At 58.6% G+C, this 115343-nt stretch carries 75 protein-coding genes and 10 pseudogenes (2 of these 85 cut by a window edge); 47 read left to right on the top strand and 38 right to left on the bottom strand.

What is annotated here, in order from left to right; genetic code table 11:
* The 3 genes and pseudogenes from NRG23_RS03235 to NRG23_RS03245 form a co-directional block, all read left to right on the top strand.
* A protein-coding gene (locus NRG23_RS03235) for an ABC transporter substrate-binding protein (protein ID WP_257373740.1) crosses the window boundary here: on the top strand, window positions 1-432 show its 3' portion. 402 nt of this gene lie to the left of the window's left edge; only the last 432 of its 834 coding nucleotides appear in the window; its start codon lies off the left edge, out of view; it ends in the stop codon at window positions 430-432.
* Window positions 433-1296: 864 nt separating this feature from the next.
* Window positions 1297-1662 (top strand): histone-like nucleoid-structuring protein, MvaT/MvaU family, encoded by a 366-nt coding sequence (locus tag NRG23_RS03240; RefSeq protein ID WP_257373741.1) that lies wholly within the window; start codon window positions 1297-1299, stop codon window positions 1660-1662.
* Between the two features lie 140 nt (window positions 1663-1802).
* Window positions 1803-2672, top strand: a pseudogene (locus NRG23_RS03245) (IS5 family transposase).
* Window positions 2673-2871: 199 nt separating this feature from the next.
* On the opposite strand, the gene NRG23_RS03250 reads toward NRG23_RS03245, so the two are convergent.
* Entirely contained in the window at window positions 2872-3672 is an 801-nt protein-coding gene (locus NRG23_RS03250) for a LuxR family transcriptional regulator (protein WP_257373742.1), read from the bottom strand.
* 180 nt (window positions 3673-3852) lie between these two features.
* Here NRG23_RS03250 and NRG23_RS03255 point away from each other — a divergent pair.
* The 8 genes and pseudogenes from NRG23_RS03255 to NRG23_RS03290 all read left to right on the top strand — a co-directional run bounded on the left by NRG23_RS03255 (window position 3853) and on the right by NRG23_RS03290 (window position 14558).
* Window positions 3853-4929, top strand: a pseudogene (locus NRG23_RS03255) (P1 family peptidase).
* Between the two features lie 389 nt (window positions 4930-5318).
* On the top strand, window positions 5319-6413 hold the full coding sequence (locus NRG23_RS03260) for an EAL domain-containing protein (RefSeq protein ID WP_257373743.1): 1095 nt from the start codon (window positions 5319-5321) through the stop codon (window positions 6411-6413).
* Between the two features lie 40 nt (window positions 6414-6453).
* Window positions 6454-7080, top strand: a complete 627-nt coding sequence (locus NRG23_RS03265; protein WP_257373744.1) for a response regulator transcription factor — start codon at window positions 6454-6456, stop codon at window positions 7078-7080.
* A gap of 165 nt (window positions 7081-7245) precedes the next feature.
* Window positions 7246-9312 carry an ATP-binding protein gene (locus tag NRG23_RS03270; RefSeq protein WP_257373745.1) on the top strand — a complete coding sequence of 689 codons (2067 nt, stop codon included), beginning with the start codon at window positions 7246-7248 and terminating at the stop codon, window positions 9310-9312.
* Window positions 9313-9568: 256 nt separating this feature from the next.
* Window positions 9569-10093, top strand: coding sequence for a fimbrial protein (locus NRG23_RS03275; protein WP_257373746.1), 525 nt, complete (start codon window positions 9569-9571; stop codon window positions 10091-10093).
* A gap of 115 nt (window positions 10094-10208) precedes the next feature.
* Complete coding sequence (locus tag NRG23_RS03280) at window positions 10209-10889, top strand: molecular chaperone (RefSeq protein ID WP_257373747.1); 681 nt, start codon at window positions 10209-10211, stop codon at window positions 10887-10889.
* A gap of 229 nt (window positions 10890-11118) precedes the next feature.
* Window positions 11119-13578, top strand: a complete 2460-nt coding sequence (locus NRG23_RS03285) for a fimbria/pilus outer membrane usher protein (protein ID WP_257373748.1) — start codon at window positions 11119-11121, stop codon at window positions 13576-13578.
* A gap of 23 nt (window positions 13579-13601) precedes the next feature.
* A complete protein-coding gene (locus tag NRG23_RS03290) occupies window positions 13602-14558 on the top strand; it encodes a fimbrial protein (protein WP_257373749.1) in 957 nt (318 codons plus the stop codon).
* Window positions 14559-14663: 105 nt separating this feature from the next.
* On the opposite strand, the gene NRG23_RS03295 is transcribed toward NRG23_RS03290, so the two are convergent.
* Window positions 14664-14804: a LuxR C-terminal-related transcriptional regulator gene (locus NRG23_RS03295; protein ID WP_373922247.1), complete on the bottom strand. Its 141-nt coding sequence runs from the start codon at window positions 14802-14804 to the stop codon at window positions 14664-14666.
* Between the two features lie 101 nt (window positions 14805-14905).
* Here NRG23_RS03295 and NRG23_RS03300 point away from each other — a divergent pair, with 101 nt between their 5' ends.
* From NRG23_RS03300 to NRG23_RS03325, 5 genes are all read left to right on the top strand, one after another.
* Window positions 14906-15841, top strand: coding sequence for a fimbrial protein (locus tag NRG23_RS03300; protein ID WP_257373750.1), 936 nt, complete (start codon window positions 14906-14908; stop codon window positions 15839-15841).
* 1031 nt (window positions 15842-16872) lie between these two features.
* Window positions 16873-23781, top strand: a complete 6909-nt coding sequence (locus NRG23_RS03305; protein ID WP_306674801.1) for an ESPR-type extended signal peptide-containing protein — start codon at window positions 16873-16875, stop codon at window positions 23779-23781.
* A gap of 143 nt (window positions 23782-23924) precedes the next feature.
* Window positions 23925-24803 (top strand): hypothetical protein, encoded by an 879-nt coding sequence (locus NRG23_RS03315; protein ID WP_257373751.1) that lies wholly within the window; start codon window positions 23925-23927, stop codon window positions 24801-24803.
* A 237-nt stretch (window positions 24804-25040) separates the two neighbouring features.
* On the top strand, window positions 25041-26255 hold the full coding sequence (locus NRG23_RS03320) for an EAL domain-containing protein (RefSeq protein ID WP_257373752.1): 1215 nt from the start codon (window positions 25041-25043) through the stop codon (window positions 26253-26255).
* The gene (locus NRG23_RS03325) at window positions 26245-26667 is read left to right on the top strand and encodes a response regulator (RefSeq protein WP_257373753.1); all 423 of its coding nucleotides are present in this window, start codon (window positions 26245-26247) and stop codon (window positions 26665-26667) included. The genes NRG23_RS03320 and NRG23_RS03325 overlap by 11 nt, the downstream gene beginning before the upstream one ends.
* Window positions 26668-26981: 314 nt before the next feature.
* Here NRG23_RS03325 and NRG23_RS03330 read toward each other — a convergent pair whose 3' ends face one another.
* Window positions 26982-27347: a hypothetical protein gene (locus NRG23_RS03330; protein ID WP_257373754.1), complete on the bottom strand. Its 366-nt coding sequence runs from the start codon at window positions 27345-27347 to the stop codon at window positions 26982-26984.
* A gap of 594 nt (window positions 27348-27941) precedes the next feature.
* Between NRG23_RS03330 and NRG23_RS03335 the strand changes: the two are divergent.
* Together NRG23_RS03335 and NRG23_RS03340 are read left to right on the top strand one after the other, a co-directional pair.
* Window positions 27942-29225, top strand: a pseudogene (locus NRG23_RS03335) (aldehyde dehydrogenase); the annotation flags it as partial.
* Between the two features lie 210 nt (window positions 29226-29435).
* Window positions 29436-30539, top strand: a complete 1104-nt coding sequence (locus tag NRG23_RS03340; protein ID WP_257373756.1) for a P1 family peptidase — start codon at window positions 29436-29438, stop codon at window positions 30537-30539.
* Window positions 30540-30543: 4 nt separating this feature from the next.
* Here the strand turns inward: NRG23_RS03340 and NRG23_RS03345 are convergent, their stop codons facing one another.
* Window positions 30544-31326: a response regulator transcription factor gene (locus NRG23_RS03345; protein WP_257373757.1), complete on the bottom strand. Its 783-nt coding sequence runs from the start codon at window positions 31324-31326 to the stop codon at window positions 30544-30546.
* 124 nt (window positions 31327-31450) lie between these two features.
* On the opposite strand from NRG23_RS03345, the gene NRG23_RS03350 reads away from it, so the two are divergent.
* The 4 genes and pseudogenes from NRG23_RS03350 to NRG23_RS03365 all read left to right on the top strand — a co-directional run bounded on the left by NRG23_RS03350 (window position 31451) and on the right by NRG23_RS03365 (window position 34318).
* Window positions 31451-32266, top strand: coding sequence for a carbon-nitrogen hydrolase family protein (locus tag NRG23_RS03350; protein WP_257373758.1), 816 nt, complete (start codon window positions 31451-31453; stop codon window positions 32264-32266).
* 39 nt (window positions 32267-32305) lie between these two features.
* Window positions 32306-33406: a polyamine ABC transporter substrate-binding protein gene (locus NRG23_RS03355; protein ID WP_257373759.1), complete on the top strand. Its 1101-nt coding sequence runs from the start codon at window positions 32306-32308 to the stop codon at window positions 33404-33406.
* 100 nt (window positions 33407-33506) lie between these two features.
* Window positions 33507-33945 (top strand): annotated as a pseudogene (locus NRG23_RS03360) (DUF4113 domain-containing protein); the annotation flags it as partial.
* A 121-nt stretch (window positions 33946-34066) separates the two neighbouring features.
* Entirely contained in the window at window positions 34067-34318 is a 252-nt protein-coding gene (locus NRG23_RS03365; protein WP_257373760.1) for a hypothetical protein, read from the top strand.
* Between the two features lie 62 nt (window positions 34319-34380).
* Here the strand turns inward: NRG23_RS03365 and NRG23_RS03370 are convergent.
* The 7 genes and pseudogenes from NRG23_RS03370 to NRG23_RS03390 form a co-directional block, all read right to left on the bottom strand.
* Window positions 34381-35773: pseudogene (locus NRG23_RS03370) on the bottom strand (catalase).
* A gap of 12 nt (window positions 35774-35785) precedes the next feature.
* The gene (locus NRG23_RS03375; protein WP_257373761.1) at window positions 35786-36397 is read right to left on the bottom strand and encodes an isochorismatase family cysteine hydrolase; all 612 of its coding nucleotides are present in this window, start codon (window positions 36395-36397) and stop codon (window positions 35786-35788) included.
* Between the two features lie 192 nt (window positions 36398-36589).
* A complete protein-coding gene (locus NRG23_RS03380; RefSeq protein WP_257373762.1) occupies window positions 36590-37414 on the bottom strand; it encodes an alpha/beta fold hydrolase in 825 nt (274 codons plus the stop codon).
* Between the two features lie 60 nt (window positions 37415-37474).
* A complete protein-coding gene (locus tag NRG23_RS32760) occupies window positions 37475-37969 on the bottom strand; it encodes a hypothetical protein (RefSeq protein WP_373922271.1) in 495 nt (164 codons plus the stop codon).
* 99 nt (window positions 37970-38068) lie between these two features.
* Window positions 38069-38720, bottom strand: a pseudogene (locus NRG23_RS32765) (hypothetical protein); the annotation flags it as partial.
* A gap of 15 nt (window positions 38721-38735) precedes the next feature.
* Window positions 38736-39011 carry a hypothetical protein gene (locus NRG23_RS32770; RefSeq protein ID WP_373922248.1) on the bottom strand — a complete coding sequence of 92 codons (276 nt, stop codon included), beginning with the start codon at window positions 39009-39011 and terminating at the stop codon, window positions 38736-38738.
* A gap of 347 nt (window positions 39012-39358) precedes the next feature.
* Entirely contained in the window at window positions 39359-40465 is a 1107-nt protein-coding gene (locus NRG23_RS03390) for a polyamine ABC transporter substrate-binding protein (RefSeq protein ID WP_373922270.1), read from the bottom strand.
* 398 nt (window positions 40466-40863) lie between these two features.
* Between NRG23_RS03390 and NRG23_RS03395 the strand changes: the two are divergent.
* Window positions 40864-41067, top strand: a pseudogene (locus NRG23_RS03395) (IS5/IS1182 family transposase); the annotation flags it as partial.
* A gap of 535 nt (window positions 41068-41602) precedes the next feature.
* Here NRG23_RS03395 and NRG23_RS03400 read toward each other — a convergent pair.
* A pseudogene (locus tag NRG23_RS03400) lies at window positions 41603-41863 on the bottom strand (nitroreductase family protein); the annotation flags it as partial.
* 857 nt (window positions 41864-42720) lie between these two features.
* Here NRG23_RS03400 and NRG23_RS03405 point away from each other — a divergent pair.
* The 12 genes and pseudogenes from NRG23_RS03405 to NRG23_RS03455 all read left to right on the top strand — a co-directional run bounded on the left by NRG23_RS03405 (window position 42721) and on the right by NRG23_RS03455 (window position 70799).
* Complete coding sequence (locus NRG23_RS03405) at window positions 42721-43365, top strand: response regulator transcription factor (protein ID WP_257373763.1); 645 nt, start codon at window positions 42721-42723, stop codon at window positions 43363-43365.
* 34 nt (window positions 43366-43399) lie between these two features.
* Window positions 43400-46798: a response regulator gene (locus NRG23_RS03410; RefSeq protein WP_257373764.1), complete on the top strand. Its 3399-nt coding sequence runs from the start codon at window positions 43400-43402 to the stop codon at window positions 46796-46798.
* A gap of 21 nt (window positions 46799-46819) precedes the next feature.
* Entirely contained in the window at window positions 46820-48163 is a 1344-nt protein-coding gene (locus NRG23_RS03415) for an EAL domain-containing protein (protein WP_257373765.1), read from the top strand.
* A 7-nt stretch (window positions 48164-48170) separates the two neighbouring features.
* On the top strand, window positions 48171-51041 hold the full coding sequence (locus tag NRG23_RS03420; RefSeq protein WP_257373766.1) for a response regulator: 2871 nt from the start codon (window positions 48171-48173) through the stop codon (window positions 51039-51041).
* Between the two features lie 386 nt (window positions 51042-51427).
* A pseudogene (locus NRG23_RS32775) lies at window positions 51428-51637 on the top strand (BapA prefix-like domain-containing protein); the annotation flags it as partial.
* Window positions 51638-51743: 106 nt separating this feature from the next.
* Window positions 51744-51938, top strand: a complete 195-nt coding sequence (locus NRG23_RS03425; protein WP_257375133.1) for a hypothetical protein — start codon at window positions 51744-51746, stop codon at window positions 51936-51938.
* Window positions 51908-63421 (top strand): Ig-like domain-containing protein, encoded by an 11514-nt coding sequence (locus NRG23_RS03430; RefSeq protein WP_257373767.1) that lies wholly within the window; start codon window positions 51908-51910, stop codon window positions 63419-63421. Before NRG23_RS03425 ends, NRG23_RS03430 begins: the two co-directional genes overlap by 31 nt.
* A gap of 80 nt (window positions 63422-63501) precedes the next feature.
* Window positions 63502-65007 (top strand): tryptophan halogenase family protein, encoded by a 1506-nt coding sequence (locus NRG23_RS03435; RefSeq protein WP_257373768.1) that lies wholly within the window; start codon window positions 63502-63504, stop codon window positions 65005-65007.
* A 54-nt stretch (window positions 65008-65061) separates the two neighbouring features.
* The gene (locus tag NRG23_RS03440; RefSeq protein WP_257373769.1) at window positions 65062-66546 is read left to right on the top strand and encodes a TolC family protein; all 1485 of its coding nucleotides are present in this window, start codon (window positions 65062-65064) and stop codon (window positions 66544-66546) included.
* Entirely contained in the window at window positions 66543-68777 is a 2235-nt protein-coding gene (locus NRG23_RS03445; RefSeq protein WP_257373770.1) for a type I secretion system permease/ATPase, read from the top strand. Before NRG23_RS03440 ends, NRG23_RS03445 begins: the two co-directional genes overlap by 4 nt.
* Window positions 68770-69942 carry an HlyD family efflux transporter periplasmic adaptor subunit gene (locus tag NRG23_RS03450; protein WP_257373771.1) on the top strand — a complete coding sequence of 391 codons (1173 nt, stop codon included), beginning with the start codon at window positions 68770-68772 and terminating at the stop codon, window positions 69940-69942. The genes NRG23_RS03445 and NRG23_RS03450 overlap by 8 nt, the downstream gene beginning before the upstream one ends.
* A 95-nt stretch (window positions 69943-70037) precedes the next feature.
* Window positions 70038-70799: a hypothetical protein gene (locus NRG23_RS03455; RefSeq protein ID WP_257373772.1), complete on the top strand. Its 762-nt coding sequence runs from the start codon at window positions 70038-70040 to the stop codon at window positions 70797-70799.
* Between the two features lie 155 nt (window positions 70800-70954).
* Here NRG23_RS03455 and NRG23_RS03460 read toward each other — a convergent pair whose 3' ends face one another.
* From NRG23_RS03460 to NRG23_RS03480, 5 genes and pseudogenes are all read right to left on the bottom strand, one after another.
* A complete protein-coding gene (locus NRG23_RS03460; protein WP_257373773.1) occupies window positions 70955-71395 on the bottom strand; it encodes a response regulator in 441 nt (146 codons plus the stop codon).
* A gap of 296 nt (window positions 71396-71691) precedes the next feature.
* A pseudogene (locus NRG23_RS03465) lies at window positions 71692-72834 on the bottom strand (IS3 family transposase).
* 95 nt (window positions 72835-72929) lie between these two features.
* Window positions 72930-73223 (bottom strand): hypothetical protein, encoded by a 294-nt coding sequence (locus NRG23_RS03470; protein WP_257373774.1) that lies wholly within the window; start codon window positions 73221-73223, stop codon window positions 72930-72932.
* Between the two features lie 643 nt (window positions 73224-73866).
* Complete coding sequence (locus NRG23_RS03475; protein ID WP_028683999.1) at window positions 73867-74445, bottom strand: hypothetical protein; 579 nt, start codon at window positions 74443-74445, stop codon at window positions 73867-73869.
* Window positions 74446-74934: 489 nt separating this feature from the next.
* A complete protein-coding gene (locus NRG23_RS03480) occupies window positions 74935-75831 on the bottom strand; it encodes a LysR family transcriptional regulator (protein WP_257373775.1) in 897 nt (298 codons plus the stop codon).
* Between the two features lie 96 nt (window positions 75832-75927).
* Between NRG23_RS03480 and NRG23_RS03485 the strand changes: the two genes are divergently transcribed.
* Window positions 75928-76509, top strand: a complete 582-nt coding sequence (locus tag NRG23_RS03485; protein WP_009049069.1) for an isochorismatase family protein — start codon at window positions 75928-75930, stop codon at window positions 76507-76509.
* Window positions 76510-76717: 208 nt separating this feature from the next.
* Window positions 76718-77686 (top strand): NmrA/HSCARG family protein, encoded by a 969-nt coding sequence (locus tag NRG23_RS03490; protein ID WP_198560288.1) that lies wholly within the window; start codon window positions 76718-76720, stop codon window positions 77684-77686.
* Window positions 77687-77905: 219 nt separating this feature from the next.
* Here NRG23_RS03490 and NRG23_RS03495 read toward each other — a convergent pair whose 3' ends face one another.
* From NRG23_RS03495 to NRG23_RS03505, 3 genes are all read right to left on the bottom strand, one after another.
* Window positions 77906-78796, bottom strand: a complete 891-nt coding sequence (locus tag NRG23_RS03495) for a pirin family protein (RefSeq protein ID WP_257373776.1) — start codon at window positions 78794-78796, stop codon at window positions 77906-77908.
* 215 nt (window positions 78797-79011) lie between these two features.
* Window positions 79012-79923, bottom strand: a complete 912-nt coding sequence (locus tag NRG23_RS03500) for an NmrA/HSCARG family protein (protein ID WP_037006077.1) — start codon at window positions 79921-79923, stop codon at window positions 79012-79014.
* Between the two features lie 247 nt (window positions 79924-80170).
* Window positions 80171-81076: a S9 family peptidase gene (locus tag NRG23_RS03505; protein ID WP_009049065.1), complete on the bottom strand. Its 906-nt coding sequence runs from the start codon at window positions 81074-81076 to the stop codon at window positions 80171-80173.
* A gap of 127 nt (window positions 81077-81203) precedes the next feature.
* On the opposite strand from NRG23_RS03505, the gene NRG23_RS32780 reads away from it, so the two are divergent.
* Window positions 81204-81422, top strand: coding sequence for a LysR family transcriptional regulator (locus NRG23_RS32780; protein WP_101282489.1), 219 nt, complete (start codon window positions 81204-81206; stop codon window positions 81420-81422).
* Window positions 81423-81825: 403 nt separating this feature from the next.
* Window positions 81826-82095 (top strand): hypothetical protein, encoded by a 270-nt coding sequence (locus tag NRG23_RS03510; protein WP_028683992.1) that lies wholly within the window; start codon window positions 81826-81828, stop codon window positions 82093-82095.
* A gap of 408 nt (window positions 82096-82503) precedes the next feature.
* Here the strand turns inward: NRG23_RS03510 and NRG23_RS03515 are convergent, their stop codons facing one another.
* A complete protein-coding gene (locus tag NRG23_RS03515) occupies window positions 82504-83211 on the bottom strand; it encodes a response regulator (RefSeq protein WP_063430776.1) in 708 nt (235 codons plus the stop codon).
* Window positions 83212-83568: 357 nt separating this feature from the next.
* On the opposite strand from NRG23_RS03515, the gene NRG23_RS03520 reads away from it, so the two are divergent.
* From NRG23_RS03520 to NRG23_RS03545, 6 genes are all read left to right on the top strand, one after another.
* A complete protein-coding gene (locus tag NRG23_RS03520) occupies window positions 83569-84402 on the top strand; it encodes a phytanoyl-CoA dioxygenase family protein (protein ID WP_009049060.1) in 834 nt (277 codons plus the stop codon).
* Window positions 84403-84422: 20 nt separating this feature from the next.
* A complete protein-coding gene (locus NRG23_RS03525; protein WP_063430772.1) occupies window positions 84423-84839 on the top strand; it encodes a RidA family protein in 417 nt (138 codons plus the stop codon).
* Between the two features lie 103 nt (window positions 84840-84942).
* Complete coding sequence (locus tag NRG23_RS03530; RefSeq protein ID WP_009049058.1) at window positions 84943-85242, top strand: EthD family reductase; 300 nt, start codon at window positions 84943-84945, stop codon at window positions 85240-85242.
* Between the two features lie 145 nt (window positions 85243-85387).
* A complete protein-coding gene (locus NRG23_RS03535) occupies window positions 85388-86050 on the top strand; it encodes a TetR/AcrR family transcriptional regulator (RefSeq protein ID WP_009049057.1) in 663 nt (220 codons plus the stop codon).
* 292 nt (window positions 86051-86342) lie between these two features.
* Window positions 86343-87830, top strand: a complete 1488-nt coding sequence (locus tag NRG23_RS03540; RefSeq protein WP_009049056.1) for an FAD-dependent oxidoreductase — start codon at window positions 86343-86345, stop codon at window positions 87828-87830.
* Window positions 87830-88501, top strand: a complete 672-nt coding sequence (locus NRG23_RS03545; RefSeq protein ID WP_103331578.1) for a c-type cytochrome — start codon at window positions 87830-87832, stop codon at window positions 88499-88501. The genes NRG23_RS03540 and NRG23_RS03545 overlap by 1 nt, the downstream gene beginning before the upstream one ends.
* A gap of 276 nt (window positions 88502-88777) precedes the next feature.
* On the opposite strand, the gene NRG23_RS03550 is transcribed toward NRG23_RS03545, so the two are convergent.
* The 12 genes from NRG23_RS03550 to NRG23_RS03605 all read right to left on the bottom strand — a co-directional run bounded on the left by NRG23_RS03550 (window position 88778) and on the right by NRG23_RS03605 (window position 105502).
* Complete coding sequence (locus NRG23_RS03550) at window positions 88778-89443, bottom strand: hypothetical protein (protein ID WP_162095351.1); 666 nt, start codon at window positions 89441-89443, stop codon at window positions 88778-88780.
* A 43-nt stretch (window positions 89444-89486) separates the two neighbouring features.
* Window positions 89487-90137, bottom strand: a complete 651-nt coding sequence (locus NRG23_RS03555; protein WP_162095352.1) for a c-type cytochrome — start codon at window positions 90135-90137, stop codon at window positions 89487-89489.
* A 9-nt stretch (window positions 90138-90146) separates the two neighbouring features.
* On the bottom strand, window positions 90147-91643 hold the full coding sequence (locus tag NRG23_RS03560; protein WP_097303506.1) for an FAD-dependent oxidoreductase: 1497 nt from the start codon (window positions 91641-91643) through the stop codon (window positions 90147-90149).
* A gap of 226 nt (window positions 91644-91869) precedes the next feature.
* Window positions 91870-93240 (bottom strand): FAD-binding oxidoreductase, encoded by a 1371-nt coding sequence (locus tag NRG23_RS03565; RefSeq protein ID WP_009049051.1) that lies wholly within the window; start codon window positions 93238-93240, stop codon window positions 91870-91872.
* Between the two features lie 11 nt (window positions 93241-93251).
* Window positions 93252-94490, bottom strand: a complete 1239-nt coding sequence (locus NRG23_RS03570; RefSeq protein ID WP_009049050.1) for a thiolase family protein — start codon at window positions 94488-94490, stop codon at window positions 93252-93254.
* A 17-nt stretch (window positions 94491-94507) separates the two neighbouring features.
* Window positions 94508-96067 carry an AMP-binding protein gene (locus NRG23_RS03575; RefSeq protein WP_038579021.1) on the bottom strand — a complete coding sequence of 520 codons (1560 nt, stop codon included), beginning with the start codon at window positions 96065-96067 and terminating at the stop codon, window positions 94508-94510.
* A gap of 10 nt (window positions 96068-96077) precedes the next feature.
* Window positions 96078-97211, bottom strand: a complete 1134-nt coding sequence (locus NRG23_RS03580) for a trans-acting enoyl reductase family protein (RefSeq protein WP_009049048.1) — start codon at window positions 97209-97211, stop codon at window positions 96078-96080.
* A gap of 55 nt (window positions 97212-97266) precedes the next feature.
* Window positions 97267-98550, bottom strand: coding sequence for an acyl-CoA dehydrogenase family protein (locus tag NRG23_RS03585; protein ID WP_009049047.1), 1284 nt, complete (start codon window positions 98548-98550; stop codon window positions 97267-97269).
* 432 nt (window positions 98551-98982) lie between these two features.
* Entirely contained in the window at window positions 98983-99975 is a 993-nt protein-coding gene (locus NRG23_RS03590; protein WP_009049046.1) for a YCF48-related protein, read from the bottom strand.
* A gap of 10 nt (window positions 99976-99985) precedes the next feature.
* A complete protein-coding gene (locus tag NRG23_RS03595) occupies window positions 99986-102400 on the bottom strand; it encodes an RND family transporter (RefSeq protein ID WP_009049045.1) in 2415 nt (804 codons plus the stop codon).
* 8 nt (window positions 102401-102408) lie between these two features.
* On the bottom strand, window positions 102409-103995 hold the full coding sequence (locus NRG23_RS03600; protein WP_009049044.1) for a DUF1302 domain-containing protein: 1587 nt from the start codon (window positions 103993-103995) through the stop codon (window positions 102409-102411).
* An 82-nt stretch (window positions 103996-104077) separates the two neighbouring features.
* Complete coding sequence (locus tag NRG23_RS03605; protein WP_009049043.1) at window positions 104078-105502, bottom strand: DUF1329 domain-containing protein; 1425 nt, start codon at window positions 105500-105502, stop codon at window positions 104078-104080.
* 419 nt (window positions 105503-105921) lie between these two features.
* On the opposite strand from NRG23_RS03605, the gene NRG23_RS03610 reads away from it, so the two are divergent.
* Window positions 105922-106503, top strand: a complete 582-nt coding sequence (locus NRG23_RS03610; RefSeq protein WP_028683984.1) for a TetR/AcrR family transcriptional regulator — start codon at window positions 105922-105924, stop codon at window positions 106501-106503.
* Between the two features lie 26 nt (window positions 106504-106529).
* Here NRG23_RS03610 and NRG23_RS03615 read toward each other — a convergent pair whose 3' ends face one another.
* The 3 genes from NRG23_RS03615 to NRG23_RS03625 all read right to left on the bottom strand — a co-directional run bounded on the left by NRG23_RS03615 (window position 106530) and on the right by NRG23_RS03625 (window position 109858).
* On the bottom strand, window positions 106530-107312 hold the full coding sequence (locus tag NRG23_RS03615; protein ID WP_257373777.1) for an SDR family NAD(P)-dependent oxidoreductase: 783 nt from the start codon (window positions 107310-107312) through the stop codon (window positions 106530-106532).
* Window positions 107313-107470: 158 nt separating this feature from the next.
* The gene (locus tag NRG23_RS03620; RefSeq protein ID WP_257373778.1) at window positions 107471-109582 is read right to left on the bottom strand and encodes a 3-hydroxyacyl-CoA dehydrogenase NAD-binding domain-containing protein; all 2112 of its coding nucleotides are present in this window, start codon (window positions 109580-109582) and stop codon (window positions 107471-107473) included.
* A 102-nt stretch (window positions 109583-109684) separates the two neighbouring features.
* Entirely contained in the window at window positions 109685-109858 is a 174-nt protein-coding gene (locus NRG23_RS03625) for a hypothetical protein (RefSeq protein WP_016703004.1), read from the bottom strand.
* A 339-nt stretch (window positions 109859-110197) separates the two neighbouring features.
* On the opposite strand from NRG23_RS03625, the gene NRG23_RS03630 reads away from it, so the two are divergent.
* On the top strand, window positions 110198-110770 hold the full coding sequence (locus NRG23_RS03630) for a TetR/AcrR family transcriptional regulator (protein ID WP_009049039.1): 573 nt from the start codon (window positions 110198-110200) through the stop codon (window positions 110768-110770).
* Between the two features lie 150 nt (window positions 110771-110920).
* On the opposite strand, the gene NRG23_RS03635 is transcribed toward NRG23_RS03630, so the two are convergent.
* Complete coding sequence (locus tag NRG23_RS03635; RefSeq protein ID WP_009049038.1) at window positions 110921-112345, bottom strand: efflux transporter outer membrane subunit; 1425 nt, start codon at window positions 112343-112345, stop codon at window positions 110921-110923.
* A 4-nt stretch (window positions 112346-112349) separates the two neighbouring features.
* Window positions 112350-115343, bottom strand: partial view of an efflux RND transporter permease subunit gene (locus NRG23_RS03640; protein WP_009049037.1) — the 3' portion only. 138 nt of this gene lie beyond the right edge of the window; only the last 2994 of its 3132 coding nucleotides appear in the window; its start codon lies off the right edge, out of view — the gene reads right to left on this strand; it ends in the stop codon at window positions 112350-112352.

A 115343-nucleotide genomic window follows, 5' to 3' on the forward strand; every position in this document is an offset into this window, starting at 1 on the left:
AGCTTCTTCAAGGACAAGCGCATCAGCTCCACCAAGGGCTCGACCTCCGAGCAGTCGATTCGTCTCGCCGGGGCCACGCCTGTGACCTTCCAGGACACCGGTTCAGCCTACATGGCCTTGCAACAGAACAAGGTCGTAGGCCTGGTGACCAACACCATGACCGCGCTGAAACTGGTCAACCAGGCCAAATCCAACGGTGTCGAACTGGCGCTGGCCAAGGAACCGATGGCGCTGGAGCCGATCGGCGCCGGCATGCGCAGAGATGAGCCGGCCTTCCTGGCCAAGGTCAACGAGTCGTTGATGGCAATGGAGAAGGCCGGGGAGATCGACGCGATCTGGGACCGCTGGATCGGTCCGAATACCGAGTACAAGATGCAGCGAGAGGACAAGGTCCAGAGCCTGGCCGACTTGAAGTTTGAACCCTTGCCTTAAGTTCCGATATCCAGCTATGACGGAACAAGCCCGGCGAGTTAAAACGCTGGGCTTTTTAGCGATATAACGAACCGTTCATAACCGGTACCAACAATCCAATTGAGAGGCCGCTGTTCAAACCCTTTGACATGGGAGGCAAACATTCGACCTAGGTCGTGACGCAAATGCTGCCCGTGGTGCATGTGGTAAGGCATTCAACCATCTACCGCCGCATCTGCTGGCCAACCCAGCTCATGAGGTGGTAGCAGGTCACGCCCTGTTAAGGGCTCCTGGCGGTGTAATGTTCGAACAGGATGCGGAGTGCCTGAGCATGCTCTAGGGCGACTCCACAGAAAGCCATTGAAGTCTCAAAGCGCTCGCCGGGATGTGTGGGGATGTCTTCGAGCAGTAGCAGGATCTCGTTCTGTAGATCTGCCGAGCGGGTGAGCATTTCCTCAAGTGTCATATCGTCAGACTTCCCTTCAGTACATCGATGACCCCGATTCGTCCGTTCGATGCCCCGTGCTTCGCCGGTAATCAGCGCGATTTGTCGTACAAGTGGCTTCATCAGGTATCTGCGATACTCTCTAGGTGTGGCTGAGGGGAGAGTAGGGGAGCAACGAGCTCTTTGTATCGACTTCCCCCAACAATCCAGACTCCCGGAGCTCTTTGACGTGTTTGAATATTTCTTGGGAATCCTTTTATGAAAGGGCGACGAAAAGCTAAAAATGTTCGTAACTGCTTGAAATTAATACTGTTTATTGCATGGGTGCCCGAGCAGAAAAACTTGACATTTTTAAAGTAACAAATCGTAAGATGTCCACATTCCATGGAATGTCGACACTATCATGCTTCTGTGCTATCCAAATATTAAGGAAATTACCCATGTCTCGTTTGGCTGAATATCGCAAACTCGAACAACAACTGGCCATTCAACTGGCGGAGCTGGAGTCTATGAAAAGTGACTCCAGCTTAAAAAAAGAGATGGAGTTTGAGAGTAAGCTGCGGGCTTTGCTCGGCGAGTATAGTTACAGCCTGAAGGACGTGATCAGTCTACTTGATCCGCAGTCCGCTCGTCGTGTACCTGCCAGTGAACCGAAAGCCAGTAGCCGTAAGCCGCGCCAGGTGAAAACCTATAAGAACCCACACAGTGGTGAGGTTGTTGAAACCAAGGGAGGGAACCATAGAACTCTCAAACAATGGAAGACTGAATTCGGATCAGACACTGTCGAGTCTTGGCTGACCAATTGATTCTGGTATAAAAACAAAAGAGCCCTATGTGGGCTCAATTTTTTTGATGCGCAGTTTTAACGTTTGATGTGCCTAGGGGCACCCTGAAAAAGACTTCCTGATTTGGCAAAATCCACGGACACCTGTCACCGAGTTTTCCGATGAAACAGATGGCCTTTGCCGATGCCGAGTATGCCGGAAAGCGCAAGCAAACCCGCAAGGAATTGTTCCTGATCGAGATGGATCAGGTGGTGCCATGGAAGGGGTTGATCACCCTGATTGAACCGCACTACCCGAAGGGTGAAGGTGGTCGTCCGGCTTATCCGTTGATGGCGATGCTGCGCATACACCTGATGCAGAACTGGTTCGGTTACAGCGATCCGGCGATGGAAGAAGCGCTGTACGAGACCACGATCGTTGGCGGCAGACATTTTGGGCGTGATCAATAGCTACCTTGGCGATCGCGGCCTGTCATTGCGTCAGGGCACCATCGTCGATGCCACGCTGATCCATGCGCCCAGTTCGACCAAGAACAAGGACGGCAAGCGCGACCCTGAAATGCACCAGACCAAGAAAGGCAACCAATATTACTTCGGCGCGAAAGCGCATATCGGTGCCGGCGATGGGTCGGGGCTGGTGCACAGCGTGGTGGTCACGGCGGCCAATGTCGCGGACATCCCCCAGGTCGACAAACTGCTGCATGGCGAGGAAAACGTGGTGTGCGCTGACGCCGGTTAGAAGCGTTCTGAACATGAAGGTCGCCAGCGGCCCGACGCAGCAGCTACAAGAAACATGGAAAGCGCAGTGCCTTGTACAAGGCGCTGCGCAAGATCGAGAAAGCCAAGGCTCAGGTGCGGGCCAAGGTCGAGCATCCCTTCCGGGTGATCAAGCGCCAGTTTGGTTATACCAAGGTGCGGTTCCGAGGCTTGGTCAAGAACACCGCAGGCGGCACACTACTGGCTCGACTATGTCGGCATTGGCCGCTTCGAAGGCGAGTTGGCAAAAAACCTTTCCTACGGTGGTCAGCTTGAGGATCACCGAGCGCAATACAGGCTTGCCCAATAGCTAGTCTAAGATTTTTCGGTAGGTTCCTTGGCTATACGTTTACTGGGTATCGCTGTCGACGGGATATCAATGTAAAGAGGGGGGATAACTTTCTGGGATTGTTAACTCTGTTTATCTTTTTCCTTGGCGCCGACCACCCGCTACAGACCGGGTGTAAGAAGTTCGCTAACAGTGATTCTCCAAGCCATGTCCCAGCGATTGCAAAAACAACGCGAACAATTCGGGCTGCGAGGAAATATCAAGCTTTCTGTAGAGATGTCGCCGATGTACCTTGATGGTTTCAGGAGAGATGCCCAGAAGGCTTGCAATGGCTTTGGTGGAATGGCCTCGGAGGATGAGCTGGGCGGTCTCCATCTCGCGTTCAGACAGTACGGACAATCCGAATTGACCGAGAGCGTCCCTCATCTGAGAGGTTTCCGCAGCGCTGGTCAGTTGCAAAGGCTGGCTGTATTCCTGCCAATGATGCTCCATCAGCGCTAACACCCATGGGCAGATCGTGGTCAGGATTCCGTGCTGCTCGAGCGTAAAAGGCTGACGTGTGGCCAATGACAGCGACAATGCTCCTTGGCCAGGTACCCGCACAATGAACTGCTCCTCATCTTCCAACACATTGGCGTGGAAGTAGCTGAGGAAGTACTCGGATTGGCGAAACTGGTCAGGGGCTACTTCCTCCAAGCGATGCAGTCCGCTGGAAATTCCGTCGCGACAGGCTTGGTAGAAAGGGTCGAGTTGGTACAGGCCATTGAGATAGGCAGGCATGGCCGGACCATCATGTGGTACGGCATCGTATAGTTCCAGTACTACTGGCGCGCCACTACCTGGATAAAAGATTGCCAACGCATGGTCGAACGGCACCCACTGCTGCAACAACAATGTCAGCTGCGTCCAAAAGCGGGGCCGCCCAATATGCTCGATCACTCGGCCTAGGTTGGAGTGCATGCTGACTTCGCGAAATATCTGATGCATTCCCATGTCCCTGAAAAGTACCGTCGGTTTTCCTCCACTTCATGTATCTGCGTCAAGAGGCGTAACTCCTTACGGTGATTGGCCGTGCGCTGTCGCCCCACTAGATTGCGTCCGGGTGGCGTCCCTCATGAAGGTCGCGCCCTCGTTCTTTCTTGCAGTCTTATTCTCAAAGGAGTCCCCATGCGCGCTCGTCAACTCGGTATCACTGTAGGAGTCGGTACCACCGGCGAATTTAATGCTATTACCGATGTCCCCGGGGTTCGCGTCGGCCACAGTACCCTGATTTTCATTGCCACCGACGGCAAGCAGATCCGTACGGGCGTGGCGGTGGTGCAACCGCGCGCCGGTGAGGCGCGTCTCGATCCTTGTTTCGCGGGCCTGCATGTACTCAACGGCAACGGAGACGCGACGGGCCTGGAATAGATTCGCGAGGCTGGCTTGTTGAGCAACCCCATCGCCATCACCAATACCCACAGCGTTGGTGTCGTGCGTGATGCGCTGGCTGATCCCTCAGAGTACTGGTGTATGCCGGTGGTTCTGGAAACTTACGATGGGTTGCTCAACGATATTTGGGGGCAGCATGTCAATCCCAAGCATGTGCGCGATGCACTGGCCAGTTCGAAATCCGGTCCAGTGGCCGAAGGCGCAGTGGGCGGGGGGACGGGTATGATCTGCCATGAGTTCAAAGGCGGTACTGGCACCGCCTCGCGCAAACTCTCGACGGAGCAAGGAGGCTGGACGGTCGGCGCGCTGGTGCAGGCCAACCATGGTCAACGTCAAGAGTTGCGCGTCGACGGCTACCCGGTGGGTCGGGTGCTGGGCGACATTCCGTCGCCATTTGCTGATCGTGGCGAGCCAGGAATGGGCTCTATCGTGGTGATCATTGCTACGGATGCCCCTTTGCTGCCGCATCAGTGCCAGCGTCTGGCACAGCGCGCATCCATCGGCATTGCGCGTACCGGCGGCGGTACCGAAGATGCCAGCGGCGATCTCTTTGTCGCCTTCTCCTGTGCGGACCAGAAGCTGCCTCCGGCCGCCTACGGACGTAAAGGCGTGCCTTTTGCCATGCCGGTCGAGATGCTCAACAACGACCACATTACCCCGTTGTTCATGGCGGCGGCCGAAGCCGTGGAAGAAGCCATCATTAACGCCCTGCTGGCCGGCGTCGATATGCAGACTGCCGACGGCGTGCTGGTGCCCGGCCTGGGTGGTGAACGCCTGCTGCATGCGCTACGCGAGGTTGGCTGGCGCGGCTAAGAATCACTGCCGTCTACGACTGCCGGTCATTCCACCGACTACCCCCGGCAGGGTAACCCGTTGCAGTGATTACCATGCCGTCCTGCCCCCCTCATACTTGTCACCAGCCCTTTGATAGCTGATCGGGCTGGAAACACCGACTGCTCAATGAGCGTGCTCCTCCCTTTGCGTGTCGCACGAGAAATTTCTTGAAGTGCCCGAGAAAGGTCGCCTTGAAGGCGGTGGTAGAGCTCTGAACAATCCCCCCTCAATTTTCTCGAGTAGTCAAAATGATTTGCCCTCGTGTTCTCGTCCTGGAGAGCCACCTGTCCCAACGCACCGTATTGGTACAGATGCTATATCGACTGGGTGTACGTGATGTCCTGCAAGCCAGTGAACCTGAGCAGGCCATGGACCAGATAACCCAGGCAGGCGATGTCGGGGTCATTATTTGCAGCCTGGATCACAAAGGGCTCGAAAGTCTGGATTTTCTTGGCCGGGCTGGAGAAAAGCAGTTAGTGCGTGCGGTGGCGTTGTGCGGCGAATGCAGTGCGGACTTGCACAGGGCACTGGAGAGTCTAGGAAGCCTTTCGGGGCTGCCGATACTCGGAATTTTGTCTGCGCCTTTTGAGCTCCGATCACTCTATGACCTGTTGCTACGCTATGAGCCAGGAGGAGCGATCGGTCAGTCTCATGCTGCGCCTCAAGCTGTGCTTTCAATGCTGCCCAACGAAGTGGAAATACGCCGCAGCCTGGCCTTGGGGCATTTCCGTGGCTGGTATCAACCTAAATTCCTGCTGGCCGACGCCAGCTTGGCAGGTGTCGAAGTGCTGGCGCGCTGGGAGCATCCGCGCAAAGGCGTGCTGCTGCCCAAAGACTTCCTGGCAGCCATGGTTGCCTATGACCTGATTGATGAGATGTTCAAGCAGTTACTGGACCAAGGGCTGATGTTGCTGCAGGCACTCAATCAACCGACGCAGCTGGGATTGGCCTTTAATCTGCATATTTCTCAACTGATCAAGCGTGAACTGGTAGAGCATATACAAACCTCTCTCAAGCGCCATGGATTCGCTGGAAGCATCTTGACCTTCGAACTGGCAGAAAATGGTCTTTCCGACCTGTGCCCAGCAACAAGAGACCATCTTTTTGAGTTGCACAAGATGGGCTGCAATCTGTCGGTCGACAACTTCGGTAGCGGTTTTTTTTCCCTTTCCTTGCTGAGTCAGTTGCCGCTCAGCCAGATAAAGCTCGATGCAAGCATTATCGAAGGAATAAAGGACCCCCATGACCATTCGCTAATTTCCTGTGCCCAGGCGCTTGCCCATGCCTTGGGCAAAAGTCTGGTCATCGAGGGCATCAGTAATAGGAGCATGTTGGAACGCTTGATCAATATGGGGTGTACTTTCGGGCAAGGCTATTATCTGGCCAGGCCGATGACCGGGCTGGATTTTCAGAGTTGGTTGAGCCAGGAAAATTTTGAAAATCATCTGAAAAGAAATCGCTGACTTTTACCTTCTCAACATCACGTAACTTATTGGACATTGTATGTATAAGGCAATTATAGCGGACGATCACCCGCTGATCAGACTGACACTCAGAAACATCTTGAGCGAAAGGGGATTCGACATAGTAGCGGAGGCGGAGAACGGTGCCGAAGCCTTGCAACTGGCCCGTTTGCATATGCCGACCATCATGGTGCTCGATATTTCCATGCCTAAGATGGGGGGGCTTGAAGTCATCACGCGCATAGGAATGATGGACCTTCCCATCAAGATCCTGGTCTTTACCTCGCAGGCAGCGGAGATATATTCCCTGCGCTGCATGAAGGCCGGAGCCGCTGGTTTCGTATCAAAAACCAGCCATCTGGATGAGTTGGTCAGAGCCATCAGTGCTGTCATGGACGGCTATAGCTTCTTCCCCAACCTGTCTGCCAGTTCGGTGCGCAGCAGTGATATTCATGTATCGGATGCTGATCTGATCAAAAGCCTGTCGGACCGCGAGCTGAGCATAATACAGATGCTTGCGAGTGGCCTGGGAAACAAGGAAATAGGAACGGCCCTGCTGATCAGCAATAAGACTGTCAGCGCCTACAAGGTCAAGCTTATAGAAAAGCTCAAGGTCAAATCAGTTATTTATCTGGCTGACTTTGCCAAGCGCAACAATCTGATATAGGCAGGTTTTTAACGGTATATATCTATTATTTATTGGTTGAAACTTACTCTGCACCAAAAGGTGCGCCAGCAAAACTCTAGTGTTGCTTCTTTCTGCCATCTGCTGCATCGGGTTGGCTGAGTCACGATAGTCGGCTGAACTTAGTAAACTTTCTGGTTTTGTTCGATGAGTTACTTCATGTACTTGCTTATTGTTTTTATCTTGCTTTCGGTAATTCTGAATATTGTTCAGTGCTGTCTTTCACGTCATGCACAGAATGTACGCGCAAATGAATACCACTTGCTTGAAAGCCGCTACGAACTGACTCGCAAGATGCTGGATGGAACACCTCACCCTCTCTACATCCGTGATCGCATGGGGCGAATGGTTGCTTGCAATAGTAGTTACCAGAACATGATCGGTCTTAGCGAAGGGGAGCTCATTGGTACCTCAGCACTTGATGAACCGTTTGCCGACAGGAACGAAGCGGAAAACTACCACAAGTATTGCCTGGCGCTGATGGGCAAGGGAGAACCCCATCTACATGATCGAGACCTGACCATGACAGACGGGCGAACCTTAAAAATCTACCATTGGGCATTGCCGTATCGAGGGTCCGATGGTGAGGTTGCCGGGATGGTCGCCGGCTGGATCGATGTCAGCGGACGCCAGCAACTGCTGCATGAGTTGAGCGAAGCCAAGAATGCCGCCGATGCGGCCAACCGGGCAAAAACCACCTTTCTGGCTGCCATGAGTCATGAGATTCGCACGCCGCTGAATGCCGTTATCGGCATGCTCGAATTGGCCATGAAGAAAGCCGAACAGGGTGTGACCGACCGCTTCGCGATCGAGGTGGCGTCTGGTACCGCGAAGGACCTGCTCGGTCTGATAGGGGATATCCTTGATATCTCCCGCATTGAGTCCGGAAAGCTTTCGCTGGCACCGGGGCGCGCCAACCTGCGGAATATTGTGGAGTCGGTGACCCGGGTATTCGAGGGCGTTGCCAAGCAGAAACATTTGTCCTTGGTCCTGGAGCTGGACGCCTGCTCGGATTGCGACGTATGGGTAGACTCTTTGCGGTTCAAGCAGATTCTTTCCAATCTGTTGAGCAACGCGATCAAGTTCACCGAGGAGGGGAGTGTCTGGGTGAGGATGCGTGCCGAGCCGGCTTTGGATGGCAAGTCTATCCAGGTGACCCTCAGGGTCGAGGACAGCGGAATTGGCATCTCCCGGCAGGACCAGCAAATCCTGTTCAACCCTTTTGCCCAGGCCGGCGACAATCCGCAGTCATCTTACAGTGGGTCGGGATTGGGGCTGATGATCAGCCGCTCGCTGTGCGAAATGATGGGGGGAACCCTGACCCTTTCCAGTTCCTTTGGCGAAGGCACGCAAGTTGTGGCCGCACTGCACCTGCCTGTTCTCCAGCCACAGGTTGAACAGGCAGTGGTCGAGGACTTGCCAGTGGATACCGGGGGACGGAGCCTGTGCGTGCTGGTGGTGGATGACTACCCCGCCAATCGCCTTTTGCTGTGCCAGCAACTGAGCTATCTGGGGTATCAGGTCGAAGATGCCGTGGACGGCGCCCACGGCTTGCGGGCATGGCGCAATCGTCATTTCGATGTGGTCATCACCGACTGCCATATGCCGATCATGAATGGCTATAACCTGGCGCAGGCAATCCGCGAAGAGGAGTATGCCCGTGGGCTGGAGCCCAGCCTGATCCTGGGGCTCACCGCCAATGCGCAACCTGAGGAAAAGCGGCGTTGCCTGGCGGCCGGCATGGATGAGTGCCTGTTCAAGCCGATCGGCCTGAAGGCACTGGAGGCCTGGCTCAGCGCCGCGCCCGAGGTGATGACTCCCGCCAGGGCCGAGCTTGAGGCTCGACATGATGGCATCGAGGAGATCGACCTCACCAATCTTGAGCAACTGACCCGTGGTGACGAGGAGGCAATGAGAAAGCTCCTGCAGGAGCTTGACAATAACAATGAAGAGGACATGACTCACCTACAGAGGTTGTTCGCCCAACATGATGTGCAAGGGCTCTCGAATCTCGCCCATCGAATCAAAGGTGGCGCCAGGATCATCGGCTATTCAGCCTTGATTCAGTCTTGCGAAGAGGTCGAGACAGCCTGTGGGGAACATGAAAAATCCGTTCTCACAGAAGCGATCAATAGTCTTTATCAGTGCATGGAGCGGCTGTCTTTCTACCTCAGGACTCAGTATCGCCTCAACGATGGGCGTGATTATGGTTGAGTCGCGGGCTGCTAAATCCTAGGCAAGATAATTCTGAGATATAGCGAGAATTTTCTCGTCTCGCGATAGTTTTTTCCTCGCGCATCTGGCGCCAACTACCCACACAATTGCGTTGTTGTTATTCACTCTCCCAATCACGGTAATCGGCCTGCATATAAAGCTGCTGCCTAAAAAAGCAATAGTCCGGTGTTTGTGTTGTTGAGCGAAACAATTAAATATTTTGCAAGAATCTACTTAACCTGAAGGAAATACCGCTATGAAGAAAAGTTTGATCGCTGTAGCGCTGCTGACTGGTTGCGCATTTGCAGGCATGGCCAACGCCGCTGACGGCACCATCAACTTCATCGGCAACATTACTGACGCAGCTTGCACCGTTACTGCAAACACCGCCAATCAGACCGTCACCTTGGGTACTGTCCAATCCTCGGCCCTGAATAGTGTAGGCGCTACCGCTGCTCCGACGCGCTTCAACATTGTGCTGACCTCTTGCCCGGCAAACGTCAACAACGCCACCATCAAGTTCGACGGCCCGGCCAACCCTGCGAACAGCAGCCTGCTGGCACTGACCAACGCCGCGGGCGTAGCGACCGGTGTCGGCATCGGTCTGTATGAGCAGGACGCCGTTACTCAGATCCCGGTCGGTAGCGCGTCGGCCAGCCAGGCACTGTCGACCACTGCTGACACCACCTTCAACTTCATTGCCAAGTATGTTGCCACTAACGCCACTGTCGCAGCCGGTTCCGCGAACGCCGTCAGCGATTTCACCGTTACTTACAACTAACTCGTAAAGTCCGGGCATTAAGTCAGCTAATGCCCGGTACGACTGAATGTTCAAGTCGCACCAACTTCCCTGAAAAAGAACAGGAAATGAGGAGCCACTCAAGGAGCACTTATCAATGCATTGGCTCAAGTCCGTTTGTATCGCCAGTTGCCTCTTAGGTATCACCCATACTTCGTGGGCCGGCGTGGTGGTGGGCGGAACACGTGTGGTGTATGACGGCTCGAAAAAAGAAGCCTCCATCTCCGTCATGAACCCGGAAAAAACCACGCCCTACCTGATTCAGTCCTGGATCGAGGACACCTGGGCCAGCGGCGCCCAGAAGGCCCCTTTCATCATGACGCCGCCACTGTTTCGCCTTGATGCGGGGCAAGAAAACGTGCTGCGTATCATCCGTACCGGTGGCACCTTTGCCGAAAACAAGGAGTCGGTGTTCTGGGTCAATATCAAGTCGATTCCTGCCACGGAAAAGTCCGACGCCAATCAATTACAGATTTCGGTAAAAACCCGAATCAAACTGTTCTATCGCCCGGCCGGTTTGTCCGGCTCCGCCAGTGATGCCTATAAATCCCTGAAGTTCAGCCGCTCCGGCAATCAATTGCAGGTCAATAACCCAACGCCTTACCACGTTTCTTTTTATCGCGTGAGCGTGGGTAAGGAAGAGATTACAAATGCCGGCATGGTGGCTCCACAAAGTTCCCTGACCTGGGCAATTCCGGCCGGCGCGAGCGGTGCCGCAAGTTGGCAGGCGATCAATGATTTTGGTGGTGTTTCTGCGGATGCCAGTGCACCCCTCTGATCAAGTTCAGAAGCCTGTTTTACCCCTCCCGTTTAATTAACTATCAATCCGCTGGATCAACTGCCCGCAGTCAGTGGGAGTGGCGTGCGCGTCATAAAGTTGAGTGGAGTTTATTGGCATGAAAAAATATCATCTGAACCCTGTGCCACAACTGAAGGCACGTGGTCGTTCATATGCGTTCACTCCCACTCGTCTGGCGACACTGATAGCGGCCCATTTCGTTCTGGGGATGAGTGTGCAGCCCGCCTCGGTATGGGCAGAGGACTATTTCAACCCTTATGCATTGGAAATAGATACCCTCAGCCAGCAGTCCATAGACCTTGAGCGTTTCTCCAGCCAGGGCGGGCAGCTTCCCGGTACTTACCGGGTCGATATTTTTCTGAACGACACTCGCATCAGCAATCGCGACGTCAACTTTGTCGATGTCGAGGGCAAGTTGCAGCCCGAGTTGACGCCGCAGCAATTGAAAGACATGGGCGTCAAGCTCGAAGCCTTCCCGACGCTGCAGCAACTGCCAACTGCGCAAACCATCACCCAACTGCAGGACTATATTCCGGACGCCAGCAGTCGGTTCAACTTCGGCGAGCAACGCCTGGATCTCAGTATTCCGCAAGCGGCGCTCACGAGCGAAGCCCGTGGTTATGTGGATCCCAGCACCTGGGACCAGGGGCTGACGGCTGGCCTGCTGAACTACAATTTCAGCGGTGCCAATACCTCGCGCGACAACCGTTCGGGGACCGACGACAGTTATTACCTGAACCTGCGCAGCGGCTTGAACTTGGGTGCGTGGCGGCTGCGCAACTACTCCACCTACAACCAGAGCAGTGGCAAAAGCGGCTGGGACAACGTCAACAGCTATGCCCAGCGGGACATTCAGTCGCTGAGGGGGCAACTGACCCTGGGTGACAGCTCGACGCCCAGCGATGTGTTCACCAGTGTCCAATACCGAGGGGCGCAGCTGGCATCGGACGACAACATGTTCCCCGACAGCCTGAAAGGTTTTGCCCCCGTGGTGCGTGGTATTGCCCAGAGCAATGCCCAGGTCACCGTGCGGCAGAACGGCTACATCATCTATCAGACCTATGTGCCAGCCGGTGCCTTCACCATTACCGACCTGTACCCCACATCGTCCAGTGGTGATCTGGAAGTGACCATTACCGAGGCCGACGGCACCGAACGACGCTCTGTCCAGCCGTTCTCCGCGGTGCCGGTGATGTTGCGTGAAGGGCGTCTGAAGTACTCGGTGACTGCGGGTGAATACCGCTCGACAGCCAGCGAGAGCAGCAAGCCAGCATTTGCCCAGGGCACGCTGATCTACGGTATGCCTTATGACACCACGCTGTACGGTGGCTTGCTGGCGTCTGGAAAGTATTCCGCCACCAGCCTGGGGGTCGGCCACGGGTTTGGCGACTGGGGTTCGCTGTCCACCGATGTGACCCAGGCCAAGACCGAATTGCGCGATGGCTCCCGGCATAACGGCCAGTCGTATCGCATTCAGTACGCCAAGGACATCGCGGCCACCGGCACCACCTTTACCCTGGCCGGTTACCGTTACTCCACCAGCGGTTACTACGACTTCCAGGAAGCCAATGAAATCGATCCTGGCAACTTCAATGATTGGCGCCGGACCTATAACAAGCGCAGCAAGGCGCAGATCAACATCAGTCAGTCGCTGGGCGAATATGGCAACTTCTATGTCAACGGTTACCAACAGGACTTCTGGCGGCAAAAGGGCTATGAGCGCAGCCTGAGCGCCGGTTACAACCTGAGCTACAACGGCATCAGCTACGGTGTGGACTACACCTATACCCAGGCGCCGATCTATGAAGGCCGCAACAGCAAGGATCAACAGCTGTCCTTCAACGTGCAGGTGCCCCTGGAGAAAGTGCTGCCTAACAGCTGGGTTCGCTACAACCTCAACACCAGCAAGAAGGGCAATACCACCCAGGACGTGAGCCTGAGCGGCACAGCCCTGGCGGACAACAACCTGAACTACAACGTACAGCAGGGCTATGCCAACCAGGGCATCGGCACGAGCGGCAGTGCCAGCGCCAACTACAGGGGCACCTATGGCGAAGCCCGGGCGGGCTACAACTACGACAAGAACTCGCAACAGGTGAACTACGGGTTCCAGGGTGGGATCGTGGCTCACCCTTACGGCGTGACCTTCTCCCAGGAACAAGGCGAAACCATCGCCCTGGTCCGCGCACCGGGCGCGGCGGATGCGAAGGTGCAAAACAACACCGGGGTGCGCACGGACTGGCGGGGTTACGCGGTGGTGCCGTACGTCAGTACCTATCGCAAGAACCGTGTCGCGCTGGATAGCGAGACGCTGGCAGACGATGTGGACATCGACACCAACACCCAGACGGTTATTCCCACCAATGGCGCGGTGGTGCTGGCCAACTTCAAGACCCGCGTGGGCAGCCGCGTGCTGATGACGCTGACACACCAGGGCAAACCGGTGCCGTTTGGCGCCACCGCCGCCCTGCTGCAAGAGGACGGTGCCATGGACAACAGCAGCATTGTCGGCACGGATGGCCAGGTGTACCTGAGTGGCGTTCCGGAAAAAGGTCAGTTGCAGGTTAAGTGGGGCAATACGGCGAGCCAACAGTGTCAGGTTGACTTCACCTTGCCAAAAGTTAATCCCCCATCATCAGTAGCGGCATCCGATTTTGTTTGTCGATAATCGGATAATTAGAGAGTGCGCAAATGAGAAATACCAAAGTAATTATCGCCTCGCTATTTGGCACGCTGACAATTCTTCCTGGGGCAGCCTGGGCTGTATGCACTTTCAATGCGGGCGTTAGCAAGCAAGTAAATAATATAAATTTCGGTACTGTGACGATTCAACGGGACACTCCCGTTGGAGCAATTCTGGCCACTAGATCAACAACCATCTCAACTGGAGACTACACGTGCACATCGTCTTATTCCTTCACATTTAATATAAGTAAATATCCGACTCCTAGTTCTTATGGCAACAAGGTTTATAATACTAATATCGCTGGTGTTGGACTATTGCTGGAATATACATATAACGGCACTACCTATCCGCTTCCAATTGCACCTTCGCCTACATGGAACGGCAGCGCAGGTACCTGGCATCATATCGGAAGCTATAAAGCTTCGTTAATCAAGACATCAGTTGGTTCCACTGGTGGCGGCAACTTAACCCCTGGTACATTGGCATTTGATAGCGTCGATACCCTAAGGGTTTTTGATCTCAACTTGACAGGAGTCAACACTATTGTTCCTGTGGCATGTTCAGTCACTAACACCTCCATCAATGTACCGATGGGCAATGTACAGCGTAGTACATTTACAGGCGTAGGGTACGAAGGGAGTCCGGTTCAGTTCCTTATCCCACTTAACTGCGACGCTGGCACTCGGGTTAATTTCAGGCTTGACGCGACCGCTGATAGTTCTGGTGTGCCGGGGGTGATGGCAATTAACTCATCCGTCACGGGTAATGCCGCCAGTGGCGTGGGGATAAAAATCACCCGCAATGGTGCACCAGTGACCTTTGGTACAACAGTCCCGGTAGCCGTAACGGCTAATAGTGGTACGTACAACATTCCGCTTATTGCGCAGTATTATCAGACCAGCCCCGCTGTCAAGGCCGGCCAGGCCAACGGAACAGCAACTTTTACCATGACGTATAACTGATTTTCCCACCTGTACTTATGTCGCAGGTGGCTGCGGATCCATCAAACATCAACGACCACCAGAACAAGGCGTTGGCACAGCACACCGAAAGAAGTGAGTACTTCATCAGACCAGATTGTTACGTTTGTCCAGGTCCGACAGATACACCAGGGAGCTCACATTGAGCTTCTCGATCAGTCGGGCTTTATACAGGCTGATGGTGTTGTTGCTGAGCGGCATGTCTTCGCCGATCTGCTTGTTGCTCAAGCCTTTGGCAAGCGGCTGCAGGATCGACAGCTCCCTCGAGGAGAGGCTCTGGCGACATCCGATTTTGTTTGTCGATAGTCGGGCAATTAGAGAGTAAGAAAATGAGAAACATCAAAGCAATTATCGCCTCGCTACTGGGTACGCTGATAATCCTTCCTGGGGGCGCATGGGCTGTATGTTATTTCCAGGATGACAACAGCAGCAAGGTAGTAAGTAATATAAATTTCGGGACTGTGCTGGTTCAGCAGGACGCTTCCGTTGGAGCGGTCCTGTCAACCAAATCAGTATACCAAGAAACTGGGCTATACACCTGCACATTGAATTACAACTTTATCTTAGGTATTGCTAAGTTCACGACTCTTAGCACTTATGGGAAAAGCGTTTATAATACTAATATTGCTGGCGTGGGGCTGTTATTAGAGCGCGGCCCAAACACATTCCCATATACGAAATCATATGGCGCAGGTAATTCTTTTATTACCGGCACCGTTACGGCCTCTTTAATCAAGACGTCAGATGGCTCTACTGGTAGCGGCACCTTAACCCCTGGTACATTGGCATTTATCAATGTTGATACCCTTAGGCTTACTGAATTAAACTTGACAGGAACCAACACTATCATTCCTGTGGGGTGTTCAGTCACTAACACCACCATCAATGTGCCGATGGGCAATGTACAGCGCAGTACATTTACAGGTGTAGGGTACGAAGGGAATCCGGTTCAGTTCGTTATCCCACTTGACTGCGGCGCTGGCACTCGGGTTGATTTCAGGCTTGACGCGCCCGCTGATAGTTCTGGTGTGCCGGGGGTGATGGCAATTAATTCATCCGCTACGGGCAATACCGCCAGTGGAGTGGGGATAAAAATTACATACAATGGTGCAGCAGTGACTTTTGGTGCAACAGTTCCGGCAGGCGTAACGGCTAATAGTGGCACCTACAACATTCCGTTTGTTGCACGGTATTATCAGACTAGCCCCAATGTCGAGGCCGGTAAGGCCAACGGAACAGCAACTTTTACCATGACGTATAACTGACTTTCCCACCTGCGCTTATGTCGTATGCCTCTACTGATCCATCAAGCATCAACGACCACCAGAACAAGGTGCTGGCGCAGCACACCGAAAGACACGATTTTTCCGTTACCGATTAAAGTTGAGGTCTGAAAGCAATCGATTCACGCCGCCTAGCAGCCTGAGTCCTGTGGCGCCAAAGCAAGGAGCTGGACCAAGCACATGGGCTGTACGTAAGGGCAGGGGTATTGATACGTCAGGCCCATGAGTGACGCTATGACCAGTAAGGTTCTGCGCGGCCTCATCGCCGATGAGTGTCACAGAGCAACAGTTGCGTATCGAAAAACTGCTAAACCTGACCGGGACATGCCACGTAATCTTCTCACTCAGGTCTAGGGAGGGGGTAGTCGCATGGAGATTCGCCTTCTTTACGCTAAGTTACAAATAAACGAGTGCAATCTGGTCGGGTTAATTTGCACAGTCGGTTCGCTGGTTGCATAAACCATAGTCACCGCAATGTGTCATTCTCTGCCATAAATGGACTTGGGTAACATTACTTTGAATATAGGCATTGCCACCGTCGACGAAAGTACGCCGTTGGGGGATTAAAGGAGCTTCGATCACTCGATTCTGGAAGGCGCTGTTTGCTGGTTGGCTTAGTTAGGGTAGGCATACGCTCTTTGTGGAGTAACGGGCACAGGTCTTTCAATATCTATGGAATTTTCTCTCGATCTCCGAGAATTTTCCTGTCGGGGGCGAGCTGTTTCTACTGTTGGCGCCCAGGGAGCTCCCGGAAAATTGGTGTGTTCCCTTCGCAATCGGGTGCCCTCTAATGTCCAGCCTGCCGCTCCGTGCTCCGGGGCTTGAAGAACTTCTATTTCAACGCTCCGTGGCTATCAGTTTATTGGTGCAGTTGGGCTGTGCTGGGTGTCTGGAGTACTGGCAACGTTTGTCCTGATGTTCTGAATACTACTACCTGATCGCATAGGCATGAGACTTATGCGAATGGCGCCCCTGCGTTTAGGTTTTGGAGATTGGCTTGCGCCAAATTGAAAATGAATAAATTTTTTTCTGTGGTCTGGAGTTTTTCACTGAGGTGCTGGGTGGTGGCCTCGGAGTTTGCGGCGAGCAATAAAAAGAAATCAACTACCAAGTCTTCTACAAACCCGGCAGGCAAGAAAACTGGAAGTGGACTAGCAGCAGTCGGTTTATTAGGCGGTAGTGTTTTTCTGATCCCTATAGGTGCATCAGCGTTGATTTTCCTGGCGGCGGGGTGTATTCAAACGGCTGAAGCATCGACCTACCCTCCTTCTACGAGCTGCGCTGGATCGGGAACAGCCCTTATAGGCCGAGTAACAGTCTCTGGATCGTTTGCGACCCCTGTTGATGGTTCTGGAACCTGGTCAAGCGTCTTGGGATGCGACTCCAGTGGCAACGGACAAGATGCTGTTTCCGTTTTCGGTTCTTATGCCCAGGGAACCGGTCAGGGGGCCGCTGCATTTGGCTTTTACTCGCTGGCGGGCACGTGGGCATCGGCGCTTGGGCTATCAAGCACGGCGACCGGTATCGGCAGTACAGCGTTGGGTTTCGGGGCCCAGGCACTCAGTACCAGTTCTGTCGCGATTGGTGGCGCGGGTGGTAACGGTACAACACCATTAACGGCGGCAAACTCCACGATTGCCACGGGCGTTGGATCGATTGCCATTGGTAGTAACGCGACACGCGGCGCTCAAACGAATGCGACCGATGCGATTGCGATAGGTGGTGAGTCCACGGCAGGAGCAACCTCTGCTATCGCGATAGGACATGGAAGCTCCGCCACGGGAACCTATGGGGTGGCTGCGGGGGATGGTGCCAGCGCTGCTGCCAACGCAATCGCTGTGGGTCGAGGCGCCAAGGCGACGGGGGCTGCAAGCATCAGCATTGGCCTTGGGAATACTGTCAGCGGCAATAATTCCGGCGCCATTGGTGACCCCAGCACGGTGTCAGGTGCTAACTCGTACTCCTTGGGCAACAACAACACGATCGTGTCTAACAATGCCTTTGCACTGGGCAACAATATTACGATACCCACCGGGCTTGATGGCTCTGTTGTGCTGGGTAACAACTCCACCATCGCCGCCTCGACGCCTACCGCGAGTGCCACGATCAATGGCACGACTTATAACTTTGCAGGCGCGACGCCCGTGGCCGGCGGGGTACTCAGTGTCGGTACTGCGGGTAGCGAGCGCCAGGTCACCAACGTGGCGGCAGGTCGCGTCACGGGCACCAGCACCGATGCCGTCAACGGCAGCCAATTGTTCGCCACCAACACAGCGGTTAATGGCGTGGGCACGACGCTCAACAACATCGTGAACAACGGTGCAGGCATCAAGTATTTCCACACTAACTCGACCTTGGCTGACAGCACTGCCACCGGCACCAACAGCGTGGCAGTCGGCCCGACTGCCAGTGCCACGGCGACCAACGCCGTGGCCTTGGGCAACGGTGCCACGGCGGGCACTGCCAACTCGGTGGCCCTGGGCAGTGGCGCGATCACTGTGGCAGCCAACGCCACCACGGGCGGCACGATCAACGGCACCGCCTACACCTATTCCGGCGGCGTGCCGATTGGTGTGCTCAGTCTGGGGACGGCGGGCAATGAGCGGCAAATCACCAACGTGGCAGCCGGTCAAGTTACGGGCACCAGCACCGATGCCGTCAACGGTAGCCAATTGTTCGCCACCAACACAGCGGTCAATGGCGTGGGCACGACGCTCAACAACATCGTGAACAACGGTGCTGGCATCAAGTACTTCCACAGCAATTCAACCCTGGCCGATAGCTCCGCCACCGGCAGTGACAGTGTCGCGGTAGGTCCGGTGGCCAGTGCTTCGGCAGCCAACTCGATTGCCGTGGGTAATGGTGCAGTCGCCAGCGTGGCTGACTCGGTTGCTCTGGGTAATGGCGCTACAACTGCTGCCGCTACGGCGACCCCGAGCGGTGTGGTCAATGGCTCCACCTATACCTATGCGGGATCTGCTCCGGTGGGTGTGATGAGCGTTGGCGCCGTGGGTTCGGAACGTCAGATCAGCAACGTGGCGGCGGGTCGGGTCAGTGCGACCAGTACCGATGCGGTCAACGGCAGCCAACTGTTTGCCACCAACATATCGATGAATACTCTCGGTACTCAGACCTCGACCCTGGGCAATACCTCAGCCAGCACCCTGGGCGGTGGCGCGACCTATTCGCCTGCTACTGGCCTTACCAGTTTCAGCCAGCCGATCAACAGTGTCAGCAGCACTGGTGCGGTAGGTTTTTCCACTGCCCAAACCAGCGTAGCGGGGGCCCTGACCGCGTTGAACAGCGGTGTGGTCAATACGGCCAATATCGCGGTGAAATACGACACCCTGGGCGGTAACACCATCACCCTGGGGGCCACCGGTGGTGCGGGGGCTCCGGCCGGTGGTGTGAACATTACCAACCTGGCGGCGGGGACCTTGAGTGCGGCATCGACCGATGCGGTCAACGGTGGGCAGCTGTATGCGACCAACCAGACCGTTAACAACATCGTCAACAACGGCGCAGGTATCAAATACTTCCACGCCAATTCGACCTTGGCCGATAGCACCGCTACGGGGACCGATAGTGTTGCGGTAGGTCCGGCTGCCAGCTCGACGGCTACTAACGCAGTGGCGATTGGGAATGGTGCAGTCGCCAGCGTGGCTGACTCCGTTGCTTTGGGTAATGGCGCTACAACTGCTGCCGCTACGGCGACCCCGAGCGGTGTGGTCAATGGCTCCACCTATACCTATGCGGGATCTGCTCCGGTGGGTGTGATGAGCATTGGCGCCGTGGGTTCGGAACGTCAGATCAGTAATGTGGCCGCGGGTCGGGTCAGTGCGACCAGCACTGACGCCATCAACGGCAGCCAACTGTTCGCCACCAACACATCGATGAATACTCTCGGCGCTCAAACCACCACCCTGGGCAACACCTCGGCGAACACTCTCGGGGGCGGCGCGACCTATTCGCCTGCCACTGGCCTTACCGGTTTCAGCCAGCCGATCAACAGTGTCAGCACCACTGGTGCAGTAGGCTCCAGCACTGTCCAAACCAGCGTAGCGGGAGCCTTGACCGCGCTAAACAGTGGTGTAGTCAACACGGCCAATATCGCGGTGAAATACGATGCCCTGGGTGGTAACACCATCACCCTGGGAGCCACCGGTGGCGCGGGAGCTCCGGCCGGTGGCGTGAAAATCACCAACCTGACCGCTGGCACCTTGAGTGCGGCATCGACCGATGCGGTCAACGGTGGGCAGTTGTTCGCCACTAACACGGCCGTCAATGGCGTCAGTAATTCGGTGAACAACATCGTCAACAGTGGTGCTGGCATCAAATACTTCCACGCCAATTCAACCCTGGCTGATAGCACTGCCACGGGGACCGATAGTGTGGCGGTAGGCCCGGTTGCCAGTTCGACGGCTACTAACGCGGTGGCTATCGGCAACGGTGCCGTCGCCAGTGTGGCCGACTCCGTTGCTCTGGGTAATGGCGCTACAACTGCTGCTGCTACGGCGACCCCGAGCGGCGTGGTCAACGGCACTACCTATACCTATGCGGGATCTGCGCCGGTCGGCGTGCTGAGCGTTGGTGCTTTGGGTAAAGAACGTCAGATCAGCAACGTGGCCGCGGGTCAGGTCAGTGCGACCAGCACCGATGCGGTCAACGGCAGCCAGTTGTTCGCCACCAACACCGCGGTCGATGGACTCGGTACTTCGGTGAACAACATCGTCAACAACGGTGCAGGCATCAAGTACTTCCACGCCAATTCGGCCTTGGCCGATAGCACCGCCACGGGGATCGATAGTGTTGCAGTCGGCCCAGCTGCCAGCTCGACGGCTACCAATGCGGTGGCTATTGGTAATGGTGCCGTCGCCAGCGTGGCCGACTCGGTTGCTCTGGGTAATGGTGCAACCACCGCAGCAGCCGTGGCTAACACCAGTGGTTTGGTCAATGGCACCACCTACACCTACGCCGGCGGAGCGCCGGTGGGTGTCTTGAGTGTGGGCGCTCTGGGTAAAGAGCGTCAGGTCAGCAACGTGGCCGCAGGCCAAGTCAGTGCGACCAGTACCGATGCGGTCAACGGTAGCCAACTGTTTGCCACCAACATATCGATGAATAATCTCGGCACTCAAACCACCACCCTGGGCAACACCTCGGCCAGCACCCTGGGCGGTGGCGCGACCTATTCGCCTGCTACTGGCCTTACCGGTTTCAGCCAGCCGATCAACAGTGTCAGCAGCACCGGTGTGGTAGGCCCCGCCACGGCACAAACCAGCGTAGCGGGAGCCCTGACAGCACTAAACAGTGGTGTAGTCAACACAGCCAATATCGCGGTGAAATACGATGTCCTGGGTGGTAACACCATTACCCTGGGGGCCACTGGTGGCGCGGGAGCTCCGGCCGGTGGCGTGAAAATCACCAACCTGACCGCTGGCACCTTGAGTGCGGCATCGACCGACGCGGTCAACGGTGGGCAGTTGTTCGCCACTAACACGGCCGTCAATGGCGTCAGTAATTCGGTGAACAACATCGTCAACAATGGTGCTGGCATCAAATACTTCCACGCCAACTCGACCCTGGCTGATAGCTCTGCCACGGGGACCGATAGTGTGGCGGTAGGTCCGACTGCCAGCTCGACGGCTACCAATGCGGTGGCTATTGGTAATGGTGCAGTCGCCAGCGTGGCTGACTCGGTTGCTCTGGGTAATGGCGCTACAACTGCTGCCACTACGGCGACCCCGAGCGGTGTGGTCAATGGCTCCACCTATACCTATGCGGGATCTGCTCCGGTGGGTGTGATGAGCGTTGGCGCCGTGGGTTCGGAACGTCAGATCAGCAACGTGGCGGCGGGTCAGGTCAGTGCGACCAGCACTGACGCGGTCAACGGCAGCCAACTGTTCGCCACCAACATATCGATGAATACTCTCGGTACTCAGACCTCGACCCTGGGCAATACCTCAGCCAGCACCCTGGGCGGTGGCGCGACCTATTCGCCTGCTACTGGCCTTACCGGTTTCAGCCAGCCGATCAACAGTGTTAGCAGCACTGGTGCGGTAGGTTTCACCACGGCCCAAACCAGTGTAGCGGGAGCCCTGACCGCGTTGAACAGCGGTGTGGTCAACACGGCCAATATCGCGGTGAAATACGATGCCCTGGGCGGCAACACCATCACCCTGGGAGCCATCGGTGGAGCAGGGGCTCCGGCCGGTGGTGTGAACATTACCAACCTGGCGGCGGGGACCTTGAGTGCGGCATCGACCGATGCGGTCAACGGTGGGCAGCTGTATGCGACCAACCAGACCGTTAACAACATCGTCAACAACGGCGCAGGTATCAAATACTTCCACGCCAATTCGACCTTGGCCGATAGCACCGCTACGGGGACCGATAGTGTTGCGGTAGGTCCGGCTGCCAGCTCGATGGCTACTAACGCAGTGGCGATTGGGAATGGTGCCGTAGCCAGCGTTGCTAACTCCGTTGCCCTAGGCGCCAATTCGATTACGGCAGTGGGCGCTGAAAGTTCCTATACCGCCTATCGGCTAGCGGCAGTTCAGTCTTCAGTCGGGGAGGTGGGTGTCGGCACGGCTTTGGGGCAACGGAAAATAACCGGGGTGGCGGCGGGTTCTGAGGCAACGGATGCTGTGAACGTGGCTCAGTTGACTGCACTGGGTAATCAGGTCGACCAGAATACAACCGACATTACGGCGCTTGATGGGCGCGTTACCACCGTGGAAAGCACGGTTAACAACATAAACAATGGAGGTGGGGTCAAGTACTTCCATACCAACTCTGTACAGGCCGATTCCATTGCAAGTGGTAACGACTCGATTGCGGTTGGCGGAAATGCCAAGTCGGCCGGTACTGGAGCAATTGCCATGGGAGCGGACAGCACTGCCTCGTCGGCCAACTCGGTTGCCATTGGGCAAGGGGCGAAGTCGACGGCAAGCGGTAGCGTCGCGTTAGGTCAGGGATCCAGTGACGACGGAAGAGGCGCCCTTACCTATACCGGTGCCTATTCAGGGGTTGTGAACTCTACCAGCGGTACTATTTCGATCGGTAATGCCGCAACTGGACAAACGAGAACGCTCACTAATGTGGCTGATGGAAAAGAAGCTACCGATGCTGTCAACTTGAGGCAATTGGATGGTGCTGTTGCTGAGTCAAAAAAATACACAGATAACTCAGTTCGCAATGTGAACACCGCGGTCGCCAATATGGATGGCCGAGTCTCCACGGTCGAGGGAGATGTCACCAATATCAAGAATGGCGCCGATGGCATGTTCCAAGTCAATAACGGTAGCACGGCCACGAAACCTGTCGCCTCAGGTGTAGGCTCCACGGCGGGAGGGGCGGGGGCTAAGGCTTCTGGAGCAAACAGCACGGCAATTGGTAACCAGGCTCAGTCCACCGCGCAAAATACTGTAGCTGTAGGCAGCGGTTCACAAGCCACGGCGAAGAGCTCGGCGGCCATCGGTAGCAATTCGATCGCTGACAGGGAGAACAGTGTGTCGGTGGGTAGCTCCGGTAACGAACGTCAGATTACCAATGTGGCTCCGGGTACCAAGGGGACCGATGCGGTCAACTTTGACCAGCTGTCAAAAAGCGTTACCAACATCACCAATAATGCGAATGCCTACACTGACCAGCGTTACTCCGAACTTCGCCAAGACCTGAAAAAACAAGATGACACTCTAAGTGCGGGTATTGCCGGGGCCATGGCCATGGCCAGTCTGCCTCAGCCTTATGCTCCTGGCGCCAGCATGACCAACGTGGGGGTAGGTAACTACAGAGGCCAGTCTGCGGTGGCGTTTGGTGTGGCCCATATATCCGACAACGGTCGTTGGGTGAGCAAACTGCAGGGCAGCAGCGATACACAAGGCCAGGTGGGATTGGCACTTGGTGTGGGTTATCAATGGTGATCTGAGCTCCGGGCTGAGATGCGAGGGTGGCATCTCAGCCTGGTTCGGTAGGCTATCGAGCAGTTAAACAGAAAACAGCATGAAGTAACGATGTCCTGCGCAAGGCAGAGGCCAGCTATATTTATGAATTATTAAGGTGAGTTATGACGTCCAAGATTGCTATTAGCTTTCTACTCTGTTGTTCTGTACTTGTTTCAGGCTGTGAGTCTGAAAGAAATGAATCCACTAAAGTTTCAAATATACCGCGTGGGTCGATAAATATTCCGTCGTTGGCCATTATTCAAGATGCGGTATTGGAACTTGCCCCCAGTTTTAATGGGCAGCGCAACAATGTATTTGCGGGACAGGCCTGTGCCCTGGTCAGAGGGGAAATCAATGTCGATAAACTAAAGGAAATATTGGCGAAGGAGGGCGCGGGGCTGGCCGGTAAAAGGTCCATGTCGGATGAGCAACTGGCCGTGTTGTTAAATGCAAATGTGCAGGCACAATCTTCAGCATGTGCTGCATTTCTAGCGACCTCGGTTTTGGTTCCGGTCGATGTCACTGAGTTCATGACGGTCGTCGGTGCAGTGGGAGGTGAGCATTCGAGCACATCGAAGAACCCGTCCCTTCAAATAAACCGCGACATGCTCGCGCAGGTCTTACCCGCAAAATTTGCAGTGGCTCAGGTGAATGCGGAAGTGTTTGCGCTGATTGCAACCGAGTTGCAGCGTCGGCCTGGGCTTTCGCTGGGTAAGTACCGAGAGATTTCCAAGGATCTCTTTGTAAAACTGTCCAGAACCTATTTGACCCGTCTTGAGCAATATCGACCGATACCTAGCACTAAGTTCGAACTGGCGAAGATGAATGATGAACACTTCACTTTCTCGTCCTCGACAGGAGGGATGTTCGACTATAGCCGCAATGGCTTGGTTCTAAGGCAACGAGGCGTTATTTTCTATGGCGAGGGGTTATTGTTGGGTGAAGTTTATCCGGTTGAAGTTGCCTATCTACCAGATGCGGAAAAGTTGTTGTCACCATAATTCAAACCGAGATGCGTCGACGCAAGGTCTGAGCCCCCCGCATCATTCATACGCATTCCGGTCGTCTATGCCGACCCGGCAGCGTGCCGAAGAGGCACGCCTGTTACCCCGGATGGACTAAGGCGTTTTCTCCTTGTTTGCGAGAAATTTCCTATCAGGGTGCGGACTGTTTCTACTGTCTTCGCCCAGGTCACTCCCGGAAAATTGGCGCATTCCCTTTGCAACCGAGTGACCCCAATGGCTAACCTGCCGCTCCGTATTCTGGTGCTTGAAGAGCATCTATTTCAACGTTCCGTAGCCGTCAGTCTATTGATACAGCTGGGTTGTCGCGAAGTGCTGGAGGCCAGCAGCGGTGGCGAGGCCCTTGACATTCTGCAAGCCGGCCCTGTGGATGTGGTCCTGTGCGACTTACAAATGGAAGGCATGGATGGTTTGGAGTTCATTCAGCGTGCTGGGGCAACCGGGCAGTTGGGGGCCATCATTATCAGCAGCTACCTGCCTTTCGACGTGCGTCGTACGGTTCGCCAGATGGGCGCATTGTTGGGGCTGCACATGCTCGGGGATATCGGTAAGCCCTTGCAGGCTGAAACTCTGCGGCAACTGCTGGAAGATTATTTGAGTCGGCAGCCGGCCATATTGTCTCCACCCACGGGTATGGAGTTGGCCAACGAGGAGCAGGTGCGACGGGCCTTGCTCGACGAGCAATTAGAGCCCTATTACCAACCCAAGTTTGATTTAAAAACCGGCAAGGTGTTGGGGGTGGAGGTTCTTGCGCGCTGGAACCACCCGTTCAAGGGCCTGTTGTCGCCGGCTACGTTTCTTCCGACGGTGGAGCGCTGTGGTCTGATGGATGAGTTGCTGTTCCGCTTGATGCTCCAGGCATTGAGCTTGCAGCGGCAAGTCAGGAGCCGGGGAGGGGAGTTGAACCTGGCGTTCAATCTGCATGCGGCGCAGTTGGCCAATGTGGAGTTGACGTCGCAGATCAAACGGATCCTCGCCATGTTCCAGGCACCGGGTTGCAGTTTGACCTTTGAGTTGACTGAGAGTGGTTTGCTGGAAGCTCCAGCGGTGTCCCTGGAAAACCTGGTGCGCCTGCGCATCATGGGGTGTCGCTTGTCGATCGATGATTTCGGCGCGGGCTTCTCCTCGTTGCAGCGTCTGTGCCAGTTGCCCTTCAACGAAATCAAACTCGACGCGGAGTTCGTCCGCGGTCTCAAGCACGAGCCTCGTTGCCGGGCCGTAGTCGCCAGTACCCTGGCGCTGGGGCAGACCCTGGGCATGTCTGTAGTGATCGAGGGTATCGAGACCGCCGAGCAGCACCAAGAGCTACTGACACTGGGCTGTACCCAGGGCCAGGGCTACTGGCATTCCCGGGCCATGAACGGTGCCGATCTGCTGCGCTGGCTGCAGCGCACAGCTGAACGGTCGCTAGGAGCAGCCCATGGCCAATAAAGCATTACGCATCATGATCGCTGACCCACAGCACTTTCAGCGCTTGCGCCTGGAGCGGGACTTTAACCGCGAGGGTTACTACGGCATCGCGCCGGCGTCGAGCCTGGAGGAGATGCTAACGTTGCTGGAGTACGGCGACACTGCCTTCGACCTGGTGCTGATCAATGCCGGCTTGACGCTCAACGTCCGTTTCAACCTGTTGGCGTTTTGCCTGGACCATCCGCTGATCCGCCAAGCTTTCATCTACGATGTACCGGAGTACCAATTGGCGAGGCTTGGTGCCCAGGTCAAATCCCGGATTGTCTTCAGCTCCATGCCATTGCCCGAAGGCGTACCGATCAAGCAACTGATCCACAAAGTCGACCAGCCCATGCTCAACGAACCGGCACATAAAACGATAAGTCACTCTTGATGGATCAGCGCCCAGTTATAGTGCATTTACCAAGTTGATCCGCCCTATACCAGGGCGCGAACTATAGAGGTATAAATAAAGGCAAGCCCACAATGGTGTTATCTGCCATGGGCGGTAACCCTTTACGTATGAGCTTTTGTTTCGGATGAGTATTCGCTGAGCATTGGTTGCACTAAAAAAGGGCGATAGTGCCCACTTAAAAACAAGTGAACGCTATCGCCCTCTGAAAGTTTTCCCGCTACCTGTTGAACCCTTGCCGCCATCCACAACAAAACATCAGTTTCTGGCTGGCTTGGATAAGACAGCTGCTGCTGTTAGTTATTATCCTGGTAATAACGCTGTTGCTGATGGCGGCGATGCTTTGGTGGTGGCGGGTCATAGTCATCGTCGGAACTGTATCTGGGAGCGCCGAGCGCAGTGCCGGTCACATTGTCGGCCCCACCGAGTGCTGTCCCTGTAACGTTTGCTGCGCCGCCGAGTGCTGTTCCAGTGATATTCGCCGCACCTCCCAGCGCGGCCCCAGTGACATTGGCGGCCCCACCCAGCGCCGCCCCGGTGATATTGGCTGCACCGTTGAGTGCCGAGCCAATGATGCCTTCAGCCTGAACGGATGATTGAAAAAAACCACCCATCAGGATACCCACCATTGCCAAGCTCGGTGCTTTCTTGACGCTATACATACGCCACCTCTACCTGAGAATTGAATCGAGCTGTAATGACCGAGTCAGATCAGCCAAGTATTTTTTTGACAACAACTGATCGCCGTCAATCTTGAAAAGTATTACCAAGAGTAACTGGGGTGGACAGTTCTGCTTCTTAGGTTCTCGGGTTAATGCTCGAGTTACTATAAGTGGCAGGACGATACCCACTTCAAATACCTACGACAGGTAATGCAGACACGACGTCATTAAACTTTTTTGTTGCGTTCAATTGACCGAAATTCTCCCTGTTAGTTCAAAAGGTCGTCTCACCGTTCATGAATCAGGGGTTAAGGCCAAAGGTGTCATACACAAGCTCAACCCTTGTATAGGGTTGAGAGGTGGCAGGTGTGACCAGCGTGTGGTACCTCGAAATGCCCCGGCAGCAGCAGCGCGCCGTTGTCTAGGCAGAACCTGAGTAGCTCGAACCGACTCTTGGCTGCTAGCACGCGATCCTCACACACCTTGCTGCTCCATTGCCAAAACGGAATCTGGATCGGCGAGTGCAGCATGTCGCCGCTAAATACCCCCGCGCGAGCCCTAGGATGACAACTCGATGCGGACATGACCGGGCGCATCGCCGACGCCGAACTGGTGGAGGAGGCGGTGAACAATGCCTGGCAGGCATTCGCCCGCTCCGACTGGGCCAGCCGTCCGCCCCGGGAGCGGGCGCGGGTGATGCGGCGCTGGGCCGACCTGGTGGAAGCCGAGGCGGCGATCCTCGCGCCGCTGGAGGCCGTGGGTTCGACCCGTCCGCACCAGGACGTGATCGCCTGGGACATTCCTTATGTCGCCGAAGGCATCCGCTTTTTCGCCGAGCTGGCGGACAAGCACGGCGGTTCGCTGGCCGCCACCCAGACCGACCGCCTGGGCATGCAGATCGCCGAACCCTATGGGGTGATCGCCGCCATCGCGCCGTGGAATTTCCCGCTGAGCATGGCCTCGTGGAAAGTCGCCCCGGCCCTGGCCGCCGGTAACGCGGTGGTGCTCAAGCCGTCGGAACTGACGCCGTTCTCCAGCCTGCGTTTCGCCGAACTGGCGCTGCAAGCGGGGATCCCGGCGGGCATCTTCAACGTGGTACAGGGCGACGGCCGGGTCACTGGCGATGCCCTGTGTCGCCATCCGCGGGTGGCCAAGGTGACCTTTACCGGCTCCACCGCCACCGGTTCGAGCATCATGTCCACCTGCGCCCTGGTCGGACCCAAGCCGGTGACCCTGGAGCTGGGCGGCAAGAGCCCGCAACTGGTGTTCGCCGACGTGCCGGACATCGCCAGGACCGCGCGCACCTTCGTCGAGCACCTGCGGACGTACTTCGAACAATTGCGCCCGGGACCGACCTGGTCGTCGGCCAGCACGCTGTCGCCGATCATTTCCCGGCAGCAGGCCAACCGCATCGACGGTATCGTCCAGCGTTCGCGCCAGGCCGGCGCCGAGGTGCTCTGTGGCGGCGGCCTGTTCGATGGCCTGGGCGGCGCCTACTACCAGCCGACCCTGCTGACCGGCCTGGACAACGGCAACCCGGCGGTCTGCGAGGAGATCTTCGGCCCGGTGCTGACGGTGCAGGCCTTCGACGATGAAGCCGAGGCCCTGGGCCTGGCCGAGCACGCCACCTACGGCCTGGCCGCCGGGGTGCACACCGCCGATATCAATCGCGCCCTGCGCCTGGTCCGGCGCCTGGAAGCGGGCTCGGTGTGGATCAACCGCTACTCGAACATCACGAATGGCACTGCGTTTGCTGGGTACAAGAACAGCGGGATTGGTCGGGAATTCTGTCACGAGACACTGAATGCCTACTCCCAGGTCAAGACCGTTACGGTGCAGTCTGAAGTGCCGACGACAGCCTGGTTTGCACCGCGTTAAACCCGGAGCACAAAAGAGCAGGCGGTTTTTGGATTTTGGGGAAGTGCCCTCGCCGGATCCCGGCGGTATGAAGCACCAGGATTCATTCGCCGTCGTCCGAACCGTGGCTGGCTAACGTCCCCGGGGTAACAATAGAGGGTTATCGCCTGCGCTCCCCTTCTCAAACTAGACTCCCTGTACGTTCTTCACTCGACATTTGAGAGTTAAAACATGCGCTTACGAGATATTGGCATTGCAATCGGCACAGGTACACCGGGAGCCTTCAACGCCATCACCGATGTACCCGGTGTGCGCGTTGGTCATCACACACTCAATGCCGAGAGCGCCGATGGCTCGATGCATACCGGTGTCACCATCATCGAGCCGCGTCCGGTTGCAGCGCATTTGGCACCGTGTTTTGCGGGCGTTCACGTGCTGAACGGCAACGGTGACGCCACCGGCCTGGAATGGGTTCGCGAGGCAGGGTTGCTGACCACGCCGATCGCCTATACCAACACCCACAGTGTTGGCGTGGTGCGTGATGCGCTGGTGGCTGCCGAGCGTGAGATGGGCAAGCAGCACACCTACTGGTGCATGCCGGTGGTGCTGGAAACCTACGACGGCATCCTCAGCGATATCTGGGACCAGCACATCAGCGCCGAGCATGTTCAGGCCGCCCTGGCCGATGCGCGTAGCGGTCCGGTGCAGGAAGGTTGCGTGGGCGGTGGCACCGGCATGATCTGCCATGAATTCAAAGGCGGCATTGGCACCTCATCGCGGGTACTGAGCAGCGAGGAGGGCGGCTGGACCGTCGGCGCACTGGTGCAGGCCAACTATGGTGTACGCGAAGCTTTGCGCGTCGCGGGTTACCCCGTGGGCAGCGTATTGGAAGACATCCCTTCGCCCTACGACGGCCCGTTGAATGTCGGCGTGCCCGGCATGGGTTCCATCGTAATCACCATCGCTACTGATGCGCCACTGCTGCCTCATCAGTGCACACGTCTGGCCCAGCGAGCGAGTATCGGATTGGCACGGGTCGGCGGTGGTACGGAAGACGACAGTGGGGATATATTCATCGCGTTTTCGGTAGGCAATAGTGGCCTGCCGATTTCCAACCTGGGGCATCCGGGCCCCGCGACGACGCCATTGCACATGGTCAACAACGACTACATATCGGCCTTGTTCGTGGCTGCAGCGGATGCTGTCGAAGAGGCCATATTGAACGCGATGTTGGCCGCGAATAATCTGCAGGGGCGCGGCAGAGAAGCGCTTGCACTCAAGCCTGATCAGTTATTGGCGGCGATGGCAAAAGTCGGTTGGGCACCACAGCCCTGAGGGCTTAGTCCTGGGCCTGAAGAAACAACAGGAACAGTTCAGACTGGGACTTGATCCCCAGCTTGTTGTACATGTGCCGGCGATGCACTTTCACTGTCTCGACAGAGATCGCCAGCTTGCGTGCGATCTCTTTATTCGAGCAGCCACTGAGCATCAATTGGGCAACCTCTGCTTCGCGGGCCGACAGCGCGGAGCTGATTTGCAGTGCGGGTGACTGCAGACGCTCCTGCCAGTCCGGTGCCGGTTCCGGCGTGCTCTTGAGCTCCTGTTCAAATACGCAACGCTGACGCATCAAACCGGCCACCCAGGGCTGGATCAGCCTCAATAATGCGATTTGTTCCTGGCTGAAGCAGCAATGGCTACCCAGTGACAGGCTCAGGGTCCGATCAAGGTCCAGTTGCACGTTTATATGGATCTCGTCGGCTACCACGTTCAAGCGAAAGTAGCGTTGGTAATAATCGGTCTGCTCGAAACATTCTGGGGCGACATCACCCAGTTGGAACAGCCCACTTTTCGGCGATTCCCGATTGGCGAGGTAAAAGGGATCGAGCAGGTAGAGCCCCTTGAGGTAGTCCTGGAACAGCGAGTCACTGCTGCCATCTTCACCCTGGGATTCAGCGAGAACCTGGGGCCTGCCGGCACTGAAGATCAGCACCACCCAGTTGTCCATCGGTACATATCTGCTGAGCAAGCGCGCCATTGATCGCCAGAAATGCGGGCGGTCCAAGGTCTCGATCAACCGGCCAACCGAGTCATGCCAAGCCACGTCCTGCAACGTCAGATTCATCTCACTACCCACTCGGAGGTACCCCATCGAAGTGATTTTTTGCCACGCGGGTACAGCCCATACTCGCTTCAGGCCGGCGTACACACGGTGTCAGTACGGCCTCAACTATACACAAGGATCAGCCATGAAAATTGAACTCATGCAGTTAGCCGGTCGCGATGGCGATACCGCCTATAACCTCAGGCGTGCCTTGGAAGCCATCGCCCACTGCGACGCGGACACCGACCTGTTGGTGTTTCCTGAAACCCATTTAATGGGCTTCGTCGCCGGTGATCAGCTGGCAACGGTCGCAGAAACTCTCCAAGGCCCGACGCTGCAATCCGTGCAACAGGCAGTACGCGAACGGGGTGTTTCGGTGGTCATCGGCCTAGTCGAGAACGACACGGGCGTGTTCTACAACACTTCAGTACTGATTACGCCTGATGGGCTCTCACTGGGTTATCGAAAGACGCACCTGTGGCCTTCAGAGCGGGGCGACATCACTCCCGGCGACCGTTTCGGCACTGTTCTTTTCAAAGGTGTGCGTATCGGCATTCTGATTTGCTACGACATCGAACTGCCGGAAACCGCACGCGCACTCGCCCAACTGGGCGCCGAGTTGATCATCGTCACCAACGGCAATATGGCCCCTTACTTCCCGGTGCATCGCACCGCGATCATGGCCCGGGCCCAGGAAAACCAAGTATTCACCGTGATGGTAAATCGCGTGGGGCCGGGCGATGACGGCCTGGTGTTTGCCGGCGGCAGCGCCGTGATCGACCCATTCGGCCGCGTGCTGTTCGAGGCCGGGCGCAAGGAAACACGGCAGATGATCAGCCTTGACCTGACGCAAGTCCAAGCCGCCCGCGTGGATTATCACTACCTCAATGACCGCCGCCTGACGCTTCCTGGTGAGACCGTGGAACACGCCGACGGCCGCCGTGAATTGCTGATTCGCTGATCTCGCTTTACCCCTTCATAACAATAATCGGGAGTTCTCATGATCGTTATTCGATGCATGCAATGGAGTCTGGCCGTGGCCTTCAGCAGCCTGGTGCTTTGTGCTCAAGCCGCAGAACCGAAAGTCAATATCTACAACTGGTACGATTTTATTGCTCCGGACACGCTGAAGAACTTCCAGGCGCAGACCGGTATCCAGGCCGCGTATGACGTGTTTGATAACAGCGAGGTCATGCAGAGCAAACTCATGGCCGGGCGCAGTGGTTACGACGTGGTGGTGGCTACCGGCGATCTGTTGCCGAACCTGATCAAGGCCGGTGTGCTCAAGGAATTGGATCGCACGCAGTTGACCAATCTGTCTCACCTTGATCCGGATATTCTGGCAAAGGTGCAAACCAACGACCCCGGTAATCGTTACGCCGTGCCTTACCTGTGGGGCACCACGGGAATCGGCTATGACGTGGATAAAGTCCGGGCGATCCTGGGCACGGACGCACCGGTCAACTCCTGGGATTTGATTTTCAAGGAAGAAAACCTCGCCAAATTAGGCGAATGCGGCGTGGCCATGCTGGATGCGCCAGGCGAGATCATCCCCATTGCCTTGCATTACTTGGGCTTACCTTATAACAGCCAAAACCCCGATGACTATTTGAAAGCCCAGACGTTGCTGCTGAAGCTGCGCCCGCATATTCGCTACTTCGATTCTTCACGGTTTATTACGGACCTAGCCAACGGCAATATGTGCGCCGTAGTGGGATGGGCCGGCGGAGTAATAGACGCCAAGAAAGCCGCCGACGCCGCCGGCAGTGGCCGGAAGATTCAGTACAGCATCCCCAAAGAAGGCGCTCCGGTCTGGGTCGAAAGCCTGGTGCTGCTCAGCGATGCGCCGAACCCTCAGCAAGGGCTTGCCTTCATCGACTATATGCTAAGCCCGGAAGTGATTGCTCAGTCCTCCAACTACCTCTGTTACGCCAACGCCAATAAAGATGCTCGGAGCTTGGTTGATGAAAAGGTAAGGGACAATCTCGGAGTTTACCCTTCAAAAGCGGTGCTGGATACGCTGTTTCCTTTAGAGCCTTTGCCGCTGAAGTTGGAGCGCGTGCGTACGCGGACCTGGAGTAAAGTCAAAAGTGGCACTTAAGGCGCCGAAAAATAAGGGACATGCCCAGGCGCGTCCGGTTGACAGCGTGATAAGGCAAGCCGGTGTGTAGGGTGATTAAGTTGCGTGACTGGTAGTGCTGATTAGAGCCCAAAATTCGCTGTGCAAGAAGATCCGGGTAAGCATTCGCACCGGCATGTTCAATCCGGAGGAGGCAAAGTGCGCCAATGACGTAGTGGTAGACCTTCAGTATCCAACCGATGACGTGTGGCTCCTGACGAAGGTTGCTGTAGATGCCCTTAATCGGGAGTTCCGGCCTGGCTTCAACTACAGCAAGGCCGAGGTCATGCTGCTGAACCTGTGCCAGCCTGGTGAGTACTCCGACGATCTCTTCGCCACCTCTCAGCCGGCCGAGGCTACCAGAGTGATGGCAGTGTTGGACTAGATCAACGAACGTTGGGGGAGGGGAACGCTTCGATCTGCCAGCGTTCCGACCAATCCTGATTGGGGAATGCGCCGGGAAATGATGAGCCAGCTATACGACAAGGCTTGACCAGTTGTGGCGTGTTCATTGTTTCTAATTCATTTGATAGAAAAAGGCCACCCGAAGGTGGCCTGTTGTTATGCGGCAATCAATTGCCTGGCAAGTGTCATCTCCACTGAATCATCCTGGCTCCAGCCGGCGATCATCGAACCTGTGTCGTGACCTTTGGCAGCCAATGGCTCAATCGTCTGTGTCGTCAGTTGGGGGTGATGAAGTTCCAAGTAGGCCTTGATCTCCCCTTGAGTCGCGTCATCGATGCAACCGGCGAATTGAGCGACTTTGAAGGAGACGGCATTCAGCCAACCTTCAGTAAACAACTGACCACGGTGGCGTTTGGTTTTCAGCTTGCGGCGCTTTTGCTGAGCGACATGTTCACGGCGGGCTGCGACCAACTGGTGGTGCAACATTGAGTAGGTGTAAGCCGCAAGCTCAGGCGATACTCCCTTGCCCAGGAACTTGAATGACTACCCACTCACCGGGTTGAAATAGGCAAGGTGGCTGCAGTCGAAGGCTTTTGCGTAAGTTGCTGCCAACGAGTGCAAGCAGTTTCGAGGTGCTCGGCGGGTAGCGTCTGCTGCTGCGCTGGCGACATCAGGCGGAATAAGGCACCTGGCTGCGAGTAGTCGTCGGTCCGGTGATTCCAGTGATCAGCCGCGCCTTCCAGGCTCAGCGGCGGTTCCGCGAAGTCCGGCTGCTCAGCCCATTCACCGTAGCTGTTGGGCTCGTAGGCCAGCCGCCCACCCTGGTTGCCATCGACTCGCATCTGACCGGGTGATAGCTGTGGAACGGACAGCGCGGCGCATTCACCGGAATCATCGAGTGATTCACACCCAGCCGGTAGCGCTGCGCATCGCCGTAGGAAAACAACCGTTCCTGCAGCATCTTGTCCGGCGAAAAGCCAATCCCGGGCACCACGTTGCCCGGATTGAATGCGGCCTGCTCAACCTCGGCGAAGACGTTTTCCGGGTTGCGATTGAGTTCCAGGGTGCCGACTTCAATCAGTGGGTAGTCCTCGTGGGGCCAGACCTTGGTCAGATCGAACGGATTGATGGGGTAGCTGCCGGCGTCGTTCTCCGGCATTGCCTGTACGTAAAGGGTCCAGCGCGGGAAGTCGCCGTTTTCGATGCTGGTGAACAGGTCTCGCTGATGGCTCTCGCGGTCGCCACCGACCAGTTGCCCGGCCTCGGCGTCGGTAAGGTTCTGGATGCCCTGCTGCGTGCGCCAGGTGAACTTGACCCAGTGCCTCTGGTTGGCGGCGTTAAGGAAACTGAAGGTGTGGCTGCCGAAGGCGTGCATGTGACGGTAGCTGCGCGGAATGCCACGGTCGCTCATGACGATGGTCACCTAGTGCAGAGCTTCAGGCAGGTTGGTCCAGAAGTCCCAGTTGTTCTGTGCGCTGCGCATACCGATGCGCGGGTCGCGTTTGACCGCGTGGTTGAGGTCGGGAAACTTCAGGGGATCGCGCAGGAAGAACAAGGGCGTGTTGTTGCCGAGCAGGTCCCAATTCCCCTGCTCGGTGTAGAACTTCAGAGCGAAACTACGGATGTCGCGCTCGGCGTCGGGGCACCGCGCTCCCCGGCAACGGTGGAGAAGCGCACAAAGATGTCGGTCTGCTTGCCGATCTGCGAGAACAGCGCGGCCTTGGAATAGCGCGTAATGTCGTGCGTCACGGTGAACGTACCGTAGGCGCCGGATCCCTTGGCATGCATGCGCCGCTCGGGAATCACTTCACGGTCAAAGTGGGCGAGCTTTTCCAGGAGCCACACGTCCTGCAGCAGAACCGGGCCTCGCGGTCCGGCTGTCTGGGTATTGTTGTTGTCGACGACGGGAGCGCCGGCGGCGTTGGTTAGCTTGATCTTCGACATAACGGATGCTCCTCAAACCAATGCGCTGAGCAGCTCGGCCGTGGTGACGATGGCATGGGCAAAGGTCGGCCCGTTGATTTCGTGAGCGGCGTGTAGCGCTTCCTCGGAAAAAGCCGCAGTGGCATCGCGGACTAGAGTCACGTGGTAACCCAGTTCGGCGGCGAAGCGCGAGGTGGCTTCGATACAGGTATTGGCCAGCAGGCCAATGACAATGACCCGCCGCACTCCGTGCTGCTTGAGCTGCAGGTCAAGGTCAGTATTGGCGAAGCCACTGCCGCCCCAGTGCTCCTGCACCACAACATCCTCATCATGGGGCTGGAACTCCGGGTGCCATTCCCCACCCCAGCTGCCGGCGGCGAACACCTGCGCCTTCGCCGCGCCCAGTTGGTAAGGGCTGGGATGCAGCCAGTCCTGGAAGTCGTCGGGCTGCGCGCGGTGATGCGGTACATAGAAAACGCGGATTTCGGCCTGCCGTGCAGCGGCCACTACAGCGCGCAGATTAACCAATGTGCCGAGGCGGTCAGCAATCGGTTTGGTCAGACCGCTGAGCTTGCCACCCTCGCTGAGGAAGTCGTTGTAGGGGTCGACCAGCAGCAGGCCGGTATCCTGTTTCGAGTAGTTCATGAGGTTTTTCTCCCATCTGCTCAGCGCAGATCTGGTGCTGCGTGGCCGGTCACCTGTTGCTAACGCTCCAGGTGACTGGCAGTGACAGGTCGCCAGGGAAGTAATCGTTCTGAATGCCAACCACGACCATTGCCTTGCTCATCGTGTGTCTCCTTTCGATGGGCCCGCTATGGGTGGGCGGATGATGTGGGCTCAGCTGCGCAGGAAGGCCAGCAGGTCTGCGTTGAGTTGCTCCTTGTGGGTATCCGCCAGGCCGTGCGGCGCGCCAGGATAGATCACCAGCTTGGCCTCGACAATCAGCTTGGCCGAGGCCAGACCGGCCGCCCCGATAGGCACGATCTGATCGTCGTCGCCGTGCAAGACTAGGGTCGGAATATCGAACTTCTTCAGATCTTCGGTGAAGTCGGTTTCCGAAAATGCCTTGATGCAGTCGTAGGCGCTCTTGTGCCCGGCCATCATGCCTTGCATCCAGAACGCGTCGATCACGCCCTGCGAAGGCTTCGCCCCAGGCCGGTTGTAGCCATAGAAGGGACCACTGGCGATGTCCTTGTACAGTTGCGAGCGGTCGGCCAGGGAGCCTTCACGAATGCCGTCGAATACCTCGCGGGGCAGACCGCCGGGATTAGCGTCGGTTTTCAGCATTAAAGGCGGCACGGCGGAAATCAGCCCGGCCTTGGCCACGCGTTTGGTGCCGTGACGGCCGATGTAGCGCGCCACCTCTCCACCGCCGGTGGAGAAGCCGAACAGCACCGCGTTCTTGAGGTCTAGGGTTTCGATCAGCTCGGCGAGATCGTCGGCATAGGTGTTCATCTCGTTGCCGTCCCAAGGCTGGCTGGAGCGCCCATGCCCCCGGCGGTCGTGAGCGATCACGCGGTAGCCCTTGCTGGCCAGGAAAATCATTTGCGATTCCCAGCTATCGGCATTCAACGGCCAGCCGTGGCTGAAGACGATGGGCTGGCCGCTGCCCCAGTCCTTGTAATAAATCTCAGTGCCGTCGCGGGTAGTGATGATGCTCATGGTCGTTCTCCTTACGTGTGAGGTACCACTGGAAGTAGCGCGGAGAGTGGCCAACTGCTTTCAGAACCCTCCGTGCGAATGAGTCAGCCGCGCATTGGAGCGGCCGGGTACAGGTGGGTGCGCTGGCGGCGCAAGTGCAGCAACTGATAAGCCAGGCCAGCAAGAAAGATCAGCACGGCGATGAGCAGCGCCCGCGGAAAAGAACACAACCTCCTCAGATGCCGAAGGGATAGTCGGGGCATTCGTCTTCGGAATTAACAATGTGCGCACTGGGTCCGGATAGCCGGCAGCGAGCGAGCCATCGGCAGTGCTGAGCACGACCGTCGAACTGAAGCCTTGCACCAGATTCAGTGTATAGCTGCCATTGGCATAGGCGGTCAGCGTGTAGTCGACGCTGGCATCCACGGTTGCGGCGTTGTTGTCGAAATCGCCGGTCAACGTCCCTGCAAATTGGTACGCGCCATTACCATCCGGTGAGGGCGACTGCTCGACGAGCGTGCCGGTTCCGGTGGTGGTTGTGTTGTCTGGCCTGGCGAGGGTGAATTGGTTATGCACCAACGAGATATCCAGTCCGTCGGAGCCGGCCGAATTACTCCAGTAACTAGTTTGCGGCAGGACGCTACCGGCCCCGATCAGGTTGCCAAAGGCGAGTGCTGGGCCGTCATCTTCGAAGATGATCTTGGAGCCGATTTCGGCGGTCGTAACAGCAGTTTGGAGCAGTGTGAAACCACCGATATCAAAATCGGCGTGGGTATTGCCTTTGGCGTCGAGGGCCGCTCCGTTCTCGATGAGTACGCGGTTGTGATCATCTGTTGTGGTGTATTCAATCTGGTAGCCGGCTTTAACGTCGGTGATGGTTGCAACCCCGTCAGCATCAAAAGTGATAGTAACATAGCGGGATCATCCTCCGGTCCGTCTGAATCCTCGATCACCAGCCCGGTACTGATGTTGATGACGAGAACATTGGTGATCTCAACGAGCGAATCATTTGCATAGCCGTCGATGAAATTCACGCCAGATTCAGCAGTGGTGCTGTATGCGCAGATTTTTACGACAGCACTCTTACCGCTTTGCAACTGCACGACGTCGAAATTGGCCTTCTTCGCATTGAGGACGTCGGTAAAGTCGATGTTGGCTTCAACATCTGCTTCGTTCTGATCCAGGTTGGGAATGGTCACATCCTGCCTGACACCGGTGACGAACGTATAACGAATGCCCTCCTGTTCCGTATTCATCTGGCTGTTGGTGCCGAAGGTGGTAGGGCCACCCGCCTGGCTGGTATTGATCGTGTGTCGCCAGTCGTTATATTGACGCCAACTGACTAATTCGCCGGATCCTTGCCGGTGGCGATGATGGTGGGATCCGTGATCCGCACGACACCGTTGACTGTTTCAGTTGCTGGATCCGCCGTTGTGAACATCAGGAAGAGGTTCTGACCGGAGGGCGCATTGGCCAGACTGAATTCCAGGTCCTGACTGGTTCCGACGAATACCTTATCCAGCAGATTGAGCGAATCATCAGGGTTCGTAGCATCTGGATGCTGGAGCGGTTGGTACTCCACCGTCCAGATCTTGCCGCCGGTGATCTGGCAATGCACTTGTGTTGATCAAACTTGAGCCGGAGTAGTATCTCCAAGGCCGCAATAGAGGCGTTGATGGTAATAATCCACAATCATTCATTCGATCAAAATCTACTCAAGATCCGATAAGGGGGCACTTCTGAAGGGTAATGGCACCATTGTTGGGCACTGGAAACGTCGTCCTGGAAGTGGATAGATCAATCCAGGGCTCCAGCGTGTCGAAAAAACCTTCAGTTGTCCCTTTCATCTCCGGAGCTCCGGACTGCGGATATATGATCTCGATGTCAAACTCATTGAATCTGGCAACTGTCGCTCAAACAGCATGAGGTGGATGGCTGCAGTACCAACCATCCACCTTGTTAGACTCAGGTACCCGACTTGATCTTGGTCCAGGCTCGGGTCCGTGCCCGCTCCGCGTCGCGAGGTAGCGGCTGCAAGGTGTACAGCGTGCTCATCGCCGCGTCGGTCGGGTACAGGTTGGGGTTGTTGCGGATCGCCGGATCGACCAGCTCGGTGGCGTCCTTGTTCGGGTTCGGGTAGCCGACGAAGTCGCTGACCGGGGCGATCACCTTGGGTTGCAGCAGGTAGTTGATGAAGGTGTAGGCATCGTCCGGGTTCTTCGCGCCTTTGGGGATCGCCAGCATGTCGAACCAGATCGGGGCCCCTTCCTTGGGCAGGCGCATGTCCACCACCACCCCGTTCTTGGCTTCCTTGGCGCGGTTGGCGGCCTGGGAGAAGCTGCCGGAATACCCCACCGCCACGCAGATGTCGCCGTTGGCGATGTCGGCCATGTACTTGGATGAATGGAAGTAGGTGACGTAGGGGCGGATCTTCAGCAGCAGCGCTTCGGCCTTGGCGTAGTCCGCCGGCTGCTTGCTGTTGGGGTCCAGGCCCAGGTGCTGCAGGGCCAGCGGCAGGATCTCCGACGGCGAGTCGAGCAGGGCCACGCCGCACTGCTTGAGCTTGCTGATGTTCTCTTCCTTGAAGATCAGGTCCCAGCTGTCCACCGGCGCGTTCTCGCCGAGGGCGGTCTTGACCTTGGCTGGGTTGAAGCCGATCAGGATGGTGCCGTACATGTAGGGCACGGCGAACTGGTTGCCCGGGTCGTTGGCTTCGATCAGCTTCATCAGCTTGGAATCGAGGTGGTTCCAGTTCGGCAGCTTGCTACGGTTCAGCGGCTGGAACACCCCGGCCTCGATCTGCTTGGCGAGGAACACGTTGGACGGCACCACCACGTCGTAGCCGGAGTTGCCGGTCAGCAGTTTGGCCTCCAGCGCCTCGTTGGTGTCGAAGATGTCGTAGACCAGCTTGACCTGGCTGTTCTCGACCTTGAAGTCTTCCAGGGCCTTGGGGGTGATGTAGTCGAACCAGTTGTAGACACGCAGGGTGCGTTCTTCCGCACTGGCGAGTGAGCTGAGTAGGCAGAGCCCGCAAAGGGCGCTGATGATTAAGCGGGGGGGGCTGTTTTTTATCAATTTCAATCCAACCTTTATGGATGCCACGTTTGTTTGGGACTGTGTCCTTGTAATGACTGTGTGGAACACGTTTACGGATATGCGATCTTGGATAACACCGATATTTATCTGGTTTATCCATCGAAAAATGCAAATACTGTGCCATGGAGCAAGTAATCAAATAAAAATCGACTTGATTAACTATCCAAAGATATCTAAGCACTCTACTGACGGACTCTCCTTAACATCCGCATGGGATCATCCGGCCCGCCAGCAGCAACCATCCGATAGGATCAGCAACTCGCGAATCTCGATAAATAAACTGCTGTTCGCTGATGGGGCAATTGATGTGGATTACCTTCATGATTTGAGTGCCCAGCCAGAGTGGAACCTGCAAAGGTTGTCCACCGTCAAAGATCAGTAAAGGTGAGGCTCAGTTGCAAGGCGCGTTGCAGTCGGAGTGGTTGGACGATTACCTAGTCGAAGAAAACTCAGTCCGTGTAGTCGACGTTTTCGTCGATGAGCTCGACCTAGGCGCGCTTGGGTTCAAAAGTGTTGATCCTGCTACAGGTCATCCGGCCTACCCATCCTGTATCTCGCTGAAGATCTATATCTACGGCTAACTCAATCGGATTCAATCCAACCACCGGCTTGATTTGCCATTACACGCAACAGCATTGACCTTGAGTGGCTGTAAGGCGCTCTCGCCCCGTTGGGCCGGTTCGTGCTCAATACCATGCTCGCCGGTGCGCGGGACTTCGTCGCCTATGGTCCGCGCGCCAGCGAAGTGGTAGGCCTGGAGAGTTCGCTTCACTTCTGTGATGCACTCTGGCATGTGCGCCGCCTTGAATGTGCTCAGAAGCAACAGAGCGAACAACTGAAGAGGAGAAGGGCCTGTATTGATCAGCAGCTAGAGGAACGCAATACGACGGGTTTGCGCCCCAGCAGTGCCTGCATGATCATGTCCTCCGGCAAGGCACCAGGATGGCACCCTTTGTGGCAACTGTGTGGTGATGATGAGGCCCAAGTCGACCAGAGGAAAGTCCCAGTTGGATGCGCATGTTCCGGTCACGGTGCAAGGGATGGGGAAATCGCGGTGTTGGTGGCAATGGACCTGGTGATGAGCACTTCTTGACTACCGCTGGCAGCATTCACTTACACGAACTGCAGAACGTCTTTAACGGCTTTACGAGGTTTTTGTGGCCAGTTGGCCGAGCCAGGATAGCCAACGGCGACCAACATCACTGGAACCTCCGTCGCGGAGAGACCAAACGCTTGCGCCACTGCCAACTGGTCGAACCCGATCATGGGCGCCGAAACCAGTCCTTGGCCCTTCGCGACCAGCATCAGGGTCACGGCCGCTAGCGAGCCGGAGCGAATGGCTTCGTTGCGCTGAAACTGCGGGTTGTCCTGGTATGGCCACAAGACACACCTTGGGTCAAAAGCACCAGCCAGACCCAGATGCTAAAAGCCTTTGCTGAGTGGTGGTAGGGGGCACTTCACGAACTGGAAGAGCTTGCGGGCTACACACATTGGTCGCGTAGTGCTGATCGGTAACGCCGCTCACGCCATACGTCCCCATCAAGGAGCTGGTGCAGGGCAGAGGCTTGAAGATGCCTGACTGCTTGGGGGGGCTCATGTGCTTGAAGGTGACACCCAAAACGTACTTGAGGTTTACGACGCTATCCGCAGATCTCGCGCCTGTCGGGTTCAGCGAACGTCCTGGGAGGCCGACGAACTCTACGAAATTCGAGACTGTCAGGCCGAAGATCAGGAACTTCTTGATGCATCGGTACAACTGGATTCGGCCTCACCAATTCAATGGTGGGTTGGCACCAGCTCGGGCCGAGGAAAAACTTAACGTCGTGTCCGGGATTAGTTGACCACTACAGACCGTCTCTAAAAAATGGACGAATTATGATTCTATTGTTTGTGAAAGCGCCATAATTTAGACGAATTACGATTCCTGACGAATTATATCTTTAGTATGAAAACCATAACCATTGCAGATGATCATCCATTAACTATCCAGGCAGCAGGCTCGCTAAAATGGACGAATTATGATTCTATTGTTTGTGAAAGCGCCATAATTTAGACGAATTACGATTCCTGACGAATTATATCTTTAGTATGAAAACCATAACCATTGCAGATGATCATCCATTAACTATCCAGACAGCAGGCTCGCTAAAATGGACGAATTATGATTCTATTGTTTGTGAAAGCGCCATAATTTAGACGAATTACGATTCCTGACGAATTATATCTTTAGTATGAAAACCATAACCATTGCAGATGATCATCCATTAACTATCCAGGCAGTAGGCTCGCTCATTAGCCAAGTGCCTGGTTTCGAGATCATTCACGAGTGTCAGTCCGGCGCGGATTTGTTGAAAAGGCTCGGCGATAGGCCTACTAATATTGTGGTTACTGATTTCGGTATGAGCCGAGACGACCGCTCGATAGACGGCTTCGCATTGTTGCGCGGGATCCGGAAATGTGTACCCGCGAGTGGTGTTGTTTTGCTTACGGCCCAAACGAATCCAAGCGTTCTTATGCGGGCGATGAGACAGTTTGTTAATGCTGTGGTGTGCAAGGAGGACGACATCGGTGAGGTTGTACGAGCCTGTCTGTTTGTTCAGCAAGGAGGTGGGGGCTATTGCTCGCCAATCGCGAAGGCGCTGATGGATCGCGCGCGCGCGGGAGAGGGGGAAAGGTCGAAAAAAGAAGAACTCACTCATAAGGAACTCGAGGTGCTGAGGCTATATGCGGCTGGGCATTCGCTTGTGCAAATTGCGGATAAGTGTAGTCGTGCCGTGAGCACGATCTCGTCACAAAAATACACGGCAATGAGGAAACTCAATCTTACTTCTAATACTGACCTGATCCGCTACGCATACGAGACTGGCCTGATTTGAAAGTGACACGCACTGAATTATATGGCGGTTACTCATGGTAGTCGTTTTTGATGAAATTCAAGCGATACATAAGAACGCTGTTGCTTCTCTGGCAGTGACGATTCGCCGAGAACGTCTGTTCTTCTATTTGGGAGTTTATCTTGCCGCGACCGTTGTTGTATGTGCCTCGGTATTGGCAATGTATCTCAGTATTCATGCAGCGATTGAGCGAGGAACAGAAAAGCTGCACCGTCATGCTTCGGAGATTGGGAGCGTCATTCAACAAGACGAGGTGTTTGTTCGGCGCCTGAGTCATACCGTCAGATACTATTTCTCGAATTTGGGGAAGTGGGAAGAAGGGCAGTCTGGCGATGTGCTTAACACACTCAATACATCCGAGGAAGCGTTGGGTCATTCCGCGTTTAATGGTGACTTCCTGATTATTTTCCCGGAAGAGGGAAGATTAAGTCTTGGGGCCAATTGGGTAGGGCGAGTGAATGCACTCGCAAATATTTCGGCCGCAGGCATGTCGACGCTGAACGCCATGAAGATAGAGCGGCAGGCCTATGTTGTTGGGCTGAATAATGATTATGCTGCACTTTTTCCAGCAGGTAACTGGTCGCAAAATATATTGCAGCAAACGATGCCATTAACATCAGTGCAGATACTGCGTGAAAAGGGAATTGATAAGGAGAAGGTCTTTGGAGTTACGGAAGGCATATATTGGAGGGGGCCGTATTTAGGTGAGGGTCAGGTAGGCAGTTTGCTGAGCTGCGTTGGAGTAGTCGAGATGGAAGGAGGAGACCTTGTTCTATTTGGATCAGACGTACCGATAAGGCCCTTGCTGGCTGACATCCATCGTGAGGATGAATATGGGCTGCTTGGACTGTATAGTTCTAACGCCCTCCTGATTGATCAACGCGGAGCGAATACAGCGCTTGCCAGAGGGGCCAGGAGTATATTGGAGCAGCCGCGCACGCACGGACTGCACCTTACGGATGATGGGATATATCTTGTCGAGCCAGTGAGTGATCACTTTGGCTACTTGGTATATGGCTTAAGCTACTCTGAGCTTTTGAGATCGATGGGATGGTCTTTTTTTTGGCTGTGTATGCTCAGTGTCGCATTTCTGCTTATGTTACTTGGGGCCGCCTATCAATGGGATAAACGTGTTCTGAGGAAAAATCATATTGCATCTAGATTTGCGATCGAGCACGAAATACTGAATCACATACTCATAAGTGCGATGCCAATCGGTTTATTTATCGTTCGTGCCCGCGATTATTCGGTCATGCGGGCAAATATTCTGGCGACTTCGCTGATGGGCATGGATGCATTTATGAAGCTCCCGGCTTCGATCGAGGCTGCGTTTCGAGCTCGTTCCGCTGAGCAGGGGGAGGCAGAATTAGGAATAGTGAGCTTTGGTAAGAGCTTAAGTGAGGAGTCAGGGGGCAAAGCTTGCTTTCTGCATATTACCTATGTGGCCTCAAGTTATAATGAGGAGGCCGTGTTTGTTTGCGCTGTCAGCGACGTAACAGTGCAGAAGCTTGCCGAGTTAGCGTCCATGGAGGCGCGAGAAGAGTCTGACCGCCTTCTTTGTGCACGATCGAATTTCTTTGCATCCGTAAGTCATGAAATAAAAGCCCCATTAAGTGTCATTCTGGGGAATATAGATTTAATTCCTGTTGATAGGTTGACTGAAGTCGAAAGTGCTCGAGTCAAGTCCGTGCGCACAGGGGCCCAAACCTTATTGCAGATTGTGACGGATATTCTCGATCTATCCAGAATTGATGCAGGCGAAATGCAACTGGTAGAGTGTAAATTTTACCCTCGTCAATGTTTGGAGCGTGTTGCGCAAGGGTATGCGGAACGTGCGGTCTTGAAAAATATTGAGTTTCATATTTTTCCTGATCCAAGCATGGAGCGGTATGCGGTGATGGGGGATCCAAACCGGACTTCTCAAATCATCGATAACCTCCTCAGTAATGCCTTTAAGTTCACGCATGTCGGTAGAGTGGCAATTAGAGGCTCGCTCGTTGATGACGGGCCTGATACTGCAAGTTTGTTACTGGAGGTGATCGATTCCGGAATCGGGATGGATGAACGATTGGTTGAGCGCCTCTTCACTCCATTTGCGCAAGCGGACGGGGAGGCGCGACGATACGGTGGGACGGGGCTTGGGCTCTCGATCTGCGCGACACTTTGTAGATTGATGGGGGGAGTTATTACTGCGAAGAGCATTCTTCATGTGGGCTCTATTTTCTCTGTACGACTGCCTGTCGCCATTGCTGCAACCCAGGCTGTTGTGGGCGAGACGATGGGAAGCGCCCTGATCATGACAGGGATGAGTGACTACGGCCGACACTTGCAGGTATGGCTCACCGATTGGGGGTGGGATGTATCAATCCGAGAGAGCGCTGTGCAGGAGTTATCGGGCTTCTCTGCGGACGTGATAGTGCTTGCGGACGACAATGCGGATTGTGCCCTGGATATCGCCAATAGGACTCAGGTACCTGTGGTGCTGGTGCGTAAGTCGGCAGCGCAACGGCCAATGCGTTTGGCGCAGTGGTTAATTGAGGTGACGGCATTTAGCACGGATGCGCTCAAGGAAGCGTTGCAATTGGCCATGGGTCCAGCATCCGCCGGGTACAGTCCGACGAAGGCGTGTGCGTCTGAGGAGGAAATGGGGGGTAAACCGTCTCTCGAGTACAGGCGGGAAGGAACTCTGGTTGTGCTCGTAGTGGACGATAGCAAGCTCAACCGAGAGTTGTTGGTCGATCAAATCCGCTCTCTCGGATATGGCGTTCTAAGTGCGGCCGATGGGGCAGAAGCGGTTGTGATGTTGCGTCATCACCCTGTTGATATCGTGCTGACCGATCTGGATTTACCCGGTATGAGTGGTGGGGAGCTTTTTGACATCGTGCATAGGGAAAATTCGGCTCTTCCCGTCGTGGCGGTGAGCGGCTATGACTTCGACAGCGAAATTGAGAGGCGGCTTGAACAGGGTTTCTATGACTATATTGCCAAGCCTGTGAATCTTGACAGGCTGTCGCGTGTGCTCGAACGATGCAGTGCATCGCACGCTGAGACTGACATTGCTCGTGAGCGGTGGCAGGTGGATACCCTCTGGATGGACAGCGCTGGGAAAGCGGCATTGGCAGCGAAGTTTCAAGCGCATGCGAAAGAAGAATTGGTGGAACTGCAACAGCTAGCTTCGAAGCGGGATGTTCGTGCGCTCGAACGGTGGATGCATCGAATGCGAGGGGCGCTGCTTCTGATCGAGGACAAGGATCTTGCAGAGAGATGTCTTGAGATAGAACTGGCGTGCAGTGTTGCAGGCGAGTGGTGCGAGGGCTGGCTTGCGGTCATGGATGACATTGGGGTGAGCCTGGCCATGTTGTGTTTGGACAATGGAGATGAAGAGCTAGGAGATGAAGCTTATCAGGCCTCGTGACAGTGTTGAGGTTGCTGCCTGATGGGCTTGCTAGCGAAGGTAGCTAAAGACGGCCCGGCTTGCATCCGTGTTCTTGGGCCCGCGTATAATTTTAAAGTGGAAGTCATTGCGTCTGGTCCTCCTTCATCGATCCACGAGCAATTCAATATGCGAAGTACTCATTTTGCCTTGACCGTTCTAATCGTGGAGGACGACCTATTCCAACAGTCCGCGATAAGGGCGTTGTTGCAGTGTCTCGGTGTCAGAAAAATCTTTTGCGTGCCCGACGGGGCACAAGCCATTGAGGCATTGGAGCAATGGAGATTCGATGTCGTTCTCTGCGACATTGATTTGCCCAAACTGAACGGACCGGCGTTGATGCAGGAGCTACGGCATCGCGGAAAACAAGCCTTTCTTGGTGAGGCTCCGATTTGGGTGTGGGTCTCCGCGATGCCTGAAGACATTATCTATTCGCATGTCCGGCTCGTCAGCGCGTTTGCTTGTCATGACGTGCATGCTTTGCGCAAGCCGCTGACAGTTGGGGCTATTCGCCCGGTTCTGGAGGCGGTGTTGTCTCGTGATGCGGTGATAGATCCACCGGGCGACGAGTCTGCCGTGCCAGATGATATGACCCTTACGGAAGCACTGTGGGTCGATGAAGGTTTTACCGTGCTGATCCAGCCGCAGTTCAATATCGCCAGCGGTAATCCTGTCGGGGCGGAGGCACTGTGCCGTTGGCGGCATCCTTGCGGTGGCATGATCGCCCCCGACGACTTCATTCCGCGACTGGAGGCTATGGGGCATCTGGAGAAACTATTTTTCTTCGTCTTGGATCGCTGTCTCGGAGTGCAGCGATACCTGGTCAATCATGGTATTTCAATGGTGATCGGGATAAATGCTTCGGCACAGACGCTGTGCAAGCCCGGCTGGTTCGAGCGATTCGAGGCCAGAGTTACAGCAAGTGGGATTTCACCGTGCAGCCTGATCATTGAGCTAACCGAAAGTTGCCCGGTCCCGGACATGTGTGAGTTGGCGATCACCTTGAATCGCTTGCGCTTGCGTGGATACGGCGTGGCGATTGACGATTTTGGAATTGGGATCGCAAGCCTGGAACTGTTGGCTGATCTTCCCTTTACCCAAATGAAGCTTGATCGTTCATTTGTTTCAGCTATCGCTGAGGATAACCAGCGAGCCGTGATTTGCCGTAGTCAGATCAAGTTAGCGCACGATCTTGGTTTGGAATGCGTTGCTGAAGGTGTGGAAACAGAGGTACAGCGAGAGTTGCTTCTTGGTCTAGGCTGTAAAATAGGGCAGGGATATCTATGGTCCCACCCCAAGTCCGAGCGAGTTTTTCTTTTCGATATCGTGACGGGACATTGTGGATAGCGACGACATGAATCGACGGATCGAGAGTTTGATAAGTCTTAATTCGAGTTGGGATTGTATTTTACGGTGGTTGCGTTGGGGCGGCCGATTACTCACGACCTCTTTGATCGATCCACTGAACGAAATTCGCGTCGATTGGCTGTTTCGACTCGTTGCCACGATTGTTCTGGTAGTGACAATAAGTGGCGCCGGCTTGCTTTTGGTTCGAGATTGGAAGGCGTACAAGGCGACAAAGCGGACTGAAGAACTTCTGCAGATTGTTAAGGCCGCACTCAGCTCGTCAGAGTACCTGTCTGCGGAACGAGGACCCATGAATGGGATGATTGGTGCTTCGCAATCAGATGAGCCGGATTTAAGAGTGGCGCTTGATCTGGCAAGGACGCGAAGTGATGCAGCGCTGGACTTGGTGGTCCAGAAACTCAAGGCAAGCTCTTGTGAGAGTTGCGAGCGCGCTACGGTGCTCATGGCGTTGGTGGCGGAGCGAGTCCGTCAAGCGCGAAAGAGTGCCGATCGCCTCATGGCCATCGCGCGTGAAGAACGTTCTACGCGCGCCGTAGAGCATGCGATTACCCGAATGTTTCAACTGATTGAGGATATGAACCATATCAATGACAGCGTCATCTTCGAGCTGGTTCGAGAAGGGCCGGCGGTGGCGGAGTATGTGATAACGGCACGTTTAGCCGCAGAACTGCGAGAGCAAGCGGGCCGTGCAGGTTCATTATTTACCCCTGCGCTGACGAGTCGCAGGGCGTTGTCTGAGGAAGAGTTGGAAAGGCTTTGGATTGTCTTTGGCCGAATTCATACGCTAGGCGATTTGGTTGAGAGTAGTCGATTCGAACATCTATCCGATGACTCCTCTGGTGCTGTAGTGGAGCAGATGCGCAAGACTTATTTCGGCTTGGGTATTGCTTATCTGAGACAAACCGTTCTACAGGATGCAGATGATGCGAGTTTCCCCACTGCGTCGTCGTTTGCGCAGCACTATGTACCGCTTATGCAACCTATTACATCGTTGCGAGATGTGGAGCTTGATGCAGCCATTCAAGTTGTGGAGAAGAGAACGCGTGCCACGTACCGCGTATTCGGATTTCTAGCTGGAGCTACCGTCACAATCATTCTGTCGATGGTGTACATCCTCGTCCTTTTCTCAAGGCGAATAATCAGGCCGATATCTGCTGCAACCGATTCGGTCTTGAATTTCTCGAGCGGTAACTACTCGGCCCCTGCCGACTCATTCAAGCAGAAGGATAATATTGGCGCGCTCCTCGCCGCATTACAGACCCTGGGGGGCGTGCTTGTCCGTAATGGGGAGCTGGAGGCCGAGCGTTCGACGCTGGTCGAGCAGTTGCGACGAGCTGTGGATGATAGCCAGATTCAGGCGCGGCTATTGGAGGAGGCAAAAGACGAGGCTGTAGCATCATCCGAGTCAAAAGGTAAGTTTTTGGCGATGATGAGTCATGAGATCAGAACACCAATGAACGGCTTGCTTGGGCTATTGGAAATATTGCGCTCGACCATTCTTGATGCACGGCAGCGGCAGTACTTGGAGGTTGCAAATGGCTCCGCTAAGGCATTGATGCAGACACTCAACGACATCCTGGAATATACGATGATAGATGCCGGTGCGCTTGTCATGACGCCCGCACCCACGGATCTTCGTGAGGTCATCGATGAGGTCATGGCGGCATTGGCGGGGAGTGGGAGAAACAAGAGGCTCGAGATGGAGGTATACGTCCATCCCAGTGTTGCCGCAACCTATCTTGCAGATGCCTCTCGGCTTCGCCAGGTCTTGCTCAGCCTGCTTTCGAATGCAATCAAATTCACGTCGCAGGGGCGTGTTGGGATATCTGTCGATCTTGGAAAGGTCGAGGGCGCCAAGCAGCAGGTGGTTCTCACCGTCTATGACACTGGGATTGGTATTTCAGAGGTCGCTCGAAAGGGATTGTTTCTTGAGCAATTTGACGGGGCACTTGCGCGGCGTTTCGATGGTATGGGAGTTAGCTTGGTCATCAGCAAGCGTTTGGTTGAGATGATGGGCGGGACCATGGAGATCTCCAGTATTGAGTGCCTCGGGACGTCGGTGATACTGAAGATCGACTTGGTCGCGGAGTGCAACCAGTACGAGTTTCCGGAACTCGGGGGGCGGGTGATTTTGATCGGCACTGAAAAAGCCCACGTTGCGAAAGCGCTGAGGGCCTTCGCTCTTGCGGCAGGGATGGAGCCGCAAGAGCGACAATTGTGTGCGCTGGATAGAGGCCTGCCCACTTTGTATGTGAGCGACGCGGAAGATATAGGACTCGGTCAACCAGGGCATGCCCTGTTGATTGAACGGTCCAACTCTTTACGTTCGGGGGGGATTTCGGGGACAGCCAACTATTGGGCGAATCCACCAAACTGGCGCCTCTTTGTTGCGGGATGCCAAGAGGCGATCGCTACGAACATAAACGATGGAGCCGCATACAGCGGGTTAGCCGGGTCAACATTGGGCTGGCTTGGTGCGGTGATGGTGGTGGATGATAATCCTGTTAACTGTTTGGTGCTGACGAATCAGTTGAAGCATCTGGGGTGCGAGACGGTGCTTGCCTGCAGTGACGGTGAGGAGGCATGGGATGCCTTTTTGACTAAAAAAGTAAGGCTTCTCATCACCGACGTCTATATGTCGAAGTTGGACGGTATCGAGTTGGTTTCGCGTGTACGTGCGGCTGAGTCGGCGTCTGATCGTTATACGTTGATAGTGGCCATCACCGCTTCTGTGTTGGAGGAAACTGAGCGGCGATGTCGTGATGCTGGTGTCGATCTCTTTCTGACCAAACCGGTATCGTTAAATCAATTACGACATGCTCTTACTCAATTGTATATGACAAGGAGGGGGCTGTAGAACGTTGCCCCGGAGTCGTACGCTAATGCTCATTTCGTGACTCCCTACAATCGGTCACTTGGCGCGAACTGACGGGGCTCTCCTTGGCGTGGTTGGTTTGCACCAATTGCTCCTGATGGTCGAGGCTGTGTTTCGAGCGGCAGTCTTGAGCCCATCTGCATTTCCTCTGGCGGTCGAGCTTGAGTGGAGAACTGAGCAGGAAGTTCGCCATAAATAGATGACTTACTATGTCTTGCGCTGACGCCCGTAGTCACAATCGAGCTACAAGTTCTTACTGTCCCGGCGTGACTCCAAGTTGAGTGGGGGCTTGTTTCCGCTGACCTCCGCGAGTGTGTTTGTTTGCATGTGGGGCCAGTGAGCGGAACTAATATTAAGGAGGCTCGAGAATGGTCCCGTCATCTGTTTTGAATAATCATGGCAACGTTTCAGTTTCCGCTAGCACGAGTACCATCGCTGCTGCGAATGCGCCGACGAATTTCCTGGTTTCTGCCGATAAGGGGCAGGTCTCGAACTATTCCCGTACGGGGAATGACTTGGTTATCGAGTTTTCCGATGGCAAGGTCCTGTTGGTTCAGCAGTTCTTTGAGCATGGCATGGGTTACAACAATCTTGTCTTCGTCAATGGTAGCGAGCGTTGGCTGACGAAGTTCGACAAGGCACTTGGCTCTGGTGGAGACGGTATCATCGACTCGCTGGTGGTCTATGAGCCCATCGCTGATGGTGATGGGGCGATGGGGCTTCTCGGGATTCTGGGGGCGCTGGCAGTTGCCGGTGCCGGCATTGCCGCTGTTGCAAATTCGGGTTCGGGTGGCGGTAAATCTGATTCGGGTGACAACTTACCGCCATCCGCTCCAACCTTCACGGCAATGGATGATCGCGCGCCCTTCGTTGGTCTGATTGCCAATGGTACAACAACCAATGACTCCACTCCGACGCTTTCGGGAGGCGGCGAGCCGGGCAGTATTATCAGTGTCTTTGACAATGGCAAATTCATTGGCTCGACTACTGTAAGTGGGACTGGTCATTGGTCTTTTACTCCGGTGGTGCCGCTTGGAGAAGGTGCTCACCGCCTGACAGTGACGGCGACTGATGCGGCGGGTAATCAAAGCGCACCGTCTGGCCCGCTCAGTTTCACGGTCGATACCAGCGTACCGGCCACTCCGGCGGCGCCGGCGAGTTATGCCGATGATGTTGGTGCGATCCAGGACCCAGCGAGCACGGCGGCGACCACCGACGACACGACGCCGGGCATCAACATCGGCACGGTGCCGACCGGCACCACGCCGTCGCTTTATGTCGATGGCACCCGGGTCGAGGCGATCTATGACCCGGCGACCGGCACGCTGACCCCGGTCACCCCGCTGGGCGAAGGCGCTCACCAGATCAGCTACACCCTGACCAACGAGGCGGGCAGCGAAAGTGCGCCGTCTGGCCCGCTCAGTTTCACGGTCGATACCAGCGTACCGGCCACTCCGGCGGCGCCGGCGAGTTATGCCGATGATGTTGGTGCGATCCAGGACCCAGCGAGCACGGCGGCGACCACCGACGACACGACGCCGGGCATCAACATCGGCACGGTGCCGACCGGCACCACGCCGTCGCTTTATGTCGATGGCACCCGGGTCGAGGCGATCTATGACCCGGCGACCGGCACGCTGACCCCGGTCACCCCGCTGGGCGAAGGCGCTCACCAGATCAGCTACACCCTGACCAACGAGGCGGGCAGCGAAAGTGCGCCGTCTGGGCCACTCAGTTTCACGGTCGATACCAGCGTACCGGCCACTCCGGCGGCGCCGGCGAGTTATGCCGATGATGTTGGTGCGATCCAGGACCCAGCGAGCACGGCGGCGACCACCGACGACACGACGCCGGGCATCAACATCGGCACGGTGCCGACCGGCACCACGCCGTCGCTTTATGTCGATGGCACCCGGGTCGAGGCGATCTATGACCCGGCGACCGGCACGCTGACCCCGGTCACCCCGCTGGGCGAAGGCGCTCACCAGATCAGCTACACCCTGACCAACGAGGCGGGCAGCGAAAGTGCGCCGTCTGGCCCGCTCAGTTTCACGGTCGATACCAGCGTACCGGCCACTCCGGCGGCGCCGGCGAGTTATGCCGATGATGTTGGTGCGGTCCAGGACCCAGCGAGCACGGCGGCGACCACCGACGACACGACGCCGGGCATCAACATCGGCACGGTGCCGACCGGCACCACGCCGTCGCTTTATGTCGATGGCACCCGGGTCGAGGCGATCTATGACCCGGCGACCGGCACGCTGACCCCGGTCACCCCGCTGGGCGAAGGCGCTCACCAGATCAGCTACACCCTGACCAACGAGGCGGGCAGCGAAAGTGCGCCGTCTGGCCCGCTCAGTTTCACGGTCGATACCAGCGTACCGGCCACTCCGGCGGCGCCGGCGAGTTATGCCGATGATGTTGGTGCGGTCCAGGACCCAGCGAGCACGGCAGCGACCACCGACGACACGACGCCGGGCATCAACATCGGCACGGTGCCGACCGGCACCACGCCGTCGCTTTATGTCGATGGCACCCGGGTCGAGGCGATCTATGACCCGGCGACCGGCACGCTGACCCCGGTCACCCCGCTGGGCGAAGGCGCTCACCAGATCAGCTACACCCTGACCAACGAGGCGGGCAGCGAAAGTGCGCCGTCTGGCCCGCTCAGTTTCACGGTCGATACCAGCGTACCGGCCACTCCGGCGGCGCCGGCGAGTTATGCCGATGATGTTGGTGCGGTCCAGGACCCAGCGAGCACGGCAGCGACCACCGACGACACGACGCCGGGCATCAACATCGGCACGGTGCCGACCGGCACCACGCCGTCGCTTTATGTCGATGGCACCCGGGTCGAGGCGATCTATGACCCGGCGACCGGCACGCTGACCCCGGTCACCCCGCTGGGCGAAGGCGCTCACCAGATCAGCTACACCCTGACCAACGAGGCGGGCAGCGAAAGTGCGCCGTCTGGCCCGCTCAGTTTCACGGTCGATACCAGCGTACCGGCCACTCCGGCGGCGCCGGCGAGTTATGCCGATGATGTTGGTGCGATCCAGGACCCAGCGAGCACGGCGGCGACCACCGACGACACGACGCCGGGCATCAACATCGGCACGGTGCCGACCGGCACCACGCCGTCGCTTTATGTCGATGGCACCCGGGTCGAGGCGATCTATGACCCGGCGACCGGCACGCTGACCCCGGTCACCCCGCTGGGCGAAGGCGCTCACCAGATCAGCTACACCCTGACCAACGAGGCGGGCAGCGAAAGTGCGCCGTCTGGCCCGCTCAGTTTCACGGTCGATACCAGCGTACCGGCCACTCCGGCGGCGCCGGCGAGTTATGCCGATGATGTTGGTGCGATCCAGGACCCAGCGAGCACGGCGGCGACCACCGACGACACGACGCCGGGCATCAACATCGGCACGGTGCCGACCGGCACCACGCCGTCGCTTTATGTCGATGGCACCCGGGTCGAGGCGATCTATGACCCGGCGACCGGCACGCTGACCCCGGTCACCCCGCTGGGCGAAGGCGCTCACCAGATCAGCTACACCCTGACCAACGAGGCGGGCAGCGAAAGTGCGCCGTCTGGCCCGCTCAGTTTCACGGTCGATACCAGCGTACCGGCCACTCCGGCGGCGCCGGCGAGTTATGCCGATGATGTTGGTGCGGTCCAGGACCCAGCGAGCACGGCAGCGACCACCGACGACACGACGCCGGGCATCAACATCGGCACGGTGCCGACCGGCACCACGCCGTCGCTTTATGTCGATGGCACCCGGGTCGAGGCGATCTATGACCCGGCGACCGGCACGCTGACCCCGGTCACCCCGCTGGGCGAAGGCGCTCACCAGATCAGCTACACCCTGACCAACGAGGCGGGCAGCGAAAGTGCGCCGTCTGGCCCGCTCAGTTTCACGGTCGATACCAGCGTACCGGCCACTCCGGCGGCGCCGGCGAGTTATGCCGATGATGTTGGTGCGGTCCAGGACCCAGCGAGCACGGCAGCGACCACCGACGACACGACGCCGGGCATCAACATCGGCACGGTGCCGACCGGCACCACGCCGTCGCTTTATGTCGATGGCACCCGGGTCGAGGCGATCTATGACCCGGCGACCGGCACGCTGACCCCGGTCACCCCGCTGGGCGAAGGCGCTCACCAGATCAGCTACACCCTGACCAACGAGGCGGGCAGCGAAAGTGCGCCGTCTGGCCCGCTCAGTTTCACGGTCGATACCAGCGTACCGGCCACTCCGGCGGCGCCGGCGAGTTATGCCGATGATGTTGGTGCGATCCAGGACCCAGCGAGCACGGCGGCGACCACCGACGACACGACGCCGGGCATCAACATCGGCACGGTGCCGACCGGCACCACGCCGTCGCTTTATGTCGATGGCACCCGGGTCGAGGCGATCTATGACCCGGCGACCGGCACGCTGACCCCGGTCACCCCGCTGGGCGAAGGCGCTCACCAGATCAGCTACACCCTGACCAACGAGGCGGGCAGCGAAAGTGCGCCGTCTGGCCCGCTCAGTTTCACGGTCGATACCAGCGTACCGGCCACTCCGGCGGCGCCGGCGAGTTATGCCGATGATGTTGGTGCGATCCAGGACCCAGCGAGCACGGCGGCGACCACCGACGACACGACGCCGGGCATCAACATCGGCACGGTGCCGACCGGCACCACGCCGTCGCTTTATGTCGATGGCACCCGGGTCGAGGCGATCTATGACCCGGCGACCGGCACGCTGACCCCGGTCACCCCGCTGGGCGAAGGCGCTCACCAGATCAGCTACACCCTGACCAACGAGGCGGGCAGCGAAAGTGCGCCGTCTGGCCCGCTCAGTTTCACGGTCGATACCAGCGTACCGGCCACTCCGGCGGCGCCGGCGAGTTATGCCGATGATGTTGGTGCGGTCCAGGACCCAGCGAGCACGGCAGCGACCACCGACGACACGACGCCGGGCATCAACATCGGCACGGTGCCGACCGGCACCACGCCGTCGCTTTATGTCGATGGCACCCGGGTCGAGGCGATCTATGACCCGGCGACCGGCACGCTGACCCCGGTCACCCCGCTGGGCGAAGGCGCTCACCAGATCAGCTACACCCTGACCAACGAGGCGGGCAGCGAAAGTGCGCCGTCTGGCCCGCTCAGTTTCACGGTCGATACCAGCGTACCGGCCACTCCGGCGGCGCCGGCGAGTTATGCCGATGATGTTGGTGCGGTCCAGGACCCAGCGAGCACGGCAGCGACCACCGACGACACGACGCCGGGCATCAACATCGGCACGGTGCCGACCGGCACCACGCCGTCGCTTTATGTCGATGGCACCCGGGTCGAGGCGATCTATGACCCGGCGACCGGCACGCTGACCCCGGTCACCCCGCTGGGCGAAGGCGCTCACCAGATCAGCTACACCCTGACCAACGAGGCGGGCAGCGAAAGTGCGCCGTCTGGCCCGCTCAGTTTCACGGTCGATACCAGCGTACCGGCCACTCCGGCGGCGCCGGCGAGTTATGCCGATGATGTTGGTGCGGTCCAGGACCCAGCGAGCACGGCAGCGACCACCGACGACACGACGCCGGGCATCAACATCGGCACGGTGCCGACCGGCACCACGCCGTCGCTTTATGTCGATGGCACCCGGGTCGAGGCGATCTATGACCCGGCGACCGGCACGCTGACCCCGGTCACCCCGCTGGGCGAAGGCGCTCACCAGATCAGCTACACCCTGACCAACGAGGCGGGCAGCGAAAGTGCGCCGTCTGGCCCGCTCAGTTTCACGGTCGATACCAGCGTACCGGCCACTCCGGCGGCGCCGGCGAGTTATGCCGATGATGTTGGTGCGATCCAGGACCCAGCGAGCACGGCGGCGACCACCGACGACACGACGCCGGGCATCAACATCGGCACGGTGCCGACCGGCACCACGCCGTCGCTTTATGTCGATGGCACCCGGGTCGAGGCGATCTATGACCCGGCGACCGGCACGCTGACCCCGGTCACCCCGCTGGGCGAAGGCGCTCACCAGATCAGCTACACCCTGACCAACGAGGCGGGCAGCGAAAGTGCGCCGTCTGGGCCACTCAGTTTCACGGTCGATACCAGCGTACCGGCCACTCCGGCGGCGCCGGCGAGTTATGCCGATGATGTTGGTGCGATCCAGGACCCAGCGAGCACGGCGGCGACCACCGACGACACGACGCCGGGCATCAACATCGGCACGGTGCCGACCGGCACCACGCCGTCGCTTTATGTCGATGGCACCCGGGTCGAGGCGATCTATGACCCGGCGACCGGCACGCTGACCCCGGTCACCCCGCTGGGCGAAGGCGCTCACCAGATCAGCTACACCCTGACCAACGAGGCGGGCAGCGAAAGTGCGCCGTCTGGCCCGCTCAGTTTCACGGTCGATACCAGCGTACCGGCCACTCCGGCGGCGCCGGCGAGTTATGCCGATGATGTTGGTGCGGTCCAGGACCCAGCGAGCACGGCAGCGACCACCGACGACACGACGCCGGGCATCAACATCGGCACGGTGCCGACCGGCACCACGCCGTCGCTTTATGTCGATGGCACCCGGGTCGAGGCGATCTATGACCCGGCGACCGGCACGCTGACCCCGGTCACCCCGCTGGGCGAAGGCGCTCACCAGATCAGCTACACCCTGACCAACGAGGCGGGCAGCGAAAGTGCGCCGTCTGGCCCGCTCAGTTTCACGGTCGATACCAGCGTACCGGCCACTCCGGCGGCGCCGGCGAGTTATGCCGATGATGTTGGTGCGGTCCAGGACCCAGCGAGCACGGCAGCGACCACCGACGACACGACGCCGGGCATCAACATCGGCACGGTGCCGACCGGCACCACGCCGTCGCTTTATGTCGATGGCACCCGGGTCGAGGCGATCTATGACCCGGCGACCGGCACGCTGACCCCGGTCACCCCGCTGGGCGAAGGCGCTCACCAGATCAGCTACACCCTGACCAACGAGGCGGGCAGCGAAAGTGCGCCGTCTGGCCCGCTCAGTTTCACGGTCGATACCAGCGTACCGGCCACTCCGGCGGCGCCGGCGAGTTATGCCGATGATGTTGGTGCGATCCAGGACCCAGCGAGCACGGCGGCGACCACCGACGACACGACGCCGGGCATCAACATCGGCACGGTGCCGACCGGCACCACGCCGTCGCTTTATGTCGATGGCACCCGGGTCGAGGCGATCTATGACCCGGCGACCGGCACGCTGACCCCGGTCACCCCGCTGGGCGAAGGCGCTCACCAGATCAGCTACACCCTGACCAACGAGGCGGGCAGCGAAAGTGCGCCGTCTGGGCCACTCAGTTTCACGGTCGATACCAGCGTACCGGCCACTCCGGCGGCGCCGGCGAGTTATGCCGATGATGTTGGTGCGATCCAGGACCCAGCGAGCACGGCGGCGACCACCGACGACACGACGCCGGGCATCAACATCGGCACGGTGCCGACCGGCACCACGCCGTCGCTTTATGTCGATGGCACCCGGGTCGAGGCGATCTATGACCCGGCGACCGGCACGCTGACCCCGGTCACCCCGCTGGGCGAAGGCGCTCACCAGATCAGCTACACCCTGACCAACGAGGCGGGCAGCGAAAGTGCGCCGTCTGGCCCGCTCAGTTTCACGGTCGATACCAGCGTACCGGCCACTCCGGCGGCGCCGGCGAGTTATGCCGATGATGTTGGTGCGGTCCAGGACCCAGCGAGCACGGCAGCGACCACCGACGACACGACGCCGGGCATCAACATCGGCACGGTGCCGACCGGCACCACGCCGTCGCTTTATGTCGATGGCACCCGGGTCGAGGCGATCTATGACCCGGCGACCGGCACGCTGACCCCGGTCACCCCGCTGGGCGAAGGCGCTCACCAGATCAGCTACACCCTGACCAACGAGGCGGGCAGCGAAAGTGCGCCGTCTGGCCCGCTCAGTTTCACGGTCGATACCAGCGTACCGGCCACTCCGGCGGCGCCGGCGAGTTATGCCGATGATGTTGGTGCGGTCCAGGACCCAGCGAGCACGGCAGCGACCACCGACGACACGACGCCGGGCATCAACATCGGCACGGTGCCGACCGGCACCACGCCGTCGCTTTATGTCGATGGCACCCGGGTCGAGGCGATCTATGACCCGGCGACCGGCACGCTGACCCCGGTCACCCCGCTGGGCGAAGGCGCTCACCAGATCAGCTACACCCTGACCAACGAGGCGGGCAGCGAAAGTGCGCCGTCTGGCCCGCTCAGTTTCACGGTCGATACCAGCGTACCGGCCACTCCGGCGGCGCCGGCGAGTTATGCCGATGATGTTGGTGCGATCCAGGACCCAGCGAGCACGGCGGCGACCACCGACGACACGACGCCGGGCATCAACATCGGCACGGTGCCGACCGGCACCACGCCGTCGCTTTATGTCGATGGCACCCGGGTCGAGGCGATCTATGACCCGGCGACCGGCACGCTGACCCCGGTCACCCCGCTGGGCGAAGGCGCTCACCAGATCAGCTACACCCTGACCAACGAGGCGGGCAGCGAAAGTGCGCCGTCTGGCCCGCTCAGTTTCACGGTCGATACCAGCGTACCGGCCACTCCGGCGGCGCCGGCGAGTTATGCCGATGATGTTGGTGCGATCCAGGACCCAGCGAGCACGGCGGCGACCACCGACGACACGACGCCGGGCATCAACATCGGCACGGTGCCGACCGGCACCACGCCGTCGCTTTATGTCGATGGCACCCGGGTCGAGGCGATCTATGACCCGGCGACCGGCACGCTGACCCCGGTCACCCCGCTGGGCGAAGGCGCTCACCAGATCAGCTACACCCTGACCAACGAGGCGGGCAGCGAAAGTGCGCCGTCTGGCCCGCTCAGTTTCACGGTCGATACCAGCGTACCGGCCACTCCGGCGGCGCCGGCGAGTTATGCCGATGATGTTGGTGCGATCCAGGACCCAGCGAGCACGGCGGCGACCACCGACGACACGACGCCGGGCATCAACATCGGCACGGTGCCGACCGGCACCACGCCGTCGCTTTATGTCGATGGCACCCGGGTCGAGGCGATCTATGACCCGGCGACCGGCACGCTGACCCCGGTCACCCCGCTGGGCGAAGGCGCTCACCAGATCAGCTACACCCTGACCAACGAGGCGGGCAGCGAAAGTGCGCCGTCTGGCCCGCTCAGTTTCACGATCGATACCACACCGCCGACTCAGGGCGTTAGTATCGACGGTTACATTGATAACGCGGGACCGACTCAAGGGACGTTCGGAAGCGGGACGACCACGGATGATCGAAACCCGATCCTCACGGGTACGTTGACGGCTCCTTTAGATGTGTCGGAAGTCGTGCACATCTACGAAGGCACAACGCTACTTGGCACGGCCACGGTTGACGGAACGGGTACATCCTGGACCTTCGATCCCGGGAATCTGGCGGATGGCTCGACTCATACCTATACGGCCGTTGTCACCGACCTCGCCGGAAACCAGGGGACGCCATCGAACAATTTCACGCTGACCTCCGACTACACGGTCACCGTCAACAGCCAGGTGACCGTGGACACGACCCCACTCGTGACCGGTGCGATGCCGTTCAAGCTGGCCAACGGCGAATATATCGAGGTGAGCATCGCCGGTACGACCTATAGTTCGGCGAACGGTGCAGTCGTTGTCGATCCGCTGAACAACACCTGGTACGTGCAGGTGCCATCTGAGATCGCGCTGGGTACCTACAATGTTACGGCTATCATCAAGAGCGGTGCAGGCGCGCAGATTGTCTCGGACGATACGGTCAACGAATTGATCATCTCCGCGGCGCCAACAGTAACGGTTGGCTCTGCTGCCAGCGATCCAAACCAGAAGGCTACCGCCTACACGCTAAGCGAAACCGGCATGTGGCGCATTCACAGCAACCAGACGATGTTGAATGCGAACGGTACCGACAACGCAACATTGGGCAGCTTTAGTCAGACTGCGTTGTACAGCAACAGCAACTTATCCTCGGATCCGGGCTACTCTCCGACAGGCTATACCGGCCGCAACTTTGTGCAGAACGCCACGTTCATTGATTTCAATCGCGACGGGTATATGGACCTGTTCGCCGAAGATAGCACCTACGATGACGGCCAGCAGGCCTTTATCTTCAATGGCAGCACATACGTCGCGCAGCAGGTCGGAGCCTACCCCACCGCACCAACAGGGGGCGACAGGGGAACTGCCGATAGCGCCAACACCTATTCCTGGTTTGGCGGCGTGATCGGTTTCGACAGGGCCGGGAACGGCTTGGTCGATCTGGCCTATGGCGACCAGACGCCCAACGACGCCACCAGTGGCGGCGGCTTCGACTCCCAGATTGTGCTGAACACTGACGGCACCATCCTTGGCATGGTCAAGGATGGTGCTTACGTGGACACTGCCACCGTATTACCGCTGTCATCCAATAGCGGTAACGCGACCTTCGACATGGAGTTGTCTGGCGTCGATCTGAACAATGACGGCAAGGTGGATCTCGTTTACCACGCGACGGCCGGCAGCACAAAGCTGGGTGGAGCGCTTGCTGTACTGCCACCGACCAGTTCCAATCAGCATCGTCTCGTCGTCGCGACAAACCAGGGCGACGGGACCTGGAGCAACACGCAGATCATCAACAATACCTTCCAGCGTCTCGACGACGACCCCAATTTTGGTAACGGTATTTCCATGACCTGGGCCGACTTCAACGGCGACGGTTACATGGACCTGTTTATAGGGCGTGGGTATGGTGCCGCAGGCGTCCTGTCGAACTCGTCCTATGAAAGCCGCATTCTGTTTAACAACGGATCCGGCCAACTGAGCTCCACGGCCCCGACCGGAATCGGTTTGAACACGGGTACCTATACCTTTGGTGACACGCTGCAGGGTGGGCCGTCGGTGGCGGTGGACTGGAACGGCGACGGAAAAATGGACGTCATCGAGTTACCGGGCTTCGGCGACACGGGTGGCATGACGGCGGCAGGCAATACCGGCCCGGTCAATCTCTATACGAACACTAGTTCGGGAGGCACGACCAGCTTCACTACCACTAACCTGCTCGGTGGATCCAACACCATCGGACGTTGGCTTGGCGCCGCAAACGTCAACACCGATGCGGTGACGGGCGGAATCGCAGCCGACATCGACTGGGATGGTGACCGGGATCTTCTGGTCTTCACCCAGAAAGGCAACACCAGGTTCATCGCCAACACCAATACGGTGGCGGATGGCACGGTGCTGCATTTCCGCATCGTCGATGCGCAGGGCATCAATTCGCTCTACGGCCACACTGTCCAGCTGTTCGACTCATCGAACAATCTGGTGTCCACGCAGATCATCAACGCGCAATCCGGCAACCAGACCAACGACAGCTCGGCGATCGTCGATTTCTATGGACTAAACCCCAACGAGACCTACAGCCTGGTGCTGCTGCGCAGTGCCAATGGGGACGGGGCCGATGTCGGTGGTCTTGCGACGTTGGGCGGTAACGTGATCGAAAACGTCAATGCGGCCTGGACGGGATTGAAGGCCGGTGAGGCTAACAAGGCTTACGTCCTGACGGCGGAGTCCGGCACAAACGTAGCGAATGCCAATATCGGCCATGGAATCGTCGGCACCGGCTACAACGACACCTTCTTTGCCACCCTCGGCAACGACAAATATGAGGGCGGCGGTGGCACGGTGACGGTGTCTGGCACCAAGGTCTGGAGCAGTACTGCTGGTATCGACATCGTCGACTACAAGCTGGCCGGTAGCACATCACTGACGATCGATCTGAGCGTGACGACGGCCCAGAACACCGGGTTCGGTACGGCAACCTTCTCCAATATCGAAGGCATTGCAGGTGGTAGCGGTGCTGACACGTTCACTGACAACGCCAGCGACAATGTGTTCGAGGGCCGGGGAGGCAACGACACATTCAATCTGATCAATGGCGGTAAGGACACGTTGCTCTACAAGCTGGTCGCCAATGACGCGGTCGGCGGCAATGGTAGTGATGTCGTCAATGGCTTCACCATCGGCACCTATGAAGCCACGCCAAATGCCGATCGGATCGATGTTTCCAAACTGCTCGTCGGTTACACGGCCGATGCGGACGGTCCCGCTCATTACATCAACGGCGTCGCGACTATCGATGCCGGCGATACGATCGGGAACTACCTGTCGGTCACGAATAGTGGCGGCAACACGATTATCAGCATCGACCGTGATGGTACGGGTAGCACCTTCAGCGCTACGCCGATCGTCACGTTGAACAATGTGACCACAGATCTGGAGACCCTGCTCGCCAACCATCAAGTCGTCGTTTGATCTTCGGAGCGAAGGCGGCATGAGCGTGATATGCGCTCTTGTCGCCTCCACATCTAATCAAGATCGTTCTGGAGATACGAATGCTCGATCTACAACATGCAAAACGTGTCGCTATCATCGGCGGCGGTACAGCAGGCTGGTTCGCTGCCCTGATGCTAAGGCGCATATTCAGTCCGAAAGTCGAGATTACACTCATCGAGTCACCCGACATCGGGATCATCGGGGTCGGGGAGGGTGGCCTCCTCAATCTCGTCAGTGCACTAGAGGTGAACGGTATTTCGGTCGACGAGTTCGTTCGAGAGACCGGGGCGGCCTATAAGCTCGGCTTTGTCTATGAGGGTTGGCGCGGCGGCGGCTCGCAGGATAGTTATTATCATTTGTTCGGCGGCCAGGGAATCGAAGAACTCGAGTGGCAGGCCGGCGGGTTCTTTCCTCTCCTGTCGGCGATGATTGCGTCGGGGGAAGAACTCCACTGGTGCGTTCCCGGTTACAGCGCGATTGCCCGAAATGTCTCGCAAGAGGAGGTCCGGTCTCTGCTCATGACCGGGAAATCCGGGCTGAGCGCATCCTATCATTTCGATAGCCATCGGGTGGCGGCCTACCTCAAGAAAGTAGCTTTGAGCCGCGGCGTTATTCACCGGTCCGTTCGGGTTGACGCGCTGACGCTGAATGAGCGGGGCAATGTTCGGGCGATCCAATTCAAGGGCGGGACGCTCGATGTCGATTTCGTCGTCGATGCGTCTGGCTTCGCCAGGCTTGGGATCGGTAAGGCCTATGGCGCACCCTGGCGTTCCTTTTCGGATTATTTGCCCCTTGATCGCGCAATACCATTTCACCTGCACAACCCCGCCAAGAACCCGGCGCTTTTGACGCGTGCGATTTCGATGAAGGCGGGATGGATGTGGCAGATCCCGTTGATCGAGCGCGTCGGTTGCGGATATGTATTCAGCAGCAAGCATATAGATGAAGCGGCGGCGGTTGCAGAAGTTGAGTCTTACCTCGGCCATGGCATTGAGCCGATGTCTACGCTTCGTTTCGAGGCCGGGCATTTCGAGAGGGTGTGGATCAATAACGTCGTCGCGCTCGGGCTGGCGTCGGGTTTCGTCGAGCCACTCGAGGCGACATCCATCGGGCAGATGCTTGAGCAGTTGCGCAATCTCGAACGCACTCTCGTCAACAGTCATGGGGTCGTTAGCGGACACGCGATTGAAGCGTTCAATCATGCTAACGCGCAATGTTGGTCCGGTATCCGCGACTTCCTGCGGATGCATTACGACTGTCCACGTAATGACACGCCATTTTGGCGAGACGTAGCTGAAGTGCCTTTGTCCGAAAGCTACGCCGAGCTGAAGCAGTGTTTTCAACGTCGCACACCACGACTGAGCGACATTGATGCTTATGTCGGCAACGGCTGGCAAGGCATTTTTCATACGGTCAACTGGATGTTCGTGGCAGCGCCTTTGGGTGTTGTGCCGATAGCGGCTGCGCGTGCAGAACTACGTAGCTTGCCACCTGAATCCCGCCTCCGTGTTCAAGCCTATCTGGCTCGAAAGCGTAACGCTTGGGGTGGGGTTTGCGTGCACTAGGCCAGAACGTTGTCGAGCAGAAGGACAGCGGAGCGCAGGAAGTAAAACGTTCAAATGCGTAAGCAAAACAAACATAGAAAACAGGCAGGCCACTTGAAGAGCAGAACCAAAGATGCAATGCGTGTGCGAGGCCGCACATACCTCACACAGCGTTTTTCGCGGTTGTCTTTTACCATTGCCCTTTGTGCTACGGGTTTAGCGGGTTGCGCCACCCAGCAAACAGAAGCGCCTGTGCGCAAAACACAGCGTAGTGCAGATGGAGTGCCCATTGTCACCCCAGCCGTTGTGGTTGCGGCACCGATACCGACAGCTGAGCCGCAACACCGTGTGGCGATAGACGGTATGACCCTCTCGGATGCAGTTGGTGTTGCGATTTCCCGTCATCCAGACGTCAGCCGCGCCAATGCAGTCATTGCGCAAAGTACCTCTGAGGTTGCCATTGCCAAGGCTGCCTGGTTCCCGACGATTGAGTACAGCGTGAGGCCCGGTTACGGTCAGAGTTATGGCAGCGGTGGCAGTAGCGCCGGAGCCACAGGAGTGCTTGGAGTCAATCAACTGCTCTATGATTTTGGGCGCACCTCGAGCCGAATTTCTGCTGCCGATTCGACGTTGAAAAAACATCAGTATTTGCTTGCCGATACGATTGAGACGGTCGGCTACAACACGGCAACAACCTTTGTAGAATTGGCAGCAAGCCAGGAGATGATTGCCGCTGCAGAGCGACAGGTTGCTGCCCTTGATCAAACGAGCAGCAGGATCGTCGATCGAGTCAAGGCAGGGATCTCCGATGCCTCCGACCAGAACCAGGCGAATGTTGCCATTCAGCGTGCCAAGGCCGAGGTCCTGAAGGCCAAAACTCGTTTTGATGTCGCGGTTGGCAGGCTGGCCGAGCTCAGCGGTGTGCGTCCCCGGCGTGTTGCAAACCTGGATGTGACGAGCAGCTTTATTTCCGGTCTCGGTGAGGGTGGTGGTGAGATCGATCAAACGCCGTCGATTCTCGCCGCCAAGGCAGCTATGGATGCCGCTCATGCGAAGGTCAAACAGATGGAGGCCGAGCGCTATCCTTCGATTGGCGTCGGTGTCAGCAGATCGCTTTCGACGGGGCGTGAGAATGTCAATGACGATACCTTTGTTGGTTTGACGCTTAGCGGCAGTTACTCGCTCGGTGGACTTGGCAGGCACAAGATAGCCGCGGCCGAGGATGAACGGCGTGCCGCAGCTGACGTTCTTGAGAGTCAACGTCTTATCACGCGCACGGCTCTGGGGGCAGCGGAAACGGAAGCCTCTGGTGCGGCGGCGCGACTAGAGAGTTACGAAGCAGTGATTGCCTTGTCCAGTGCTTCGCGCGATCTCTACTGGCAGGAATATACCCTCAACAAGCGTCCGTTGACTGACGTCATCAACGCCGAGCGTGAGATTTATTCCTCCGAAGTCGAGCGGATCAATGCTATCGCCGACGGCGTGCTGGCTAGAATCAAGGCCTATTTGGTTATCGGTAAATTCGTGCAGCTCTTGCGTAAGCAGGAGGGACGATCATGATTGAACATCCTTCTCATGCAGAGGCCTGTGTCGACCATGATGGGGTTGAGTCTCTCCCGATTAAACTTTGGGTCGATGCCATCCTTCTTGCCTCACGCCATCTCGGTATTGCTAGTTCACCGGAACTGGTTCGCAGCGCGTCCGCCTGGGAGGAGGGCAGCGATGCGGAACAGGCCATTGTCGGCATTGCCCATGCTGCCGGCTTGGCTGCACAGTTCGTAGATATCCAAAGCTCAGCTATCTCCCGTGTCATGCTGCCAGCCCTTGTGGCTGTTGACGACAACTGTATCGGAATGATTGTTGCGGTCTCGGAGGGGAGGGCGACGATCCGGTTTTCGGTCAATAATCAGACCATCGAACGTTCTTTGCTCCTGAACCATATCGGGACGCAGGGCAAGCACCGCCTGCTTCTGGTTCGTGAGCGTGAGTCGGTGCGTGACGGGCGCCTCGACACTTATCTGGCTCAGAAACCGAAATCATGGCTGAGAGGGATTTTCACCAGCAACTGGCGCACGTTAGTTGAGTTGGGCCTTGGATCATTTTTCGGCAACCTATTGGCGATTGCCACCTCGCTATTTGCGATGCAAGTGTGGGATCGGGTGGTGCCGGCCCGGTCGATCCACACACTCTGGGTGCTCGCATCAGGCGTAGCACTGGCGCTTATCCTGGAGATGCTGATCAGGACGGCTCGGGTCTCGATTGCCGATCGCTTTGGTAAAGAGGCCGATCTCAAACTGTCGGCGATGTTCTTCGCCAGAGTGCTCGATATTCGTAATGATGCGAGACCTCGTTCTCCGGGTACGTTGATTTCCCAGTTGCGCGATCTCGAGCAGCTTCGAGAGCTTCTCACGTCGAGTACGATGGGGGTTCTTATCGATCTGCCCTTCATCGTCACCTTCTTGTTCATCATCTGGGTGTTGGGCGGGCCGTTGGTCTATGTGCCGCTGGCTGCGATTCCGCTGCTCTTGCTGCTAGGCCTATTGGCTCAGATTCCCTTGGCCAGGCTTTCGAGAGAAGGGTTGAGCGAGACGGCGCTGAGGAACGCGGTCCTGATGGAAGCAATTTATCGCGCGGAGGACATTAAGATTCTTCAAGCAGAGCCCCGTTTCCGCAATCTCTGGAACAAGGTCAATAGCGTTACCGGTGATATTGGACTGAAGCAACGCTTTCTCGCGGGAATGCTGGTCAATTTGTCTCAGATGGTTCAGCAGTTGGCCTATGCGGGAGTCATCATTGCGGGTGTCTATGGCATTTTGGAGGGTGGTCTCTCATTCGGCGCGGTGCTCGCCTGCTCGATCCTGACTAGCAGGACGATTGCACCACTGGGTCAGATATCGGCGGTCCTGGGCCGGGTACAAAATGCGCGCGTTGGAAAGAAGGGCCTGGACAGTCTGCTTGCGCTGCCGGTCGATCATGACCCCGAAAGGGATGCCTATCACAAACCGACATTGGTTGGACGCTATCTTTTCGAGAATGTGGCCTATGCCTATGGGCCGCAAGAGAAGCCTGCGCTCAGCATTCCACAGCTCAAGATCGAGCCCGGAGAGCGGATCGCTATTCTGGGACGTGTCGGTGCAGGAAAATCAACGTTGCTACGCCTTGCCGGCGGCTTGGCTACCCCGGTTCAAGGCCGAATTCTGTTCAATGACACTAATATGAACCTGATTGATGTCGCTGACATTCGACGCGACATCGGCTTTGTTCTTCAGGAGTCGAGTCTGTTCTATGGCTCGCTTCGTGAAAACCTTTTGATAGGCAATCCGCTTGCCTCTGACGAGCAGATCCTGGAGGCGATGCGGATATCTTGTGCGGATCAGCTACTGCTCAATCAGCCGCATGGTCTCGATCTCAAGTTACGTGAAGGTGGGACTGGATTATCAGGGGGGCAAAAGCAAGCCCTCATATTGGCCAGGACCTTATTGCGATCCCCCAATATCCTTTTGCTGGACGAACCGACGGCCTCGCTGGATGAAGTCAGCGAAGTCGCGATTATTGAGCGACTGAAAGGGTGGCTTGGACAACGAACGCTTATTGTTGCAACGCATCGCTATGCGCTGCTCACGCTCGTCGACCGGATCATTGTCATCGAGGGCGGGCGGATCGTTCGGGATGGCCCGAAGGATGTGGTCCTGAACGCGTTGTCCCCCCCCCAAGGGCAGGGGCCAGGGACTTCAGAGCAACGTGAGTCAGGCGTTCAGTCATTGCGCAGTGAGGCGGCTGATCATGATTGATAGGTCTGCAATTTTGATGGATGAATCTCGTCTGCGTCCCGCCCGCAAACTTTTGTGGCTAGTCGTTTTCGCGTTGACGGTTGTATTTACGTGGTTTTCATTCGCGGAGCTCGATGAGGTGGCCGTAGGGGAGGGGAAGGTCACTCCCTCCTCGCGGGGGCAGGTCATTCAGAGTCTGGAGGGGGGAATTCTGTCTGAACTTTCCGTACGAGAGGGCGATATCGTCGAACTCGATCAGAAGTTGGCGACGCTCAATCCGGTTCAAGCTCGATCAGCCGCCGAGGAGGCGCTGGTTCGCGTCGTCGCATTGCAGGCTCGGGCCGCACGTTTGCAGGCGGAGATCAATGATCGTCTGGAAGTTGTCTTTCCGTTGGAGGTTCAGGCGGAAACTGAGGTCGTGGAGCGTGAGCGTGAGCTGTTCTTCGCAAATCGCCGTGCGTTCAAAGAAAACCTGACCAACCTTGAGCAGCAACAGCGTCTTGCCGAGCAAGAGTTGAAAATCGTAACTCCGCTCTTGAAGACAGGAGCGTCCAATGAGGTCGAGGTTCTTCGTCTCCGGCAAAAAGTCTCTGAGTTCACCACGAAAATTGGAGCGACACGAAGCGAGTACTACGTTGCTTTGAAGGTCGATTTCGCGAAAACGATGGCGGATCTGGAGCCGCTGCTCAAGGTGCGCGAAGGGCGGGCCGATCAGTTGCGCCGAACGGTCATTACCTCGCCGTCGCGCGGCATCGTAAAGGATATCCGGGTGTCGACGATTGGCGGTGTGGTTGGCGCCGGCGGTGTCCTGATGGAGATCGTGCCGCTTGGCGATCAGTTGCTGATCGAGGTGCGCCTCAGTCCAAGAGATATTGCGTTTATCCATCCAGGCCAGGAGGCGACGGTCAAGGTCACGGCCTATGAATCGTCGATCTACGGAACCCTTCCTGCCAGGGTCGAGCGTATCTCTCCCGATACGATCGAGGATCAGGTCGATAAGCGGATCTACTACTACCGTGTCTATGTCCTCACCGATCACGCTTATCTCGAAACGAAAGACGGTAAGCACCATCCGATCATGCCGGGCATGGTCGCGACAGCTGAGATCAGGACCGGACGCAAGACGGTACTCTCCTACCTGCTCAAGCCACTCAACCGGGCCGGCGAAGCGTTGAGGGAGCGATGATCAAAAATGGGCCTGGGCAAGTTGATCTGTTCGGGGAACTGCGGAATGTATTTGAACTGAAGCAACATCGGATTTCGAACAAACGGGAGAGTGTGATGCAATTGCCAGAACCAATACTCACGGCTGTCATGCAGCACTTTGATGCTCATCATCCGTTTTGGCACCTCGCTCGAGTGCAAGAGAGCGAGATGAAGTCACCCATGGAAAAGGCCACGTGGAAGAAGGCACGTAAAATGTTCCCGACCCTCAGGTTCCGTGATGAATCAGGGGCGGGCGAGGACTTTCTCACTTTCCATCGAGAGATGATGCGGGAATACAAATGGATTCTTGAGCGGTTTCCCGAAGCAGGCTTGTCTTACCTGCCATGGCAAAGAATCCCTGATGACGTGCGCCAGGTGATCGAGATGGAGTTCGGGCTACCGGTCGATCCAGGTCTTTCGAGCATTTCCACGCTGGTCAACTCCGGAACGCTTTCTAATATTGGCGGGTTCATCGAGCCCTGTCCGGCCCAGAGGTTTACCGAGGGCAGGGGACTGCATGATTTGTCCCACGGTGCTGTTGCCGAGATTGAGGAAAAGCAGGGGCTTGCGAGCGATTTCAGTATGGGGTCGCCGTCGACGGCTCACCGCAATGTTGTCTTCTATCAACTGCATGGTTGGATCGATGAGTGCTATGCCGCTTGGCAACGGGCGCATGGTCAGATACCGGATCTTAGTCCGAAAGCGCCATCCGGAATGCACCGGACGCAAACGGTGACGAAAACCATGAATAGAGAGAGCTTGCAGGATGCAGTCAGTGTCGTTGATCGAGTGTTGCGATTTGATCGCCGTTGGCTAGGTGGGCGTAAAGATCTGTAGTCTCCGTGGGCTGCGGCGATTTTTCAGGTGCTCTGGATTCATTGAAGAGGGAAGCGATGTCCCACTTCGTATTGTTGTCGGACATCGATAAGTGCGAGCTAAGTTTTTTCATCAAACAGGTACCGATGATCCAGCATCGCAACCAATGGCAGTCCTTATTTTCTTGAATGGGGTATTCGCTGTTCCAACTCTGGCAATAATGATGCGGATGTCAGCGGTTTGGAGAGGCAGCAACTGATAGGCAGTCCACACTGTTGAATGTCTTTGAGCAATGACCGCAATTGTTCGGGCTCAAGAGTGTTGAACAATGCGCTGAACAGGATGACATCTTTGATCAGGCCGCGCTCATGCAAGCGTGAGATCAATTCAATCCCTGACATGTCAGGTAAGTCGAGATCACATAACAGCAAATCAAAAGGTCGCTCGGTGGTTTCGGCTATTTCTTGTGCTTCGTTACCGTCAAGCGAGGGGCGCAAGTTGTAGAGTCCCAAGGAGTTCAACAGCACTTCCAGCGCAACCAACTGGAACGGGTGATCCTCTACGATCAAAATGCGCTGATGCTGCCAGAGGGGAGGTGGTGGGCGTCGGTCTGTCATAGCTAAGTCCTACGTCAAAACACGTGAAGTTGTTATTTTCGATTTTGTAATAATGTGGGAGATCTGGCGTAGATATAAGAGATTACTCGTCTAATATCAGTTAGTGGATAAGTGACTAGTTGTTCGTCGGATTATTGCCTGGCGTGCCAGGGGTTTGGTTGCTTGGGACGTTATACATTTACGCTCTGGTGGTGTGCAAGTTGAAGTTCAAGCTGTTGTAGTAATCTTGCGGAATACTGGTTTTTAGTAAAAAAACTATATTTAAATCCGTGGCAATGTGAATCGCCCCGGATTCTCTAGACACCTTGCAAGCTCATTGCGTAACGCTTTTCAAACTCTGCCGGTGACAGCTGATTGTTGAAACCATGACGGCGTTTTGCGTTGTAGAACATCTCGATGTAATCGAACACATCACTACGAGCATCTTGCCGCGAGGTGTAGATTTTTCGCTTGATCCGTTCCCGTTTCAGAAGCTGGAAAAAGCTCTCGGCCACAGCGTTGTCATGACAGTTGCCTCGGCGACTCATGCTGGCAACCAAATTGTTTGCCTTCAAAAAGCTGCGCCAATCGGAGCTGCTGTACTGGCTGCCTTGGTCGGAATGAACCATCACTTCTTGCTTCGGTTTACGCCTCCAAACCGCCATCAACAACGCGTCAATAGCCAAATCACTGGTCATCTGCGACTTCATTGACCAGCCAACGACCTGGCGAGAAAACAGATCCAACACCACAGCCAAATACAGCCAGCCTTCATAAGTGCGAATGTAGGTGATGTCGGTGACCCAAACTTTGTTGGGTTCTACGACATCAAACTGGCGCTTCAGCAAATTGGGTGAGGCGACCGCTGGCTTACCGCCGTACTTTCCAGGGCGGCGTCGATACCCAGCGCAGACCTTCAAGACGCATCAGCCTCGCTACACGATGGCGACCACAATCTTCACCGACCTCGCGCAGATCGTCATGGACTTTGCGATAGCCATAAACGCCGCCACTCTCCAGCCATGAATGCTTGATCAAACCCAGCAGTCGCTGGTCGTCTTTGGCGCGTACAGATTGCGGCTCGGACAGCCAGGCGTAATAACCGCTGGGATGGACTTTAAGCGTCAGACAAAGCCGCCGAATCGAATAGTCGCCCGCGCGCTGCTTGATAAAGGCGTACTTCAGCCGCACTCCTTGGCAAAGTACGCGGCGGCCTTTTTTAAGATGTCTCGCTCTTCAGTGACGCGCTTGAGTTCTGCTCGCAGACGACGCAGTTCAGCGTGCTGATCATCGTCTTGCTGTCGTTCTTCTTGAGGTTTGCTGTAGCGCTTTATCCAGGCATATAAGCTATGCGTCGACACGCCAAGACGGGCCGCCACATCAGCGACAGGCAGCTTCTTTTCGGTCACTTGATTGACCGCTTGGATTTTGAATTCTTCGGGGTAACGCGGGTTGCTCATGGCACCTCCTGATTGGCCTCAGTTTAAGGCAAAGAGGTGTCTACGAAACCCGGGGCGATTCAAATACCACAACTGGTTGAGCGTAGCGCAGTGCCTCAGTCACCATCACGAATGGAGACCAAACCCAAATCGCCCTCAGGTGATCGAGAGCCATCCTCAAACAGGTTCGAGACTCTTCGCTCTTGCTTGAGGTACGCTAGGGTGGAAAAGAAGCAGTGCTCGCATAAATGCACTTCATATCGCTCGCCGTCATGTGATGCACCGTAGCCCCAATGTGCCTGCAGCGTCCCATACTGAAAATTGCCGTTAACCTGACGGGTAGAGTCATCGCACACGTCACAACGGACGTCGGTCACCGCCTCGACTTCCACACGGCCAATGATTTTCATGGTTCATCCTCGTACTCGTACGCCATCTTCTTATAGCTTAGAGGGCCGGGCTTTCATCTGTGGGTTATCGGTCGACGCGCAGATTAAAGCTGATCTCGTTTACCACCCCTGGATTTCCAGTGCTACCTGCCAAGAAAACTAAATTTTTCGAGAAATGCGGGCGATCAAATTTAGCGTTTTTACTTCTCGACATTTCACATGTTTAGTTCTGAGCGCTAAGGTCTTACGAAGCACATGAACACATCTGACATAGTATCTGATTTAACATAATATACATTATGCGTATATCTATATGGAGGCTTGGGGGGTGTGGGGCGGCAGATTTGAAGCCAGGCCCCGATCACTCTGCCGCAGCTCGCGTCTGGACCTCAGCAATGTAATCCAGATAATCCAGGACAAACGGATCCTGAGTCCTTTGCTCCTATCCAGAACCCCACCGGCACTGGATCGGAAAATTTCCAGCTGCTTGACTCGTACGGATACCGGCTGTTGGTGAACACGTCGCGGTATCTCTCGAAATTCGTAACGCCTGCAAAAGATCGAGCCGGAGAATGCCAAACTCAAGAAGCTGCTGGCCGAGGCCCACCTGCACATCGAATCACTGAAGGTGGGCTTTGGGTGGTCGCCAGGATGGTCAAGTAGTTTACCGACAGAGCTCTCTGTATTGATTCACGTTGGAAACTGCAGAGTCTAGTGTTGTTGTTTTGTATTTAAAGTAGCGGATTTTATTTGCCTGAGCTGGTCCAACATTACCGAAATATTCTTCCCAAGCGTTACTCTTAGTCAGTAAGTCAGAGAGCATGGTGCTTAGGTCGTTTGCCATCCAAACTGTCTTGTAGCCTTTAATCTCGCCAGGAGCTGGACTCTTATGCTCGACATAATTAACCACCATGTATTTTTTCTCGTAGGCCATAAATACCGTATACACTGTCCCGGCTGACTGCTTGAACCAAGGGATAACAACAAAGTGATGAACCTTTGGTTCCGGACTATCCGTACTAAAGTGCCAAACAGCTGTCTCCGAGTGCAAGCCACGAAATAAAAGTGCCTGATCGATTTGGTACTTCATGCTCCCATTATTTGTAATTTCATCATTGCCAACGTCATCTTGCACCTTCCCATAAACAGCGCAGCCCATTTGAACTGACACAGAAGGACAATCATTCAACTCCATGAGTGTCTTGTTATTGTTTATTGCCTTAATCAGATCTTCCCCTGTCATGTCTCTTGGCTCCTGCCCAGATATTTAACACGTATTTGAAAATAATTAAGATCCCTATCCTTGGTGAGGATAGCTTCGATCCGTCCTTTATCAAAGGTCGCCAGTACCATGACCACCAGCACATGCATATCCAATCTCAACGCCCTGCCCCGACACGCCTCAGGCAATAAGCGGCCTTGCAGGCACAGGCAAACGTACGGATATGAGAAGGCTCAAACCGCCCTGGCATCGGGTGTGGATCCTGTATGGGAAAAGGGAGAGTCGACCATGAGAAATATCCGCCCTGCCCTCTGGGTGGCATCGAAATGTAGGTAGGCAGAACCGACCGATAAACTCGGCCAATCTGGATAGGCAATCCCAAAATTCCGCCTAGTTCAAAATGTTATCCCTTCTCCCCGCCGGGTTTTGCCTGGAGGGTTGGCGAGAAGTCGACAAAGCGCCGGGACAAGAGGGGCGGCGCCGCATGTGGGCGTAGGCAAAAGCTGCGCGTTAGTGATCGTGCAGCTGGATCCGCTCGGAGAGCAGATCGACGAAGGAGACCACCTTTGGCGAAAGATGACGTCTCGTTGGGTAGAGCGCATGCACGGGGATCTCCGCAGAGCACCAGTCGACGAGCAAGGGCAGCAAGCGCTTATGGCGCAAGTCATCGGCGCAGAAGAGCTGGGGTAGCCATGCGATCCCCACGCCCGCGAGGGCGGCCTCGCGAACGATCTCCATGTCATTGACCGTCAGACGTGGGGTAACGCGGACCTCGACACGTTTGCCCCCCGACTCCAGGGGCCAGACGTGCGGTGCGGCTCCGCCGCCGAATGCGACGCATGCGTGGCTCGTCAGTTCGGCAGGCGTCTTCGGGAAGCCATGGCGTTTGCAGTACTCGGGTGCCGCGACGAGCATGAACTTCGCTTTTCCGAGATTACGCGCAACAAGGGTCGAATCGACGAGCTCTCCCGCTCGAATGGCCACATCGAAGCGTTCCTCCACGAGATCGACAAGACGATCGGAACACACCATCTCGACGGCCACGTCCGGATGACGAACCAGGTACTCGGCGACGATCGGTCCGAGCGTGCTGGACGACATGGGAGCCGCGACCCGCAGCACGCCGCGCGGCGCCCCACGCATTCCCGCCACTGCGCTCTCGGCCTCCTCGATGTCGCTCATGGCCGGAGAGACACGTTCGAAGAGCAGACGGCCCGCCTCGGTGAGGCCCAGTTTACGCGTCGTGCGCTGGATAAGCCGCTCACCGACCCGTTCCTCCAGGTCAGAGATCTTCCGGCTCACTGTGGACTTCGGCAGGTTCAAACGTCGCGCTGCTTCACTCAGGCTCCCCGCCTGAATGACCCGTACGAAAATCAAGAGTTGGTTGAGATCGGTCGTTCTATTCATGGAACGATGTTGCCAAAATAACATGGCTTGTGCAACGAAATGACAGAACCTATTGTGCACGTGAAGCGTCGGTAACCACCAGACAGGAAGCGAACCATGCATAAGAATGTCTATACCGCAGAAAACGCCGCGATGCTGCTGATCGACCATCAGACGGGGACGATATCCTGGACGCGATCGCACGACGTCGAGCAAGTCAGGAAGAACGCCGTGCAACTCGCGAAGATCGCCAAGGGTGTCGGCATGCCACTGGTACTGACCTCAAGCATGGAGGAGAACATCCAGGGCCCGCTGATTCCCGAGCTAGAGGAAGTCGCACCGGACGCCTTCGCCAAGCGGGTCAAACGCACGGGAATCGTTAACGCGATGCACGACCCGAACTACAGCAACACGGTCAAGGCCACAGCAAGAAAGAAGGTCATCGTCGCCGGTATCACAACCGAGATCTGCGTCGTCTTTCCAGTGCTCCAGCTGCTTGACGAGGGGTATCACGTTCAAGTTGTGACGGACGCGTCTGCTTCTTTCACAAAGACAGGGGACGCCGCCGCGCTGCGGCGTATGGAGCAGGCCGGAGCCGTGATCACGTCGACGGCACAGGTCGTGTCGGAGCTGGCCGTCGATTGGACCACCCCGCGAGGACAGGCGCTCGCCGAGTTGCTCGGCCTCGGGCTGGTGTGACAACACGTTCGGCCCCGGACACCAGGGACGACGAGCAACCCACTCAGCCGCCGTGATGTGCTTCGTCTCGGCGGCACCGCACTGGCCGAAGCCTGCAAAGAGTCCCCACAAACAAGAACGAAAACACCATGACGACAAGCGTCAAGCCCCCCTGCTCTACCCAGGCACAATCAGCGTCCGCGCGATATCGCTCAGCGCACGCATAGGAGTGAGCAGCGGTCCGATTACGCATCTCGTGAATCCCTCTGACCTGGGGGGGCTCGTCAAGCTATTTGTGTTCCTTGATCTCTTCGATAAAACAGTCGAGTTTCATACCATGACTTTCAGAACCATCGTTGTTCTAGGTGCCACTGGGCAACAGGGCGGTGCCGTGATCCGCTCATTATGGACCGAAGGCCATTGGCGCATTCGCGCGCTTTCGAGAAAGCCGAGCTCCAACGTGGCGCAGCAATTGGCCGCGAACGGCATCGAGGTCGTTGCGGCCGACATGGATGACTATGCCTCACTGCGAAGCGCCTTTGCCGGCGCCCATGGAGTTTTTTCCGTTCAAGGTTCAGAACAAGGCACGCAGATCGAAACTCGCCGGGGCATTGCCGTGGCGGATGCTGCGCTAGCTGCAGGGGTAGAACACTTCATCTATGCATCGGTGGGAGGAGCCGATCGGCGCTCGGGCGTAGCGCATTTTGAAAGCAAGTGGCTTATCGAGGAACACATTCGCAGTATTGGTCTACCCGCCAGCATCGTTCGTCCAGCGTTCTTCATGGAGAACTTTAGTAAGCCTGCACTACGAACCGTGCTATTGGCGCTGTTGCGCAGCTATGTGCCCAAGACGAAGCCACTCCAAATGATTGCAACGGCCGACATTGGCGATTGGGTTGCACAAGCCTTCACCCATCCGGGTGAGTCTCTTGGCAAGTCCGAGGAAATCGCCGGCGTCGAGCTGACCCGCGCGCAGATCGTCGCCGCCCTCAAGGACCACGGCTGGTCGGCCGGCCTTCCCTTCCCACTGCCCAGGTTGCTATTACGTCCATTGCCCCATGACGTTCGGAAGATGTTTGAGTGGTTTGGGGAGGCCGGCTACCTCGCCAACATACCGGCGCTGCTGGAGCGCCAGCCCGATGTGCGTACCTTTGACAAATGGCTCGTTGAACAACGTGGTAGGCCGTCGGGCACATAACCATCTGGCGATGTTCGACCTGCGACTGCTGACCCCGTCGGTGTGCCTCCTGTGCATGTTGTTCGCGACTGACTTCCTGTAGAGCGACTCGCGAGGGCGTCGTAGTCGCAAGCCAGGATCGACATCAAAGTGGCGCCCATCATTTTTGTAGTGATGGACGCCACTTTCGAGTCGGGGCCATGAATGTTTCTTCTCTTCTTTCTGAATCACGTCCCGGCCTCAGATCGACCAGAGCGCGTAGCTCTGCTTGCCCTCGGCGCGAAGTTGATGCCCTATGCGGCGGATCTCGGCCTCGCCCCGTCGCAATGCCTCGACGCTGGTATGCACAGAGTAGTGGCCGAGCACCAGTTCGTGAGGGTGCTGCTTGGCCGAGCCAAGCACGAACTGTGTGTCACCCTCCGCGACTAGTTCGATGGCCGTCTCGCGGTGCTCGAAGATCGCGATCTCTCCACGTGTGATGCGAGATGACGCATGCAGCGCACCATCCATCAACGATAGCCACGCGACGTCATGCCCCAATGGCGGGAGGAACGTCCATCGTTCGCCGTCCTTCAGCGTGACCAGGAGGTACGTCATTGGCGGCGCAACGATGGGGCTCGAAAGACCGTTATACGAGCCGAGGATCACCCGCACCGAGCCAACGTGGGGCACATCTTCGGGCATCACGTAGTGGCTCATGCTAGGCGCATTTTCAAGATCGGGTGGGAGCGCCACCCAGAGCTGGAAACCTCTCACGGGCGCCGAGTTCACGGTACCGGTGTGCCAAACACCGCCCCCCGCCTGCATCCATTCCACGCCGCCGGCGGGCAATACGCCCACGCTGCCCGTCGTCTCGGCGTATTGGACCGAGCCATCAAGAAGGACGGTTACTGTGGCAATACCTGAGTGCGGGTGCCAGCCAAGTTCAAGAGAGGGGGCATGCCCCCCCTCAAAATCGAAGAGATCGAGGAATACGAACGGCTTGATGAACCCACCCCAGTCAGAGGGGCTCACGAGCCGCGTAATCGGGCCGCTGCTTATCCCGCGCGCCCGGTGAACGATGTCGCGTGGACGCTGATTGTGCCCGAGGTGGAGCTGGGTGTTTTCGCGTTCTGTCGTGCTTGTCGTCATGGTATTCGTCCTTTCCACGCCATCAGGATGGGGGCGTGGTGTTTCAGGTCGGTTTCCTGCGCCCAAACCCCGTCTTCCATGAGCAACGACACGGTAACGACGCCGGAATGGAAGTGCCAAAGGAAGCCGTGTTGCCGCGGACTAAGGGTTTGGTTAGCTGGCCAATTTGCGTTGGGATGTCATCTTTCTGCGATCCACCATTCTCCACCGTTGGATCAGGCCGGCATGTTGACCTTGGCCCAGTCAGCAAAACCGGTGAGTTGCCCACCGACAAGCGCATCGGCGCGCGCCCTCTTGGTGTCCGCATCAGGGCCGAAGTAGCTGTAGTCCTCGAAGTAGCTCATCATTTCGCAGACCTCCTCCGCGCCAGGATAGAACGTATCGTAGACCTCGCCTGGCACCTGGCTCACCACCACGTTGTGGCCCTGTGCGTTCAGAATATCCGCGAACTCTTGCCAGCTGTAAGCGTCGGGGCAGAGCGACAGGATTTGCCCCTGACCGGCTGTCTCCGGGTGGTCAAAGACCTGCCTGACCAATTTCCCCAGTTCCAGGATGTCGCCGGCATGGACGTTTTTGTTGGTGATATCCATCGGAACCGCCCAGGCCTTTTGGTCCCCGTTTCCGGTGGGTTGCGGTGCCATCTGGGCAAGAAAATTCTGAAAGAAGAACGGCGCTTCGACGAAGCTGTAGTAGGGAAAGCCCGCGTCAGCGATCACAACGTTGGCCAGAGCTTTGTTGGTGAAATGCGAAACCTCATACCTACCGTCTGAAATGTCGAGAGCGTTGGGCAGCGTCGACCAAACAACATGAGAAATACCGGCGGATTTTGCGGCGCTGACCACATTCCTGACCTGGTCGTACTCGCTCGCCCCGGTTGCAGGGTCCCAGAAATTGGTGACCAGGAACACGCCATAGGCCCCGTTGAGCGCCGATGCCAACGTATCCGCTGCGTTCAGATCTGCAGCGACCACCTCGACCCCACGAGCGGCGAGCTCCTTGGCCTGGTCCGAGCTGGCATCGCGACTGATCGCCCGGACAATGTAGCCACCCTGGTCGAGCAGCGCGTTCACCACCCCCTGCCCCTGCCGACCCGTTGCGCCAAACACAACAATGGTTTTATCCGACATGATTATTCTCCTGCATTTTCTGCTGATGGCTATTGATACAAAGGAGGCAAGGAGCGCCGCTCTGTGTGAGCGACGTCCTTGGCGGTTGTCATACGCTCAGTCGCGGCGTAGGAAGTAAAGCGCTCATGTAGTCGCGCATCGGCGGGATCACCAGCGTATCCAGTAGATTTTCGACACGCACGCCCCAAAGTCCTCGAGGGTTATGTCAGTGGTCTCAACGAAGCCACGCGGCCAGAGTGAAATCGGCTTAATTCATGTGTTTATCAAACCACTCGATCATCTGCGCCGGATGTTCGGAGAAGTAGTTGTAGCCGTCCCAGCGCCGGGTGCTGCCTTCGATCCAGAACAGCTTCTTGTCAGCGACGGGGATGTTGTCGAAGATCGCCTGCACGTCGGCGGGCTTGGTCAGCGCATCGTCGCGCACCTGAAGGATGAAGGCAGGCGCCTGCCAATTCTTGGCGTATTCCAGCGGCGACACCTGATCGATCGTGAAGCTGGTGATCAGTTGAACCTCCCGGTCAACGGCGTCGAACTGGTCCGCGATCCCCATCGCCTCGAGGTTGCGCTCGACCATGGCGCGCATTGAGATAGGTTGCAGGGCGACCAAGGCGTGTACGCTCGCGAAAAGCTCGGGGTACCGAGTTTTCGCGACGAAGGTGGCATTGGCGCCCATGCAGCGGCTGAGTAGGCCCAATCTCATGCCGCGGGTGTCGGGGCGGGACTTGATGTAGTGCAGCGAACCGGCCACGTCACGGGATTCGAAGAGGCCCCAGGTGAAGATATCGCCGTTGGCGACGCCGCTGTGACCGTGGTTGCGCGCGTCGTAGGTCAGCACGTTATAGCCGGCCTCATGCAGGTGCTGGTACTCCCGCATGTAGTTGACCTCGATGTCGTTGCCGGGCACGAACTGCCACTGGGGTAGGTGCGAGGGGAAGCCATAGCGGTTCATAGGCATCGGGTGGTTGGCGATGACCAGTTTGTCCGAGCCTGGACAGGGTATCCACCATGCCTCCAGCGGGGTGCCGTCCAGCGACGGGAAGGTGACATCCTCATACGCCATCCCGTATTCGTCCGGCGTGTGCAGAATCGGTGCACGGACCGGGCTGCTGAGGCCTCTGGCCAGACCATTGATCAGTTGCGGAATATCCGCCATGACAGTTTCTCCTTCTCTTTCGGGTTGTGGTGTCTTCTCACATCCAAAAGATATGTCCCGGCCTGCTTTTGTACAAGCCATGTAAAATTGGCATCACCGTTCCACAGGTGGAACGAATGATTGGCTCTTGTTCCTGATATGGATCAGCCAGGCGCAGAGCCTGAGTGAGGCGGCGCGACATCTGAACCTGCCGAAGTCCACAGTGAGCTGGAGGATCTCGGACCTGGAGGAGCGGAGTGCTTCGATCGTCGTGTCGATCTCGTGGAGGAGCGTTTCGATGTGGCCATTCGAGCGGGAGCTCTCGTTGATTCGCCCCAATCTCAAAAAAGCCGAAAGACCCGCTTAGGGGGGCCGGTGTCAGGAAGACACCTGGGCTGGATGCATAGAGTCGCTGGGCTGCCCTGAGCAACTGGACACGATTATTGCTCAACTCCAACTGAGCTTTGAGGATCCGAGTGAACTGCCCCCAGCGAACCATCGCCTCAAACCATGACGAAAGCTGACATTTTCAGCGAGACCGTTAACAACAGACTCGTCAAGCTCGAACTCTTGGGAGCTCTCTCCGCAGAAAAAAATCCAGGCTTTTACCAGCTTGTCAATAGTGCCGTTGAGCGACTGTGCGGGAGGCAGCACGGTAGTAGGCTTTCATAGCGTCACACTACGCGAGTGCCCGATCTGTTCAGATTATTGATAAAGGCAGGTCAGGCCGACGTATAAGCCGCATGTCAGATAACTGAAAGGATTCGAACATGAAAAAGTCCATAACTGCTCTGGCCGTATCCGCGACGCTCGCTTTCACCGCAACTGTCGCGAACGCTTCCGTGCATCCGACCACCATCAAGGCTCCCCAGACCGTCAATCAGGTGACAGCTTCTATTGACACGCCTTTCGGAACCCATCAAAAAGCTGGCGAAATCCAGATGGCCAGTCTGGCCAGAAGTTGCTCCGATGAACGATATTCCTGGTGGGAATACAGCGGTTGGGAAATCGTCGGCTGTCTCATCAGCGGCCAGTGGTAATTATTGACGGGCCTGGTGCGTGACTTGCGTGGTGAGCGCGCACCAGAGCCTGTTGCAGGCTCCCCAGGATCAGTCCAGATTGAGTGGCACCCACACACGACTTCGAAGATACAGATCCCCTCACCTCTTCAACCAGCCGAATGCCCGGGCTGATGGATAAGTGCCAAAGCAGGCGATCATTGATGAGGTTCTGCGACACAACATGCCGAACTCTGCTGCTTCAGTCCTATCCCCGGCATAGAGCAACTCTCCGCCATTTTCCAGCAGTAAAGCGAATACAGAGATGTCGGAATCCAGACAAAAAACAGCAAAAATAAAAAAACCTTTTTCATGTCCTACCTTGCATCTATTAATGGTTGAGCCAAGTCTCTCTCGCCAAGCCAATAGCCATGATTGGCGTAGCGCTATCTAGACTTCCCACGCAAACGGATTAAAAACGTAGCCCTTGCCCCAGATAGTCTTGATGCATACCGGGTCCCGGGGGTTGTCATTGAGTTTGCCGCGCAACTTGCTGATGTAGACATCGACACTACGGTTGAACCCATCGAACGGGATCCCGCGAATACGGTTGAGGATGTCGTCGCGAGAAAGAAGCTTGCCCTCCGCACTGGCCAGCACCCACAGCAATTCGAACTCCATGGTGGTCAGGTTGATTTTTTCATCGGCCAGGCTGACCACCCGGCAACCGCGGTCGATCGATAACCGTCCGAACTCCAGGACATCGAGTGTCGTTGAGTTTTGTGCCAGCCGGCGTTGCAAGGCGCGTAGCCGAGCCAGCAACACAGAGGGTTTGAAAGGCTTGATCACATAATCGTCGGCACCGGACTCCAGGCCGAGAACATGGTCCCGGTCATCCCCTTTTGCGGTCAGGATGACGATGGGAGTATCGGACAGGTTGCGAATCTCGCGGCACACTTGCAGCCCACTCTGGCCTGGGAGCATCTGATCAAGCAGCACGACGTTCGGCTTGAACTCGATAAATGCCGCCAGCGCCTGGTCGCCCCGGTGGACCACCCGCACCTCAAAACCATGCCGGAGCAAAAACTCTGCGATCAGCGCCGCCAGCTTCCGATCGTCTTCAACGAGCAAGACATTAACGAGATCTAAGTTGTCCATAAAAACCGGGTAAGAGTCCTGATTAAAATACGGTTGTCCGCCTGGGCTATCGCTTCCATCCAGTGCATGCAGCCCACTACCCTCGGCTACCCGCTCCGAATTCGCGTCATCTGCGGCACCTTGCAGCCGAACCCGCCTTCCCTCTGACAGCGTTTCCGTTACTGCTCGGCATCGGAGCAGGTTTCGTACTCCGAGCCGCCGAAGGTCAGCGGGTGATGAACTCGATAAGCATTAGCCAGGCCTGGGAATCTGGCCTTGTCGACGCCTTTTTCAAATTATAATAACACATGTTGCGTAAAATAAAGCGGCTTGCTAGGATCCAGATCGCCAAGTGGCATTTCCTAGGAGGAAGCTCTCATGCAAGACTCTGTGCGCAAGGCGTTCCTGGAAGACGGGGCCGTCCTGATCAAAGGTTTTCTGAACGTAGAACAGTTGGCCCAGTGCCGGGCCGCCTACGACTGGGCTGTCGAGAATCACGGCCCGCATGCTTTCAGGATGTTCGACGGGACCGAGCAGCAATCGCATGTCGACAATGCCAACCCCAAGGCCAAGGCCCGGCTCGAGGAACTGGTCGCTTCCCTGCCCTTCGGCAAGCTGTTTGCGCAGCTCTGGGGCTCTGAACATGTCTGGTATTTCGCCGAGGAAGTGTTTCTCAAGGCGGGCGGCCGCGGCTCCCGTACGCTCTGGCACCAGGACACCTCCTATCTGCCTTGGGCTGGCCTGCATTGGGGCAATGCCTGGATCAGCTTCGAGTCGGTGCCCAAGCGCAATGCCCTGGAGATCGTCCGCGGCTCGCACAAAGGGCCGCGTTACGACGGCACCACCTTCCTCGATCCGAACGACCCGACCCAGCCCCTGCATGGCGGCAACGCACTGCCTCGGCTTCCCGATGTCGAGGCCCAGCGCAAGCAGGATCCCGACGCTTACGAAATCCTCTCCTGGGCGACCGAGCCTGGAGACATAGTCGTGCTCCATCCCGGCGCGCTGCACGGTGGCGCTCCGGTCGATGAGACCTTCCCGGATCGTCACACCTTTGTCTTCCGCTTCTTCGGCGACGACGCAACCTTCCGCCCGCTGCCGGAACACAGCGCAGCCGGTTATCCGCAGCAAGGCGTGCTCTTCACCCAGGAGCTGGCAGACCTGAAGGCCGGGGATTCCTTTCGCCACACCACGTTCCGGCAAATCGCCTAAGCCTAATAAGGAGATCGTCCATGACCACCCAAGACTTGCGTCGACAGTCCATCAACCCTGGCCATACCCAGGCCATTTACGACAACTTTCACTTCTCCCAGGCGACCCGCGTGGGGAACATGATCTGGGTGTCCGGCCAGGTTGGCGTCGACGCGACCATGACTCCGGCCGAAGGCATCGAGGCACAAACGCACCTGGCGTTCCAGGCCTTGAGCGGCATTCTCGAGGAAGCGGGTGCAAGCCTGGCCGACGTGGTCGAGCTGATGACCTTCCATATCGATCTGCAGGGCGAGATCCATACGTTCGGACAGATCAAGGACAAGTATTTCCCAGATCGTTACCCATCCTGGAGCGCGGTTGGCGTCACGCAACTGGCCCTTCCCGCATTGCGCGTGGAAATACGCGCGGTGGCGGTCATCGGCTGCGGGCAGGATTGATCCGAGGGCGTCGACGCATACAGGCGCCTCAAGATTCCAAGGGGCTGCGAAGTATCTTCGCGCCCTTTCGAGGATGCTTATTGACAGGAACAAGGACCACAACATGGCAACACTGATCGTGAGTTATCCCGCTGCCAAAGGCGGGCGATTCGACCGGGATTACTATCTGGCAACCCACCTGCCACTGGCGCGCGCCGCCTGGAGCGAGTTCGGGCTGCAATCGGCAGAGGTGCTGTTTCCGGCAACCGGGCCAACGCCGCTGGTGGCCATGGTGATACTGCGCTTTCGCGAGCAGGCCGATATCAATGCCGCGCTGTCCTCGCCCGGGACTGCCAGGGTGATTGGCGATGTCGCCAACTTCACCGATATCACCCCGACGATCTTCCGCGCGGATGACGAATAGTCGGCGGACTCAAGCCCTGGCCGCTGCGCTGCTTTCCCATGTGCTTTCTGCGAGCAAATTCCCTATGCTGCTCCACAGCCAGAAGGCACCATTTTCAAACCGATGGTGCTCCAGATAATCGAGCCAGCGAAGTTGCCCATTTCCCATGCATGATTCTCACCTCTCTCCACCCAAGCCTGCCGTACGGCGCGGGCGCCCTGTCGGCAACCGCGACGAGAAAAGAACCGAGTTGCTGAAAGCGGCGATCGCCGTGATCGCCCAGGAAGGCTACGCTGGCGCTTCGATGCGCAAAGTGGCGCAGCATGCCGGATGCACCACGGGTGCGGTGACCTACTACTTCGCCAACAAGGAAGAGATGGTCACGGCTGTCGCCCAGAGCCTGTTCGACCAGATCGACACGTTGCTGGAAGGCAGCCAGGAACAGGTCGACATCAAGTCACTCATCGAACAATGGCTGAACTGGATGCGCGTCGATGAACCAAATGGCTGGCTCGCCTGGTTCCAATTGCTGGCCCATGCCAGGCACGAACCAGCGTTCGCGAGCATCATCAAGCAACGCTACGCACTGTTCCGCCAGGTACTCACGTCGATGCTGGAGAAGGGACAGAAACAAGGCAAGATCCGCAGCGACATCGAAGCGGATCTGCTCGCCGATCAGATCAGCGCCATGAGCGACGGCTGGATGATGATGTTGCCGATCGAGCCCGAAAGGTTCACCCCCGCCAGAAGCCAGGCCCTGCTCGATGCGGTCATCACCCTGATCTCACCGGCGGCGCCATCGAACGGCAAGAGTCCCCGGAAGCAATGAGGCCGTAGCGTTGCCGGAATCGGTAACGGAGCTTCTTCAGAACCAGCACAAGGCCGGCACGCTTCCGGCCTTTTGCATGCTTTGCGCCGCGAAATAGCGCTGCCATCCAGGTCGTTGCGGCCCCCTCCTCCCCCCTGCTCCATCACGCCTACTCAGGCAAGGCTTCAATAGCTCGACGCCCCTTGCCCTGTCCCTGATTCGCGGCGGTTTTCCCTTTGCCCGGATCAGATTATGCGTTATTTTGCATAACACCTGTTTTTAAAAATAAAACTCAGATCTGGCAGGGACAAACATGCATTCGACCGACAATGAATCATCCCTTCAATCACCGCAGCGGCGCTTGCTGCTGCAAGCGCTTGGCAGCGCGGCAGTGGTTGGAGGGCTCGCGCTGAGCACGCGTGCCGCGGCGCAGGCGCTACAAGACAATCGCGACGGCATATTGGACGTAGCGATCATCGGTGGCGGCCTGGCGGGCCTGACTTCGGCACGGGACCTGCTCAGCGCCGGCTGCGAGTCTTTCGCCGTGCTTGAGGCCCGCGATCGCGTGGGCGGACGTACCTACAACCATGACCTCGGCCATGGCGTGGTCTCTGAAGCGGGCGGCCAGTGGATCGGGCCAGGACAAACAGCCATCGCCGACCTGGCACGCCAGCTTGAGGTCGGCACCTTCCCCACCTATTACCAAGGCAAAACCGTCTATCTGCTGGATGACACCAAGGTGGAAGAAGACGTGACCGACGGCCCGAACTCCAACACCGAGCTGGTCGGCAAGCTGAACGAGCTGGCCAGGGGCGTCCCCAGCAAAGCACCCTGGAAGGCAGCGGATGCCGCCGCCCTCGACAAACTTTCGGTTGGCGAGTGGCTGGTCAGGCAAGGCATCAGCAACCAGGACCAGATCGGATTCAACATGTCCGTGAGCCTGACCTTCGGCACCACCCCAGCCGGCATGGGACTGTTGCACTACCTGTCGATGATCAACTCTTCCGATTGCAGCCTGGAGAAACTCGAGGGGATAAAGGGCGGCGCCCAGGAGACACGTTTTGTTGGCGGCTCCCAGGTACTCAGCCTCAAGATGGCGCAGGCCCTGGGGGACAAGCTCAAGCTGTCTTGCCCGGTGCGCAAGATCGTCGGTTGGGACCGCGACGTCGTCGAACTGCATACGGACCGCGGCATCATCCGCGCCCGGCAGGTCATTGCGGCAGTCAACCCGGCCCTGTGCAACCAGATCACCTTCGACCCGCCCCTCCCCACCGGGCGTGCGCAGCTGCAGCGACTCTGGCCGGCCCACGCGCCCATGCGCAAGACCGTGCATGTCTATGAACGCCCCTTCTGGAGAGACAAGGGCCTGAACGGCCAGATCATCCAGGTCGAAGGGCCGCTGATCCTGGCCTATGACAATTCGCCCCCGGATGGCAGCCTCGGGGTCCTCAGCGGGTTCGTCAGGACCGGGCAACTGCCCCATGATCCGCAAGCCGCGCAGAGCACCTTGTCGGCCATCTATGCCCAGGCCCTGGGGGACGAAGCCTTGCACCCTGTCCAGTTCCACGACCAGGACTGGGGCAAGGTCGACCCCTGGACCCTCACCTGTATCTCGCCAATGCCGCCCGGGTTCTGGACGCAATGGGGCGAGTACCTGAACCCCGCGACCGGTCGCTTGATCTGGTCCGGCACTGAAACCGCGGATCTCTGGGCCGGCTCGATGGACGGCGCGGTCCGTGCCGGCCACCGGGCGGCGCTGGAAGCGCTCCAGGCCCTGGTCCAAGACCGGAGGAGCGCCTGATGAAACGAGCAATAGTGATCGGGACGGTGGTGGTGGCCACGGCGCTGGCTGGGGCTGGTGCGCTCTACGGCCCGGAGCTGGTGGCCGGCTACCGCTTCATGAATACCCTCGACGAGCACAACGCCAGGTACCTGGCCAACGGCGGCGCCTGGCCGCAGCTTCAGGACACCTGCGCCCTGTGCCATGGCGCGAGGGGCCAGCCGGCAAACACCCGATATGCCTCCCTGGCTGGACAATCCGTAGCCTACATCGAGGCGCAGTTGCAGGCCTTCGCGCAAGGGCGTCGGCACAGTGCGCAAATGAGCCCGCTTGCGGCGAATCTGACGCAAGAGCAGATCAAGTTCCTGGCGGATTATTTCTCCCGGCAGACAGCCGGCCAGACCGAGGCCCCGGCAAGCGACCAGGCCCTCGAGCAACGCGGAAAGGCCAAGGTTGCCACCACTGGCTGCGTCGCCTGTCATGGTGAAAACCTCTCGGGCGGCCCGTTGGCGCCGCGGATCGCCGGCCAGGGGCCGCTCTACCTGACGGATCAGCTCACCGCCTTCAAACAGGGCCAGCGCAAGGACCCCACCCAGGCCATGAACGCCCTGGCCAGTACGTTATCGGAAGACGACATCAAGGCAGTGGCCCACTACCTGGGCACCCTGGCACCCGCACCAGGCGCCAAGTAGTCCGCTGTGGGTGAGCGTGGGCAAGGATGCTCACCTCTCCTTGCCTTCCTCCCTGCCTTCCCTCCTCGACCTCCGCCCTGCCCTGACGTTCCTGCGGGCACAAAACATCATGGATATCCGCGTCCGACGTTGCCCCGAGGTCAGGCTCAGGTGGCTGCATGCGGACAGACGCGACCAGCTTCACATCCAGCATGCTCGCGCCCCACGTGCCGCGGCTGGTTTGTCACACCGCGGCACGTGGGGCGCGAGCAGGCCCGTTCTTGAAAAAACGACTCGTCAGCGTGGCTGCAGGAGCGGCATCGATTCCTTGGTGCGCTCCAGGGCGCCATAGGCGTAGTACATCAGGACCAACAGACAGGCCCAGCTAAGCAACGCCAGCACATAGAAGTTGAACAGCACGTTGGTCTCGTCCCCCGGGATCTTGTAGAAATCGTAGATGCAGGCAATCGTCTGCGCCGCCAGCATGCCGAGGAACAGGCCCAGCGCCAGGATGTGTTCCCCGGCACTCAGCAGACGCAGGACCAGGTAAACGAGGTAGAGGGAGAAGACAGTCCACATGACGACGTAGAAGTACGCCAGGAACCCGCCCAGGGCATGGGCAGAGAGGACAAGAGCAAGGGTGACCAGCATACCGCCCGCGAACAGCATGACATCCTTGAAGACCGACGGTTTGTAATCATGGGTGACCGCCATGAAGCCAATGATGGTGATGACTGGAATTCCGATGCCCCTGGAAAACGCATCGCAGAAATACGAAAACAAATAAGCCGTTTCCGATCCCAATGAGAAGTACAGCAAAGCATTGGTCGCCGAGAACGCAACGACCAGCCATTCCAGGCCAAGCAGATAGTTACGCTTGCGCAGGAGCTTGAGCCCATAAACCAGTCCCGCCGAAACCAATATGAAACAAGCGGCGCATATAACAATATTCCTGAGTTCCATGACACATACTCTCAATGTTTTTATTGATGTTCGATTCGTTGTCTTATTGCGCAGGCAAACTTGTGAGATAGCTGGCAATAGCCTTGCGCTCGTCTGCTGACAAGGTCGCGGCAATGGCCCCCATTGCCCCGGTCAGGTCCTTTCGCCGGCCGTCGGCGAAGGCATCGAGTTGCACCCGGAGGTAGTCGGACCCTTGCCCGGCAAGACGCGGGAACTGCTCGCGGCCCATCAGGCGCTCGCCATGGCAGGCCACGCAGCCGCCTGCGGCGACCAGTTTCTGCCCCTTGTCCCGCAGGCCTGGCTCGGGCTGAAAGGACGAGTCGCGGCTCAAAGGCTGTTTGGCGTAGTAGTTGGCCAGGCGGTCGATCTCCTCCTGGCTCAGGGTCATCGCCAGCGGCGCCATGTTCGGGTTGATCCGCTGCTCGCTGGCGAAGTTGTGCAACTGCGCCGCCAGGTACGGGGCCGGCTGCCCCGCGAGGCTGGGGTAGCGCTGATGTTGCGAGCTGCCTTTGGTTCCATGGCAACCGGTACAGACGTCGGTCAGTTGCGGCCATGGGCCTCCGTCGGCCTCGTAGGCCTCGGTCGAGGCGCTGATGTAGTTCTGCAAACGGTAGAGGTCGAGCAAATCCCGGCCATACAGGCCCAGCAGGACGGCAACGACTGCGACAACCCCCAGCACAATCTTTCTTTTCATCTTCGCCTCCTACGCCCGACGCAGGGCATTGAGCACCTGCAAGGCACTCTGATGGCCCGAGCGCACGGCCCCGTCCATGTAGCCCGCCCAGATATCGGCGGTCTCCGTACCCGACCAGAAGAGATTGCCGCAGGGAGGACGCAGGGCCTCGCCATGGGTACTCCAGAAACCAGGCGGAATGGGGGAAACGCAGGTGAGGGTCCAGGGGTCGGCCTGTCCCCAGTCATGCTCGCGATACGACACCGGCTTCAACGCCTCGTCGCCCAGTGCCCTGGCGTAAATCTGGGCCAGCACGCGCTGTGCTTCCTTCAGGTCGGAGGACACCATGGCGTTGGTGACGAAGGCATTGATCACGCCGATTTCGCCCCCCGGCGGGGAATTGTCGTAGGCCCAGATGACGGGGCCGCCCGCCTGTATGACATGCCCGTTCAAGCCTTTTTCCCGCCAGAATGGACGGGAATAGACCATGGACGTCTTGCGCGCCGGGGAGTGGGCGGGCCAGGCACGTTGCAGCGCCGCGCGCCCTTCGGGCAGCGGCGGATCGAACCGGAGCTGATGGCACAATGCGGGGTGGATGGCCATGATCACCCGGCGAGCACGGATCTCCCCCTGGTCCGTTTGCAACCGGACGACTTCGCGGTCCCAGTCGGAAACCTGCCGGACCGGGCACGACAAGCGCAGCCGGTCACCCAGTTGCTGCGCCATCTTGATGCAGAGAATCTGCGAACCACCGACAAACCGGGTGCCCTGGGCGCTGTCCTTGATCGAGTCGAGCTGCATGTACTCACAGTTGGCCGAGTTGATCATCGACAGGAAATGCAGGAACCCCATCTTCGCCGGCGCCACGCCGCAGGTCAGGAGGAAGCTGGCATTCCACCCTGCCCGGTCCTCGGGCTTGATGGCCTGCCTGGACAGCCAATCGCCTGCAGAAAGCTTGTCCAGCTCGGCCACCTTCGAAGACTTCCAGGGCGCGCCGCAAGGCACGTCGCGTGACAGTTCGCTGAGCTTCGCCGCGAGCGTCTCATCGGTGCCGAAGGTGCCCTTCAGGTCGATCTCGACCCGCCCGTCGCCGCCAAGAATGACCGTGCTGCCCTCGTAATAGGTGGGGAAGGTACCCACCTCCAGTTCGCGGGCAAGGTCCGCCACGGCGGTCTGTCCAGGCCCGATCCACTGGCCGCCGGCTTCGGACACATAACCCGAGCCCAGGTCGTGATTGAGGGTTCGGCCCCCTACCCGATCCCTGGCCTCGAGGACCACGAATGAGCGGCAACCTGCCTGTTGCAGGTCGCGGGCGGCGGTCAGGCCGGCCAGCCCGGCGCCGATGATGACGACGTCCAGAACATCTCCCCTGTCAGTGGCGGAGTCTGTTTTTCCTGGCCCTTCAGCGGCATTTGCCAGCCCCGCTTTCAGGCCGAGGCTTCCTACCGCTGCCGAGGCGCCGGCAAACTTGAGCAGTTGCCTTCGTCTTAAATCGAGCGGAGTGTCAGGGGTGGGCTTCTTGTTCATACAGGGTGCCTCACGTATTTTTTATTAAAGTAATCACTCTTTGATGAGTGTCATTTCGGCAATAGAAGAGTGACAGCGGCGTTGTACCCGACAGCAACTTTCAGTTCGCCAGAACACAACGGGCGAAGTCATCAAGTTTAAAAACCAGGGTGCACAGCCAAGTGCATCAAGTTGTTGTTATATGTCCAGCCATCTGTCGAATCTTGAACATCGACAAGTCTGTTAGTTACTGATTGGAAACACGGCGTGCTTTGCGATTGACGTGCTCGTCCATCCTGTGCACCAGGCCCAGCGCCAGGTTGACGGCGCACCACTGCAACGGCTCGGGCAGCGTCGAGGGGGTCTTGTGGCGCAGGGCCGCGAGCAACGGATGCTCGATGCCGCCAATTCGCTCGGCCAGCAGGTGGCCCATGAGTGATTGGGTGGCGACGCCATGCCCGGAGCACCCGGCGGTGTAGAGAATGTTGCCCTGCTCTCCCGTTTCACCGACTACCGGCAGTGCGTCGTAGGCAAGGCTGATGTAGCCACTCCAGCATGACTGGATACCCAGGCCGCGCAAGGTCGGGAAGCGGTCTTCGAGTGCTGTTGCCAGTTCGTGATAAGCAACATTGTCCGGCACATTCGGTGTCTGGGATCCATACACATAGCTGAGTCGCTTGGTCGTGACAACCAGCGTATTGCGAGCGGTCAGACGATGACTTTCCATGGTCCAGTGAGGCGTCACCAGACCTTCGCGGCCTGGCCAGCCCAACGAGGCCAGCTGCGCGGGGGACAGCGGCTGGGTCTCGATCGCCGACACCCGCAACGGCACCACCTTGTCGCGCAGCAGGCCAAGCTGCGGTGTATAGGCATTGGTGGCGAGCACCAGATGCGGGGCGCTGGCACTGCCCCGCGCGGTGTTGCACTGGATGATCGGGCCTTCGCTGTAGGACAGCAGCTCAGTGTTCTCATAAATCTTCACACCGGCCTGAAGCGCCGCGCGACGCAGTCCCATCACGTACTTGCCGGGGTCCAGCGTACCGCCGTGTCGCTGCAGGCAGCCAAAGAGAAACGCCGGGGGTATGCCACGAGCGCGCATCTCGGCCTGGTCGAGGAAGCACGCGGACGAGCCCAGCTCGAGACCGATCTGCATGCTCTCGCGCAACTTCTTTTCCTGTGAGGGATGAACCGCCGCCCGAATGATCCCGGAGGCGTTGTAGTCGCAGTCGATACTGAGTTCGCGCAGCCTTCTTTCCACGTAGGCAACGCCCTCGTCATAGAAGGCGACGACTTTCTTCGCCTTCTCATGACCTACGCGCTTGAGGAACATCTCGAATTCGATCCCCAGGCTACCGGCGAGATAACCCGCATTACGGCCACTGGCGCCAAAACCGGCGCACTCTCGCTCGAGAACGATCACCCTGGCGCCAAGGGCGGTAAGCTCCAGCGCGGTGGACAGGCCGGCGAAGCCGGCGCCGACCACGATGACGTCGGCGCTGACATTACCCTCCAGTTCCGGTTGCAGATCGTCCGGTCGCTCCATCCACCCGCCGAGACTGCGAAACTGCCCCGGGCCAGAGGTGGCCTTGATTTCATCGCCCCGACGGGTCGTGGACATGGACTGTTCTCCTATCGACTCAAGATGTGAATGGCGACGGCAGCTTCCTCGACACCCAGAAGCCCGCCACCGTTTTCCTGGATTGCATGACGCGCGCCCTCGACCTGACGCGCACCCGCCTCGCCCCGCAACTGGGTAGTCAGCTCATACAACTGGCCGATGCCCGTGGCGCCCAGTGGGTGGCCCTTGGATTCCAGCCCGCCAGAGGGATTGATCGGGATCCGCCCGCCCACGGTGAAGTCACCGCGCTCGGCGCACACACCACCCTGCCCCAGGGGCGCCAGTCCAAGGTTCTCCGACTGGATGATCTCGCCCATCGCCGAGGCGTCATGCACCTCGGCGACGTGCATGTCCTGCGGCCCCAGGCCGGCGATCTCATAGGCCTGGCGGGCGGCAAGGAGGCTGACATGCTTCTCGGGCTCGCTCAGGTCCCGCAGGGTGAAGCTGCGGATCACGCTGGCGGCGATCCGCACGCAGCGCTTGGGATCGGCACCGATGCGCTTGAGGCCCGCCTCCGTGCAGAGGATGGCGGCGGCCGCGCCGTCGGACAGCGGCGCGCACATCGGCAAGGTGATCGGATACGTGATGGGCGGCGCGGCCAGCACCTCCTCGATGCTGAAGGTCTTGCGGAACTGGGAATAAGGGTTGTGTACCGAATGCTGGTGGTTCTTGGCGCACACCGCTGCGATCTGCCGCTGGGTGGTGCCGTAAGTCTTCATGTGCCAACGGCACATGGCCGCATAGATGGCCATGAACTTGCTGTATGGACGATCGGACTCCGACCCGGCCGGGGGGACGATGCCCTCCCCCATTTTCACCAGGATCTCGTAGTTCTCCTCGGCGGTGGAAACGTCCCAGCCCGTCTCGAACAGTGACAGGGCCTTGAGCTTGTCCGCCACGTTCATCTTTTCGACGCCCAGCGCCAGCGCCACATCGGTGGCGCCGGCGCGCAGGCTCTGCACCGCCAGGTGCACCGCGGTACTGCCAGAAGCGCAGGCGTTCTCGACGTTATAGACCGGCACCCCTTCGATGCCGATCTTGCTGCATACCACCTGCCCCGGGATGGAAAACTGGCCTTGCAACGGGCCGTTGGTGATGCCGGCGTAGAAAACGGCGCCGATGTCCGAACGCTGTGCGTTGGCATCCGCCAGCGCGCCCTGCAGAGCTTCCAGGGCCAGGTTCTGCAGGCTGCGTTCCGGATGCCGCCCGAACTGGGTCATGGCGATGCCGGCAATATAAATGGGTTCCATCAGATAACTCCTCGACTTCAGATCTGACGATCGACGCTTTGCCAGTAATGGGCACGCAGATCCTTCTTCAATACCTTGCCGACCGGACTCCGTGGCAGGGCATCGATGAAATCCACGCTCTTGGGAGCCTTGACCGAACCAAGCCTGGCCTTGCACAGGCTGATCAGTTCTTCGGCACTGACGCTTTGGCCGGAACTCAACTCGACCACCGCCTTGACGCTCTCGCCCCAGGTTGCGTCCGGCACGCCGATCACCGCGCAGTCCTGCACCGCCGGGTGGGCCCAGAGCACCTGCTCGACCTCGCTCGGATAGACGTTGAAGCCACCCGAGATGATCATGTCCTTCTTGCGATCGGTGATGTGCAGGTAGCCATTGGCGTCGAGGTGGCCGATATCGCCGGTGTGCAGCCAGCCATCGATGATGGTTTCGGCGGTCTTTTCCGGGGCCTTGTAGTACCCCTTCATCACCAGGTCGCCGCGCACGCAGATCTCGCCGGTTTCGCCCTGGGCCAGGATATTGCCCGCGTCGTCGATGATCTCGACCCGGATCAGCGGATTGGGACGCCCCACCGAAGACAGCCGCTCGTCCGACGCCAGCTGGCCGCCATGCAGGTGCTCGCTCGGCGGCAGGTTGGAAATCGATGCCGGCGCTTCGGTCTGGCCGTAGCCACCCGCCATCACCGGGCCGAAGGTCTCGATCGCTTGCTTGAGCTTCTCCACCGACATCGGCGCCGCGCCGTAGAGGAAGTATTTCAGCGAGCTGAAATCGACCTTCTGCGCCAGATCGGGCACATCCAGCAGGCGATAGATGACCGTGGGCGGCAGGAAGGTCTCGGTGACCTTGTACTTGGGAATCATCGCCAGCATCAGCGCCGGATCCGGCTTGGTGATCACCACCACGGTGCCGCCCCGCGCGGAACACGGCAGGGACAGCGTGCCGGCGGTATGGGTCATCGGCGCCGCCGCCAGGTTGACGGGACGATGCTCGTCTTCATAAGGGAAGTTGATCATGAAGTGGGCACAGAACGTCTGCACGCTCCGATGGGTGTTCATCACCCCCTTCGGCATCCCCGTGGTTCCCCCCGTGGGCGAGATCGCCACCACGTCGTCCATGTCATAGTCGACCTGGGGCACGCTGCTCGGCTGGGCATCGCTCCAGGCCGAAAGAGAAGTCGCGCCGGGCAGGTCGCCGTCGAGGCAGATCCACAACCTGATCTTCGGCAGGCTCGCGCGCAGCGAGTCGATGACCGCGGCAAACTCCTTCTGGAAGAACAACACCTCACAGTCGAACGCATCGAGCACGTAGCGGTTCTCTTCGGCGCTGTTGCGCGCGCCGACGGGAATCCAGCACAGGTTGGCGCGCCAGAGTCCCAGCGTGCAGGTCCAGCCCACCACATCGTTGGTTGACCAGATCGCCCCCTTGGTGCCCTTGGGCAAACCCTCGGCCAACAGGGCGTTGGCGATACGGCATGACCGATCGCGGACTTCGGTGAACGTGAACACCCGATCGTCCTGGATATAAGCCGCGCCCTGCGGATTGATCCGCCAGCCACGGTCGAAGAAATCAATAATCGCCATGTCTGTCACTTCAGAGTTGGGTGATGGTTGCGCGGGCCAGGCCACGCTGCTCGAGGAAACCCAGCAGGTAGCGATGGCCGAAAGCCTTCGAGGCCGAGGCAAAACCGACCTTGGCGGTGTCGTTGTCCAGCAGCTTGGTCACTGCCGCGGCATGCAGGGCGCCGGTGGCGATGTAGGGGGTGATGCCGTGCACGGTGGCACGCACCGCCGTCAACTGACCGCGGCCGATGGCGAAGTCCACGGTGCGCTGCAAGGTGCCGCGTTCACGAGGGGGCATGCTCGGCGTTGTCGAACTCACCAGGCTCTGGATGACGGCGTCCTGTTGTTCCTTGGGCAAGTGTTTGTATTCAGCGTCCCACTTCTCGTTCAGTCCATGGACGACTTTCATCACCGGGTTGTCGTAGAAACCGACACAGGACATGCAGCTGCGAACGCGTGCGTCGCGCTCGAAGTACACGGGCAGCGAAGTGCCGCCCCAGGGCAGGCAGAACACCGACTCCATGAGGTCGGGCGAAACGACATTGAAGCTGGCATTGGGGGCGTACATGACCAGCTCTTTCTCCCACAGGTAAAAGGAGTCATGGCGGCAGCCCTCGAAAATCGTGGCGGTCGATCCCACGGTGACACCGGCACCACGGCCACGAGGCCCGCGGGTCAGGGTCGCGGTTTCCAGGGAGTCGACCCCCGGGGTTTCCAGCGCCAGTTCGGCGGCAATTTCAGCGAAGGTGTACATGTAGGCAAGAGAGGGAGAAAGCAGCAGCCCGGCCTGACGGAATTTTTCGCCGAACTGATCGCGCAGGGCAAGGATATGCTGCTGCTCGCCGGCCGGATCCAGGTAGTGGCAGCCGGCATTCAACGCCGCCTCGACGGCCGTCAACCCGAAATTGACGAATGGGCCGACCGTGTTGCAGACCACGCGCGCGCCCTTGAACACGGCGCTCAGAGCCTGGACTTCGTGCGGGCACTCGAGGATTTCGTAAGTGGCCGACTCTAGTCCGACGACACGTTGCGCCATCATTTCCTGGGCACGGCTGGCGTTACGTGCGACCGCGGTAAACGGAATGTTCTGGTCGATCAACCAGTCCATCATCAACATGCCGGTGTAACCACTGGCGCCATAGACAACGACAGGATATTTAGCCATTGGAGTGTTCCTCATTGTTGTTATTGGATGAGTGTTGCCGGGGGATCCTTCAGGATCAGTTGTTCGCCCAGCCTTCGGCGTAGAGCTGCTGGGCCAGCAGCCCCAGGCGCATGGTCAGGACACGGTTCTCGCCGTCCTCGATCAGCGCGGACTGTGTGTCGCGCAACAATTTCTCGATCGGGTATTCACGGGTGGTGCCGTTACCGCCGAACAGGCGGAAGGCTTCCTCGACCACGGCCATCGCTTCTTCGGTCACCGTGACTTTGGCGGAGGCAGTGGCGTAAGGGTGGGTCTGCGGTGACAGGCGCGCGAAGCTCAGCGAACGCCGGGCGACTGCGCGGGCGATTTCGACCCGGCGCAGCATTTCGCCGAGGCGCAGGCGGGTCATCTGGTGGTCGATCAACATCCGCCCGCCCTGCCGGCGCTCGTGGCAGTACTGCAGCGCATATTCGAAGGCCGCCCGGGCGACGCCGGTGAACACCTGGCTCATGTGCGTACCGGCATAGGACCAGGAGGAGCTGACGGCACCGTAATAAGCATCGCGCTCGGCGATGGCGTAGCGCCGGGGCACCCGTACGCTGTCGAAATAGATCTCGCCCTGGGGCAGAGAGCGCTGACCGATCTTGTCCAGCGGCTTACCCTTGGACACGCCTTTGAGATCCAGCGGGATGATGACGGCAATGCCATGGGGCAAGCCGTCACGGTCGTAGAAACCATCCCCGTAATCGGCGCACATCAAGCCGAAAGCCACCTGCGCCACCGCACCGTTGGAGACCCAGGCCGAACTCTGGCCGTTGATGATGATCTCGTCGCCGACCACCTTGGCGGTCAGGTTGCCGATATTGGCCTGCTGCCCCGCGGGCCAGTCGCGCGCTATATCGAAGAGTTGGTTGTCACTGCCGCGATCGGGCTGGGTGGCCATCCAGCAGCCGATCCGCCCCTGGCAAAGCTCTATCAGTTCGGTATTACCGGCGGCGACGGCCATCTGCAGCGGAAAGCCGGCGCAGCCGAGAGAAACCGCCAGGCCGGCATCGCCCCAGCCGAGTTCTTCGCCGATCAGCGACTCGATCCGCACCGCCATCTCCGGCGGCAGCTCCGCCAGCAGTGCCGGGTCGAGTCCCAGCTTGGCGAACTCGCCGAACAACGAATAGTAAGGCGAGCCTGGGGCGACGACTTCCTCGGAACTCATGCGATCGAGCTCGCGACCCAGCGGCCGCAAGACGTCCTTGGCAAAACGATGCACGGAAGCCTGGATCGCAGCTTCTTCCTCGCTCAGCGGGGTTTCGAAACCGGACAGCCCGGCAGCGGGCAAGGTCAGGGTGGGCTTGAGCGAGATCATCAGAGCACCTCCAGCGAGAACGTGTTGCGAGCCGCCGCGCGACGCGCGCCGGGACGATCGAAGCCGAGCGATCCGCCGGGAAGTGCTCCCGAGCGCGATCCAGTGATGCGAGCTTTCATGTGCAACCTCCTGCGTCTTGTTATTTGAGATCGACTCTAACAAGGTGATTTATTTAGCGCAACATGTGTTACGTAAATTAATCGCGGGTGCATGAACGGGCAATCTACAAGCGCGAAATGTCCGCGAAAGCAGACCGGAAAAAGAGCCTGGGCCCTCGTCGACACAGGCAGAAAAGCCCTACCTGGCAAGGCTTAAAAAGAAGGGGCCACGCCTGGAGTGGAGTACTGCACGGGCCCCTTAAAGGATGAAGATCAGGACCTGGCTCGACGCCTGAAGCGCCGCGCCGGTCCACCTGGAACAGGTACCGCGGACTCACTCACTCGGGTGTATCGTCCCCTCCTCCTGGCCTTGCATGGACACCACACCCCGTCGCGAAAACAGGATGGGCGAGCCGTTGCCGTTCAACAGCGCAGCCGTCAGCGAAACACCCTCGGCACTCTGCTGTTCCTGGAAGTTCAGCCCGCCGTCGCTGCTGCTCACCATCAGCCCATCAAGGCCGACCACGACGACCTGCTGCCCCGCTACCGCGATGCCGGTTACCGAGCTCTTGCTCTTCAGGGGTACGCGTTTCCAGCTCAGTCCGTCCGCGGAGCCATGCAACAGCGTGCCCCGCTGGCCGCCGACCAGCAGCGACCCATCGGCCAGCACCGCTCCCGTCCAGAGGGTGCCGGCATAACCGCTATCCAGGTAGCGCCAGTGCTTGCCCTGGTCATCGGAGCGCAGCACCTGGCCGCGCTCGGCGGTGGCGTACAGGCGCCCCTGGTGGTCGGCGAAAAGCCCCATCAGGTTCAGATCGGCGCGACTCGCTCCAGGCGGTGCCTGCAGCTTCTGCTCACTCCAGTTGAGGCCGCCGTCGTCGGTGGTCAGCACCTGCGACCACAGGCCCACGGCGACGCCCTGCCTGGGATTGAAGAAATGCACGGCAAACAACGGCCGATCCTCGGCGCTGGACAGCCGCTGCAGCTGCCAGCTGTCACCGCCGTCGGTGCTGGCGAGGATCGCGCCCCAGTGGCCGACCGCCCATCCCTGCCTGGCGTCGATGAACGAGACACCGGTCAGGGGCGTGGACAGCGGCACGGCCGCCGCCTGATGAAAGCTGTGGCCCTTGTCGTCGGACAGCAACACCGTGCCATGGTCGCCAACGGCGACCAGGCGTTCCTGGGCCCAGCTGGCACCCAGCATGGTGGCCGCCGTGGCGTTGGCTGTCCGGGTCGCCGGTACTGGCTGTACCGGTGCGGCTTGCACTGTGGCCAGCGGTAGCGCGCTGGCGAACAGGGTCGCCATGAGGCAAATCAGGTTTCGCATAGTGCTCTCCTCAGTGCGCCAGGGCGCCGATCATGCGCACGGGGCGCCGGCGCGGAAATACCCGCTCGAGCCAGACGGCGAACGCTGGCAGCACGGTCATGGCCATGACCATGTTGACCAGGAACATGAAGGCCAGCAGCTTGCCCATGTCGGCCTGGAACTTGAGGTCGGAAAACGCCCAGGTCGCCACCCCCACTGCCAGGGTGATCGCAGTGAAGATGGTCGCTACCCCGACCTCCAGCAACGCATGCTCGACCGCCTTGGTGATCGGCTGGCCGAGGGCCTGGTGCAGTTGCAGGCGGTTGTAGATGTAGAAGGCGTAATCCACGCCGATGCCGACGGCCAATACCATCACCGGCAAGGTCGCGATGGTCAGGCCGATCTGCAGCTCCTTCATGAACCAGTAGCCGATGAAGGTGCCCAGGGTCAGGGGCAGGCAGCACACCAGGACCGCGCGCCAGTCGCGGTAGACGACAAACACCAGCAGAGCGATGGCGCCATAGACGTACAGCATCATCGGCAGCTCGCTGCGCTCCACTTCCTCGTTGATCGCGGCAATCACCCCGGCGTTGCCGGACGCCAGGCGCACGCTCACGCCGGGCTGCTTGAACTCAGCGCGGAACGCCTTGGCGGCGGCAATCACCCGGTGGATGGTCGTGGCCTTGTGGTCCGCCAGGAACAGGTGCACGGCGGTCATGCTGCAATCGGGGCGCATCATCCCGGGGACACGGGCCACCTCGGCCGCCATCGATGAGTAGTTCGCCGGGTCGATGGGCACCGCGTTCATTTTCGGATTGCCCTCGTTATAGCCCTCGTTGAACTGGCGCATGCTGTTGGAGAACGAGGTCACTGACAGCACCCCGGGCACGCCCTGCATGGCCCAGACAAAACGATCCTGATATTGGCCCAGGGCAACGTCTTCGCAGGCGTCCGCCGGGCTTGCGCCGGACGTGTCGGGAACGACCTCGAAGACCACGCTGAGCCAGTCCAGGCCGATGTCGTAGTTGCTGGCGATGGCCACCGCGTCGCGATTGAAGCGGGCTTCCTCGCGTAACTCCGGGGCCCCGGCCTGCAGGGAGCCGACGACCCGGTCATGGCTCTGCCAGGCCGCCGTGAGAAAGATCAGCAAGGCCATGCCCAACACCCAGCGCACGTTGTGCCATTCGGCCAGTCGGGCAAAGCCTCGCAACCAGCGGGCCCGGCGCTGGCGGGAAAGCTCCTCGGCGGCGGCATAACCGCCGTCGACCCGCAACATCGAGGCCACCACCGGCAGCATCACCAGGTTGGTGATGATCTTGTAGGCCACCCCAAGCGACGCAGTGATCGCCAGCTCGCGGACCATCGGGATCGGGATGAGCAGCAGGGTCACGAAGGACACGAACGCCGTCACCAGGGCCAGCGTGCCAGGGATCAGCAAACCGCGGAAGCTGGCACGCGCCGCGCTCTCGATGGACTTGCCGCAGGCGATTTCGCGGACGATGAAGTTGATCTGCTGCACGCCATGGGACACGCCGATGGCGAATACCAGGAACGGCACCAGCACCGCCAGCGGGTCAAGACCGTAACCGAGCAGGCGCAGGCTGCCGAATTGCCAGACCAGCGACACCAGCGAACAGCCCAGGGCCAACAGGGTGAAGCGCAGCGAGTGGCAGTACCAGTAGACCGCGAGCGCCGTCAGCAGCAGAGCCAGCAGACAGAACTCCAGTACCGCCGAAGCCCCGTCGGCGATATCGCCGATTTGCTTGGCGAAGCCGATGATCTGGATGTCGAAGTCGCCGTCCTCGAATTTCTCGCGGATCTGCTGCTCCAGCACCCGGTTGTAGGCCACATAGTCAAGATGCTCGCCGTTGGCATCGAACTCATTGAGGTCGACGGTGATCATCGCGCTGCTCTGGTCACGGGCGACCAGGGTACCGATGAAGCCGCCCTGGGCCGCTGAGTCGGCGATCATCGCAATGCTCACCTCATCGAGGTTTTCCGGGGTAACCGTGCCCGGCACCAGCGGATCGGCACGGAAACCTTCTTCGGTGATCTCGTTGACGAAGGCATTGGGTGTCCACAACGAGCGCACGCTGCTGCGCGAGACATTGGGCAGGAAGATCAGCGCCTGGGTGACGTCGTACAGGCGCTTGAGTCCCTCCTTGCTCCAGATCGTGCCCTGGCGTGCCTTGACCACCACCGTCAGGCGGTTGGCCCCCAGCAGGTCGTTGCGATAGGCCTCGAAGGTTTCGATGTATTCGTGACCGATCGGCAGCTGTTTTTCGAAGCCGGCCTCCATGCGCAACTGCACGGCGAACCAGGCCATGGCCAGGGTGAAGACACCCAGGCTCACCAGCGTCAGCAGACGATGGGTAAACAACCACTGCTCGATGCGTGGCAGCACGCCACGCACCTTTTTCTCCGACATCTTTACGGAACTGTTCACTGCACGCCTCACAGGGTTCGGGAAACCACAAGACCGACGTAGTCGCGGTCACGCAACAGTTGGTCGTAGGGAGTCTTGCCCCCCGAGAACTTCGCGTAGTTGAAGGAAACCTGCCAACTCGCCGGGTTGCGCACAAAGTTGAGGTACAGGTTCATGCTGCTGGCATCCTCGGTGAAGGTCGCCGACAGGTTGGGCGTGCGGCCCTTGAGCGACTGCGAATAGAACACCCCCGGCGTGACCTGCCAGCCCGGGATCAGCGTGTTGTCGTAGGTCAGGCTGAAGTCGAGGCTTATCCCCGAAGAGGTCTTGTTGCCCTTGGCCGTCGGCGCCGTGGCCGGATCCAGCTGCCAGGTGTTCAAGCCGGCGGAGATCGGTTCGCCGTTGTAGTTGTCATGCAAGCCCGGGTATTTGACGACGACCAATTCGGTCAGCAGCGTGCCGGTGCTGGCGCCGGTGAAGTCGAGCAGTCTCGGCGAGTTGGACGGGGTCAGGCTGTAGATACCGGTCAGGTGCCACTGGAACTTCTTCTCATCCTTCCAGCATTTGCCACCGTTGCTGGTGCAGGCATCGATCACCGGGTTGAGCGGTACCGCATCCTTGGGGCGGTACGACAGCTCGGTGCCCACGGCCCAGTCGCCGATCGGCATGTTGGCGCTGATGCCATAGAGCATGCGGTCTTCCGGGTACTCCCACTTCTGCGCCAGGGCGAAGGTGTCCGGGTCCAGCACCTGCATGGTCAGGGACGGCAGCTTGTCGTGATAACGCATCACATAGAGGCCGAGGTTCAGGTCGCTGTCCTGGGGCTGCCAGCGCAGCGAGATACCCCACTGGCCGCTGTCGCGGGCGTCCTTTTCGTCGTACCCATAAGCCCCCCTGCCCTCGCCCAGCGCATGGGTGGTGGACCAGTAGCTGCCCACGGGCGGCATCTCGCTCTTGTTCCAGCCGAACTGCCAGTAAGCCTCGATGTTGACGCCAGCCCCCAGGCCCGAAGCGAGGCTCAGCATCGGCGCTGGCAACAAGGCTTCCTTGAGCTGGGTGCCCGGCCGCGACAGGGCCATGACATCGTAGGAGTTGGTGTTGTTGATGCCGCCGGCGGCAAACAGGCTCTCGCCCCAGTTGATCACCTGGTTGCCGAGCCTGGCCCGGACGTGCTGCTCGCCGACATCGAAACTCTTGCTCACCCACAGGTCCAGCAGGCGGGCCTTGAACTTGAGATCGTCGCGGGCGCTGCTGGTGAGGCCGTCGCTGCCCACGCTCTCCGGGCTGGTGGCCGACAACGCACCGCTGGTGTCGGTCGCGGCGAAGTCACGGATCCAGCTGCCGCGCGCCATGAAGGTGTAGTCCTCGGGGAACTTCAGCAGCAGCTCATGGGTGCCCTTGAGGTAGTTGGTGAACAGGTCGCCCTTGTCGTAGTTCATGTTGCCCTGGTCGCCGATGCCCGCGCTGGGCGACAGGCAGCCGCTGGGCGGATGGTGTCCGCTGGCGCCACTGGTGATCAGGTTGCAGCCTGGGGACTCGGTACGCAGGCCCATGCCCATGGCGATGGTGGAGTCGAACGAGCCCCGGATGTTTTCGGTTTCAAACGTGAACCCCATCGCCAGAGGGGTTGCACACGCAATGACAAGACCTGAGGCTTTGGTAATTATTCTTTTCATGTCAGTTCTCGATAGGCCGCGGTTAGCGTTCGCTGGTGGCGCGCAGATTGTCGGAGGTATAGAAGTCACGCTTGAGTCGCGGGTTGCCGGTACTTTCGGTGAGCCAGCGGTGGTCGTTCTTGCCCACGCCTATGGAGGTCATGTCGTACAGGTAGCGACCGTCGACCAGGTTGTATTGCGCCTGGGCTTCCATGTCGCAGGTACCGGTCTCGTAGACAGGAATGGTGTAGCCTTCACGGACTTTCCAGATTTGCCCCTGCTTGTCGTAATCGACTGCCATCAGGGCGTTCCAGCTGTCCTCATCGATATAGAACAGGCGCTTCGGTGCCTGGTGGCGCATGCCCGGACGCACGGTGGCCTCGACCACCCAGACGCGATGCAATTCATAGCGGCGGGATTCGGGGGCGATGTAATCACGCTTGGCCACATCCTCGATTTTCGCCAAGTTGTCGTAGGGGCCGAAGGCGTTGTAAGGCACCAGCAACTCCTGCTTGCCGACCAGCTTCCAGTCGAAGCGATCCATCGGCCCGAAGAACACGTTCGACTCATCGATGGTGTACTGGTTGTCCAGGCCGATTTGCGGCGCGTCATAGGAATAGGCCGGCATGCGACGCACACGGCGCTGACCGGGGAAGTAATAGAAGGTGCTGGCCTGCTCGCCAGCCTTGGTCGTCACCACGCCGGCCTGCCCGGCAAGGGCGGCGGGATCGTAGTAGGAGAAGTAGGTGGCGACTTCCAGGCGATCGACCGAAGAGAACAACGCGCTGCCCTTTTCTCCCCACGGCGTATACATGAACCAGTCGGTCGAGGTACGCAGCCAGTCCTCACTGCCTTTGCGTGGCGAGATGCCGGAAACGGTCTTGGACATTTCAAAGCCAACGCCCCGGTAACGCATCTTCATGTTCCACATCACCTCGGCGCCGTTGCTCGGGAACGGGAACGGAATGCCGGGTACGTAGGCTTCCTGCAGTGCCAGGCCATCGGCGTCCAGCTTGGCGAAGCCGACATTCTTCTTGGTGTTGTCCGCGACGAAATCCGGTACGCCGCAGCTGCGACGGGTCGGGTACACGTCCATGCGATACCCCGGGATCTTCTTGAACAGTTCCACCTGGCCAGGAGAGAGCTTGCTCGCGTATTTCGCGACATTGCTCGAATCGATGCTGAAGAGTGGCTTGTCGCCCTTGAACTTCCAGTGTTGGCCCCGCGGCTGGCCATGGCTCCAGCCAACCGCCTGCGGGCCCGGCGCCGTCCAGGCCGGGATCACCCCATCGGCGCTGGCCGCGACCTCCCCGCCCAAGGGCGTCAGCTTGCTGCCCAGTGACGCCGGATCCTTGTCCGCTGCCTGAGCGCTGCACATGACAGCCGATACGGCCAATGCCAGGATCAGTTGCCTGGTTCCACCACCGATGGAAATCCCGGCGCCCGGGTACTCAATCACGTCTTTCATTGGAAGATCCTCATGGGCCTCGAGCGGCAGCGTGCGCTCCGGGAAAGCCGCAACACGTTGCCTGGGCTAATCTAGTCAACTGACTTGATCAAATGACCAAGTCCATTGATCAAGAGGCAAACCTGATGCCAAGATTCCATGGCTTTGGATTTCTCTTTTTGTATCAAGTGTTTAAGTTCGGGCAATGGATTCGGCGGACGAAATGCTGTCCTGCCCTGCCGCGGTTTGTTTCGTCGGATCGCACCAGAATGGGAATTCACGAAACACTTGTTACCTAAATTGGTTCAAACAGGCATACACATCACTGTGATGCTCCGCAGGCCCTGACGCGCTCGGAGCGCTTGCTGTAGCATCCGCCAGCACTGACACCGCCAAAGCCGCAGGTACGGCGCGAGCGCACTAGGGGAGATTGCTGATCCATGGCCAGAATGGGTGCTGAATTACGCAGGCAGGATTTCGTCGAGGCGACGGTCAAGGTCATTGCCGAACACGGGGTCGCCAATGCAACCACGCGGCGCATCGCCGCTGCCGCCGGCTGCCCGCTGGCGTCGCTGCACTACGTGTTCCACACCAAGGACGACCTCTTCTATGCGGTCTATGAGTCGCTTTTCGATCTGCCCCATCAAGCCCTGGAACACGTACCCACGGGTACCACGGCCGCGGAAAAGGCTGCCGAGGTGCTTCGCCAATTGATTGCCTGGCTTACCAGCCACCCCGACGTGGCCAGGGCGCAAACCGAGCTGTTTTTCTGGGCGATGCGCAACAATCCCGAGCTGGCGAACAAGATCTACTCGGTTGCTATAGAAGCAACGGAGCAGGCCCTGGAGCGCGCCATGGGGGCGCAGCTCGAAAAGCCCTTTCTACAGGCCGCAAGCCGCCTGCTCATTCACCTGGTCGATGGCCTGATCATTGCCTGGTCCGCCCATGACGACCTGGCGCGCCTGGAGAGCGAAACCGAGACAGCCTGCAAGGCGCTGGCACTGTTGGTGGCCAGTCACTGAGTCCTGTTCGAACATCAACAGGCCTATCAAATGCTGCTGACCAGATGGCCTCCATCCACGGCCAGTACGCTCCCGGTCATGAACCCACCGGCATCGCTGGCGAGCAGCAGGAACGGTCCCTCCAGCTCATGAAGCTGGCCCAGGCGGCGCATGGGAATCAGGTCACGGATGTAGCTCTTGGCCTTGTCACTCTCGAAGAACGCGGCATTCATCTCGGTCTTGAAGTAGCCCGGGGCAATGGCGTTGACCCGGATCCGGTAGCGCGCGAGCTCCAGCGCCAGTGACTTGGTCAGTTGCACCACGCCGGCCTTGGCGGCGCAGTAATGGCTGTAGCCAATGCCGACGCGCAGCCCGAGTATCGACGCGATGTTGACGATGCTGCCACCACGCCCGGCCTTGGCCAGCCGTTGCGCGGCGACCTGGGCCACCCGCCAGACGCCGTCCAGGTTGGTCGCCAGCATGGCGCGCCATTCCTCTTCGCTGATCTCCAGCGGGCGCTGGCCGTTACCGATGCCAGCGTTGTTGAGCACCACATCGACCACTCCGAAACGCGCCTCGGCAGCGTCGAAAGCTGCCTCGACGCTGGCCCGATCGGTGACGTCGAGAGCGACCGACAGCACCTGGGCGCACTCCCACTCGACATCCCTGGCCACTTGCTCGAGCCGATCGAGGCGCCGCGCCGCCAGTACCACGCGGGCACCGGCGCGAGCGGCAATCCGCGCCAGGTGCGCACCGATGCCGCTCGACGCGCCGGTGATCAGCACGGTCCGGTCGGCGAGGGAAAAGTTCTGGGCGAAATCGTGACTCATCGGTACACCTCGATAAAGAATGGCGGCACGTCTTGCGCGGACAATGCACAGGGTGTTGTGCAGGCAGGTTGGACCCTCTTTCTTCGGGATCGGGCCAGGCTGAGGTTGATGCGTGGTCGCCCCCAGGCCTCGCCCTCCCCCGGAGAAAGGGGGAATCTTCAGATTCGTTCGATGCGGGTCTTGCCAGCGGCGACCAGGCGCTCCAGCAGCGCCGCCGGGCGGAACCACATCTGGCCGTACTCACCGAGAGCCTGGCGATAGTGGAGGATGCCGCAAAGCACCTGGTCCAGCCCCAGTTGCTCGGCGTAATGCAGCGGGCCGCCAAGATGGGCGGGAAAACCGTAGCCGTTGATCCACACCAGATCGATGTCGCTGGCCCGCAGGGCGATACCCTCGTCCAGTAGCTGGATGCCCTCGTTGATCAGCATGAACAGGCAGCGATCATGTATTTCCAGGTCTTCGATCGCGCGCCGGGGAACGTCAAGCTCACCGGCAAGCTGTTCTGCCAGCGCGGTTACCTCGTAGTCTTCCTGGCGGTTCTGGCCCTCGTAGAGGTAGAAACCCCGCCCGGTCTTCTGCCCGTAGCGTCCCAGGGCGCACAGTTCCTGCGCGATGCAGCAGTAGCTCTGATCATGGGCCGTGGCGGCGCGATTGGCGTCGCGCGTCAGGAAGCTCACGTCGATGCCGGCCAGGTCCAGCATGCTGAACACTCCCATGTTCAAGTCCAGGCCTGTGAGTACGCTATCGACCTGCGCCGGCGTTGCGCCTTCCAGTACCAGGCGATGGGCTTCGCGTGCATAGGGCTCGAGCATGCGCTCGCCGATAGCACCCTGGCCGGCGCCGGAGATCACCGGCAGCTTGCCGATCCGCTTGGCGATCTGCATGGCGCTGGCCAGCACCTCTGGCGCGGTGGCCTTGCCGCGCACGACTTCCACCAGGCGCATGACATTGGCCGGGCTGAAAAAATGCAGGCCGATCACATCCTGCGGACGACCGAGGCTCGCCGCGATGGCATCGATATCCAGCGACGACGTGCTGGTTGCGAGAATCGCGCCTGGCTTGCAGACCTGTTCCAGGCTGAGGAACACCTGCCGCTTGACGCCCGGCTTCTCGTACAGCGCTTCAATAACCAGGTCGGCGTCGGCCAGATCTTCGTAGTCAAGGGTGCCGAACAGCAGGTCCATGCGTTGCTGCAGCTGTGCGGCGCTCATTTTTCCGTGCTTGACGCTGGCCTGGTAGAGCTTGCGGATCTGCATCAGGCCGCGATCCAGCGCGCCACCCTCGGGCTCAAGCAGGGCCACGGGGATACCGACGTCGGCAAAGCTCATGGCAATGCCGGCACCCAGGGGGCCGGCGCCGATGACCGCGACCTTGTCCAGCTTGCGCGGGGTAATGTCCGGCCCGATACCTGGAACGCGCCCGGCCTCGCGCTCAGCGAAGAACACATGGCGTAGCGCCTTCGACTGGCGGGACGCTTCGGCCTGCTTGAACAGCGCCAACTCGCGGGTGAGCCCCTCTTCCAGCGGCAACAGGCAGGCGGCCTCCAGCGCCGAGAGCACCAGGCGCGGGGCCAGGCGGCTTTTCCAGCGAGGTTCGTGCTCGGCGCGGTAGCGCGCGAGGAAGTCGTCCGGCAGGTCCTCGGCCGGCTTCGGCCAGGCCTCCGCCGGGCGCGCCGGTGCACCGCACTCGATCAACTCGTTGGCATAAGCGCATGCCTCATCGAGCAACTGCTCGGCGCTGCTGGCGATGCGGTCGAGGATACCCAGCATGCGGGCGCGTTCGGCGTCTATCTGTTCACCCGAAAGAATCAGGTTCAGCGCCGACTCGGCACCGATCAGCCTGGGCAGGCGCTGGGTCCCGCCCGCCCCGGGCAGCAGGCCCAGGTTGATTTCCGACAGGCCGACCCGGGTGCCCGGCTCCCCCATCCGGTATCCGCAGGCCAGGGCCAGCTCCAGGGCGCCGCCCAGCGCCAGCTTGCCCATGGCGGCAACCAGGGGCTTGGGGATTTCGGTCAGGCGGACCAGGGTGCTGGGCAGGTCCGGCTCGGCAAAACAGGCCTCGGTGCCGAATTCGCCGATGTCGGCACCGGCACTGAACAGGCCATGCTCGCCATAAAGAATGATGGCCTGCACCCTGATGTCAGCCGCCGCGCGCTCGCACGCCTCAATGATGGCGGCGCGCAGCGGTTGGCTGAGTGCATTGACCGGCGGACGGGACAGGCCGATCAAGGCCAGGCTGCCTTCGAGACGGAAGTGGATCAGGTCGCACATGGGAGATCCTTAATTGGTATTACCAGGACTGCGAACGGGTGTTGTGCATTTCATCGGGGCTGTCGCCGCGCATGCGCTCGTGGGCTCATGGGGCCCTGGTCGTCAAAAGTTCCTGAAGACTTCGCCGATGCTGGCAACGGGGTAATTCTGCGGGGAGCTGGCGGCGGCCCCCGAAGCCACAGAGCCAAAGGAAGCCAGCGAGTAAAACGAGTGAATGGAGTAGACGGCGAGTGAAACCAGCGTCACGGCCAGGCAGGAAAAAAGGAATGGGCGCATCGAAAACCTCCGTCATTCGGCCGGGGCCAAATGTAGTGTCTTTTGTTATTGAGGGTTTCGATTCTGGGGGCTGGTACAGGCAAAAGCTTTGCAGATCACGCCACAGAATATGCAGATCATGACGCTCAAAAAACCTGACCATGGCGATTGTCCAGCCGCGGCGAAACCGCGCCCTGGAGGTCAGTGCGCGGTGACGGGTACGGGAACGAGAAGAGAGATTTCCTCATGGATTGCCTGAGGAAATAATGTCTCAGATGAAGTATCTTCATCGCTTTTCGTTGAAGCAATGAGCTTTTCCTGCACAATACCAGCCATTGAAATTTGATCCGAGACCGACTGATGTCCCTGACCCCTCAAGACGAACGACTCATCAAGGCGCTGGCGCTGGCCATTGTCGACCACCCTCGGGCGACGCTCAAGGAACTGGCTGAATCCGCCGGGGTGAGCAAGGCCACCCTGCACCGCTTCTGCGGCACTCGCGACAATCTGGTGCAGATCCTGGAAAGCCACGGCGATACGGTGCTCAACCGGATCATCGCTGCCACCAATCTGCAGCAGGATGAACCTCAGGAAGCACTGCGTGGCCTGATTAACGAACACCTGGCCCCGGCGCACCGCGAAATGCTGGTATTCCTGCTGTTCCAGTATCGCCCCGACACCTTCGGCATAAATGGTGAAGCTACAGGCCTGCAACCCTACATCGATGCCCTGGATGCGTTCTTCCTGCGTGGCCAGCAAGCGGGCGCCTTTCGCATCGACATCACCGCTGCGGTCTTCAGCGAACTGTTCCTGACCATGGTCTTCGGCATGATCGATGCCGAACGCCGCGGTCGCGCGGCCAGCGCCAATTCAGCCAACGTGCTGGAACAGATGTTCCTGCATGGCGCAGCCGCGGCGGTGAGCCCCAAGTAGCCTGCTCCAGGCTTATCAATCGACATCGCTGCCCCGCTCTACTGCCCCATTCTCCAGCCATGGCGCAGGCCAAAAAAAGCCCCGCGACCTGAAGGTCCACGGGGCTAAAGCTCGGTTGGATGCGCCAACCCAGGAAGTTATTGCCGACCCTTATCTGCTGGCCTGCTCGGCCTGGTGTCGTGCAGACGGCCAGCCCCCGCCCAGGGAGCGGAACAGGTCGACCAGGGCAATCTGCCGCTGAGTGCTGGCTTCGATGAACAGCGTCTCGTTGACGAAGCTGCTGCGCTGGGCGTCCAGATAACGCAGGTGACTGTCCACGCCCCCTTCATACCGGGCCTTGGCCAGCTTCAGCGACTCGCTGCTGGTGTCGGCCAGGGCGCGCCGGGCCGCCTCTTCCCGACGCAGGGTATCGGTGGCCGCCAGGGCGTCCGCCACTTCGCGAAACGCCGTCTGGATAGTGCCTTCGTACGCCGCCACGGCGGAGTCCTTGCGGGCTTCGGCGAGGCTCAGGCCGGCACTGTTGCGACCGGCGTCGAACAACGGCAGGGACAGGTTCGGCACGAAGCTCCAGGAGCGCGAACCGCCATCGAACAGACCGGACATCTGTGCGCTGGAGGTGCCGAAGCTGCCGGTCAGGCTGATGCGCGGGAAGAACGCCGCGCGCGCCGCGCCGATATCGGCGTTACGCGCCTGCAGGCGATGCTCGGCGGCGAGGATGTCCGGGCGCCGCTCGATCAGCGCCGAGGGGGTGCCCGGCGCGATGTCCTGGACCAGCATCGGTTCCTTGCGCACACCTTGAGGTATCGACTTCGCGGCGTCCGCGGTGCCGAGCAGCAGAACCAGCGCGTTGAACGCCTGCTGCTTCTGCCGTTGATTGCTTTCCTCTTCGGCGCGGGACTGCTCCACCAGGCCCAAGGCCTCCTGGTAGTCCAGCGCGGTCGCGGTACCGGCCGAGCGACGCTGGCTGATCAGGGCGAAAGAATACTCGCGGCTGGCCAGGGTCTGTTGCGTCAGGTCCAGGCGGCGCAGGGCGCCATCATGAATCAGGTAAGCCTGGCTGACCTCGGCGATCAGGGCGATCTGCGCAGCACGCGCGGCTTCTTCGGTGGCAAGGTATTCCTGCAACGCGGCATCGCTGAGGCTCTTCACCCGACCGAACAGGTCCAGCTCGTATTCAGGCAGCGACAAGCCCACCTGATAGCTGCTGACTACGCCCGACCTGCCGTTGTTGGACAGGTCGGCCGGTACTCTCTGGCGATTGCCCGAAGCACCCGCGTTCAGCCCCGGCACCCGGTCGGCACGCTGGATCCGGTACTGCGCCCGGGCCTGCTCGATGTCCAGCAGCGTCTGGCGCAGCGAGCGGTTGTTGTCCAGCGCGGTCGTGACCAGGCGGCGCAGGTCGGGGTCGACGATAAAGGTTTGCCAGACCATCTCGTTGACTGCACTGCCCCGCTGATGGGCCTGGCCGCTCCAACTGTCGGCCACCGGCGCGACAGGACGTTCATAGGTGGGCGCCAGCGAGCACCCGCCCAGCGCCATGGCGATCAGAAGCGTAGAAAAGGCTGAGATACGCATGGAGTCACTCCTGGGCCAGGGCCGGTTGTTCGATGGGGGCCGGTTTGCTGCGCAGCATTGACAGCACCCAGACAAAGCAGATCGGTACGAAGAGCACACCCAGCAAGGTCGCGCTGAGCATGCCGCCGATCACCCCGGTACCGATCGCGCGCTGACTGGCCGCGCCGGCACCGGTGGCCAGCGCCAGGGGCACCACGCCGAGAATGAAGGCCATGGAGGTCATGATGATCGGCCGGAAACGCAGGCGGGCCGCCTCGATCGCCGCGTCGCGCAGGCTGTAGCCCTGCTCCCACAGTTCCTTGGCGAACTCGACGATGAGGATCGCGTTCTTCGCCGCCAGGCCGATGATGGTGATCAGGCCGACCTTGAAGTACACATCGTTGGGCAGGCCGACCACCATGACCGCGAGCACCGAGCCGATCGCGCCGATCGGTACGATCAGCATCACCGTCAGGGGGATCGCCCAGCTCTCGTAAAGAGCCACCAGCAACAGGAACACCACCAGGATGGCGAGGGCGAACAGTTGCGTCGCCTGGCCGCTGGAAACCTTCTCCTGATAGGACAGGCCGGTCCATTCGTAGCCGATACCGGCCGGCAACTGCGAGGCCAGGCGCTCGATTTCTTCCATGGCCTGGCCGGTACTGAAACCGGGCCCGGCGTCGCCAACGATGCGGATCGACGGATAGCCGTTGTAGCGCACCAGTTGGACCGGCCCCTCCTCCCACTTCATGGTCACGAAGGCGCTGAGCGGTACCAGGTCGCCCTTGGCGTTGGGCACATACAGCTTGAGCACGCTCTCCGGAGTCATCCGTGCGCCCTGCTCGGCCTGGATCACCACGCGCTGCTGACGCCCGGCGTTGGTGAAGTCATTGATCACGTCCGAGCCGAAAGCCGAGGACAGCGTGCCGCTGATGGTCTCGAAGTTCACACCCAGGGTGCGTGCCTTCTCGCGGTCGATCACCAGGCGCAGCTGTGGCGCCTCGGCCAGGCCTTCCATCATCGCGTAGAGGAACTTGGGGTTGCCATAGACCTGGCTGAGCAGCGTATCCCGGGCTTGCAGCAACGCCTCGCGGCCAAGGCCGCCGCGATCCATCAAGCGCAGCGCGAAACCGCCGGAGTTGCCCAGGCCATCGATGGGCGGTGGCGACACGGCCATGATGGAGCCATCGCCAGGCATTGCGAAATGTTCGTTGACCGCCGCGATTTCCGCCTCGGCCGACTGTTGCGCACTGCGTTGCGACCAGTCCTTGAAGGTCGGGAAGGCCAGCGCAGCGTTGTCACCCTGGCCGGAGAAGCTGAAGCCCGAGACCAGGAACACCGAGGCCACCGCCTCGCGGGACTTGAGGAAACGCTCGAGTTCTTCACCGGTGGTGTCGGTACGGGAGCGGGCTGCGCCGGGCGGCAGTTGCACGTCGACCACCATGTAGCCCAGGTCTTCCGAAGGCACGAAGGCTTCCGGCAGGCGCAGGTAGAAATAGCCGAGTACGGCGATGATGCCGACGTACACCAGCATGAAGCGCGAGGTGCGCGCCACCAGCTTCGTGTTCAGGAACGAGTAGCGTTCGGTGGCGCGGGCGAAACCCCGGTTGAAGGCGCCGAAGAAGCCGCGCTTCTCGTGGTGCCCCTCGGGAATCGGCTTGAGCAGCGTGGCGCACAGCGCCGGGGTGAAGGTCAGGGCAAGGAAACCGGAGAACAGGATCGATACCGACAGCGATACCGAAAACTGCTGGTAGATGACACCCACCGAACCGGCCATGAACGCCAGCGGCAGGAACACCGCCGACAGCACCAGGGTAATGCCGATGATGGCCCCGGAGACCTGCTGCATCGCCTTGATCGTGGCCTCGGCCGGAGAGAGCCCCTCTTCCGCCATGATCCGTTCGACGTTCTCCACCACCACGATGGCGTCGTCCACCAGGATACCGATGGCCAGGACCATGCCGAACATGGTCATCATGTTCACCGAGAAGCCCAGCAGGTACATCACCAGCAGCGTACCCAGCAGGCACACCGGCACCACGATCGATGGAATCAGCGTATAGCGCACGTTCTGCAGGAACAGGAACATCACCAGGAACACCAGGACCATCGCCTCGATCAGGGTGTGGATCACCTTCTCGATGGCCACGTCGACGAAGCGCGAGGTGTCGTAGGGTACGGAATACTCCATGTCGTCGGGGAAGAATGCCGACAGCTCGGCGAGGCGCGCCTTCACCAGGGTGGCGGTCTCAATGGCGTTGGCGCCAGGCGACAGCTGGATCGCGCCGCCCACGGTCGGCTTGCCGTTCAGGCGCGAGGAAAGGTTGTAGCTCTCCTTGCCGACTTCCAGGCGCGCGACATCGGCCAGCTTCAGCAGGGAGCCGTCTTCGTTGGCGCGCAGCACGATCTGGCCGAACTCATCCGGATTGTCCAGGGTCCCCTTGACCGCCAGCGTCGCGGTCAGCTCCTGCTGGGAGCTGCCCGGAGCGGCACCGAAGGCACCGGCCGGCACCTGGACGTTCTGGCCACGAATGGCATTGCTCACGTCGTCGATGGACAGCCCGTAGCCCACCAGTTTCTGTGGGTCGATCCAGACGCGCATCGCCGCTTCGGAGGAGAAGAACTGCAACTTGCCGACGCCCGGCAGGCGCCGCAGCTCGTTGTTGATGTTGCGCGCGGCGTAGTCACCCAGCGCCGTGGTATCGCTACGCTCCACATCTTCCTTGTAGCTGAGGGCGTAGATCAGCAGGAAGCCGGCACTGGACTGCTCGACCTGCAAGCCCTGGGTCAGCACGGCTTGCGGCATGCGCGCCTCGGCCTTCTTCAGGCGGTTTTGCACGTCCACCTGGGCCAGGTCCGGGTCGGTCCCGGGCTGGAACGTGACCACGATCTCGGCCACGCCGTTGGAGTTGTTGGTCGACTCGAAGTAGAGCAGGCCCTTGGCACCGTTGAGCGACTCCTCGAGCACGGTGGTGACCGAGTCCACCAACACCTTCGCCGAGGCGCCGGGATAGGTGGC

The sequence above is a fragment of the Pseudomonas sp. T8 genome, assembly GCF_024610635.1.
Lineage (GTDB): Bacteria > Pseudomonadota > Gammaproteobacteria > Pseudomonadales > Pseudomonadaceae > Aquipseudomonas > Aquipseudomonas chlororaphis_I.

Coding starts and splice junctions, on each gene's coding strand:
- NRG23_RS03515 (WP_063430776.1), bottom strand. CDS start 83,211: ATGGACAACTTAGATCTCGTTAATGTCTTGCTCGTTGAAGACGATCGG.
- NRG23_RS03405 (WP_257373763.1), top strand. CDS start 42,721: ATGAAAACCATAACCATTGCAGATGATCATCCATTAACTATCCAGGCA.
- NRG23_RS03530 (WP_009049058.1), top strand. CDS start 84,943: ATGGCAACACTGATCGTGAGTTATCCCGCTGCCAAAGGCGGGCGATTC.
- NRG23_RS03550 (WP_162095351.1), bottom strand. CDS start 89,443: ATGGAACTCAGGAATATTGTTATATGCGCCGCTTGTTTCATATTGGTT.
- NRG23_RS03420 (WP_257373766.1), top strand. CDS start 48,171: ATGAATCGACGGATCGAGAGTTTGATAAGTCTTAATTCGAGTTGGGAT.
- NRG23_RS03585 (WP_009049047.1), bottom strand. CDS start 98,550: ATGATCTCGCTCAAGCCCACCCTGACCTTGCCCGCTGCCGGGCTGTCC.
- NRG23_RS03570 (WP_009049050.1), bottom strand. CDS start 94,490: ATGGAACCCATTTATATTGCCGGCATCGCCATGACCCAGTTCGGGCGG.
- NRG23_RS03525 (WP_063430772.1), top strand. CDS start 84,423: ATGACCACCCAAGACTTGCGTCGACAGTCCATCAACCCTGGCCATACC.
- NRG23_RS03250 (WP_257373742.1), bottom strand. CDS start 3,672: ATGCATCAGATATTTCGCGAAGTCAGCATGCACTCCAACCTAGGCCGA.
- NRG23_RS03260 (WP_257373743.1), top strand. CDS start 5,319: ATGGACCAGATAACCCAGGCAGGCGATGTCGGGGTCATTATTTGCAGC.
- NRG23_RS03510 (WP_028683992.1), top strand. CDS start 81,826: ATGAAAAAGTCCATAACTGCTCTGGCCGTATCCGCGACGCTCGCTTTC.
- NRG23_RS03615 (WP_257373777.1), bottom strand. CDS start 107,312: ATGAGTCACGATTTCGCCCAGAACTTTTCCCTCGCCGACCGGACCGTG.
- NRG23_RS03610 (WP_028683984.1), top strand. CDS start 105,922: ATGGCCAGAATGGGTGCTGAATTACGCAGGCAGGATTTCGTCGAGGCG.
- NRG23_RS03480 (WP_257373775.1), bottom strand. CDS start 75,831: ATGAATAGAACGACCGATCTCAACCAACTCTTGATTTTCGTACGGGTC.
- NRG23_RS03325 (WP_257373753.1), top strand. CDS start 26,245: ATGGCCAATAAAGCATTACGCATCATGATCGCTGACCCACAGCACTTT.
- NRG23_RS03555 (WP_162095352.1), bottom strand. CDS start 90,137: ATGAAAAGAAAGATTGTGCTGGGGGTTGTCGCAGTCGTTGCCGTCCTG.
- NRG23_RS03475 (WP_028683999.1), bottom strand. CDS start 74,445: ATGACAGGGGAAGATCTGATTAAGGCAATAAACAATAACAAGACACTC.
- NRG23_RS03300 (WP_257373750.1), top strand. CDS start 14,906: ATGAGAAACATCAAAGCAATTATCGCCTCGCTACTGGGTACGCTGATA.
- NRG23_RS03320 (WP_257373752.1), top strand. CDS start 25,041: ATGGCTAACCTGCCGCTCCGTATTCTGGTGCTTGAAGAGCATCTATTT.
- NRG23_RS03580 (WP_009049048.1), bottom strand. CDS start 97,211: ATGGCTAAATATCCTGTCGTTGTCTATGGCGCCAGTGGTTACACCGGC.
- NRG23_RS03280 (WP_257373747.1), top strand. CDS start 10,209: ATGCATTGGCTCAAGTCCGTTTGTATCGCCAGTTGCCTCTTAGGTATC.
- NRG23_RS03270 (WP_257373745.1), top strand. CDS start 7,246: ATGAGTTACTTCATGTACTTGCTTATTGTTTTTATCTTGCTTTCGGTA.
- NRG23_RS03590 (WP_009049046.1), bottom strand. CDS start 99,975: ATGCGAAACCTGATTTGCCTCATGGCGACCCTGTTCGCCAGCGCGCTA.
- NRG23_RS03620 (WP_257373778.1), bottom strand. CDS start 109,582: ATGTGCGACCTGATCCACTTCCGTCTCGAAGGCAGCCTGGCCTTGATC.
- NRG23_RS03500 (WP_037006077.1), bottom strand. CDS start 79,923: ATGTCGGATAAAACCATTGTTGTGTTTGGCGCAACGGGTCGGCAGGGG.
- NRG23_RS03460 (WP_257373773.1), bottom strand. CDS start 71,395: ATGACAGACCGACGCCCACCACCTCCCCTCTGGCAGCATCAGCGCATT.
- NRG23_RS03470 (WP_257373774.1), bottom strand. CDS start 73,223: ATGAAAATCATTGGCCGTGTGGAAGTCGAGGCGGTGACCGACGTCCGT.
- NRG23_RS03415 (WP_257373765.1), top strand. CDS start 46,820: ATGGGCTTGCTAGCGAAGGTAGCTAAAGACGGCCCGGCTTGCATCCGT.
- NRG23_RS03355 (WP_257373759.1), top strand. CDS start 32,306: ATGATCGTTATTCGATGCATGCAATGGAGTCTGGCCGTGGCCTTCAGC.
- NRG23_RS03315 (WP_257373751.1), top strand. CDS start 23,925: ATGACGTCCAAGATTGCTATTAGCTTTCTACTCTGTTGTTCTGTACTT.
- NRG23_RS03535 (WP_009049057.1), top strand. CDS start 85,388: ATGCATGATTCTCACCTCTCTCCACCCAAGCCTGCCGTACGGCGCGGG.
- NRG23_RS03340 (WP_257373756.1), top strand. CDS start 29,436: ATGCGCTTACGAGATATTGGCATTGCAATCGGCACAGGTACACCGGGA.
- NRG23_RS03265 (WP_257373744.1), top strand. CDS start 6,454: ATGTATAAGGCAATTATAGCGGACGATCACCCGCTGATCAGACTGACA.
- NRG23_RS03635 (WP_009049038.1), bottom strand. CDS start 112,345: ATGCGTATCTCAGCCTTTTCTACGCTTCTGATCGCCATGGCGCTGGGC.
- NRG23_RS03450 (WP_257373771.1), top strand. CDS start 68,770: ATGATTGATAGGTCTGCAATTTTGATGGATGAATCTCGTCTGCGTCCC.
- NRG23_RS03630 (WP_009049039.1), top strand. CDS start 110,198: ATGTCCCTGACCCCTCAAGACGAACGACTCATCAAGGCGCTGGCGCTG.
- NRG23_RS03410 (WP_257373764.1), top strand. CDS start 43,400: ATGGTAGTCGTTTTTGATGAAATTCAAGCGATACATAAGAACGCTGTT.
- NRG23_RS03380 (WP_257373762.1), bottom strand. CDS start 37,414: ATGAGCATCATCACTACCCGCGACGGCACTGAGATTTATTACAAGGAC.
- NRG23_RS03290 (WP_257373749.1), top strand. CDS start 13,602: ATGAGAAATACCAAAGTAATTATCGCCTCGCTATTTGGCACGCTGACA.
- NRG23_RS03560 (WP_097303506.1), bottom strand. CDS start 91,643: ATGAACAAGAAGCCCACCCCTGACACTCCGCTCGATTTAAGACGAAGG.
- NRG23_RS03440 (WP_257373769.1), top strand. CDS start 65,062: ATGCGTAAGCAAAACAAACATAGAAAACAGGCAGGCCACTTGAAGAGC.
- NRG23_RS03565 (WP_009049051.1), bottom strand. CDS start 93,240: ATGTCCACGACCCGTCGGGGCGATGAAATCAAGGCCACCTCTGGCCCG.
- NRG23_RS03375 (WP_257373761.1), bottom strand. CDS start 36,397: ATGAACTACTCGAAACAGGATACCGGCCTGCTGCTGGTCGACCCCTAC.
- NRG23_RS03600 (WP_009049044.1), bottom strand. CDS start 103,995: ATGGGGTTCACGTTTGAAACCGAAAACATCCGGGGCTCGTTCGACTCC.
- NRG23_RS03435 (WP_257373768.1), top strand. CDS start 63,502: ATGCTCGATCTACAACATGCAAAACGTGTCGCTATCATCGGCGGCGGT.
- NRG23_RS03545 (WP_103331578.1), top strand. CDS start 87,830: ATGAAACGAGCAATAGTGATCGGGACGGTGGTGGTGGCCACGGCGCTG.
- NRG23_RS03455 (WP_257373772.1), top strand. CDS start 70,038: ATGCAATTGCCAGAACCAATACTCACGGCTGTCATGCAGCACTTTGAT.
- NRG23_RS03275 (WP_257373746.1), top strand. CDS start 9,569: ATGAAGAAAAGTTTGATCGCTGTAGCGCTGCTGACTGGTTGCGCATTT.
- NRG23_RS03520 (WP_009049060.1), top strand. CDS start 83,569: ATGCAAGACTCTGTGCGCAAGGCGTTCCTGGAAGACGGGGCCGTCCTG.
- NRG23_RS03605 (WP_009049043.1), bottom strand. CDS start 105,502: ATGAAAGACGTGATTGAGTACCCGGGCGCCGGGATTTCCATCGGTGGT.
- NRG23_RS03425 (WP_257375133.1), top strand. CDS start 51,744: ATGAGCCCATCGCTGATGGTGATGGGGCGATGGGGCTTCTCGGGATTC.
- NRG23_RS03345 (WP_257373757.1), bottom strand. CDS start 31,326: ATGAATCTGACGTTGCAGGACGTGGCTTGGCATGACTCGGTTGGCCGG.
- NRG23_RS03495 (WP_257373776.1), bottom strand. CDS start 78,796: ATGACGACAAGCACGACAGAACGCGAAAACACCCAGCTCCACCTCGGG.
- NRG23_RS03575 (WP_038579021.1), bottom strand. CDS start 96,067: ATGGCGATTATTGATTTCTTCGACCGTGGCTGGCGGATCAATCCGCAG.
- NRG23_RS03445 (WP_257373770.1), top strand. CDS start 66,543: ATGATTGAACATCCTTCTCATGCAGAGGCCTGTGTCGACCATGATGGG.
- NRG23_RS03505 (WP_009049065.1), bottom strand. CDS start 81,076: ATGGCGGATATTCCGCAACTGATCAATGGTCTGGCCAGAGGCCTCAGC.
- NRG23_RS03330 (WP_257373754.1), bottom strand. CDS start 27,347: ATGTATAGCGTCAAGAAAGCACCGAGCTTGGCAATGGTGGGTATCCTG.
- NRG23_RS03240 (WP_257373741.1), top strand. CDS start 1,297: ATGTCTCGTTTGGCTGAATATCGCAAACTCGAACAACAACTGGCCATT.
- NRG23_RS03350 (WP_257373758.1), top strand. CDS start 31,451: ATGAAAATTGAACTCATGCAGTTAGCCGGTCGCGATGGCGATACCGCC.
- NRG23_RS03430 (WP_257373767.1), top strand. CDS start 51,908: ATGGATGATCGCGCGCCCTTCGTTGGTCTGATTGCCAATGGTACAACA.
- NRG23_RS03485 (WP_009049069.1), top strand. CDS start 75,928: ATGCATAAGAATGTCTATACCGCAGAAAACGCCGCGATGCTGCTGATC.
- NRG23_RS03305 (WP_306674801.1), top strand. CDS start 16,873: ATGAATAAATTTTTTTCTGTGGTCTGGAGTTTTTCACTGAGGTGCTGG.
- NRG23_RS03540 (WP_009049056.1), top strand. CDS start 86,343: ATGCATTCGACCGACAATGAATCATCCCTTCAATCACCGCAGCGGCGC.
- NRG23_RS03625 (WP_016703004.1), bottom strand. CDS start 109,858: ATGCGCCCATTCCTTTTTTCCTGCCTGGCCGTGACGCTGGTTTCACTC.
- NRG23_RS03285 (WP_257373748.1), top strand. CDS start 11,119: ATGAGTGTGCAGCCCGCCTCGGTATGGGCAGAGGACTATTTCAACCCT.